Source organism: Bacillus sp. PAMC26543 (genome assembly GCF_014250375.1).
In the GTDB taxonomy this organism is placed as follows: domain Bacteria; phylum Bacillota; class Bacilli; order Bacillales; family Bacillaceae; genus Bacillus; species Bacillus halotolerans.
On record NZ_CP060193.1, the window covers coordinates 1,276,273 to 1,391,615 of the forward strand.

Below are 115,343 nucleotides of genomic sequence, written 5' to 3' on the forward strand. Positions count from 1 at the left end.
GCCGGCTTATTTGACGAAGCATGACCTTGATCCTTTATTCCCGGACAGGCCCGTCCTGCTCAAGCGGGTATGCAGGCATGCAATAGCGGTCAATTCTGCGGCGCTGCAAGCCGCGGGAATTTCAAAAGCCACTCCTGATCCCGATGGCGGAGTGATTGGCAGAGATGCAGATGGCGAGCCGACTGGGCTTCTGTTTGATAAGGCGCAGGATCTGGTCCTGCAAGCCGTTCCGCCTGTATCTCAGCACTATGTTGATCAGGCGCTTACAGCGGCCATTCAGGATTGCTGGACAAAAGGCCTGACAGGCGGCCATTCGGAAGATTTGTCTTATTATGGCGATGTGTCCGTTCCGATGAATGCTTATGAGACGGCTGCGGCAAGCGGAAAGTATCCGTTTCGCTGTCATTTGCTCGTTCATCATGAAGCGGTTGATCGGTGGGAGCAAATGAAGAAGCCGTCTGGCCCGTACGTTGAATTCGGTGCGATGAAACTATTTTCTGATGGAGCACTTGGCGGGAGAACAGCTTTGTTAAAAGAACCGTATCATGACGATCCTTCTACAAACGGTGTTCAAGTCCATGATGATGAAACACTCAGCCGCCTCGTTCAAAAAGCGAGAGAGAAAGGAATGGAGGTTGCCGTCCATGCCATTGGCGACCTTGCCTTTGAAAAAGTGCTGCAGGCTGTCGAGCAGCATCCGCCAAAAAGCGGCCGGCATGATCGTCTGATCCATGCTCAGGTGCTGAATGATGAACTGATTGAAAAAGCAGCACGCATGCCGATTGCTCTTGATCTTCAGCCTCATTTTGTCGCCAGTGATTTTCCATGGGTGATTGACCGTCTTGGAGAAGGCCGTATGAAAACAGCTTTTGCTTGGAAAACACTGATCTCTAAAGGCATTTTATGTGCAGGGGGTTCTGATGCTCCGATTGAGCCTGTTGAGCCGCTTCTCGGCATCCAGTCTGCGGTGCTCCGGACAAGCAGCCGCGAACAGAACGGTCCGAGCTATAACGAAAGCGAGTGTTTAACAGTATATGAAGCTATCAGGCTTTATACAGCAGGAAGTGCTGAGATCATTTACAAAGAGCAGACACGGGGGAAAATAGCCGAAGGGTATGACGCGGATTTTACCGTTCTCAGTGAAGATCCGTTTACAATTGACCCGAAACAGCTTCATCTTTTAAAGATAGAAAAAACCGTTATCAACGGTCAGATTGTATATGAGAATCAACAGTAAAAAGGACAGGCGAATAGCCTGTCCTTTTCTTTTTTCTATAAAAATGTCCGTTTTACTTTCTCCCAAAATGAATTGTCCTTTAGTTTCACTGTTTTTATTTTTTTATCAGACAGCTTGATTTCAATCGTTTTCACGTTTCTTGTGCTGAGTGCTTCATTGTCCAAACCGATAATCGGGTGTTCATTTCCGGCTTGCACCACACGAAGCGTCAGCTTTCGTTCAGAGCTGAGGACAAACGGAGACCCTAGCGTGCGGTAGGTATTATTGTTAAGCGAAGCAAGCTCCGTTACCTGCATGCAGGGAAGCAGCGGATCAACGACAGCTCCAGCCACAGACTTATTATAAGCTGTGCTGCCTGTAGGCGTGGAAATAATCATCCCGTCTCCTCTGAACGTTTCGAAGTGCAGATCGTCAATCAGCACATCCATCACAAAGGTTTTAATTATGCTCGAACGAATGGAAACTTCGTTTAAACAATGAAAAGGACTGGTCTGATCCACTGTCACTTCAATCAGCGGATATTTTCTGACCTCAATTTGTTCAAACGTCATCGCATCCACCATTTTTTCATGCTCATCACTATTAAAATCACAGTATAAATGAGCTTTCCCCTTTTTGGTGATGCCGACGTATAAGCAGTCGTCACGGAAATTCGTCTTTCTGACCGCCTGCAAAAATGTACCGTCTCCGCCTACACTGGCAATAATATTGGCGTCAGAAGGCTGATTGACAACAGTAAATCCGTTCTCTTCAGCCAATTGTGTTAAGGAGCTGACTTGTTTGTTTGTTTCCTGGTCCTGTTTGTGAAAAAAATAAACATTACGGCGATGATCGGTCATATCCCATTTCCCCTTTGCTGTCATATTTAAGTTTTTCTGCCATCCAGTATTTGTGATAAAATACCTTTGGTCATAAGTGTACCACGTTTGCCGGCAGCCCGTTAAGCCGGAGCTTTCTCATCAATGAAACATTTTTTCATTTGAATCGTATAATGAGAGAGTTTGGGAAAAAGGAGGAGAAAAAATGAATGCAAAAAGATGGATCGCATTAGTGATCGCCCTTGGGATTTTTGGCGTGTCTATCATCGTCAGTATCTCAATGAGTTTCTTTGAAAGTGTCAAGGGTGCCCAAACAGACCTTACGTCACTGACAGATGAATCTCAGGAAGTGACGCTTGAAAACGGAAGCCTTTCCAGCAAAATCGCCGTTTTGGAGGTCAGCGGCACCATTCAGGATAATGGTGATTCGAGCAGTCTGCTCGGTTCAGACGGATATAACCACCGAACATTCTTAAAAAACCTTGAGCAGGCAAAAGAGGATGATGCGGTAAAAGGGATCGTACTCAAGGTAAACTCTCCGGGAGGCGGAGTGTATGAAAGTGCCGAAATACATAAAAAACTGGAAGAAGTAAAAAAAGAAACAAAAAAACCAATCTATGTGTCAATGGGATCGATGGCAGCTTCCGGAGGTTATTATATCTCAACAGCTGCCGATAAAATTTTTGCGACACCGGAAACCCTGACAGGATCTCTTGGGGTTATCATGGAGAGCGTGAATTACTCAAAGCTGGCTGATAAGCTCGGCATCTCTTTTGAGACCATTAAAAGCGGGGCTCACAAGGACATTATGTCTCCTTCCCGTGAGATGACAAAAGAAGAAAAAAATATCATGCAATCTATGGTTGATAACTCCTATGAAGGCTTTGTCGATGTCATTTCGGAAGGCCGCGGCATATCGAAAGCGGAAGTAAAGAAAATCGCGGACGGACGCGTGTATGACGGGCGGCAGGCGAAAAAACTGAATCTTGTGGATGAACTCGGATTTTATGATGATACAATTGCGGCCATGAAAAAGGATCATAAAAACTTGAAAAACGCTTCTGTCGTCTCTTACGAGGAAAGCTTCGGATTAGGCTCTCTGTTTACCATGGGAGCGAACAAAATGTTTAAAAGTGAAATTGATTTTCTGAATATGAGAGAAGTTCTTTCACAATCCGGTTCGCCGAGAATGATGTATCTCTATGCGAAGTAGGAGGGATCAATAATGGATGCGACATATGAAGAGTTAGAGCGCAGCGACATCGCAGGCCCGGATCAAGCGGAACAGCTTACACACGCATATGCGGGCTTTTGGGTCCGTTTTTGGGCTTTCCTGCTTGATTGGCTCGTTGTGTGGGGGGTAAACCATTTAATCGTTTCTCCCATCTTTACTTTACTGGATCTGCCGAAAACATCCGGCATGTTCACCATCTCAGCGTACAGCATCACAACGCTTTTCGTTTATCTGGCATACTTTGCGCTGATGACCAAATACTTCAGACAAACGCTAGGAAAAATGGTGTTCGGCCTCAAAGTAATTTCTGTCAAGCAGGGCCATAAGCTGACATGGAGCACCGTGATTTTCCGTGAAGTGGTCGGGCGGTATATTGATAAAATTTGGATTTTATATATCATCGTCGCTTTTTCTCCTAAAAAACAGGGGATTCATGATTACATTGCTGATACAACTGTGGTGCACGAAAAATTATATCGTAAATAACAGATAAACCCGGACCCCGTCCGGGTTTATTTTTTGCTGAATGGGCGATAATGCTTCCTAGAGGAAGTGAAAGAATATGGTATATGTGCTGTCAGCCATTCTTATTCTTATAGGTATCGTGCTGCTTCTCAGAATGAAAATTCATGTTGCCGCGGAGTATCTTCATGCTGAGGATAATGACAAAATAACTTTGAAAATTACAACGCTGTTTGGCCTGGTTCGGATTAAAAAAACAATTCCGGCGATTAAGGTGAACAAAGATGACGGAACAGTCGATATCAGACAGAACACAAAAACGAAAGTGAAAAAAAGCAGCAGCAAGAAAAAAATTACGTTTGATGATGTGCAGCAAAGCATCAATAAAATTGAAATGCTTCTGCATCATGTCACTAAGTTAAGGAAAATCAGCGCCTCTTTTATAGCGCATTTGCATATCACAAAACTCGAATGGATCACAGTTGTCGGGGTTCATGACGCAGCAGTGACAGGTGTGTTAACGGGTGCCGTATGGGGAGTCAAAGGCGGTATCGCAGCTATGCTTCATGACCATTTAGACTTTGTGAACAAGCCTGTTTATGAAGTGATTCCATCGTTTCAAGTCCCTGTTTCCAAGACCCATTTTCAGTGTATATTCTTTTTTCGCTTTGGACATGCTATGCTTGCAGCTTTCAAATTCGTCAAATACGGACGGGAGCTTTCTGTATTAAAGAAAAATCCGTCGGCTCGAATGACTTCAAAGAATGATTCATCAGTTTAAGGAGGAAGCGTATATGGCAGACCATCCCATCCAAGGTTTAATGAAAACCGCAATGGAAAACTTGAAGGAAATGATTGATGTTAACACAATCATCGGGGATCCGGTTGAAACACCGGATGGAAGCGTGATTTTAACCGTTTCTAAAGTCGGATTCGGATTCGCCGCAGGCGGCAGCGAGTTTGGCGGCAAGCCGGCTGAGAAAAAATCGGAAGACGATGAAACAAGAGAACAAAAACTGCCCTTCGGAGGCGGAAGCGGAGGCGGTGTGTCCATTACGCCGATCGCGTTTTTAATTGTCGGTTCGACTGGCATCAGAATGCTTCATTTAGATGAAAATACACATTTGATTGAGAAAATTCTAGACGCAGCCCCTCAAACACTGGAACGCATACAGCAAATGTTTAAGAAAAATAACAAGAATCAAAACCAAGGCCAAAATCAAAACCAAATGAACAATATGAATTATTAAAGAAGGGTTAACTGCGGCGGCCGCAGTTAACTTTTTTTTGGCATAAACTTTGCAGTTTGCAAGAAACTTTACTATGATAGAAACATACATACGAAAGGGAGGAATTATAATGGCTGAAATTACATTTAAAGGCGGTCCGGTTACGCTTGTCGGACAAGAAGTGAAAGTAGGGGATCAAGCTCCTGATTTCACAGTGCTGACAAACAGCCTTGAAGAAAAATCGTTAGCTGACATGAAAGGAAAAGTAACGATTATTTCTGTTATCCCTTCAATTGACACAGGCGTTTGCGATGCACAAACCCGCCGCTTTAACGAAGAGGCTGCAAAGCTTGGAGATGTCAACATTTACACAATCAGTGCGGACCTTCCATTTGCACAGGCGCGCTGGTGCGGAGCAAACGGAATTGACAAAGTAGAAACTCTGTCAGACCACAAAGACATGTCATTTGGCGAAGCGTTCGGTGTATACATAAAAGAACTTCGTCTGCTTGCGCGTTCCGTATTTGTGCTTGATGAGAACGGAAAAGTCGTTTACGCTGAATATGTAAGCGAAGCAACGAACCACCCGAATTATGAAGAGCCGATTGAGGCTGCCAAGGCATTATTGAAGTAAGCAGGTGAAAAAAGCTCCAGGCTGCCGCCGGAGCTTTTTTCATGGCAAGGAGGAACACATTATGCAAAACGATCATGTAGGTGCGGTATACGGGCTGCTGGATGATGCCGCGATCATCATAAAAAATGAATTGCAGATTTCATATATAGAAGCGCTTGCCGAAGCGGGAGAAATGTATTTTCTTGAAAAAACGGATCAGCTGAAGCTGCCGAAGGAGAAGGCTGAAAAGCTTCAAGCACTGCTTGAAAAAGCCGAATTTGACACATATGAGCACGAGTGGGTGCGCAAAGCATTCCAGCTTGCCGTCCTAAAGGGATTAAAGGATATATCCCATCCAAACAGACAAATGACGCCGGACACAATCGGGCTTTTTATCAGTTATCTGGTAAATAAATTTATGGCAGGAAAAAAGGAGTTAACGCTTCTTGATCCGGCTGTAGGAACGGGAAATCTTCTGTTCACCGTGTTAAACCAGTTGTCTGAAAATACGGCGAAAAGCTATGGCATAGAGATAGATGACGTGCTCTTGAAAATCGCCTATGATCAGGCGAACCTTCTGAAAAAAGAGCTGGAACTGTTCCACCAGGACAGCCTCGAGCCGCTGTTTATCGATCCGGTTGACACAGTGATATGCGATCTGCCGGTTGGCTATTATCCGAATGACGAAGGGGCAAAAGCCTTTGAACTGAAAGCGGATGAAGGCCATTCCTTCGCTCATCATTTGTTTATTGAGCAAAGCGTCAAGCATACGAAACCGGGCGGCTACCTGTTCTTTATGATCCCTAATCATTTGTTTGAAAGCTCTCAAAGCGACAAGCTGAAGCAGTTTTTCAAGGACAAGGTTCATATCAATGCACTATTGCAGCTGCCGAAATCAATTTTTAAAGACGATGCCCATGCCAAAAGTATCCTTGTGCTTCAGAAAACAGATGAAGAGACGAAAGCGCCAAACCAAATTCTGCTTGCGAATCTGCCGTCTTTCTCCAACCAGAAGGCGATGCTCGACATGATGGCGCAAATAGATGCGTGGTTTACTAAGGAAAAATAGAAAATGAAAAAACAGTTTGAGCGTCCGTCATATGAGGAAGCTTAAACTGTTTTTTTGTATGTACATCTGGGGGCAGATAAACGAATTGAATAGGGTTTCAAAACACAAAATACGAAAGGAGAAACTGCAGGATGTAAGCGTTAATCAATGTTAAGCGCATAGGTAATGTGTCTGAAAATAACGACTTCTTATTGTAAGCGTTATCAATACACAAGTTGACTTGAAAAGCCGACATGACAATGTTTAAATGGAAAAGTCAGATATTTTTCGGGAGAAAATGATGATTCACCCGGGAAAAAAGTACGAAAAACGAAGATGTTGATACAGAGTAAAAAGGAGCGTCAATCATGTCCAAAATTATTGCAATTAACGCAGGAAGCTCGTCTTTGAAATTTCAGCTTTTCGAAATGCCTTCAGAAACCGTTTTAACGAAGGGCTTAGTTGAACGAATCGGTATCGCCGACAGTGTGTTCACGATTTCTGTAAACGGCGAAAAAAATACAGAAGTAACTGATATACCTGATCATGCGGTAGCGGTTAAAATGCTGCTTAATAAGCTGACAGAATTCGGCATTATCAAAGATTTAAATGAAATTGACGGAATTGGACACCGCGTGGTACACGGCGGAGAAAAATTCAGCGATTCCGTTTTATTAACGGACGAAACAATTCAGGAGATTGAAGATATTTCTGAATTGGCGCCGCTGCACAACCCGGCAAATATCGTCGGAATTAAAGCCTTCAAAGAAGTGCTTCCAAATGTCCCTGCGGTTGCTGTTTTTGATACGGCATTCCACCAGACAATGCCTGAGCAGTCTTACCTGTACAGCCTGCCATACGAATACTATGAAAAATTCGGTATCCGTAAATACGGCTTCCACGGCACTTCACATAAATATGTGACTGAGCGTGCGGCAGAGCTTCTCGGCCGTCCGTTAAAAGATTTACGCCTGATTTCCTGCCACCTTGGCAACGGCGCAAGTATTGCAGCTGTTGAAGGCGGAAAATCAATTGATACATCTATGGGCTTCACGCCGCTTGCCGGTGTTGCAATGGGTACACGCTCTGGAAACATCGATCCTGCCCTTATCCCATACATTATGGAGAAAACAGGCCAGACAGCTGACGAAGTACTGAATACATTAAACAAAAAAAGCGGACTGCTTGGCATCTCCGGTTTCTCAAGCGATCTTCGTGACATCGTTGAAGCAACGAAACAAGGAAATGAGCGCGCGGAAACTGCGCTTGAAGTCTTCGCGAGCCGCATCCACAAATACATCGGTTCTTACGCTGCCAGAATGAGCGGTGTTGATGCGATTATCTTTACTGCCGGTATCGGTGAAAACAGCGTAGAAGTCAGAGAACGCGTTCTTCGCGGTCTGGAATTTATGGGTGTATACTGGGATCCTGCGCTTAATAACGTACGCGGTGAGGAAGCGTTCATCAGCTACCCTCATTCTCCAGTAAAAGTTATGATCATTCCGACTGATGAGGAAGTTATGATTGCACGAGACGTTGTTCGTTTAGCTAAATAATGCAAAAAGCACATTCACTTGAATGTGCTTTTTTGTTGAAGCATGATAAAGGTAGACAAAAAACAAAGAGGTGAGCCAATGAGCGTTCAAGAGCATAAACAAGAAGCACCCGATGTTGTCCGGTGCAAAGTGATTACTGTCAGTGATACGAGAACGGAAGAAACGGATAAAAGTGGCAGGCTGATGATCTCATTTTTAGAAGAAGCCGGCCATCAGATCGCTGCATATGAAATTGTGAATGACGAAAAGGATGCCCTGCAGCGGTCTGTCTTAGCGGGATGCATGGATGATCAGACGGACGCGGTCCTCTTAAACGGCGGGACGGGTATTGCAAAGAGGGACGTCACCATTGAAGCCATTTCGCCGTTGTTTTCTAAAGAGCTGCCAGGCTTTGGAGAAATATTCAGGATGCTCAGTTATACAGAAGACATCGGCTCCAGTGCGATCATGTCGAGAGCCACAGCCGGCGTTATCCAACATACAGCCGTTTTTTCAACGCCAGGCTCCAGCGGTGCGGTAAAGCTGGCGATGAATAAGCTGATTATTCCGGAGATCGCCCATGTGGTCAGAGAAATCAGAAAAGACAAGTAAATGAATAAATACTACGAAACTTCACCTGGAAAAATGGGTGAAGTTTTTTTAATAAAAGGCTTGAAAAAAAGGAACTTACTTGTTAAAGTGTATACATACAAAATGTATTTTTATTAAATATAATTTATTTTTATACAAAAGAAACAGGGTTGAGAGGAGATTTTTATCATGGCAGAACAGAAAAAAGTCGTATTAGCATACTCAGGGGGTCTCGATACTTCCGTCGCGATAAAATGGCTTCAAGAGCAAGGGTATAATGTCATCGCCTGCTGTCTGGATGTCGGCGAAGGCAAGGACCTGGCGTTTGTTCAGCAAAAAGCGCTTGAAGTCGGCGCAACAAATTCTTACGTGATCGATGCAAAAGAAGAATTCGCCCAGGATTACGCGCTGTTATCTTTGCAGGCTCACACGATGTATGAAGGGAAATACCCGCTCGTGTCCGCATTGTCTCGACCGCTTATTGCAAAAAAATTAGTCGAGATCGCAGAAAAAGAAGAGGCGCAGGCAATTGCGCACGGATGCACAGGGAAAGGAAATGACCAGGTGCGTTTTGAGGTATCAATTAAATCATTGAATCCTGACCTTGAAGTCATCGCTCCGGTTCGGGAATGGCAATGGTCTCGTGAAGAAGAAATTGAATATGCGGCAAGCCGCGGCATTCCGATTCCGATTAATCTTGACAGCCCATATTCCATTGATCAAAACCTTTGGGGACGCGCAAATGAGTGCGGCATTTTAGAAGATCCGTGGGCTGCTCCGCCAGAAGGAGCATACGACCTTACAGCGCCGCTGGAAAAAACACCGGATACACCGGAAGTGATAGAAATCGCATTTGAACAAGGCGTGCCTGTATCCATCGACGGCGTCTCTTACTCACTTTCTGAATTAATTTTAAAACTGAACGAAATTGCAGGCGCGCATGGTGTCGGACGTATCGACCACGTAGAAAACCGCCTTGTCGGCATTAAATCCCGTGAAGTATACGAATGCCCGGGTGCGATGACGCTTATCAAAGCACACAAAGAACTGGAAGATTTAACATTAGTGAAAGAGGTCGCGCACTTTAAACCGGCCATCGAACAAAAGCTGTCAGAAATCATTTACAACGGCTTATGGTTCTCACCTTTAAAAGACGCGCTGCACGCTTTCTTAAAAGAAACGCAAAAACACGTTACAGGCATCGTTCGCGTGAAGCTGTTTAAAGGCCATGCGATTGTAGAGGGGCGTAAATCAGAATACTCTCTATATGATGAAAAGCTTGCAACATATACAAAAGACGATGCGTTTGACCACCATGCGGCAATCGGATTTATCGAGCTTTGGGGACTTCCGACAAAAGTGAACAGCATCGTGAAAAAGAAGGAGCAGATTAAAGCATGAAGAAGCTTTGGGGAGGCCGATTCCAAAAAACACCGGAAAAATGGGTCGACGAATTCGGCGCGTCCATATCATTTGACCAACATTTAGTGACTGAAGACATTACAGGGTCTCTCGCACATGCTGCCATGCTGAAAAAATGCGGTATCCTGACAGAAGAAGAAGAGCTGAAAATCCGTGAGGGACTGAATGCCCTTTTGCAAAAAGCAGAAGACGGGACATTAGAGTTCTCAGTTGATTATGAAGATATTCATTTGAACATTGAGAAAATGCTCATTGACGAAATCGGCCCTCTCGGCGGCAAGCTGCATACCGGAAGAAGCCGGAATGACCAGGTGGCAACTGACATGCATTTATACCTGAAAAACCATGTCGCTCACATTATCGAGCTGCTAGAGGCATTCCAAGGCGCGCTTATTGATAAGGCAGAAGCAAATATTGAAACCATTCTGCCGGGCTACACTCATCTTCAGCGCGCCCAGCCGATTTCATTCGCTCACCATCTGCTTGCGTATTTCTGGATGCTGGAGCGCGACAAGGAACGTTTTCAGGATTCAATGAAGCGGATCAACAAATCTCCGCTCGGCTGCGGAGCGCTCGCGGGTACCACCTTCCCGATCGATCGTGAGTATTCAGCAGAGCTGCTCGGCTTTGATTCCATTTATGAAAACAGCCTCGACGGCGTCAGCGACAGAGACTTCATTCTGGAATTTTTAAGCAACAGCAGCATGCTGATGATGCACCTTTCCCGTTTCTCTGAAGAAATCATTCTGTGGTGCTCGCAGGAGTTTAAATTCATTGAGCTAGACGATACGTATGCAACGGGAAGCAGCATGATGCCGCAGAAGAAAAACCCGGATATGGCAGAGCTGATCCGCGGCAAAACAGGGCGCGTGTACGGTGACATGATGGGGCTTTTTACGATCATGAAAGGCCTTCCGCTCGCTTATAACAAAGACCTGCAGGAAGACAAAGAAGGCATGTTTGACACGGTGAAAACGGTCGAAGGCAGCCTGCAAATCTTCAAAGGCATGATTCAAACAATGACTGTTAACAAAGACGTCATGAAGCAAGCGACAAAACAAGACTTTTCAAATGCGACGGAACTGGCTGATTATTTAGCGAAGAAAGGAATGCCATTCAGAGAAGCGCACGAAGTGGTCGGAAAGCTTGTGTACACATGCATCGAAAAAGGAATCTATTTAAGCGACATGCCGTTTGACGATTTTAAGAAGGCGAGCGATCTCTTCGAAGAGGATATTTACACTGTTTTGGATCCTTATCATGCGGTCGAAAAAAGAATGAGCGCAGGAGGCACGGGCTTCAAACAGGTAGAGGAGGCGCTCGTAAAGGCGAAAGCTTGCGTGGCTGCCGGAGTTTGTTAAAATTTCCTTCATAAAATCCCGTCATTATAGCCAACCTAGCTCTATAATGATGGGAGGCAGAAGGATGAAAAAAGAACCGGAACGCTATATTTATGATGAACAAGAAAGCCAGGAGACAACAAGGCTCATTTCCGAAGCATATCAAAGCGGTTATGTGGATATCCCGGATCAAGAGCCTTCATCTTCTGCGGAATAAGCTGTCTATTATAGGCAGCTTTTTTTGTATGGCAAAGTGTAAAAAGTGATATTGATGGCCTTTTATAGTAAAGTAGAAGAAGAAACACTTTATTGAAAAGCGGCGACGTTGCTTTGGGAGGTATTCATGTGCGACATGCTTTAATTACTGCCGGTTCGAAGGGATTAGGCCGCAAAGTGACTGAAACATTGCTTGCAAAGGGGTATTCAGTAACAGTGAATTACAGGCAGGATGAAGAGGCAGTAAACCGCCTGAAGGAAGCCTGTCCTGATTACCTTGACCGGCTGCAATTTGTAAAAGGTGATGTCACCAAAAAAGAAGATTTGCTGCGCATCGCAGACGCTGCCTTGGACCGCTTCGGGAGAATCGACTTTTTGATTAACAACGCGGGGCCATACATATTTGAACGAAAAAAGTTAGCTGATTATACCGATGACGAATGGTACGGTATGCTGGAAGGGAATTTAAGCGCCGTCTTTCACTTATTCAAAGCAGTTATTCCGGTCATGAGAAAACAGCGATTCGGGCGTATCATCACGTACGGATTTCAAGGCGCGGCACACGCACCCGGCTGGCTTCACCGCTCCGCTTTCGGCGCCGCAAAAGTGGGATTGGCTTCTTTAACAAAAACAATTGCGATAGAAGAAGCTGAATCGGGCATAACCGCTAATATGGTTTGCCCGGGCGACATTGTCGGCGACATGAAGGAAGCGTCAATTGAGGAAGCCAGACAGCGTATCGGCAAAGAAAAAACGCCGATAGGAAGATCCGGCACCGGTGAAGATATCGCCAGAATCATTGCCTTTTTGTGCGAAGAGAACTCAGACCTGGTGACAGGAACTGTAATTGAAGCAACCGGGGGCCTCAATGTGATTAACAAGAATCAATCCACATAAGTTTTTCAGCATCTTAAAAAGGGAAAATGAAAACATCAAAAACAAAGTGACGAGGTGAAGGAAATGAAAGTAACGTATCACGGACATTCTGTAGTTGCAGTAGAAACGAATGACCACCATATTTTATTTGACCCGTTTTTGACAGGAAATTCGTTAACCGACTTGAAGCCGGAGGATGCAAAAGCGGACGCTATCTTATTGACTCACGGCCACAATGACCACGTGGGCGACACTGAGCAAATCGCAAAGCAAAATAACGCGCTGGTTGTGGCACCGAATGAGCTTGCTGTATATTTGGGATGGAAAGGGTTAAATGTTCACCCTATGCACATCGGCGGCTCCCATCAGTTTGATTTTGGGAAAGTGAAGCTTACACAGGCCTTTCATGGATCTGCCATCACTGACGAAGAAAATAAAACGATCACCTACACAGGCATGCCATCCGGTATTCTGCTGACTGTTGAAGGCAAAACGATCTTCCACGCCGGCGATACGGCTCTTTTCTCTGACATGAAGCTGATCGGGGAGCTGAACCATATTGATCTTGCCTTCCTGCCGATCGGCGACAACTTTACGATGGGGCCTGAAGACGCCAAACTAGCTGCAGAATGGCTGCGGGCAAAACAAGTTGTACCGGTTCATTACAATACATTCCCGGTCATCGAGCAAGACCCGGAAGCATTTGCAGACAGCCTGCCGGGCGGAGTCGGAAAAGTCATGGCCGTCGGTGAATCGATTGAGCTTTAAACGCTGAAAGCATCTCCTGAAAATCAGGAGATGCTTTTTATTTTTCGTGCGGAATGACCGTTGTCATTTCTGCCATTTATAATTCGGAACTGACCGCAGCTTTCAGCTCTTGGCTGCGCTGATGGAAGCAGTTGTTAATTCGATCAATTAAGTCCTTTGTCGCGCTGTCAAAATGTTTTTCTTTTCTGTTTGTCAAAAGCCCTATAGGCGGTGATATGTCTAGATTGATAATGGGGATGACTTTTGTGCCTTTCAGCGGTTTAGAATGTGCCGTACTGGTGAAGATTGAAATACCAATGTTTTCTCGCACGTAATATTCATGTGCCATGCTGCTTGTGAGCTCCATTTTCTTGTAATGATTACTAAATGCCTTATGCAAGTGCTGTTCAATTTGAATACGAATGGGGCAATTGGCAGGCGTAAATATAAAACATTCGCCTTCTAAATCAGATAAATGAACAGCTTTTTTCTCAGCGAGCCGATGACGATCAGATACAATTAAATTTAAAGTGTCATAAAAAAACGGTTTGTAATAATTTTCAAGAATCAGTTCCGGTTCGCCGCAGACTGCAAAATCAATCGTGCCGTCTAAAAGCTTTTGGCTGCAGGTATTGGCGTCATCTACGTTTACATTAACCGTTATCTTTGGATAATCATTTAAGAAATCCCTCAGAATATCAGGAAATATGAAGCTTGCAGTCGGCTCTGAAATGCCTACATTGATAATGCCGGCATCCCCTTCCTTTAAGTCGGAAAGAGTGTGCGTAAGCGCCTCGTATTGAGTTAAAAGATCCCCTGTTTTTTCGAAAAAGAGTCTTCCGGCTTTTGTCAGCTGCAGGTGTTTTCCCCGTTCAAACAATTGCACGCCTAAATCCTGCTCTAATTGCTTCATGCGCATCGATATTGTCGGCTGTGAATAGTTTAATATTTCCGCAGCCTTATAGAAGCTTCCGAATGTAACAATCGTATGAAACGTTTTAATTGAGCGAAACTCCAATGTGCTTCCCCCCTGTTTTTTCATCATTACATTTTCTGAACTCAAGGATTATTTTTTTTGATTAGTCAAACATGAAAGTATGCTTTATAGTATAAACAATAAAAGCTTAGTAAACAAATAGGAATTATATATTTTGTGGAGGAGAGTGCTCAAAATGAGTGAGGATATTTTTCGATTGGCAACTGTTGAAGATGCACCGGAGTTTTTAAAACTGGTTAACAGCGCCTTTCAACCAATTCGGCAGCTGGATATTGATTGGCCTTCCACAAGAGCTGACATACATATGGTGTCAGAAAATATCAAAAATCATTCAGCAGTTGTGCTGGAGCGGGACGGGAAGCTCATCTCAACGATTACCATCCGGTTTCCATGGGAGAATGAAACGCCCCCTTCAAAATATCCATTTGTATGGTGGTTTGCAACGCTGCCGGAATATAAAGGGAAAGGCGTCGGCAGTAAGCTGCTGACGTATGTTGAGGAAAAAGTGCTGCGGGATATGCTGAAGGCGCCGGCGCTGACGCTCGGCACCTCGGCGCGCAAGCATCCTTGGCTTGTCGATATGTACAGAAGGAGGGGGTATGAAGTGTATTTTGAGCAGGAGAAAGATGGGGATATAGGTGTCATGATGCATAAGGTTCTGATTCCGGAACGATTTGAGCCGTCGCTTTTAGGCACCCCCAGCTGGGTATAATGAGAGGCAGCCTATGAATAAGCGAATGAGAATAGCTTTTCTGCTGTCGGTGTTTGGATTACTGGCTGGATGCGGACAGGAAACAAACGGGAAAACGGATAGTCAGGCTCAAACGATTATTGTCGGCACTGGAACAGATTTTCCGAATATTGCATTTTTAAATGAAAAAGGCGATTTGACCGGGTACGACATTGAAGTGATGAAAGCCATCGATAAACAATTGCCTCAATATACCTTCGAATTTAAGACGATGGATTTCTCAAATCTTCTGACGAGTCTCGGAAATAAAAAAATTGATGTGATCGCCCACAATATGGCCAAAAACAAAGAGCGCGAAAAACGTTTTTTGTATCATAAAGTGCCGTATAACTATTCGCCGATGTATATCACCGTGAGGGAGGATAATAACAAGATTCATACATTAAAAGATTTACAGGGAAAAACAGTCATTGTCGGTGCCACATCAAATGCAGCGGATTATATCACGTCGTACAACAAAGCTCACGGCAATCCGATTCATCTGAAATACGCCGGGCAGGGAAGCAATGACACGGCCAATCAAATTGAAACCGGCCGTGCCGACGCAACCATATCCACACCGTTTGCGGTCAACTTTCAAAATAAAACGCACGCTTTCCGTCAAAAGACAGTCGGTGATGTGTTATTGGATACTGAGGTATATTTCATGTTCAATAAAGGCAGCCAAACCTTAGCTGATGATACGGATCAAGCCATTAAAAAGCTGGAGAAAGACGGAACGTTAAAAAGGCTGAGTCAAAAATGGCTCGGCGCAGATTACTCAAAATCAAGTTTTAAAAATAAATGAAGCTGAAAATGAGGCGATAAGATGAGGACAAAAGCAGCTGTCATGACAATATTGTTTGCCGTTACAACAGTTCTTTCGGCTTGCGGCGGCAGCCAAACAACGGGGGTTGGAGAAAAGAAGGTGCAGACGATTACGGTCGGAACTGGGACCCAATTTCCGAATATTTGCTTTATTAATGATGATGGCGATTTGACCGGTTATGATGTCGAGCTGGTCAAAGAGATTGATAAGCGTCTGCCGAATTATAAATTCACTTTCAAAACGATGGAATTTTCCAACCTGCTCGTCAGTCTCGGCCAGCATAAAGTCGATATCGTGGCACATCAAATGGAGAAAAGCGAAGAGCGTGAAAAAAAGTTTCTCTTTAACGAGGTCGCCTACAATCATTTTCCTTTAAAAATAACCGTCCTTCAAGATAACGATACCATCCACGGGATTGAAGATTTAAAAGGGAAACGGGTCATTACAAGCGCAACCTCAAACGGCGCCCTTGTGTTGAAAAAATGGAATGAGAAACATGGCGACCCATTCGAGATTGCCTATGCGGGCCAAGGTTCAAACGATGCCGCGAACCAGCTGCAGTCAGGCCGTGCCGACGCAACAATCTCAACGCCTTTTGCAGTGGATTTTCAAAACAAAACGAGCGCGATAAAAGAAAAAACGGTCGGTGATGCGCTCTCCAATGCCAAAGTGTATTTTATGTTTAACAAAAATGAACAAACATTACGTAAAAACATTGACAAAGCATTACAGGAAATCATTGATGACGGAACACTGAAAGAGCTCAGTTTAAAATGGCTTGGCGACGACTATTCCAAGGAACAGTATTGAGTATAAAGAGAGGGAGCCGTGATGGAAAAAGCGTTTGATATCAGCATGATTGCAGATTTTGTACCTACCTTAATCGGCTATCTGCCGGTTACATTATACATTTTAACGCTGTCATTGCTATTCGGGTTTGTATTGGGGCTCTTTTTAGCGCTGCCCCGCATCTATAACTTTCCTATTGTAAATCAATTTGCAAGAGTGTATATCTCGTTTTTCAGAGGTACACCCGTTATGGTGCAGCTTTTTATCGTGTTTTATGGCATACCGGCGCTGACGGGGGTGATTGGGATTGATACATCAAAAATGGATCCGTTTTATGCCGCTGTTGCAACATACGCGTTAAGCAATGCCGCAGCAGCAGCTGAAATCATTCGAGCGGGGGCGGGCAGTGTTGATAAAGGCCAAACGGAAGCGGCGTACAGTATTGGTCTCAGCGGAAGGCAGGCTTTCAGGCGCATCGTTCTGCCCCAGGCCTTTGTGCAGGCTTTTCCGAATATGGGAAACATGGTGATCAGTTCTTTAAAAGATACGTCTCTTGCTTTTTCAATAGGTGTGATGGATATGTCGGGAAGGGGCCAAACACTGATTACCTCAAGCAATCATTCTCTTGAAGTGTACATTGCGCTATCCGTTGTTTATTATGCCGTAGCAGTTTTATTCGAAAGGTTCTTTACATTGGCCGAAAAACGAATCAAGAAGGATCAAAAACGACTTGTTACCGTTTTTGACATGAACATACATTGAAATATGTACGGGGACTAGGAGGGGAGACGATTGCAATTTGACTTTCCATTTATTGCTTCCGCCATGAAAGAAATGATAAAAACCATTCCGCTGACATTGATGATGGCTGTTTTGCCGATCATTCTCGGATTTCTTGCGGCACTTGGAAATATAATAGTCAGAATTTTTAGAATTAAGGGCTTGGCAGCTTGTTCGAGGCTTTATGTGTCATTTTTTCGGAGTACACCTGCCATCCTCCATATTATGCTGATTTATTTAGGCGTGCCGCCGATTGTGGATCGTGTCAGCAGCTTTTTTCATCTCGGCTGGTCCGCCAATGAGATTCCGGTCGCCGTGTTTGTGGTTATGGCTTTGTCTTTAACTGCTGGTGCTTATTTAACAGAAATTATCCGGTCGGGCATCTTGGCAATGGATACCGGACAGGTCGAAGCGGCCTATTCCATCGGCCTGACGCACGCTCAAACCTTTCGTCGAGTGATATTGCCGCAGGCGCTGATGGTATCAATCCCTAACTTCACAAATTTAGGCATCGGGTTTTTGCATACGACCTCTATTGCAGCTATAGTGGCAGTTCCTGAAATAACAGGGACAGCGACTATCGTTGCTTCTGATAATTATGCGTTTTTGGAAGCCTTTATCGGAGCGGCGATTATCTATTGGGTGCTGACTCTTATGATGGAAACCGTAAATGGAATATTTGAGAGGAAGGCATCCAGATTTCAAGGAGGCACTTTATGATTGAGATTAAAAATATTCATAAGCGTTTTGGCATGCACCAGGTATTAAAAGGAATAAATCTGACTGTGCACAAAGGAGAAGTTGTGACAATTATCGGTCCAAGCGGGTCAGGGAAAACCACCTTTTTACGCTGCCTTAATTTATTAGAAAGGCCGGACGAAGGGATCATCTCTTTACATGACAAAGTGATTAATTGCAGTTTTCCGACAAAAAAAGACACTCGCTGGCTCAGAAAACAGACAGCAATGGTATTTCAGCAATATCATTTGTTTACCCACAAAACGGTGATTGAAAATGTCATGGAGGGCTTGACGGTCGCCCGAAAAATGAGAAAACAAGACGCGTATGCCATAGCAGAGAACGAGCTGATAAAGGTTGGGCTTCAAGACAAATTGAACGCTTATCCGAGTCAATTATCGGGAGGGCAAAAACAAAGGGTTGGAATAGCGAGGGCGCTTGCCATTAATCCTGATGTGCTGCTGTTCGATGAGCCGACAGCTGCGCTTGACCCAGAGCTGGTCGGCGAAGTTCTTGAGGTCATGCTCGATATTGTGAGGACCGGAGCCACTATGATCATTGTTACACATGAAATGGAGTTTGCGAAAAGGGTTTCAGATCAAGTTGTTTTTATGGATGAGGGCGTCATTGTTGAACAAGGAACTCCGGATGAAGTTTTCCGCCATACGAAAAAAGAAAGAACAAAGCGGTTTCTCCGCCGTGTTTCGCCGGAGTATTTATATGAAATAAAAGAACACATAAAGGAGCCGGTAATATGATCCGCTTAAGTATATTAGACCAAAGTCTGGCAGGTGAAGGAGAAACCGCAGCCGATACATTACAGCATACGGTGAAGTTGGCGCAGATGGCTGAAGAGTATGGATATTACCGTTTTTGGGTCGCTGAACATCACAACAATAGTGATATTGCCGGCTCCGCTCCTGAGGTTCTTTTAGGGTATCTTGCCGCAAGCACAAAGACCATTCGTTTAGCATCCGGCGGGGTGATGCTGCAGCATTATAGCCCATACAAAGTGGCGGAGCAGTTTCATCTATTGTCTGCATTAGCTCCCGGACGCATTGACCTTGGAGTAGGCAAAGCGCCCGGCGGCTTTCAGCTGTCGACAGACGCTCTGCAATATGAATATGTAAAACCGGCGCGCAAGTTTGAAGAAAAGCTGGAGGATCTCACTCATTTCATTCGGGATGATTTTCCAGATGCCCACTGTTTTGCGCAACTGCGGCCGGCACCGCAGGCTGAACACAGGCCGGGACTTTTTCTGTTGGGGGGAAGCACAGAGAGCGCAATTTCAGCTGCAAAACTGGGAATATCTTTTGTCTTTGCTTACTTTATTAACGGTGAAGAGAAAGTGCTAAAAGAAGCCCGCCGAGCCTTTGACACGCATCTGCCAGCAGGCTCTGAAGCGGAATTTCACCTTGCTCCCGCTGTTTTTGCGGCGCGTACAAAGGAAGAGGCACAAAAACATATTGAGTCGCGTGAATCGATAAAAGTGATTTTGCAAGATGGGAGGAGAGTGAATGTCGGTACCCGCGAACAAGCCGAAGCCTATCTTGAGAACGTCAGCCAGCCCTTTGATATCATCGTCCAAAAAACCGGGGTGATTGCCGGAACGAAGGAAGAAGCGGCGGACGAATTAAAACGTTTATCAGACACATACAGAATTAACGATTTTGTCATTTTTTCACCGATCAAAAATGCAGACGAAAAACGGCTGTCTTATCAGCTGCTGAGTGATGCAGTTCTAGCCGCAAAACAATAAGGGGGATAAAACATGAGCGATTTTGTCAACGTTGTGGTTTGGAGTAAGAAAGGCTGTGCATATTGCGAAGAAGTCAAAAATTACTTACATGAAAAAGCAATAGCATTTCAAAATATCGATGTTTCGGAGAAGGAAGAGCTGAGAGACATTTTACAGGTGAAATACGGAGTACGCCACGTTCCTGTGGTAGAAGTTGGCAGCGGTAATCGTTATGAAGGGATTACTGAAATTGGTATTAAAAATCTTGAGCTTGCACTTGCCAATTACGCTCAGATAAAGGAGGAAAAAAGGTGACGCGAAGAAATGATATTCAGTTTGGAGCCATTATTCATGGGGTTGGGGGAACAACTGACGGCTGGCGTCACCCTGAAGTCGATCCTTCCGCAAGTACAAACGTGGAATTTTACAAGCAAAAGGCTCAAACAGCTGAAAAAGGCTTGTTCAGTTTCATTTTCATTGCAGACGGCTTATTTATTTCTGAAAAATCAATTCCCCATTTTTTAAATCGATTTGAACCTATCACCATATTATCGGCGCTTGCGTCCGTCACAAAAAACATTGGTTTAGTAGGTACGTTCTCTACTTCTTTTACTGAGCCATTTACGATTTCAAGGCAGTTAATGTCGCTGGACCACATCAGCGGGGGGAGGGCTGGCTGGAATCTGGTTACTTCTCCGCAGGAAGGAGCTGCACGCAATCATAGCAGAAGCAGACTGCCAGAACATACCGAGCGTTACGTTATTGCTCAAGAGCATTTGGATGTTGTGCGTGGTTTGTGGAATTCCTGGGAGAAGGACGCATTTATACACAATAAAGAAACAGGGCAGTTTTTTGATCCGGCAAAGCTTCATCGTCTGAATCACAAAGGAGAGTATTTTCAAGTAGAGGGGCCTTTAAATATCGGGCGCTCAAATCAGGGAGAGCCTGTCGTGTTTCAAGCGGGTTCTTCAGAAACAGGCCGTCAATTTGCGGCCAAAAATGCAGATGCGATTTTTACCCATTCCAATTCATTAGGCGAGACAATCGCATTTTATGCGGATATTAAAAAGCGGGCTGCCGCTCAAGGGCGCGACCCTTCCAGCGTGCTGATTTTTCCGGGAATCAGCCCGATTGTGGCAGATACGGAAGAAGAAGCAGAGAAGAAATACCGGGAATTTGCAGAATTGATTCCGATTGAGAATGCAGTTACTTATTTGGGGAGATTTTTTGATGATTACGATCTGAGTGTGTTCCCGCTTGATGAACCGTTTCCCGATATTGGCGAAGTTGGAAAGAACGCTTTTCAAAGCACAACAGATCGAATTAAGAGAGAAGCGAAAGCCAGAAATCTGACACTACGGGAAGTGGCGCGGGAAATGGCTTTTCCAAGGACTCCATTCATCGGTACACCAGAGCAGGTCGCCTCCTTGCTTGAGACTTGGTTCAAAGCCGAAGCTGCTGACGGTTTTATCATCGGGTCGGATATCCCGGGAACACTTGATGCCTTTGTAGAAAAAGTGATTCCGATTCTTCAAGAAAGAGGGCTGTACCGCAGAGAATATAACGGCGGGACATTGCGGGAAAATCTTGGGCTTGATACTTCGGTTCATCATCCTTTTGTACATTCATCAAATCATTAATAGGAGAAGCGGGAGGAGGATGACTTTTTTGGCAATCATTGCAGGTACGGTTGTGAAAGGAAAACAGTTGGGCAGAAAATTAGGATTTCCCACAGCGAATATAGAAACCGAAATAAACGGGCTTCCTAACGGCGTTCTGACGGCGATCAATCAGCAATTTTATTTAGGGGTTATGAATATCGGAGTGAAACCAACGATTGGTCCTAATCTGAAAAAAACCATTGAGATTTTTTTGATTCACTTTGATAGGGAGATCTACGGAGAACATATGGAATGCAGCATTCTCTTTAAAATAAGAGATGAAAGAAGGTTTTATTCTTTGGAGTCACTAAAAGAGCAAATCAAAAAGGATATTTCATACGCTTCCAAACGCTTTGAACGTATGGGAATTGCATCTCAAAATAAAGAAAGCCTGCTCTCGCACCCTGAGTTAAATCTTCCGGATCTCAGCTTTTACAAGAAGTGTAACAGTTTATACGGCATCAACCGCGGTGTCTACAATGTGATTGACAATTGGTTTTTTGATTATGGTATTACACAAGTTGCATATCGGCGAATATATATTCTATCTTTTTTAAGCTTTTTGCAGGCAGAGAATGAGAACCCTCCCGGTAAGTGTGTAAAATTTGGGCCGGGCGGTCTTGCATTTAAATTGAGCCGTTTTATTACTGCTTATATTGAAGAGACTGGAGATCTTGTGATGTTAAAGGCAGATAGGTAAAGAGCTGAAAGGAGGAGAAAACATGTCTTTAGATTATTGGAGAAATATAGAAGGGACATACCCATATCAGACAGCAAAAACAATTGAAGATGATAGCGAGCATAATCCATTGAATCTCTTATCGCTTGAAAAAGAGCTCATCGCAATACGCCGGCATCTGCACCAATACCCCGAGCTGTCAAAAGAAGAATTTGAAACAACCGATTTTATTGCAAAATGCCTTGGAGAAAAGGGTATACCAATTCGTCCTACATCATTAAAAACAGGTGTATTCGCAGATATAGCAGGGGAGTCAGAAGGTCCGGCCATTGCTTTGAGGGCTGATATTGACGCGCTGCCAATCGAAGAAAAAACAGGGTTGCCCTATGCATCTAAAAAGAAAGGAATCATGCATGCGTGCGGCCATGATTTTCACACGGCAGCGCTTCTTGGTGCGGCCTTTTTGCTAAAGGAAAATCAAGTTAGCCTGAAAGGAAAGGTTCGTTTGTTATTCCAGCCGGCTGAGGAATCAGGCGCAGGCGCTGCAAAAGTGATAGCGGATGGCCAATTGGATGGCATTGAAGCAGTTATCGGTTTTCACAGCAAACCCGATATACCGGTTGGCGCTGTAGGGTTAAAAACAGGCCCTCTTATGGCTGCTGTTGACCGATTTAAAGTAGCGATACAAGGAAAAGGCGCTCATGCAGCATTGCCGCATAATGGTTTTGATCCTATTGTCGGCGCCTCTCAGCTTATCGTTGCCCTGCAAACGATTGTAAGCAGAAATGTAAATCCGCTAAAAAGCGCGATTGTAACTGTAGCGAAAATCGAAGGCGGCAGCACATGGAACGTCATCCCCGATACAGCGGTGATCGAAGGCACTGTTCGAACATTTGATTCAGAGGTTCGGGAACAAGTGAAGCAGCGTTTTCTGTCTGTTGCAGAGCAGATTTCTTCTGCTTTTTCTTTGAAGGCGAATGTGAAGTGGATTTCCGGACCCCCGCCGCTTTGTAATGATACAGCAATAACTGAAATTGTAAGAGCTGCTGCTCATAAAGCACAGCTTCAGGTCATTTCACCCGACCCATCCACTGCCGGGGAGGATTTTGCTTACTATTTGGAGCATATTCCCGGATCCTTTGCTTTTTTTGGAACAGGCGGTGATCATGATTGGCATCACCCGGCATTTACAATTGATGAAACTGCCATTATAAAAGCCTCTTATTTTTTATATGAAAGCGCTAAGAGATTATTAAGTTAATGAACGCAGGAATGAAGAGTCAGAGATGGTTTGCTTTGAGAAAATATTCGATTGATACAGACGAGGTGTGCTGATGAAGAAATTAATTGTTTTTGCATTTATAGGCTTGTTATCGCAGTTAATAGACGGTTCGTTAGGTATGGCTTATGGTGTTACCTCAACTTCGCTGTTATTAGCTTTCAGCATAACGCCTGCTGTTGCTTCGGCTTCTGTCCATTTAGCGGAAGTCGTCACGACTGCCGCATCAGGAGTGTCACATATTAAATTTGGAAATGTTGACAAACAAACTGTTTATCAGCTTGTCATTCCCGGTTCAATAGGGGCTTTTTTAGGCGCTGCATTTCTCAGCCATTTACCCGGAGATGTGGCGAAACCCTATATTTCTTTGTTTCTGCTCCTGCTGGGCGGATATGTATTGATAAGATTTTTATTTCAATACAAGCCTGCACTTGAGAAAAAACATGTGCCGTTAAGCAGAAAACAATCCATTCCCTTAGGGGTGATCGCCGGTTTTGCAGATGCCACAGGAGGAGGTGGCTGGGGCCCCGTCACCACGCCGATTTTATTATCCCGAAAAGGCCTGAGTCCGAGGAAAGTAGTAGGAACTGTAGATACTAGTGAGTTTGCCATCGCAGTATCTGCAACTGTCGGTTTTCTTGTTTCATTGGGATGGGAGGATGTCAATTGGTTATGGGTGTGTTCGTTAATGGCTGGCGGAATTATCGCGGCCCCTATCGCAGCATGGCTCGTACAGAAATTTCACCCGCAATTGATGGGTGTGCTTGTAGGAGGATTTATTATATTAGTAAATGCGAGAACATTGATAAATGAATGGATTGAAAACACAGCTGTTTATCCATTTATCTATACGGCGATAGGAGCAATATGGCTGTTTGCTGTTTTATTTGTTTTATCTAAAATAGGGAATAAAAAGATTGTAAAAGCAGCAGTTGACATCAATATAAAAGAAAAATAAAGACATTGTTTTTATAGATGTGAAAGGAATCACGAAGGCCAGGCGCTTGCGGGAAGTCTGAATGATGGATTCGTTCTTCAGCACCCAACAGAACACTGCGCTGTAAGAAGCCGGGCAGGCTTCCTTTTTATTTTCCTGCCTCATTGCGAATCAATCATCCGAGCCCTTATAATAAAAGCAGAAGACTGTCCCTTAGAGGTGAAAGGTTTGGCAACTAAGCATGAACAAATTTTAACATATATTGATTCGCTGCCTGTCGGTGAAAAAATTTCTGTGCGGAGAATCGCAAAGGAAATGAAAGTAAGTGAAGGCACGGCGTACAGAGCGATCAAGGAAGCAGAGAATAAAGGCTTTGTCAGTACGATTGAACGTGTCGGAACAATCAGAATTGAACAAAAGAAAAAAGAAAATATCGAAAAGCTTACATATGCAGAGGTTGTAAACGTCATAGACGGACAAGTGCTCGGAGGCCGGGCCGGACTCCATAAGACATTAAATAAATTTGTCATAGGCGCAATGGAGCTGGATGCGATGATGCGGTACACGGCAGCCGGAAATCTTTTGATTGTCGGAAATCGAATCAATGCACACAGACAGGCGCTTGAGGCAGGCGCCGCTGTACTTGTAACGGGCGGATTTAACACAGATGACAGCATCGTGCAGCTGGCAGACGAGCTTGAGCTGCCGATTTTATCCACGAGCTATGACACCTTTACAGTCGCCGCTATGATTAACCGGGCGATTTATGACCAGCTGATCAAAAAAGAAATCGTTCTGGTGGAGGACATTTTAACGCCCGCTGACCGTACGATATATCTTTCACCCAAGGATAAACTTGAAAAATGGTACGAGAAAAATTTTGAAACGGGCCATGGGCGTTTCCCGGTTGTCGACGAACAAATGAAAATCCACGGGATCTTGACTTCGAAAGATATCGCAGGTCACGACCGGAATGCACCCATTGAAAAAGTCATGACAAAAAATCCGGTTACGGTTATTGGAAAAACGTCTGTCGCCTCAGCGGCGCAAATGATGGTATGGGAAGGGATCGAAGTGCTTCCCGTCACTGACGGACACCAAAAACTGATTGGCATGATCAGCCGCCAAGACGTGCTGAAAGCTCTTCAAATGATTCAAAAGCAGCCTCAAGTCGGGGAAAAGCTTGATGATATCGTCTCAAGAGGATTTAAAGATGAGGATGATGATAAACAGGATCAGACGGTTTATCAGTATGAAGTAACGCCGCAAATGACAAATCAGCTGGGGACGATTTCTTATGGCGTGTTTACGACCATTTTGACGCAAGCGGCCAATCGGTTTTTGCGCTCGAAAAAACGCGGCGAACTAGTGATAGAAAGCATCACCATTTTCTTTTTGAAGCCTGTGCAGATGGAGTCGGTCATCGAAGTCAAGCCGCGCATTTTAGAGGCTGGAAGAAAGTTCGGAAAAATGGAAGTTGAAGTGCACAGCCAAGGCCATATCGTATCTAAAGCAATGCTGATGGTTCAGCTGATGGAAAGAAGCTAAGGGACGTCTCAGGCGCCCCTTACGCGTGATCTCTTTCAGCTTCTTTGGCGTGAAGGGGATTGTAATGGCTGTAGGCTTTATAACCTGCCCATGCGCTTCCGGCTCCGATGACGATAAAGATGCCGCCGATTACTAACGTTAATACTGAATGGAATAATATCATTTGATTGAGTCCGTAAAACAGCACCAGCGATCCTAATGCCATGCTAGATTTTGCTGAAAAGATTTCTTTTTCCAAAGATTGCTTTGCCCGTACGCCTTTTACTTTATAGTACACATAAAAGCAGGCTGAAAGCCCAATCAAAAAAACAAGAACCAGCATAAATGAAATCCTCCATCGTAAAAGTTTACAAACCCATTCTATACAAAAACGGGCTTGGTTTTGACGTTATTTTTCTTTTCCGTCGGCAGAGAATGTGATTTAATGAAAAAAAACAATAAAGGAGTATCAAATGAAAACTGAATTGATCAGAACCATATCATTATATGACACGATTATCTTACATAGACATGTGCGCCCTGACCCGGATGCCTACGGATCTCAGTGCGGACTTACGGAAATCCTGCGTGAAACGTATCCTGAAAAAAATATTTTTGCGGTCGGCACGCCAGAACCGTCCCTCTCTTTCTTATATACCCTCGATGAGGTGGACGATGAAACATATAAAGGCGCCCTTGTGATCGTCTGCGATACGGCAAATCAGGAAAGAATCGACGATCAGCGTTATTTATCAGGCGCCAAACTAATGAAAATCGACCACCATCCGAACGAAGATCCTTACGGCGATCTTCTGTGGGTCGATACGAATGCAAGCTCAGTAAGTGAAATGATTTACGAGCTGTATTTAGAAGGAAAAGAGCACGGCTGGAAGCTGAATACAAAAGCCGCAAAGCTGATCTATGCCGGCATTGTCAGTGATACCGGACGCTTCTTATTTCCCAATACAACGGAAAAAACATTAAAATATGCAGGCGAGCTTATTAAGTATCCGTTCTCTTCTTCAGAGCTGTTTAATCAATTGTATGAAACAAAACTGAATGTGGTGAAGCTTAACGGCTATATCTTTCAAAATGTGTCTTTGTCTGAAAATGGCGCTGCTTCTGTTTTCATCAAAAAGGATACTCTTGAAAGGTTCGGCACAACGGCTTCTGAAGCGTCGCAGCTTGTCGGGACGCTTGGAAATATCTCAGGTATTCGCGCATGGGTGTTTTTCATAGAAGAAGACGATCAAATCAGAGTCAGATTCCGTTCAAAGGGGCCTGTTATTAACGGACTCGCCCGGAAATATAACGGCGGAGGGCATCCTCTGGCTTCAGGCGCCTCCATTTACAGCTGGGATAAAGCGGAACAGATTTTAGCTGATCTGGAGACGTTATGTAAAGAACACAAGTAGAGGGGAGACCCTCTCTCTTAGTGTTCATCTGTGACGGGGATGAACCAGCAGCCGAACTCAGTAAGGTCCTCGTAGACTTGGAGATTGTGAGATTGAAGTTCTTTTTTGATGAGGGAAGCGAGTGAGTTTGTTTCGGCATATGCAGAAAAACCTTGTCTGAGTCGGGCTGCTTGATCTTTTGCTAACTGACGGTCACTGTAAACCTCCATTTCCCTTCCTCCTCCTTTCGCTATTAAGCCTCATTTATAGTTTATAAAAAAGAATGGGAAAAAGCGACAGGAGTTTGAAAAATTTAAAAAAATTCCATATTTACGTCGCGAATGATATTTCGATTTCTACCGAAAGCCTTGTGTAAATAATTAATTCCTTGACGGCTGCCTCATATTTTTTTTCATTGATCGTATAGACTTTATTTTCAATTGTCCGTTTTAAAAGCTCCTTCGTTTTATAGACGCTTTCTATATCCTTTGTAATGACCTCTGAAATATCATCCTTTACATGCTCCTCGAATTTTGTTTTATCAGGCTGCGAGATTTTATATTTTTCTCCATTCAGCAATTTGACATCGACGCTTTGAATAAGCAGTTTTCTTTTATTGTCTTCATTTAGTTTGTGGAGGTCTTCCTGATAGATGGAAATTTGGTCGTTCAAGTCTTTGACGTGCTCTTTTTGTTTTTCGATGAGGGAAACCTGCTCCTCCTGGAATGTTCCGTATGTAAACAGGAAAAAAAACCAGCTGATCACGGCTCCGCACATCATACCTGCAAAAAAACGCTGCCATCCCGGTTTCTTGTAATGCTGCGGCACTCTCATGAAGAAATATGCTCCTGCGTCAGCCATGAAATAATAAGCCAGCCGCTTTGCGCCCCGCCCATGGCCGAGATAATGAGAAGAATCTGCTTGAATAAATCTCTCGTATTGCCTTCAAGAATACCCCGTTCAAAGCTGTATACCGCATCGAATGTACCGCCGATAGCGGCGACCAGCGCCCATATTTTTAATCTGTTCGCAAGCTTTGTAATAACCGTAAGCGGGGCTTCGCCTGCCAAATATGCTCCAAGGCCTCCGATGAGTGCGCCTCCGATCAGCACCCCTAATGCTATAAAATAACTGTTGATAAAATTTACCATAAAACCAGCTTCCTGATCCATCTTGATCACCTCACCTTTTATATCATATTGAGCATTCGGGACAAGTATGATGACGACTCGAAAAAGAACATTTGTTTCTTTTGAAAACCCGACTTATAATGAAGAAAGAAATGGATCGTAATGGAGAAAGAGGTGATAGCATGTCTTTTGTTCACCTGCAAGTGCATAGCGGGTACAGCCTGCTAAACAGCGCCGCGGCTGTGGAAGAGCTCGTCAGTGAAGCTGACAGGCTCGGATATGCGTCTTTGGCGCTGACAGATGATCATGTCATGTACGGAGCTATACAATTTTATAAAGCATGCAAGGCGAGGGGGATCAACCCGATTATCGGCTTGACGGCTTCTGTTTTCACAGATGATGATGAGCTCGAAGCCTACCCTCTCGTCCTGCTGGCAAAATCAAATACAGGCTATCAAAACCTGCTGAAAATCAGCAGCGTCCTGCAATCGAAATCAAAAAACGGCCTGAAGCCAAAATGGCTTAACAGCTATCGCGAAGGCATTATTGCGATCACCCCCGGCGAGAAGGGCTATATTGAAATGCTGCTTGAAGGAGGGCTGTTTGACCAGGCCGCTCAAGCCGCACTTCATTTTCAGTCTATATTCGGAAAAGACGCTTTTTATTTATCCTTTCAGCCGTTTAAAGAAAATAAATTCTTATCTGAGCAAATCCTCCGGCTGTCTGAAGAAACGGGAATTCCGGTCACGGCGACAGGCGATGTTCATTATATAAGGAAAGAAGATCAGGCTGCCTATCGCTGTTTGAAAGCGATAAAGTCAGGTGAAAAACTCACTGAGGCATCAAACGAAGAGATGCCGGATCTCGACTTGAAATCCATTGATGAAATGCGTGTTATATACCAAGAACATCCTGAGGCATTGCAAGCATCTGTTGAGATTGCAGAACAATGCCGGGTTGACGTCAGTCTGGGACAGACCCGCCTGCCATCATTTCCGACTCCAGGCGGTACATCCGCGGATGATTATTTGACGGATGTTTGTATGACAGGGCTTCGCAGCCGCTTCGATACACCAGATGAACAGTATATTCGACGTCTTCAATATGAACTTGATGTCATCAAGCGGATGAAGTTCAGCGATTATTTTCTGATCGTATGGGATTTTATGAAGCACGCCCATGAAAAAGGGATTGTGACAGGACCGGGAAGGGGTTCTGCGGCGGGATCGCTCGTAGCTTATGTCCTCTATATCACGGACGTTGATCCGATCAAGCATCACCTGCTGTTTGAAAGGTTTTTAAACCCGGAACGAATCAGTATGCCGGATATTGATATCGACTTTCCGGATACGAGAAGGGACGAGGTCATTCAATACGTTCAGCAGAAATACGGCGCAATGCACGTCGCCCAGATTATTACCTTCGGGACGCTGGCGGCAAAAGCGGCGCTTCGGGACGTCGGAAGGGTATTCGGTGTAAGCCCGAAGGAAGCGGATCAGCTTGCGAAGCTCATTCCTTCAAGGCCGGGCATGACCTTGGATGATGCGAGAAAGCAATCGCCGGAGCTGAATAAGCGACTCAGTGAGTCAAGTCTGCTTCAGCAAGTGTTTACGATTGCCAGAAAAATAGAAGGTCTTCCGAGACATACGTCAACCCACGCGGCCGGCGTTGTCTTAAGTGAGGAACCGTTAACTGATGTTGTCCCGCTTCAGGAAGGACATGAAGGGATCTATTTAACGCAATACGCGATGGATCACCTCGAAGATCTGGGCCTTTTGAAAATGGATTTCTTGGGCTTGCGCAACCTGACACTCATCGAGTCCATCACTTCAATGATTGAAAAAGAAAAAAATATTAAAATAGATCTTTCGAGTATTTCTTATCAAGACGAAAAAACATTCTCCCTGCTGTCAAAAGGGGATACGACAGGGATTTTCCAGCTTGAATCCTCAGGAATGAGAAGCGTTTTGAAAAGGCTTAAGCCTTCAGGATTAGAAGATATTGTCGCGGTAAACGCACTGTACCGGCCCGGCCCGATGGAAAATATTCCGTTATTTATCGACCGTAAACACGGGCGCGTGCCGGTTCATTATCCCCATGAAGATTTAAGAGGGATATTGGAAGATACGTATGGCGTCATCGTTTATCAGGAGCAAATTATGGTGATTGCTTCGCGTATGGCAGGATTTTCTTTAGGCGAGGCGGACCTGCTCAGACGTGCAGTCAGCAAAAAAAAGAAAGACATTCTTGACCGAGAGCGAAGCCATTTTGTTGAAGGGTGCTTAAAAAAGGAGTATTCTGTAGACACTGCAAATGAAGTCTACGATTTAATCGTCAAATTCGCAAACTATGGCTTCAACAGAAGCCATGCGGTGGCATACAGCATGATCGGCTGCCAGCTTGCGTATTTGAAGGCTCATTATCCTTTATATTTTATGTGCGGATTGCTTACAAGCGTCATTGGCAATGAGGATAAAATAGCTCAATATCTTTACGAAGCGAAGGGGAGCGGGATTCGTATCCTTCCTCCGTCAGTGAACAAAAGCAGCTATCCGTTTACAGTTGAAGACGGAGCTGTCAGGTACAGCCTCCGTGCGATAAAAAGTGTAGGCGTCTCAGCAGTCAAAGATATATATAAAGCAAGAAAAGAGAAACCATTTGAAGATCTTTTCGATTTCTGCTTTCGCGTGCCGTCAAAAAGCGTAAATCGCAAAACGCTTGAAGCACTCATATTTTCTGGCGCAATGGACGAATTCGATCAAAACCGGGCTACGCTGCTCGCATCGATTGACGTTGCGTTAGAGCATGCCGAGCTATTCGCCGCGGACGATGACCAAATGGGATTGTTTTTAGAAGAATCGTTCTCCATTAAACCGAAGTACGTGGAAACCGAGGAGCTTCCGCTTGTGGATATTCTTGCATTTGAAAAAGAAACGCTCGGTATTTATTTTTCAAATCATCCGCTCTCTGCCTTTCGAAACCAGCTGACAGCGCGAGGAGCGGTACCCATTCAGCAAGCTCAGCAGGCTGTTAAAAAGCAGGTTTCACTCGGTGTCTTGCTGTCGAAAATCAAAACGATTCGGACAAAAACAGGTCAAAACATGGCGTTTTTAACGTTAAGTGATGAGACCGGCGAAATGGAAGCCGTTGTGTTCCCTGAACAATTCAGACAGCTTTCTCCGGTTTTAAGAGAGGGCGCTCTATTGTTCACAGCAGGGAAATGTGAAATCAGGCAGGAAAAAGTCCAGTTTATTATGTCCAGAGCGGAATTGCTGGAAAATATGAATGCTGAAAAAGCGCTATCGGTTTATATGAAGATAGAAAGCAGTCAGCACAGTCAGGAGATCCTGACAAAGATCAAGCGCATTTTGCTGGAGCATAAGGGGGAAACCGGCGTTTATCTCTATTATGAAAGGCAAAAACAGACGATAAAGCTTCCTGAGGCGTTCCATATCGATGCGGATCACCAGGTGTTATACCGCTTAAAAGAGCTGTTAGGTCAAAAAAACGTCGTTTTAAAACAGTGGTAACCATTCGCTTTTTGTTATACAATTGGAGCAATTATGTTACTCTGTTTAAATATTCTGATAGATCAACTCCGCAGAATGCAGCAATCAATGCAGCAGCATACGAATCAAAAAATTCCATTAAGGAGTGTTTAGGAGAATGTCATTAAGAGAAGAAGCATTACATCTGCATAAAGTGAACCAGGGGAAGCTCGAATCCAAATCTAAAGTAGAGGTTAAAAATGCGAAAGATTTAAGCCTTGCTTATTCCCCGGGTGTAGCAGAACCATGTAAGGATATTCATGAAGACATTAATAAAGTATATGATTATACAATGAAGGGGAACATGGTAGCAGTTGTGACAGACGGTACAGCTGTGCTCGGCCTTGGAAATATCGGCCCTGAAGCCGCACTTCCTGTTATGGAAGGTAAAGCCGTTCTTTTCAAAAGCTTTGCCGGCGTAGACGCGTTCCCGATTGCTTTGGGCACAAATGATGTTGATAAAATCATTGAAACCGTTAAATTGCTTGAACCGACATTTGGCGGTGTCAACCTTGAAGATATCGCGGCGCCAAACTGCTTCATCATTGAAGAGCGTCTGAAAAAAGAAACGAACATCCCGGTTTTCCATGACGATCAGCACGGCACAGCGATTGTCACAGTAGCTGGTCTTGTAAACGCGCTGAAATTGTCTGGAAAATCCATGTCTTCCATTAAAGTTGTGGCTAACGGCGCCGGTGCTGCAGGTATTGCGATCATTAAGCTTCTTTACCATTTCGGCGTGCGCGACATCGTGATGTGCGATTCAAAAGGAGCCATTTATGAAGGGCGTCCGAACGGTATGAACGATGTTAAAAACGAAGTGGCGAAATTCACAAACCAAGACCGTAAAGACGGCTCTTTGGAAGATGTGATCGCTGGTGCTGACGTATTTATCGGTGTGTCTGTCGAAGGTGCGCTAACAAAAGAAATGGTACAAAGCATGGCGAAAGATCCGATCATTTTCGCAATGGCAAACCCGAATCCGGAAATTATGCCGGAAGATGCGCGTGAAGCTGGAGCAAGCGTTATCGGAACAGGCCGTTCAGATTTCCCGAACCAAGTAAACAATGTGCTTGCCTTCCCGGGAATTTTCCGTGGAGCGCTTGACGTGCGCGCTACTCACATTAACGAAGAAATGAAGATTGCAGCGGTTGAAGCCATTGCTTCACTAGTATCAGACGATGAGCTTAGCCCAGAGTACGTCATCCCTGCACCGTTTGATAAACGTGTTGCGCCTGCTGTGGCTAAGGCTGTGGCGAAAGCGGCGATGGAAACAGGTGTGGCAAGAATTACTGTAGATCCTGAAGAAGTTGCAGAAAAAACCAGAAAACTTACGATTATTGGCGAATAATTTTAATTCATTCCAAAAATGGCAGCGCGTTGGCGGAGACCGGCGCGCTGTTCTCAAGTTAAACTTGCGGCTGAAATTTTTTGGGGGTCAGGACTTAAAAAAATTTCAGCCGAGTTTAACATGATTTTTGAATACGTTACCAACCTTACTGGGTCAACGATTTATTAGGTTTATCATGAGTCTGTCCGCACGCGTCTGCGGATAAAAAGTTGTCGAATTGAGGATGACAGCGTTTGACAAAAAAAGTACAATAGTTTCGGTAAAGTTATTAGCAAGTCTATCTGTCTGGATGGCATGCGGTGAAGAGAACCCTTCACAAAAGGGAGGTAATCATTTGTTAAAGGATATATTCACTAAAAAGAAAAAGTATGCTTCCGTACCGTCAGATCAAGCGAAGCACGATGTTCCGGAAGGCATTATGACAAAATGTCCTAAGTGTAAAAAAATCATGCTCACTAAAGAGTTGGATAAAAATATGCGGGTATGCATGAACTGCGATTATCATTTCCCAATGAATGCAAAACAGCGTATCGAAAGCTTGATGGATGAACAGTCCTTTGAGGAATTCAATCAGGGGATGTTATCGGAAAACCCGCTCGGTTTCCCGGGATATCTGGAAAAGCTTGAAAAAGATCGCGAGAAAACATCCTTAAACGAGGCTGTTGTCACAGGCAAGGGCACCATCGGGGGATTACCTGCTGTTGTCGCGGTAATGGATTCTTCATTCCGTATGGGCAGCATGGGCTCTGTCGTCGGCGAGAAAATCACGCTTGCGATTGAAAAAGCAAAAGCGGATAAAGTTCCGTTTATTATTTTTACTGCTTCCGGCGGTGCAAGGATGCAGGAAGGCATATTAAGCCTTATGCAAATGGCAAAGACAAGCTCTGCCTTAAAATTATTCAGTGAGGAACAGGGTCTCATTATCTCAGTCATGACGCATCCGACTACCGGCGGGGTATCGGCAAGCTTTGCTTCTCTTGGCGATTATAATTTTGCGGAGCCTGGCGCGCTGATCGGTTTTGCCGGAAGAAGGATTATCGAACAGACAATAGGCGAAAAACTGCCGGAGGATTTCCAAACGGCGGAATTCTTATTAAAACATGGACAGCTTGATGCGGTTATTCACCGCGACGACATGAAAAAAACGTTAGAGAATCTGCTGGATATGCATCAAACAGGAGGTGACATTGAGTGGCTGCAAGATTAGAATTTGAAAAACCGGTGATTGAACTGCAAACCAAAATCGCCGAATTGAAAAAATTCACCCAGGATTCGGAAATGGATCTGAGTGCAGAAATCGAACGGCTTGAAGACCGTCTAGCTAAGCTTCAGGATGATATTTATAAAAATCTGAAGCCTTGGGACCGTGTTCAAATCGCACGTCTGCCGGACCGTCCGACAACACTTGATTATATTCATTACCTGTTTACAGACTTTTTTGAATGTCACGGAGACAGAGCGTACGGAGACGATGAAGCCATTGTCGGCGGTATTGCCAAGTTCCACGGCCTGCCTGTGACAGTTATCGGACATCAGCGCGGAAAAGACACGAAGGAAAACCTGGTCCGCAACTTTGGAATGCCTCATCCTGAGGGCTATCGTAAAGCGCTTCGTCTGATGAAACAGGCTGATAAATTTAACAGACCGATTATCTGTTTTATTGACACGAAGGGGGCATACCCTGGACGAGCAGCTGAAGAAAGAGGACAAAGCGAAGCAATCGCTAAAAACCTGTTTGAAATGGCCGGCCTTAGAGTGCCTGTTGTTTGTATCGTCATCGGCGAAGGCGGAAGCGGCGGAGCTCTAGGTTTAGGTGTGGGCAACCACTTGCATATGCTGGAAAACTCTACTTATTCTGTTATTTCTCCGGAAGGTGCTGCGGCACTCTTATGGAAGGACTCCAGTCTTGCCAAAAAAGCGGCGGAAACAATGAAAATCACTGCGCCTGACTTAAAAGAATTAGGTATTATAGATCATATGATAAAAGAAGTAAAAGGCGGAGCGCACCACGATATTAAGCTGCAGGCAAGCTACATGGATGAAACCCTTAAACAATCGTTAAAGACTTTGCTGAAGCTGAATGAAGAAGAATTAATTCAGCAGCGCTATGAAAAATACAAAGCAATTGGGAAAGTATCGATTGAAGATCAATATATCGGGGTAAACTAAATAAACGTGAAGCCTTTGGCTCACGTTTATTTTTTGTGACATTCCTTAAATTTTATTTAAAAACAATTTATTTAATTGTATAATAGGTAAGGTTTCATAGGGAGGATGGAGATCCCTTTTCATTGTTTTTAGGGCAATGATCATGTTATGTTTTAATCATATATGTTTGCTGAGGTGAATGGAGAATGAAACGTATAGGGGTATTGACGAGCGGCGGGGATTCCCCGGGAATGAATGCAGCAGTTCGCGCAGTTGTCAGAAAAGCGATTTATCATGACGTTGAAGTTTACGGCATTTATAACGGATACTCAGGATTGATCAGCGGAAAGATTGAAAAGCTAGAGCTCGGTTCTGTAGGTGATATTATTCATCGCGGTGGAACAAAGCTTTATACAGCAAGATGTCCTGAATTCAAAACGGTTGAAGGCCGTGAAAAAGGGATCGAAAACTTGAAGAAGCTGGGTATAGAAGGGCTTGTCGTTATCGGCGGAGACGGCTCATACATGGGTGCGAAGAAATTAACGGAGCACGGGTTTCCATGTGTAGGTGTACCGGGTACAATTGATAATGACATTCCGGGTACTGATTTTACAATCGGTTTCGACACAGCTTTAAATACAGTAATTGACGCAATTGATAAGATTCGTGATACAGCGACTTCTCATGAACGTACATATGTGATCGAAGTGATGGGCCGCCACGCCGGCGATATTGCATTATGGGCCGGACTTGCAGGCGGTGCGGAATCAATCTTGATCCCTGAGGCTGATTACGACATGCACGAAATCATTGCCCGGCTAAAACGCGGTCATGAGCGCGGGAAGAAACACAGTATTATTATCGTTGCTGAAGGAGTAGGCAGCGGTGTTGAATTCGGGAAACGCATTGAAGAAGAAACAAATCTTGAAACTAGGGTATCTGTATTAGGCCATATCCAGCGCGGCGGTTCCCCAAGTGCTGCTGACCGTGTTCTGGCAAGCCGACTTGGCGCGTATGCGGTTGAACTGCTGCTTGAAGGAAAAGGCGGACGCTGTGTAGGTATACAAAACAATAAGCTTGTAGACCATGATATTATAGAAATACTGGATCAAAAACACACAGTTGAGCAAAACATGTATCAGCTTTCAAAAGAACTGTCTATTTAAGAATGCAGCAGAAGGCTGAAGATTTCAGAAGGAAGTGAACGAATTGAGAAAAACAAAAATTGTTTGTACCATCGGTCCGGCAAGTGAAAGTATTGAAATGCTTACGAAATTAATGGAGTCAGGAATGAATGTGGCTCGTTTAAATTTTTCTCACGGAGATTTTGAGGAGCACGGAGCACGTATTAAAAATATCCGCGAAGCGAGCAAAAAGCTCGGCAAAAACGTCGGAATCCTGCTTGATACAAAAGGCCCTGAAATCCGTACACATACTATGGAAAACGGTGCTATTGAGCTTGAAACAGGCAAAGAGCTTATCGTTTCAATGGACGAGGTAGTTGGAACAACTGATAAGATTTCAGTAACATATGAAGGTTTAGTAGAGGACGTTGAAAAAGGCTCAACGATTCTTTTAGATGACGGGCTTATCGGTCTTGAAGTACTTGAAGTGAATGCCGCTAAACGCGAAATCAAAACAAAAGTACTAAACAACGGAACACTGAAAAACAAAAAAGGCGTTAACGTGCCGGGTGTCAGCGTCAACCTTCCTGGTATTACTGAGAAAGACGCGAGAGATATCGTTTTCGGTATTGAGCAAGGGGTAGATTTCATCGCTGCGTCTTTTGTACGCCGTTCTACTGACGTGCTTGAAATCCGTGAACTTCTTGAGGAGCATAATGCTCAGGATATTCAAATTATCCCTAAAATTGAAAACCAAGAAGGCGTAGACAACATCGATTCTATTCTCGAAGTGTCTGACGGCTTAATGGTTGCGCGCGGAGACTTAGGTGTGGAAATCCCGGCTGAAGAAGTGCCGCTCGTGCAAAAAGACCTGATTAAAAAATGCAACGCACTGGGCAAACCGGTTATTACAGCGACACAAATGCTTGACAGCATGCAGCGCAACCCGCGTCCGACTCGTGCGGAAGCGAGTGACGTCGCAAACGCAATTTTCGACGGCACAGATGCGATCATGCTTTCTGGTGAAACAGCTGCCGGAAACTACCCGGTTGAAGCGGTTCAAACGATGCACAACATCGCATCCCGTTCTGAAGAGGCGCTGAATTACAAAGAGATTCTTTCAAAACGCAGAGACCAAGTAGGCATGACGATTACTGATGCAATCGGCCAATCTGTTGCACATACAGCCATTAACTTGAATGCTACTGCGATTGTAACGCCGACTGAAAGCGGCCATACAGCGCGTATGATTGCAAAATACCGCCCGCAGGCACCGATTGTCGCTGTGACTGTAAATGATTCTGTTTCCAGAAAACTTGCTCTTGTATCCGGCGTTTTCGCAGAAAGCGGTCAAAATGCAAGCTCAACTGATGAGATGCTGGAAGATGCTGTGCAAAAATCATTACACAGCGGAATTGTGAAAAATGGTGACCTGATCGTCATTACAGCAGGCACTGTCGGTGAGTCAGGAACAACGAATTTGATGAAAGTTCATACTGTCGGCAATATCATTGCTAAAGGCCAAGGTATCGGCCGCAAATCAGCTTACGGTCCGGTTGTCATTGCGCAAAACGCGAAAGAAGCCGAACAAAAAATGACTGACGGCGCGGTTTTGGTTACTACTAGCACTGACCGTGACATGATCGCGTCTCTTGAAAAAGCGTCTGCTCTTATTACAGAAGAGGGCGGCTTGACAAGCCATGCTGCAGTAGTCGGATTAAGCCTCGGCATTCCGGTTATTGTTGGTTTGGAAAATGCGACATCCATTTTGACAGAAGGCCAGGATATTACGGTTGACGCTTCTAGAGGGGCAGTCTACCAAGGCCGTGCAAGTGTACTTTAATCACATCTGAAAATGGGAAGGGAGCGTATTCCCTTCCTTTTCTCTATTTGTCACTATTTTTGAACGAAGGCGTTTTACACATGTGGGGGGCTGGAGATGAGGTTTTTATTTTTGCTTTTTATTGTGTTTCCGGCAATTGAAATCGGCATATTTCTATTTTCGGGCAAGCTGATCGGCATTCTTCCGACGGTCCTTTTGATGATTCTGACCGGAATCATTGGGGCAGCAGCTGCCAAAAAACAAGGAACTGAAGTTTACTTCAAGGTTCAGCGTGACCTTCAATACGGAAAGATGCCTGGTGAAGCGATTGCTGACGGCCTGTGCATCTTTATTGGCGGCCTTTTGCTGATGCTGCCAGGCTTTTTATCAGACCTGGCCGGCGCATGCCTGCTTATCCCGTTCACCCGCAGCTGGTGTAAGCCGATCCTGTTCAAATGGCTGAGAGGTATGTCGAAGAACAAGCGGATCATTATAAAATAAAAACGGCAGCCTGCATTATGGGCTGCTGTTTTATTTTTGCTGGACAGTGATGTAGGACCATATTTCCTTTAAGGCACCTGTTGTAATAAAAGCCTGGATGACGACGAGAACGGCAGGACCGGCAATCAGTCCTAAAAAGCCGAACAATTTAAAGCCGGCAAAGAGGGCAATGAGTGTTGCCAGCGGATCGATTCCGATTGATTTACTTAATATTTTCGGCTCTGTCAGCTGCCGCTGAACGAGTACGACAAGGTACAGCACACCAATTCCAATTGCTTGAGGAAGCTGGCCTGTAATCGATAAATACAAAATCCACGGCACGAAGACGGATCCTGCTCCTAAATAAGGGAGAAGGTCGACTAGCCCGATTAAAAAAGCAATCGTTGCTGCATGCTCAACCTTTAAGAGAGAAAGACCGATGAATACAATGACCATCGTAAGGAATACAAGAACAGCCTGCGCTTTAATGAAACCGGTCATTGCTTTTTTTAACTCGCTGCTGATCGCCTTTCCGTTTGCTGTTATTCGATCCGGCAGCACTGAAACGAGCATCGCTTTCAGCTTGTGCCAATCCTTTGTCATGAAAAATGTAGCAAGAAGTGAAAATATCAAAACAGCCGCGGTATTCGGAAGCAGCGCGAAAAACTTCGGGATCATTTCAAGAATGTGAGACAGCAGCAGTCCTGCGTTTTTGGCAGCGGAATCTCCAAGTGTCTGAATGTGAGTGACGATGGAAGCCTGCTGGTTGGTCTCCAATTCATGAAATAAAACGGTCAGTTCGTGATAGAGCGGCTGGATATGAGTGGTAAACAGTTTTTCACAATAAGAGATAAATGTGCTGATATGCGGGGGAAGGGTTTTTGCAAGATATGCAGTCCCTGTTACGATTTCTGCTATCACAATGGTCAGCACACCGAACGCCGCGAGCAGAAAAAAGGCAAGCACGCCGATGACATTTAAAGTTCGCGGGAATCCGGTCACCTTGTCCAAGTAGTCTACAACAGGGTGAATCGCTGTTGAAAGAATAAGGGCAATGAGGAACGGATATGTTAACGGAAACGAATAATAAACAGCGGCTGCTGATCCGGCTGTAAGCGACACGACAAAGAGGGTTCGGAAAAAAATAGTGATATAGGATTGATTCACAAAAACGATCCTCCTCTCGTCAGCATGTCCTATTGTTATGTTTATTCACGGTACGGCTGTATATGAATACATTCATCTTAAAGGAGGGATGACGCGTGTTTACACAAGCGAATTTATTTTTAATATTACTCTTGGCTATTGCACTTATCGCAAAAAATCAATCGCTGCTTTTTGCTGTATCCGTCCTTTTGATCATTAAAATCGTGGGACTTGACCAAAAATTTTTCCCGACTATCCAGTCAAAAGGCATCAACTGGGGCGTGACCGTCATCACAATTGCTGTTCTTGTTCCAATCGCCACAGGAGAGATTGGATTTAAACAGCTTGGTGAGGCAATGCGTTCTTCTTACGCATGGATTGCATTGGGGGCGGGAATTGCCGTTGCGCTGATTGCCAAAAATGGCCTGACCCTGTTGGAAAACGATCCTCACATCACCACTGCTCTTGTCATCGGTACCATTCTCGCTGTCGCGCTTTTCGGCGGAGTCGCAGTGGGTCCGCTGATCGGAGCGGGGATTGCTTATATCGCGATGCAGCTCGTAAAACTGTTCACTTCATGAAAAAAGCGGCTTGCTGCCGCTTTTTTTTAATGCCAAAAAACCGCAAATAAAGGCGTTTTTTCGGGAAAATCATAGAATGAAAAAAAAAATTATAGGTAAACATTTAACAAATGTCTGATTATTGTTTATAATAGGAATAGGCACAAACTTAAAAAAGCTTATAAGAATTTGTTATGTTCTTTCATAAGCAAAGGGTTTCAGCACCAGCAGGCAGTAAAATGTAAGCATTTTCTTTTGGGGGGAGAAATACTTACAACATGCTTTTTAAGTTAGCCTCATGTTTTTACAACACTCTTAAAGGGGAAATTTATTGAAAAGGAGATGTTATATATGACAGCGACACGCGGTCTTGAAGGGGTTGTAGCAACAACATCATCTGTTAGTTCGATTATTGATGATACCCTTACATATGTGGGGTATGATATCGATGATTTGACAGAGAATGCGAGCTTTGAAGAAATCATTTACTTGCTTTGGCACTTAAGGCTGCCAAACAAAAAAGAGCTTGATGAGTTAAAACAGCAGTTAGCAAAAGAAGCTGCCGTTCCGCAAGAAATTATTGAGCACTTCAAATCTTATTCCCTCGAAAATGTTCATCCCATGGCTGCTCTTCGGACAGCGATTTCTTTACTAGGCCTGCTTGACAGCGAGGCTGATACCATGAACCCGGAAGCCAACTACAGAAAGGCGATCCGCCTTCAGGCAAAGGTGCCTGGTCTGGTTGCAGCGTTTTCCAGAATCCGCAAAGGTCTTGAACCCGTTGAGCCAAGAGAAGACTACGGCATTGCCGAGAATTTTCTCTACACATTAAACGGTGAAGAGCCTTCGCCAATTGAGGTTGAGGCTTTCAACAAAGCGCTGATTTTACATGCTGACCATGAGCTGAACGCGTCAACGTTCACAGCAAGGGTCTGCGTCGCAACACTTTCTGATATCTATTCAGGCATTACTGCCGCAATCGGCGCACTGAAGGGCCCGCTTCACGGCGGTGCAAACGAAGGCGTCATGAAAATGCTGACAGAGATCGGCGAAGTGGAGAATGTCGAGCCTTTCGTTCGCGCCAAGATGGAAAAGAAAGAAAAAATAATGGGCTTCGGACATCGCGTTTATAAGCATGGCGATCCACGCGCCAAACATTTAAAAGAAATGAGTAAACGCCTGACCAACCTGACTGGCGAAAGCAAATGGTATGACATGTCGATTCGCATCGAAGAAATCGTGACATCAGAAAAAAAGCTTCCGCCTAACGTTGATTTTTATTCCGCTTCTGTTTATCACAGCCTCGGAATTGACCATGACCTGTTTACACCGATTTTTGCTGTGAGCAGAATGTCCGGCTGGCTCGCTCATATCCTTGAGCAGTATGACAATAACCGCCTGATCCGCCCGCGTGCAGATTACACAGGCCCTGACAAACAAACTTTTGTTCCGATTGAAGAAAGAGCCTAAAGAACCATGGGAGGCTGGCTTATGTTAATGAAGTTAGCCTCTTGTTCAGAACATCAAAGATGGTTTACACTTTAGAATGTTAAGAAAAATCATTTTGTTTTCTATATAAGAAAAATAAAATGTTTTCTAAATATGAATTACATACTGGGAGGTTTTTATTGTGGCACAAGGTGAAAAAATTACAGTCTCTAACGGAGTATTAAACGTACCAAACAACCCGATTATCCCTTTTATTGAAGGAGACGGAACCGGTCCTGATATTTGGAATGCGGCTTCAAAAGTTTTGGAAGCCGCAGTAGAAAAAGCATATAAAGGTGAAAAGAAAATTACGTGGAAAGAAGTTTATGCCGGAGAAAAGGCTTATAATAAAACAGGTGAGTGGCTTCCTGCTGAAACATTAGATGTCATCCGCGAATATTTCATCGCGATTAAAGGCCCGTTAACGACACCTGTCGGCGGCGGTATCCGTTCTTTGAACGTAGCGCTCAGACAAGAGCTTGACCTATTCGTTTGCTTGAGACCGGTAAGATATTTTACTGGAGTGCCGTCACCGGTAAAACGCCCTGAGGATACTGACATGGTCATCTTCCGTGAAAATACAGAAGATATTTACGCAGGCATCGAGTACGCAAAAGGCTCTGAAGAAGTGCAAAAGCTTATCAGCTTCCTGCAAAATGAATTGAATGTCAACAAAATCCGTTTCCCTGAAACATCAGGTATCGGCATTAAGCCTGTTTCTGAAGAAGGAACAAGCCGTCTGGTCAGAGCGGCAATTGAATATGCGATTGAGCACGGCCGCAAGTCTGTAACGCTTGTACACAAAGGAAACATCATGAAGTTCACGGAAGGCGCCTTCAAAAACTGGGGCTATGAGCTTGCAGAGAGAGAATACGGCGAAAAAGTCTTCACATGGGCTGAATATGACCGCATTGCTGAAAAAGACGGAAAAGACGCCGCTAATAAAGCGCAAAGCGAAGCAGAAGCAGCAGGCAAAATCATTATCAAAGACAGCATTGCTGATATTTTCCTTCAGCAGATTCTGACACGTCCAAGCGAATTTGATGTTGTTGCAACAATGAACCTTAACGGAGACTATATTTCTGACGCTCTTGCGGCGCAAGTAGGCGGAATCGGTATTGCTCCTGGGGCGAACATCAACTACGAAACAGGACATGCGATTTTCGAGGCGACACACGGAACGGCTCCTAAATACGCCGGACTTGATAAAGTAAACCCATCTTCAGTTATTCTTTCAGGTGTGCTGCTGCTTGAGCATTTAGGATGGAATGAAGCGGCTGATTTAATCATTAAATCTATGGAAAAAACAATCGCTTCCAAAGTCGTAACTTACGATTTTGCCAGATTAATGGACGGCGCGACTGAAGTTAAATGTTCAGAGTTCGGAGAAGAACTGATTAAAAACATGGACTAAGCAAGGAAACAGCCTAAAATTAGCCATAAAGGAGAAGAGAGACATGGGAAATACTCGTAAAAAAGTTTCTGTTATCGGAGCAGGTTTTACCGGAGCGACAACAGCTTTCTTAACCGCTCAAAAAGAGCTGGCGGACGTTGTTCTCGTTGATATCCCGCAATTGGAGAACCCGACGAAAGGAAAAGCCCTTGATATGCTGGAAGCCAGCCCGGTTCAAGGCTTTGACGCGAAAATTACGGGTACATCTAATTATGAGGATACGGCTGGTTCTGACATTGTTGTCATTACAGCCGGTATTGCAAGAAAACCTGGTATGAGCAGGGATGATCTAGTCTCTACAAACGAAAAAATTATGAGAAGCGTCACACGAGAAATCGTGAAATATTCTCCTGACTCTATCATTGTGGTTTTGACAAACCCTGTTGATGCAATGACATACGCAGTATATAAAGAATCTGGCTTCCCGAAAGAGCGCGTGATCGGCCAATCAGGTGTGCTTGATACGGCAAGATTCAGAACGTTTGTGGCGGAGGAATTAAACTTGTCAGTGAAAGATGTGACTGGTTTTGTTCTCGGCGGACACGGTGACGATATGGTGCCGCTTGTACGTTATTCTTATGCTGGCGGTATCCCGCTTGAAACCCTCATTCCAAAAGACCGGATTGACGCGATTGTGGAGCGCACAAGAAAAGGCGGCGGCGAGATCGTGAATCTCTTAGGAAACGGAAGCGCGTATTATGCGCCTGCGGCTTCACTGACAGAAATGATCGAAGCAATCTTAAAAGATCAGCGCCGCGTCCTTCCTACAATTGCTTATCTTGAAGGAGAATACGGCTATGAAGGCATCTACCTTGGTGTTCCTACAATTGTCGGCGGAAACGGGCTTGAACAAATCATTGAGCTTGAATTGACAGAATACGAGAAAGAACAGCTGAATAAATCAGTTGAATCTGTCAAAAATGTGATGAAAGTATTATCCTAAAATAAAAAGAGAAAGGCTGGTTTAATCGAAGCCTTTCTCTTTTTATTACAAAATGAAAGCGCTTCCTCATATTCCTCAGCTGCCTCTTGTATTTTTCTTTTAAAATGATGTAAAAGGCGAATTGTCGGAATGTCTGGCTTTCGTTAAAATAAAATCATGAAACATGGTAAGATGACATAAAATAGAGAAATAGGATGTCGGGGAATTAAGATACTGGAGGCACAGCATGAACAAGAAAATTTTAGTTGTGGATGATGAAGAATCTATCGTTACACTTTTGCAGTACAATTTGGAGCGATCAGGCTATGAGGTTATTACTGCTTCGGATGGAGAAGAAGCACTCAAAAGGGCGGAAACAGAAAATCCTGATTTAATTGTGCTTGATGTGATGCTTCCAAAGCTGGATGGAATTGAAGTATGCAAGCAGCTGAGACAGCAAAAACTCATGTTTCCTATTTTGATGCTGACAGCGAAGGATGAAGAATTTGACAAAGTATTAGGGCTTGAGCTTGGTGCTGATGATTATATGACCAAGCCGTTCAGCCCTCGAGAAGTCAATGCAAGAGTAAAAGCTATTTTAAGGCGTTCTGAAATGGCTGCGCCCTCTAATGATATGAAAAACGAGGAAACAGAAGGACAAATTGTTATCGGCGATTTGAAGATTCTGCCCGATCATTATGAAGCTTATTTTAAAGAAAATCAGCTTGAGCTGACACCGAAAGAATTTGAGCTGCTTTTGTATTTAGGCAGACATAAAGGCAGAGTGCTGACGAGAGATTTGCTTTTAAGTGCTGTCTGGAACTACGATTTTGCCGGAGATACGAGAATTGTTGATGTGCATATCAGCCATCTTCGAGACAAAATTGAAACGAATACAAAAAAACCGATCTATATTAAAACCATTAGGGGATTGGGGTATAAATTGGAGGAGCCAAAAATGAATGATTAAATATCGTGTGCGCCTTTTTTCTGTGCTTGTTGTCTGTATGATTGTGGTGTTTAGTGTACTCGGGCTGTTTTTACAGCAGCTCTTTGAATCTTTTGATCAAAAAAAATCGGAGGAACACATTGAAAAGGAAGCCAAATACATGGCTTCGCTGCTTGATGCCGGCAATCTGAATGACCAGGCAAATGAGAAAGTCATTAAAGATGCAGGAAGTGCGCTTGATGTAGAAGCGTCCGTGATCGATACAGAAGGAAAGGTGCTGTACGGGTCTGACGGCAGCGCGGCGGATTCTTCACAGATTCAGGCGCTTGTCTCCGGTCATGAGGGAGTTCTCGCGAAAGAGGAGAACATGCTTTACTATGGGCTTTCGCTTAGGAGCAAAGGCGAAAAAACAGGGTATGTGCTGCTTACTTCCCGTGAAGAAAGCTCGGGTCTGAATGGCGAGATGTGGGGCATGCTGACGGCCAGTCTTTGTACCGCTTTTATTATTATTGTTTTCTTTTATTCTAATATGACCTCTCGCTACAAAAGATCTATTGAAGCAGCCACAAACATGGCAACAGAGCTGTCAAAGGGGAATTACGATGCCCGTACATACGGCGGTTATATCAGGCGTTCTGACAAGCTTGGCCGGGCCATGAACAGCCTTGCCGTTGATCTGATGGAAATGACGAGGACGCAGGAAATGCAGCGCGACCGCCTGCTGACTGTCATTGAAAACATCGGTTCCGGGCTGATTATGATTGATGGAAGAGGTTTTATCAATCTCGTCAACAGGTCTTACGCGAAGCAGTTTCATGTCAATCCGAATCAGATGCTGCGCCGTCTTTACCATGATGCATTTGAACATGAAGAAGTGATCCAGCTTGTCGAAGAGATTTTTATGACTGAGACGAAGAAATGCAAGCTATTAAGGCTTCCAATCAAAATTGAAAGGCGTTATTTTGAAGTGGACGGCGTTCCTATTATGGGGCCGGATGATGAATGGAAAGGGATCGTGCTCGTTTTTCATGACATGACGGAAACGAAAAAATTAGAGCAGATGAGAAAAGATTTTGTGGCCAATGTTTCCCACGAGCTGAAAACGCCGATTACATCGATTAAAGGGTTTACGGAAACGCTATTAGACGGGGCAATGGAGGATAAAGAGGCGCTTTCAGAATTTCTCTCGATTATTTTAAAGGAAAGCAAAAGGCTTCAGTCATTGGTGCAGGATTTGCTTGATCTTTCTAAGATTGAGCAGCAAAACTTTACGCTCAGCATCGAAACGTTCGATGCAGCGAAAATGCTGGCTGATATTGAAACGCTGCTTAAGCATAAAGCGACGGAGAGAGGTATCTCTTTACAGCTGAACGTTCCGAAAGACCCTCTCTATGTAGCGGGCGACCCGCACCGGCTGAAACAGGTGTTTTTGAATCTCGTAAACAATGCATTAACCTATACACCGGAGAAGGGTTCGGTAGCTATCAATGTCAAACCGGGAGAAACAGAGATTCAAATCGAAGTTTCCGATACCGGGATTGGCATCCAGAAAGAAGAAATTCCCCGCATCTTTGAACGGTTTTACCGCGTTGATAAAGACAGAAGCAGAAACTCAGGCGGGACCGGTCTCGGTCTTGCGATTGTAAAGCATTTAATAGAGGCTCATGAAGGCAAAATCGATGTGACAAGCGAGCCGGGCAGAGGCACTGTGTTTACAGTGACGCTGAAGCGGGCTGCTGAAAAGCCTGTTTAATGTTTACAAAGCTTTAACAATATCTTCATGCACTGTTAAACCTATGCTGGTAGGATGTAGTAGAACCCCTTCATCCAAGGAGCCAATTTTGACGGCGGGAACCTTTTTGTGTTCCCGTCCTTTTTTGTGTGTTCTCATCGGTTCGCGTATTTTCCTTTCAAATTGAACTTTGTTAAAATAAGAGAAGCTAAAGACTATTATTATGAGATGAATGGAAGCTGCTGCTTCTTAGGAGGATATTGAATGACGGAACGAAAAAAATTAGTGCTTGTAGACGGAAACAGTCTGGCTTACCGGGCGTTTTTCGCATTGCCGCTGTTAAGCAATGATAAAGGAATTCATACAAATGCGGTTTACGGTTTTGCGATGATTTTGATGAAAATGCTTGAGGATGAAAAGCCGACGCATATGCTGGTTGCGTTTGATGCCGGGAAAACGACGTTTCGTCACGGCACATTTAAAGAGTATAAAGGCGGAAGACAGAAAACCCCGCCTGAGCTTTCAGAACAAATGCCGTTTATCCGCGAGCTGCTTGATGCCTATCAAATCAGCCGTTACGAACTGGAACAATACGAAGCTGACGACATTATCGGCACACTCGCCAAATCGGCTGAAAAAGACGGCTTTGAGGTAAAGGTTTTCTCGGGCGATAAGGATTTAACACAGCTTGCAACAGATCAGACGACGGTTGCCATTACGAGAAAAGGAATTACCGATGTTGAGTTTTACACACCAGAGCACGTCCAGGAGAAATACGGACTCACGCCCGACCAAATTATTGATATGAAGGGTTTAATGGGGGATTCTTCTGACAACATCCCGGGTGTGCCTGGTGTCGGGGAAAAAACCGCGATTAAGCTGTTAAAACAATTCCATTCTGTTGAAAAGCTGCTCGAATCAATTGATGAGGTAAGCGGAAAAAAACTCAAGGAAAAGCTGGAAGAATTTAAGGATCAGGCCTTGATGAGCAAGGAATTGGCGACGATTATGACCGATGCGCCGATTGATGTGTCCGTTTCGGGTCTGGAATATCAAGGCTTTAATCGTGAACAGGTCATTGCCATCTTTAAGGACCTTGGGTTCAATACGCTTCTTGAACGGCTCGGGGAAGACGGTGTAGAGGCGGAGCAGGATCAGTCGTTAGAAGAAATTGATGTCAAAACAGTCACCGACGTGACTAGCGATATATTGGTTTCTCCATCTGCATTTGTCGTTGAACAGATTGGTGATAATTATCATGAAGTGCCGATTCTCGGTTTTTCGATAGTAAACGAAACGGGAGCCTACTTTATTCCAAAAGACGCTGCTGTCGAGTCTGCTGTGTTTAAAGAATGGGTGGAAAATGACGATCAGAAAAAATGGGTCTTTGACAGCAAGCGGGCTGTCGTGGCTTTGCGCTGGCAGGGCATTGAGCTGAAAGGTGCGGAGTTTGATACGCTTCTTGCCGCTTATATCATTAATCCGGGCAATTCGTATGACGACGTTGCCAGTGTGGCTAAGGATTACGGCTTGCATATCGTTTCAAGCGATGAATCAGTTTACGGCAAGGGAGCAAAACGCGCAGTGCCGGCAGAAGGCGAACTGTCTGAGCATCTCGTCAGAAAGGCTTTAGCCATTCAAAGCCTCCGGGAAAAGCTCGTTCAGGAGCTGGAGAACAACGATCAGCTTGAATTGTTTGAGGAGCTGGAAATGCCGCTGGCGCTTATTCTCGGAGAAATGGAGTCAACAGGCGTAAAGGTTGATGTTGACCGCTTAAAACGAATGGGAGAAGAACTGAGCGCCAAGCTGAAGGAATATGAAGAAAAAATTCATGATATTGCGGGAGAGTCGTTTAATATCAATTCTCCTAAACAGCTCGGCGTCATCCTGTTTGAAAAGATCGGCCTGCCAGTTGTGAAGAAAACGAAAACAGGCTATTCAACGTCTGCTGATGTGCTTGAAAAGCTGGCTGACAAACATGATATTGTTGACTATATTTTGCAGTACAGACAAATCGGCAAGCTGCAATCGACATACATCGAAGGGCTTTTAAAGGTGACAAGAAAAGATACACACAAGGTGCATACGCGCTTTAACCAAGCCTTAACGCAAACAGGGCGCCTCAGCTCGACCGATCCGAACCTGCAAAACATACCGATCAGGCTTGAGGAAGGGCGCAAGATCCGCCAGGCCTTTGTTCCGTCTGAAAAAGACTGGCTCATTTTTGCGGCTGATTACTCGCAAATCGAGCTGCGGGTGCTTGCTCACATTTCAAAGGATGAAAATTTGATCGAAGCCTTTACAAACGACATGGATATTCATACAAAAACAGCAATGGATGTGTTCCATGTCGCTGAGGATGAAGTGACATCGGCGATGAGACGCCAGGCGAAAGCGGTCAACTTCGGAATCGTATACGGCATCAGTGATTACGGGCTTTCACAGAATCTCGGCATTACGCGGAAAGAAGCCGGGGCATTCATCGACCGATATTTGGAAAGCTTCCAGGGCGTCAAAGCGTATATGGAGGACTCGGTGCAGGACGCGAAGCAAAAAGGCTACGTAACCACGCTGCTGCATCGCCGCCGCTACATCCCTGAATTGACGAGCCGAAACTTTAATATCCGCAGCTTTGCGGAGCGGACGGCAATGAATACGCCGATTCAAGGAAGTGCCGCGGATATTATTAAAAAAGCCATGATTGAAATGGCAGCCAAGCTGAAAGAAAAGCAGCTGAAGACAAGATTGCTGCTGCAAGTACACGATGAATTGATTTTTGAAGCACCGAAGGAAGAAATTGAAATACTTGAAAAGCTTGTTCCAGAAGTGATGGAGCATGCGCTTGCATTAGATGTGCCGTTAAAAGTGGACTTTGCTTCAGGCCCATCCTGGTACGATGCGAAATAAACAGAGAAAAAGGAAGTGATGGATGTGCCGGAATTACCAGAGGTTGAAACCGTCCGGCGCACTCTGACCGGGCTTGTAAGAGGAAAAACAATCAAATCGGTAGAGATCAGATGGCCGAATATCATCAAACGGCCTGCCGAACCGGAGGAATTTGCGCGAAACTTAGCAGGAGAAACCATCCAGTCCATCGGAAGACGGGGAAAGTTTTTACTGTTTAACTTGGATCATTATGTCATGGTCTCCCACCTTCGTATGGAAGGAAAGTACGGGCTTCACCAAGAGGAGGAGCCGGACGATAAACACGTGCATGTCATATTTACGATGACGGACGGAACCCAGCTGCGTTACAGGGACGTTCGGAAATTCGGAACCATGCATTTATTTAAACCGGGAGAGGAAGCAGGAGAGCTGCCGCTTTCTCAGCTCGGACCCGAACCGGATGCAGAAGAATTTACGAGTGCGTATTTGAAAGCACGGCTCGCGAAAACAAACCGAGCTGTCAAAACCGCTCTTCTGGATCAGAAAACGGTCGTCGGACTTGGGAACATTTATGTGGACGAGGCTCTGTTCAGAGCGGGCGTCCATCCCGAGACAAAGGCAAACCAGCTATCAGATAAAAAAATCAAAAAACTTCATGCTGAAATTAAAAATACCCTTCAGGAAGCGATTGATGCCGGTGGAAGCACTGTCCGGTCGTATATCAATTCCCAAGGAGAAATCGGAATGTTTCAGCTGCAGCATTTTGTGTACGGGAAAAAAGATGAGCCCTGCAAAAATTGCGGCACCATGATTACCAAAATTGTCGTCGGAGGCAGAGGCACACATTTTTGCGCCAAGTGCCAGAAAAAATAGAGGAATGCTTCATCGTCCAAGCTGTCGGTGCATATATCAGTAACTCTGTAATAGAGGAAGTGCCGTTTTTCGGAAACACGGATTTTTCACTTTTCCATATACATGATTGTGATGAATCTCCGGGCATTTAACATCTGATACAAGAGCACCAACAGAAAGGAAGAAACGGATATGCAAATGGTTTCTATACTGCTGCTGGCGTTAGCTGTCAGCTTGGACAGTTTTTCAGTCGGATTTACGTATGGATTGCGAAAAATGAAGATACCGCTAAAAGCCATTATTGTCATTGCCTTCTGTTCCGGCACTGTTATGTTTATATCCATGCTGATCGGAAGCTTTCTCACAAAGTTTTTTCCCGTGTATGTGACTGAGAAGCTCGGCGGGCTAATATTGGTTGGAATCGGCGTATGGGTTTTATATCAATTTTTCAGGCCGGCAAAAGACAAAGACTACTTATTGCATGAAAAAACGCTGCTTAATTTAGAGGTTCGGTCATTGGGCATTGTGATCCATATTTTGAGAAAACCAATGAGTGCGGATATCGACAAATCTGGTGTGATTAATGGGATTGAAGCGGTGTTATTGGGATTCGCCCTGTCGATTGATGCCTTCGGAGCAGGTATGGGAGCAGCCATTCTCGGTTTTTCTCCCATTGCGATGAGCATAACCGTCGCGATTATGAGTTCGCTGTTTGTGTCAGTCGGCATCAATGCCGGCCATATTCTGTCTAAATGGAGATGGATCGATAAAATGGCGTTTTTGCCGGGGCTTCTGCTAATCACGATCGGGCTCTGGAAATTGTAAAAAGGAGTGGATCTCTTGACCTTAGTCATTGGTTTAACGGGAGGAATAGCAAGCGGCAAAAGTACGGTTGCCAATATGCTGATAGATAAAGGAATCACTGTCATAGATGCGGATATCATTGCAAAACAAGCGGTAGAAAAAGGGATGCCGGCCTACCGGCAGATCATTGACGAATTTGGTGAAGACATTCTGCTCGAAAATGGTGATATAGACAGAAGAAAGCTTGGGGCGCTGGTCTTTACAAATGAACAGAAGCGTCTTGCTTTGAATTCAATTGTTCATCCTGCGGTCAGAGAGGAAATGCTCAAGCGGCGTAATGAGTCCATTGCAAATCAGGAGACATTTGTAGTATTAGATATCCCGCTTTTGTTCGAAAGCAAATTGGAGTCTTTAGTGGATAAAATTATTGTGGTCAGTGTGACAAAAGAGCTTCAGCTTGAACGTCTGACCAAGCGCAACCAATTAACGGAGGAAGAAGCGCTTAGCCGGATCCGCTCCCAAATTCCATTAGAGGAAAAAGTGTCAAGAGCGGATAACGTAATAGACAATAGCGGCACACTCGAAGAGACAAAACAGCAGCTTGAGGAAATTCTCAGCTGCTGGGCATAACAAAACACCGTTCATTATGAACGGTGTTTTTGTGATTAAAAATCAAAATTGTCCGGATCAGGACCGACGCGCAGATTTTCATTTAACGCATCAATTCGGTTCATGTCATCCTGTGATAATTCAAAATCAAATATGTTCGCGTTCGCTTTAATTCGATGTTCCTTTGTTGATTTAGGAATAGTGATGACACCGTGCTGTAAATCCCAGCGTAAAATGATTTGCGCGACGGATTTGTGATATGATTTTGCAATGTCTGTCAGTTCGGGATGATCAAGCAATTGTCCCTGCATTAAAGGTGACCATGCTTCCATTTGAATGCCTTGCTTCTCGCAATAAGCCATCAGCTCTTTTTGCGTGAGGCGCGGGTGGAATTCCACTTGGTTGATCATAGGCTTCATTTCAGCATCCTTCAGCAGATCCTCCAGGTGGTGGATTTGGAAATTGCTCACTCCGATCGCTTTGACACGGCCTTCTTTATACAGTGTTTCAAGTGCTCTCCAAGCTTCTTTATATTTGCCTTCCACAGGCCAGTGAATGAGGTATAGATCTAAATATTCCAAACCGAGTTTTGACAGGCTTGTTTCAAATGCCGCCAATGTTTCCTCATACCCTAAATCCGCATTCCACACTTTTGATGTGACAAATAGATCCTCTCTGGAGATGCCGGCTTCTTCAATTCCTTGCCGCAAGCCTTCCCCAACTCCCGCTTCATTTCCGTAGATTGCGGCAGTATCAATACTGCGGTAACCTTGAACAATGGCGGTTTTCACCGCATTGACGAGTTCTGATCCTTCTTCCACTTGGAATACACCGAGGCCGAACCACGGCATTTTCACCCCGTTATGAAGTGTTGCTGCTGCTTGTAAATGTGTTGTCATATTTGTTTCCTCCTTATTGAAATGTTAGGCTGCCTGCCGATCCTGTTTTTCCAGAAGACGGCTCCAGCCTGTTAAGATGACGGCTCCTGCTACCATTAAAGCTCCAATCCACGCGGTATGAATCAGTCCGATGGAATCGGTAATCACGCCTCCCAAAAAAGATCCTAGGGCAATTCCTGCGTTAAATGCTGCAATATTAATCGCGGATGCTACATCTACTGCGCTCGGTACAAAACGTTCAGCCAGCATGACGACATATACTTGCAGGCCGGGCACATTCATAAAGGCCAGCAAGCCCATAAAGAGAATCGTAATGAGGCCAGCAATTTTATAAGGAGCCGTAAATGTTAACGTAAACAGGACGAGCGCCTGTACGATAAACATATAAAACAGCGCGGCGATCGGATTTCGATTGGACAGTTTTCCGCCAATCATATTTCCGATAGCAATGGCAATTCCGTATACGAGCAGGATAATGGCTACAGTGCCGGCCTTAAAGCCCGTCACTTCCTGAAGCAGGGGAGACAGGTAAGTGAACACAACAAATGTTCCTCCGTATCCTAAAGCTGTTATGACAAATAAAAGCAGTAAACGGCCGTTTGTCACAAGCTTCAATTGATCCCGCATCGTTGTTTTCGTCCCTTTTCGTAAATTGGAAGGGACAAGAATGCCATTTGCAATGACAGCGATAATGCCGACGGCGATAATAACCATAAAGGCAAAACGCCAGCCGAGCTGCTGGCCGATAAACGTGCCGAAAGGAACTCCGGTTACTGTTGCGACGGTGAGTCCTGTAAACATAATGGAAATCGCACTCGCCCTTTTATTTTCAGGGACAAGATCAGCTGCGATCGTCGAGCCGATCGACATAAACACACCGTGTGAAAAAGCGGATATCACACGTGCTGCTAAAAGAATCCCGATGCTTGAGGCCGACGCGGCCATCGTATTCCCGGCGATAAAAATGATCATGATCCAAAGCAATAGCGTCTTTCGTGACATGCTTGAGGTTAATGACGTTAAAATAGGCGCGCCGAACGTAACACCCAGTGCGTATAGCGAAACGGTCAATCCCGCTGTTGTTACAGGAATGTGTAAATCATCAGATATTAACGGCAAAAGGCCGACGCTGATAAATTCGGTTGTCCCTATCGCGAATGCACTAATGGCGAGAGCCAGAAGTGCAGGAATGCTGCTTTTATTGGCTGAAGTCATTCAAGTTCCTCCTTTTCTGTTATGTGTTGTATGATTGAAATTCTGCCGAACAAGCTATATAAATAAAAGAGCAGATTCAATTCAGCCGGCAAATGTGATTATGAAAGATATCATCAAAAAAGAAAAGTACGTACTTTTAAGTGCTATAGTCACTTTTTGGTGCCTGTAAGGAGAGTGAACCGCATGGAGAAGAAAAAATATAACATTTCAGTTGAAGCGACTCTTGAAGTAATAGGAGGGAAATGGAAATGCGTGATTTTATGCCACCTGACACACGGAAAAAAACGAACAAGTGAGTTAAAGCGTTTAATGCCGAATATCACTCAAAAAATGCTGACCCAGCAGCTGCGTGAGCTGGAAGCTGACGGTGTCATTAACCGTATCGTGTACAATCAGGTTCCTCCTAAAGTGGAATACGAACTGAGTGAATACGGCCGCAGCTTAGAAGGCATTTTAGATATGCTCTGCGATTGGGGAGCAAATCATATCAACAAGGTATACGGCGATACTTTCTCTGTATTAGAAGAAAGTGTGCTCAATGATAAATTGAAACAGGAATCATAAGAAAATAAAGCAGGCAGTGCGCAGCGCTGGCTGCTTTTTTGATTCTTTATCCTCATATTGTGTGCGAGAAAACGTATGATACATCATAAATTAGCGTTATAATCGTTGATTTTTATCAATATGTACTGGCGAATTCTTTTTAATGTGTTATACTAATTTCAGATGACAACAATTTAGAATGACATAATTGATGAGGGGTGACCAACGTGAAGGTAAAAGTAGCGATAAACGGGTTTGGAAGAATCGGAAGAATGGTCTTTAGAAAAGCAATGTTAGACGATCAAATTCAAGTAGTGGCTATTAACGCCAGCTATTCGGCTGAAACGCTGGCTCATTTAATAAAGTATGACACAAATCACGGACGGTACGACAAAGAGGTTGAGGCTGGAGAAGACAGTCTGATTGTGAATGGAAAAAAAGTACTCTTGTTAAATAGCCGTGATCCGCAACAGCTGCCTTGGCGGGAATATGATATTGACATTGTCGTTGAAGCAACAGGGAAGTTTAATTCAAAAGAAAAAGCGATGGGACATATTGAAGCGGGCGCGAAAAAAGTCATTCTGACCGCTCCGGGGAAAAATGAAGACGTTACCATTGTGATGGGTGTTAATGAAGACCAATTTGATGCTGAACGCCACGTCATTATTTCAAACGCGTCATGCACGACAAATTGCCTTGCACCGGTTGTGAAAGTGCTTGATGATGAATTTGGCATTGAGAGCGGTCTAATGACGACAGTGCACGCTTATACGAACGATCAAAAAAATATTGATAATCCGCACAAAGATTTGCGCCGCGCCCGGGCATGCGGTGAATCCATCATTCCGACGACAACAGGAGCGGCAAAGGCGCTTTCGCTTGTTCTGCCTCACCTGAAAGGAAAGCTTCACGGTCTCGCATTGCGTGTGCCTGTACCGAACGTCTCATTAGTTGATCTTGTTGTCGACTTGAAAACGGATGTAACGGCAGAAGAGGTAAACGAAGCATTCAAACAGGCTGCCAAAACGTCAATGTACGGAGTGCTTGATTATTCGGATGAACCGCTCGTGTCGACAGATTATAATACGAATCCGAATTCAGCGGTTATTGACGGGCTTACGACAATGGTGATGGAAGACAGGAAAGTAAAGGTTCTCGCATGGTATGACAATGAATGGGGCTACTCATGCAGAGTAGTTGATCTCATCCGCCATGTGGCGGCACGAATGAAACATCCATCTGCTGTATAGAATAAGGTCATGGACACAATTTAAGAAAAAAACCTTAACAGCATATTTCTGAAAAAACGCTTCTTGCAAATTAGACTTAAACACAGTATACTATTTTTCGTGAACTTCTTGCTTGAGACTGTTTCGGGATTACTTAAAGGGTTAGGACCTCTCCGGACTAACTTTCCCCCGTGGTAAATAGCCGACCCAGTTGTTGGAACTTCACTTTTTAATTCTTGTTAAGGGGGGTCCATGACTATGGAAACAATGGGGCGTCACGTTATCTCCGAGCTATGGGGATGCGATTTTGATAAGCTGAATGACATGGATTTTATTGAAAAAACGTTTGTAAATGCTGCTTTAAAATCAGGAGCTGAGGTGCGCGAGGTTGCATTTCACAAATTTGCACCGCAAGGCGTAAGCGGAGTCGTTATTATTTCCGAATCACATTTAACGATTCACAGTTTTCCTGAGCACGGATATGCAAGCATTGATGTTTATACTTGTGGAGACTTAGATCCTAATGTCGCTGCTGACTACATTGCAGAGGCATTACATGCTGATACAAGAGAAAACATTGAAATACCAAGAGGAATGGGGCCTGTGCAGATTAAACAGGCGCAAGCGAAAGTACTATAGAGCAAACACGAACACAAAGGGAGCTGGAGCTAGAAAGCGTTACGCGCTTTTTAGCTTATGCTCCTTTTATTTTTATGAACAAACAGGGGCGGCTAGCTTTTTCTTTTTCCGTTTTTCTTGTAAAATAAGAAAGAGATATGTCATAAACCGCCTGATGCTGTTAGACACAGCCTAAACAACGGCTCTCCCGACAGATGCCTGTCACATCACTTATAGCCGGAGGCTGCCGAATATACATTGCAGGGAACGAAATAGTTGGGAGCTGATTTTATTGAAATGTCCTTCATGCCAGCATAACGGAACGCGAGTCCTCGATTCACGGCCTGTGGATGACGGAAAATCCATTCGCAGAAGACGGGAATGCGAAGCCTGCCATTACCGTTTTACTACCTTTGAGAAAGTGGAGGAAACCCCGCTCATCGTTGTCAAAAAAGAAGGCGTGCGAGAGGAATTCAGCAGGGAAAAAATGCTGCGCGGCCTTATTAAAGCATGTGAAAAAAGGCCTGTTTCACTCAAAACGCTGGAAGATATGTGTTTTGACATTGAAAAAGAACTGCGCAATCAAGGCTGTTCCGAAGTGAAAAGCGAGTTCGTCGGAGAAATGGTCATGGATCGCCTGGCTAAGGTTGATGAAGTCGCATACGTGCGGTTCGCGTCCGTCTATAGGCAGTTTAAAGATATTAATGTCTTTATCGATGAATTAAAAGATTTAATAAAGAAAGAGCGTTAAAGAGCTAAAAGGATTCTTCTAGCTCTTTTCTCATGTGCAAAATTGGCATTTGATAGATATTCGAAACGGTGTAAAATGAGAGGTAGAAACATAATCGGAAGGTTTGAGAATGTATGGCTGACTATTGGAAAGATGTACTGCCTGTAGACCCTTATGTGGTGAAGAGCAAATCAATGCTGCAGGATATTGACAGACAAATTATTACACAACTGTACCAGCCCTTAATCGGCCCTGTTGCATTCTCTCTTTATATGACATTGTGGGGAGAACTTGAACAAAACCGTCTGTGGGGCGGAGAATCCACACATAGACAGCTGATGGGAATGACCCAGTCCAATTTGAAAACGATCCATCAGGAACAGGGGAAGCTCGAGGGCATCGGATTGCTAAAAGTATATATGAAAGAATCCGAGCGGCAGGAGCGCCTCTTTATATATGAACTGCTGCCGCCGCTGCGGCCGAATGAATTTTTCGAAGACGGCATGCTGAACGTTTTCCTGTATAACAGAGTCGGAAAAACAAAATATCAGCAGTTAAAACAATTTTTTACGCATCCGGCGATTTCAGAAGACGCCAAAGACATTACAAGGCCGTTTAATCATGCGTTTGAATCACTGCAGCCGAGTGAATGGAAGCTCACATCCGATATGGAGGAAACGGTGAGACTTGCGACGGGAAGGGAGTATACAACTGTCGGACAGGCTCCGTCCTATACCGTTACAGAGGATGTGTTCGATTTTGATTTGTTTTTAGCGGGGCTTTCGGAGACGATGATTCCAAGAAAAGCAATGACACAGCAGGTGCGGGAAACGATTAAAAAGCTTTCTTATTTGTACGGCATTGATCCTTTGCAGATGCAAAATGTCGTCATGAGCGCGATCGATGAGCATGAAGTGATTACCACCGAAGCTTTAAGAAAAGCAGCAAGTGACTGGTACCAAATCGAGAGGAACGGACAGCTGCCGGACTTAGTGGAGAAAACACAGCCGGTACATCTGCGTGAAGGCGGAAAAGCGGCAGAAGAGGATTCGCTGGATAGTGAGCTGATCGCATTGCTGGAGGTCATCTCACCGAAAAAGCTTCTTCAGGATATCGCGGACGGAACCGAACCGTCAAAAGCAGATCTGAAAATTATAGAAGAAATTATGTTTGAACAGAAGCTGGAGCCAGGCGTCACAAATGTATTGATTTATTACGTCATGCTGAAAACCGACATGAAGCTGTCGAAAAATTATATACAAAAAATTGCCTCCCATTGGGCGCGCAAAAAAGTCAAAACGGTCAGAGAAGCGATGAAGCTTGCCATAGAAGAAAACCGCCAGTATCTCGAATGGGCTGAAGGGAAAACGAGCCAATCTTCTAAACGAAATCAAAAAGTGATTCGCGAAGAAAAACTTCCTGACTGGATGAAAGAAAAGAAAACGGCTTCCGATTCTGAAACCGGACAGCAAATGCTGCATGAACAGGACTTGGAAGAACAGAAGAAAAAGATGATGGAAGAAATGAAAAAACTGAAAAAATACTCTGCCTATTAAGAGCAGAGATGCGGGGTGAAGTAATACATGGAACCAATCAGCCGTTCCCTGCAGGGCGTAACCGGCAGACCGGATTTCCAAAAGCGTCTTGAACAAATGAAGGAAAAAGTGATGAAGGATCAAGACGTTCAGGCATTTCTAAAGGAAAATGAAGACGTCATCGATCAAAAAATGATTGAAAGAAGCTTAAATAAGCTTTATGAATATATTGGACAGAGCAAGCACTGCTCTTATTGTTCAGAAGACGAAAACAGCAATAATCTGTTGGAGGGCTACCATCCGAAGCTTGTGATGACCGGCCGCTCTATTGATATCGAGTATTACGAATGTCCGGTCAAACGAAAGCTCGATCAGCAGAAAAAACAGAAGTCTCTCATGAAAAGCATGTATATTCAGCAGGATCTTCTCGGAGCGACGTTCCAGCAGGTTGATATTAATGATCCGAGCAGACTTGCAATGTTCCAGCATGTCACAGATTTTCTGAAAAGCTATAATGAGACGGGAAAAGGGAAAGGATTATATTTGTACGGCAAGTTCGGTGTAGGAAAAACCTTTATGCTCGCCGCTATTGCCAATGAGCTGGCGGAAAAAGAGTATTCCTCCATGATCGTCTATGTGCCCGAATTTGTCAGAGAGCTGAAAAATTCGCTTCAAGATCATTCGTTGGAAGAAAAGCTGAACATGGTAAAAACCACGCCTGTATTGATGCTCGACGACATCGGAGCAGAATCGATGACGAGCTGGGTCAGGGATGAAGTTATCGGGACAGTGCTTCAGCACAGAATGTCCCAGCAGCTGCCGACTTTCTTCTCTTCTAATTTCTCGCCTGATGAGCTGAAACATCATTTTACGTATTCGCAAAGGGGAGAAAAGGAAGAAGTGAAAGCGGCAAGATTAATGGAGCGGATTTTATATCTGGCTGCTCCTATCCGTCTTGACGGAGAAAACCGCCGCCATTAATAACCGCTGCGGTTCAAAGGGGAAGGAACTGAGGGTATGAAACTTAAAACGGCTGTTAAATGGCTGGCAGTGCTTGCGGGAGCAGGCTTGATTTTTTGGGCAAATAAAAGGTATTTAAATCTATCTCCGAAAGAAATCCGGATATGGGTTTTATCATTCGGCATCTTTGCGCCGCTTATCTTTATCGGGATATCGATCGTCAGGCCGCTTGTATTATTTCCGGTATCAGTTATTTCTATTGCGGGCGGTCTGGCCTTTGGCCCGATTCTCGGCACGCTCTACACACTATTTGGGTCGATGTGCGCTTCGGCTGTCTCATTTTTTGCAGCCGGTCTGTTTGCGGCAAAAACCAACAGCCATCACGAAAGGCTGGAAAACATCCAGAAACAGATGGAGGAAAACGGTTTTTTCTATATCTTTCTTCTGCGGATCCTTCCGATTAATTTTGACTTCGTCAGCTATGCGGCAGGGCTTTCTAATGTCAAGCCGCTCCCATATTTTGCGGCGACGGCTGGGGGAATCATCCCTGGGACCGTTGCGCTGAACGTGCTGGGAGCAAGCTTTTTCACGGGCAATTTGCCCGCCTTCTTTCTCGTCCTCGGATTTTATATCATTTTTATGGCGCTGCCATTTATCTTCAGAAAGAAAATGCAAAGCTTGTTTCAAGAATCAAATTAAGATTTGCCGGTGACCTTTACGTCTATTTTAAAAACATCCCCCATATACTTGTAACAGATGCCGTAAGGGGGGACAAACATGCTTGAAATAATCTTTGAAGATGACCATGATACAGCCGCTTTTTTACATCTCATTCAGCATTCGGACGATCGGAAAAACATCATTGTCCGTGAAGGCATACGAAAAATCGGGATTGAAAAAGCTGAGCCGGCTTTCTCTATTCAGGGTTTTATGGAGCCGATTCTGGTCAAGTTTTTTTTAGATTGCAAAGAAGACGAGCATATGCTGTCGTTGATTGAAGAGACGTATTGTTTCACGGACCAGGATGAGCAGCAGCAAATCCTTCAGCTCGCACACAGTATTATAGAAGGAGAAGCTGATGTTCTTCCGTTTGAACCGATGAAGCCGCCGCGTAAGCAGTGTATTTTAGATGAGCTCCAAACGATTTGTTTAGAGAACGGGGTATTTTCAATTCGTTCCTTTCAAACCTTTCGCCTCGGAAAGTACTACGAACAGCTTAGAGAAACTGTGGAAGCGGCAATAGACGAATATAAGATGGAGCAGGAGTACCAAAACTTTATTCAGACACTCAGAGATTATGTAATGGCTAAACCGCCGCGAATTAAAAAGGTGCACATTGTCCATGATGGTTCATTTACACTGTGGGAGATGCGCTATGTGCCGGAACGGGAAAAAATGAAATACATAGACAGGCGATTTGTCCGGGATCATCCCATGTACATTGACTCCCATTTGCTTGCACCGCTGATCTCCATCGCGCCTGATGAGGTGATTCTCTATACAGACCAGCCCGAGCATATGATGGTAAGGACGATTCAAAACGTATTTCAAGAGCGTGTGCAAATGCTTCCGCTTCACGCGTTTTCAAACGCTGAAACACCGGTCAAGCACTCAGAGGGATAAGTGCCGGCAGCCTGTAAACTTAAGGCTGCCGCTTGAAAAAAAGGAAATACAATCGTGTTGATTTTTTGGAACGAACAATTTATAATACATAGGAGATTAAGATTGACACACGTACTGATAAGGACATGAAGGAATGATACCGGCTTAAAGAGAGGGAAGTCACGGCTGCAAGCTTCCCAGCTAAGGACCATTCGCTTTACCGCCTTTGAACCTCAGCTGTGAACCCCCTTTATAAGGAACAGTAATAGCTGACGGGAACTCCCGTTACAGAGTTTAGAGCCGCAGATGCCGGTGTATTGGCTTGCGGAAAAAAGGGTGGAACCACGATTCCGTTTATTCAACCTCGTCCCTTTCATAGGGGGCGGGGTTTTTATATGCAAAAAAAGGAGTGACAATGATGTCAGATATGGTAAAAATCACATTTCCTGATGGAGCAGTCAAGGAGTTTGCGAAAGGAACAACAACAGAAGATATCGCGGCATCCATCAGTCCGGGATTAAAAAAGAAATCATTAGCCGGAAAACTGAACGGAAAAGAAATCGATTTGAAAACGCCGATCAACGAAGACGGCACTGTGGAAATCATTACTGAAGGATCAGAAGAGGGTCTTGAGATTATGCGCCACAGTACGGCTCACTTGCTGGCACAAGCGATTAAACGCATTTACAAAGACGTGAAATTCGGTGTCGGTCCGGTTATCGAAAACGGTTTTTACTATGATGTAGAAATGAAAGAAGCGATTACGCCGGAGGATCTGCCGAAAATCGAGAAAGAAATGAAAAAAATCGTCAATGCGAACCTTCCGATCGTTCGAAAAGAAGTCAGCCGTGAAGAAGCGAAAGCCCGCTTTGCAGAAATCGGCGATGACCTGAAGCTTGAACTGCTGGATGCGATTCCTGAGGGAGAAACCGTATCGATTTACGAGCAGGGCGAATTCTTTGACCTGTGCCGCGGCGTACACGTTCCATCAACAGGAAAAATTAAAGAGTTTAAGCTGTTAAGCCTTGCAGGTGCATATTGGCGCGGTGACAGCAATAATCAAATGCTTCAGCGTGTATACGGAACAGCTTTCTTCAAAAAAGCTGATCTTGACGAGCATCTTCGCATGCTTGAAGAAGCAAAAGAGCGTGACCACAGAAAACTTGGCAAAGAATTAAAGCTGTTTGCGAATTCTCAAAAAGTCGGACAAGGTCTGCCGCTTTGGCTGCCAAAAGGCGCGACAATCCGCCGCACGATCGAGCGCTATATTGTCGATAAAGAAATCAGCCTCGGCTATGAACACGTCTATACACCAGTGCTTGGAAGCAAAGAGCTGTATGAAACATCAGGACACTGGGATCATTATCAAGAAGGCATGTTCCCTCCGATGGAAATGGATAATGAAACACTTGTGCTCCGTCCGATGAACTGCCCGCACCATATGATGATTTATAAAAACGATATTCACAGCTACCGTGAGCTTCCGATTCGTATCGCTGAACTCGGCACAATGCACCGCTACGAAATGTCAGGTGCGCTGTCAGGTCTTCAGCGGGTGCGCGGCATGACACTGAATGATGCCCACATCTTTGTCCGCCCGGATCAGATTAAGGATGAGTTTATCCGGACAGTTCGTTTGATTCAGGACGTATATGAAGATTTCGGCTTGCACGATTACACATTCCGTCTGTCTTATCGTGATCCGGAAGACACAGAGAAATACTTTGATGACGATGAAATGTGGAACAAAGCGCAATCTATGCTGAAAGCGGCAATGGACGAAATTGGCCATGACTATTACGAAGCAGAAGGCGAAGCTGCATTCTACGGCCCTAAACTTGATGTTCAGGTGAAAACAGCGATCGGCAAGGAAGAAACATTGTCTACTGTTCAGCTGGACTTCTTGCTGCCTGAACGCTTTGATCTGACATATATCGGTGAAGACGGCAAGCAGCATCGTCCGGTTGTTATTCACAGAGGTGTGGTATCAACAATGGAACGCTTTGTTGCATTCCTAATCGAAGAGCATAAAGGCGCACTTCCAACATGGCTTGCACCGGTTCAGTTCCAAGTCATCCCGGTTTCTCCGGCTGTGCATTTGGATTATGCGAAGCAAGTACAAGAACGCCTGCAGCGTGAAGGCCTGCGTGTAGAAGTCGACAGCCGTGATGAAAAAATCGGCTACAAAATCCGCGAAGCGCAAATGCAAAAAATTCCGTACATGCTTGTGGTCGGTGACCAAGAAGCAGAAAACGGTGCGGTAAACGTCCGTAAATACGGAGAGCAGAAGTCTGAAACCATTTCACTTGATGATTTTGTGAAAAAGGCTGTAGCTGAAGCGAAGAAATAATACAAAAAAGCATGATCTCATGTAAGAGATCATGCTTTTTTATTTATGTTCTAAAATAGGAAACAAATCATGAAGGCTGCTGATGATGTGATCAGGCGTCACTTCTGTTTCATTTTTCTTATCCGTCCGGTTGATCCATACGGTTTTGATACCGGCTCTGGAAGCGCCTAAAATGTCTGTATTCAGGTTATCGCCGATCATGATGGCATCCTCTTTCTGGATCTTCATCAGCTGCAGGCAATGCTCGAAAATAGAAGCATCAGGTTTCCCTTTGCCAAAAGCGCCTGAGATGACAATTTCATTGAAATAAGGGGCGAGCTCAGGCACGCCAGCGAGCTTCTCCTTTTGCAGACTCGGATCGCCGTTAGTCAAAAGCAACAACTCGTACTTTCCTTTTAATTGATCAAGCACATCAAATGTTTCATCGTAAACAAACGGGCGTTTTCGGCGTTCCGCTGCAAAAAACTCTCCCAAATATTCACCATATGCCGGATCGTCGACACCAAGCGCTTTCAGGCCGTTTGTCCATGCGTTTCGTCTGTACTCCGGCACAATCTTATTCAGCTTCTGAAATCCTTCACTGATCGGCTCGGAGAAATTTGACCACAGCCCTTCAAACGGGTTAATGCCGATCATCACCGTATAAGGGTATGTCTCGTAAGACATGTACAATTCTCTCGCCGCTTCCCGAACAGCTGCTTCGAATTCCTCAGGGTCAAGACCATATTTTTTCTCGGCCTGTAAACATGTTTCTGCAAATGTTGTTCTGACGCTTTTCTCATCCCAAAGTAGTGTATCGTCTAAATCAAAAAATACGGCTTTCATGATCTTCTCCTCTGCTTCAGATTCAATTCTTTCTGCCAAAAGGCTCATGTTTATTCTACAATAGATAAAAGTCTTGTGAAATATGTTTTCAGACGATTTTAAAAAAACAGTCAGCCATGAAACGGTTTGCCGAAAAAATGATAAAATGAAATGGGAAAGAACAGGTGACACAGATGATTCAATTAATGATCATGATGCTGGAAAGGGTAGGGATTATCGTTATATTGGGATTTATTCTGGCCCACACTAAACTTTTCAGACAGGCACTTCAAAATCCGGAGGGCTACAAAGGAAAAGCTGTATTGATTTCTATTTTTTCTCTTTTCAGCATCATCAGCAATTATACCGGCATCGAAATTCAAAAACATATGATTGTGAATAATGATTGGGTGTTTACAATAGATCCGTCGGGCTCTATTGCAAATACCCGTATTTTGGGCGTGGAAATAGGCGGGCTTTTGGGCGGGCCGTTTGTAGGAGCGGGAATCGGTTTATTAGCAGGCCTTCACCGTTTTTCGCTCGGCGGCAGCACGGCTTTAAGCTGTGCGGTCTCATCCGTTTTAGCAGGGTTTCTTGCGGGGTGGATCGGCAGGTATTTTACGAAGCGCTATCGAATGCCGACACCGCGTATCGCAGCCCTCGTCGGGATCGGTATGGAGACCTTGCAAATGGTCATTATTTTGCTGATGGCAAAGCCGTTCAATGATGCTTGGGAGCTTGTCAGCATGATCGGGATTCCGATGATCCTCATTAACGGAACAGGCAGCTTTATTTTCCTGTCGATTATTCAAGCCATTATTCGCAAGGAAGAACAGGCAAGGGCGCTTGAAACGCACAGGGTGCTGACCATTGCCGATCAGACGCTTCCTTTTTTCCGTCAAGGGTTAAATGAAAGCTCTTGTAAAAGTGTAGCGGCCATCATCCATAAGATGACCGGAACGGATGCGGTATCTCTGACGGACAATGAGAAAATACTTGCGCATGTCGGCGCGGGAATGGACCATCATATCCCATCTAAAAGCCTGATCACAGGCCTGTCTAAAAAGGTAATTAAAACAGGGCGTATCATGAAGGCTACTTCACAGGAAGAGATTGAATGCACCCATTCGGAATGCCCTTTGCACGCGGCGATTGTACTGCCTTTGACATCAAACGGCAACACAATCGGAACGTTAAAAATGTATTTTAAAAGCCCGGCCGGCCTCAGTCAGGTAGAGGAGGAGCTTGCCGAGGGGCTGGCCATGCTGTTTTCGACACAGCTTGAGCTCGGTGAAGCCGAACTGCAAAGCAAGCTTCTGAAGGATGCGGAAATCAAAGCGCTTCAAGCACAGGTTAACCCGCATTTTTTATTTAATGCCATCAATACGATTTCTGCTTTATGCCGGACAGATGTTGAAAAAACCCGTAAGCTTTTGCTGCAGCTTAGCGTGTACTTTCGTTCTAATCTCCAGGGAGCAAGACAGCTGCTGATCCCGCTTTCAAAGGAGCTGAACCATCTTCAAGCCTATCTGTCATTAGAACAGGCGCGTTTTCCCGGGAAATATAAGATTGAGCTTGATATTGACAGCAGGCTGGAACAAATTGAGATTCCTCCGTTTGTCTTGCAGGTGCTTGTTGAAAACGCATTACGGCACGCATTTCCAAAAAAACAAGACATGTGCAAGGTAACGGTTTGTGTCTTATCTGACGAGTCATCCGTCTATATGAAGGTCACGGACAATGGGCGCGGAATTCCGCCGGACGTCTTGCCGGAATTGGGGAATAAACCGCTGCCTTCTAAGGAAGGAACAGGGACTGCGCTTTATAATCTGAATCAGCGGCTGATCGGTTTATTCGGGCAGCAGGCTGCATTACATATCAAGAGTGAGGTACAAAAAGGGACAGAGGTTTCCTTTCATGTACCTATGCAACAAATGAAAGAGGGAGAAGAACATGCTCAGGGTGTTAATAGTTGATGATGAGATTCTGGCAAGAGATGAACTGGCTTATTTACTCAAAAGGACAAATGAGGAATTAGAAATCAATGAAGCGGAAAATATTGAATCAGCGTTTGACCAAATGATGGATCAAAAGCCTGATTTGCTGTTTTTAGACGTTGACTTATCCGGAGAGAATGGTTTTGATATCGCAAAACGATTAAAGAATATGAAGAACCCCCCGGCTATTGTGTTTGCGACGGCCTATGACCAGTATGCACTTAAAGCTTTTGAAGTGGACGCTCTTGATTACTTAACCAAACCTTTCGATGAAGAAAGGGTTCGGCAAACAATGAAAAAGTATAAAAAGGTAAAGCGGGAGATTGATGAACCAGAACAGATCAGCCATGCCAGCCAGCATAAATTAGCCTTATCTGTCGGTGAATCGATTGTGATTGTGGATACGAAGGATATAATCTTTGCGGGAACCGAAGACGGCCATGTCCATGTAAAAACCTTTGATGTATCTTATTCAGTCAATGATACGCTCGTTGTCATTGAAAAAAAGCTGCCGGAAACTGATTTTCTCCGCGTCCATCGAAGCTTTGTCGTTAATACTGAGTACATCAAAGAGATACAGCCATGGTTTAATTCCACCTATAATCTGATCATGAAAGACGGATCGAAAATACCGGTCAGCCGGACATATGCCAAGGAATTAAAAAAGCTGCTCCATATTTGATGGGGCGGCTTTTTGTATTTCATCCTTTTTATGCTGCAACTCATCTTTAATATTCGGCAAGTTATCATGTAAGCGCTTAATAGAGAGGGATTCTTATTTATAATGAGGGTACAAAAGAGAAAGAGGTGAAGAAAATGAGTGCTAAAAAAGTGTACGGATTTTTAACACAAGCATTTATTTTTGCCGTCATTATGCTGGTTTCCAATATGATTGCCGCTTTTGTCCCAATTCCTATACCGGCGTCGGTTGTAGGTTTGGTCTTATTATTTCTCCTATTATGTTTGAAAGTGATTAAACTGGAACAAGTAGAAACGCTCGGAGCGTCTTTAACCTCATTGATTGGATTTTTATTTGTTCCATCAGGTATATCTGTTATGAATTCTCTTGGTGTGATGCAGCAATACGGCCTGCAAATCGTCCTTGTCATTCTTCTCGCAACGATTATTTTATTGGGGGCAACAGGATTGTTTTCTCAGCTTATTCTTACACTGAGCGGAAAACGCAAGACTGCTGATGACATAAAAGCAAAAACAGTACAGTCCCCGCAGAAGAAAAACGAACTTGTTCATCATTAAGAGAAGCAGGAGGTTCATGAAATGGAAAGCACAATGAGTCCATATTTCGGAATTGTCGTATCACTGGCCGCTTTCGGCATTGGCACCTTTTTATTTAAAAAAACAAAAGGGTTCTTCCTTTTCACTCCATTGTTTGTTGCGATGGTGCTAGGGATTGCATTTTTGAAAATCGGCGGTTTCTCTTACGCTGACTATAATAACGGGGGAGAAATCATTAAGTTTTTCTTGGAACCCGCGACGATTGCCTTTGCCATTCCATTGTACAAACAAAGAGATAAACTGAAAAAATACTGGTGGCAAATTATGTCCTCCATTATCGTAGGCTCTATCTGCTCTGTCACGATTGTCTATTTGCTTGCAAAAGGGATTCACCTTGATGAGGCTGTTATGAAAAGTATGCTTCCGCAGGCGGCAACAACGGCGATTGCGCTTCCTTTATCAAAAGATATTGGCGGCATCAGCGATATCACAGCTTTTGCTGTTATCTTTAACGCCGTCATTGTGTATGCGCTCGGCGCTTTGTTCTTAAAAGTATTTAAAGTGAAGAATCCCATTTCGAAAGGGTTGGCTCTCGGAACGTCCGGACACGCACTCGGTGTAGCTGTCGGGATCGAGATGGGTGAAGTCGAAGCCGCGATGGCAAGTATCGCTGTTGTCGTTGTCGGGGTCGTAACGGTTCTGGTCATTCCTGTGTTCGTGCAGCTGATCGGAGGTTAAGCCAAGGTTGAACCCTTGGCTTTTTCTATTTTATGGTGCGTCTTCCGGATCGATATATCCCTGTTTAATGCCCCATTCCACTTGATCGTCATGCCACTTTTTTCGTTCTTCATAACCATAGCCGTCGTCATCAGGAAGCTCTGAAGCCGGCTGTTGAATGGCATCATCTGTCTGGCTCGGTGAAGATGGCGCATTTTGGCTGTTAGATGAGGATGCCTCATTCTGCTGACGCTGTGCCTGGGCTTGCCGTTTTTTTTCGGCGTTCGCTTCCTGCTGTTTTTGGAGTGCTGCCTGACGCTGCCTTTCAAGCTCAGCTTGTCTTTCTGCTCGCTGTCTCTCTGCTGCAGCCCGTGCCAATCGTTGCCGTTCCGCTTCTTCCTCCTGTTGTTTCTTTCGTTTCGCTCTCTGCTCTTTTTCACGTTTTTTCGCTGCAGCGATTTGCCTTTGTTTCTCTGCTTCTTCCTTCGCCTTCACCTTTCCTAATTCAGTTGCGAGCGGATTCACCATTTTCAATGAAACGGGTTTTAGGTTTTTCAGCTCTTTCTCCAGCTTGTTTTCATGAAACGCTGCGGCTGTGATAACAGTCTCTTCTTTTGGCTCTGAAGATATGCTGTTGCTATTGGAGCAGCCGGTTACTATCAATGTCAAAAATAGAGTAAGCTGAATCGGTTTGTTCATGTGTCGGACTCCCTTCTGGTTCTTATATCGGCTTTTTTAGTATGAGGTTCACTTTGTTTAGCGTTTTTTCCTATATGTGGTTTTTGATAAACTGCGAAATAAGGAGAAGGATGGGGTAGTATATTGATCTTCATATAACAGAATCTGGTGCAGAGCATCCGCAACTTCTGATTTTTATTTATGGCGGGGGTGTCAGCGGCTGGATGCGGGAAGATCAAATCAGCTATTTTCAACATTTGTGGCGCCGTTTTGATCTTTTCCAGACTCAGACAAAAATGCTTTATCTTCATGCCAGCCGATTCGAAACATACTATAAAGTAAGCAGTCAAATGAGCGCAGGTACGCTTTATCAAATACTAATATGACATGTACGATACCCGATTCGCTCAGACAAACCAGTGCCAGCCTGCTGGTGACAGTCGGGGAAAAAGAAAGAAAAGTGATGTAAGCATCGCAGCTGAAATCGCAAAGATGAATGAAAATTCGAGAACGCTATGTTTCCAGGGAACTGCCATGGAGCGCCGCTGGCTCAGCCGATGCTGTTTAACAAAATTCTTCATGATTGGCAGGAGGGTTCAGAACACTGCATTCTGGATAAGAATAAAAGATTTTCTTTTTCTCTCTTGCACTCATAAATAACCCATGTTACAATGAGAAAGTTGTTCCGGATAAGTCATCCTTGACTAAACATCCGGCATTGTGTAGAATAGTTATTGAATTGAATATAAATCACAAGCAGAAGCACCCGCTTCTCACCTGATTGACACATTCATGTAGTTGGCAGGTTGACCGTACATTTTTATTGATACAGATGTTCGTAGTGTGGGTGTTTTATAATGCCCGCACTTTTTGTTTGCCTGCAGAATGCAGTCAAAAGAGTTGTGAATCAATTCGAAGAAACTATGGAGGTGGCTCATTATTAGCAAAGATCAATTGGTTAATGAGGGTATCCGTGCACGTGAGGTCCGCTTAATCGGACAAAATGGCGACCAGCTTGGAATCAAGTCCCGTCAGGAAGCACTTGAAATAGCCGGCCGCGCAAATCTTGACCTTGTGTTAGTTGCAGCAAATGCAAAACCGCCTGTCTGCCGCATCATGGACTACGGAAAGTTCAGATTCGAGCAGCAGAAAAAGGACAAAGAAGCACGCAAAAATCAAAAAATCATTAACTTAAAAGAAGTTAGATTAAGCCCGACAATCGATGAGCACGACTTTAACACGAAGTTGCGCAATGCGATTAAATTCCTTGAAAAAGGCGATAAAGTGAAAGCTTCTATCCGCTTTAAAGGACGCGCAATCACTCATAAAGAAATCGGCCAGCGTGTACTAGACCGTTTTTCTGAAGCATGTGCTGAGGTTGCGACAGTCGAAACAAAACCAAAAATGGACGGCCGCAGCATGTTCTTAATGCTCGCGCCGAAAAACGAAAAGCAATAAGGAGGAAATCCCATGCCAAAAATGAAAACTCACCGCGGATCTGCTAAACGTTTTAAAAAGACAGGTTCTGGGAAGTTAAAACGTTCTCATGCATACACAAGTCACTTATTCGCCAACAAATCTCAAAAGCAAAAGCGTAAGCTTCGCAAGAGTGCTGTTGTAAGTGCAGGAGACTTCAAACGTATCAAACAAATGCTTGCTAACATCAAGTAATCGGACAAGGAACAATTAGGAGGGAAATTTAATGCCAAGAGTAAAAGGCGGAACTGTTACACGTAAGCGTCGTAAAAAGGTTCTTAAATTAGCAAAAGGTTATTTCGGTTCAAAACATACATTATACAAAGTAGCTAACCAGCAGGTCATGAAATCTGGAAACTATGCTTTCCGTGACCGTCGTCAGAAAAAACGTGATTTCCGTAAGCTTTGGATCACTCGTATCAACGCAGCTGCTCGCATGAACGGTCTTTCTTACAGCCGTTTAATGCACGGTCTTAAGCTTTCTGGTATCGAAGTAAACCGTAAAATGCTTGCTGATCTTGCTGTAAACGATCTTACTGCATTCAATCAGCTTGCTGATGCTGCTAAAGCTCAATTAAACAAATAATGATATAGAGCCGCTCTTAGAGAGCGGCTTTTTTATATAAAGGATGAGGCAACATGATAATTGCTGTATATCTAGTTCTGATCAATCTGTGCGGTTTTTGGGTGATGGGCGCAGATAAACGAAGAGCGCAGCGCCACAAATGGAGAATTTCTGAAAACCGGCTGTGGCTGATCGCCATCGTGTTTGGAGCGCTTGGTGTCTGGCTCGGCATGCAGACCTTCAGACATAAAACGAAGCACGCATCATTTCAATACGGTGTGCCGTTTCTTTTGGTGATTGAAGCGGTGTTGATCGGCATCTATTACAGTCCGTTTGATTTATAAAAAAGCAGAAAAGCGTTTACCGCTCTTCTGCTTTTTTTGCAAGTTTAATGGGCAGATCCCAGTCAATTTTACAATCCGGATATCGTTCCAGTACTTTTTCTTCAATATTCTCAAAATCTTTTGCGGAAAAGTTTTTTAGCTTCTCAGGAGACTCCGTCCATACAAAGATGGTGTGGATGAACAATGGATGATCCTTGGAAGGAATATGCTTTTCTCCTTCAAAAAGCACGCCTTTATACGTCAATTGAAAGTTCTTTCGGGTATTGTTCTGTTCATCGATAATATAAAAAAGTTCTTTTGATTGGGCCAGCTTCAGTCTTCTCTTTGGATTTGCGACATATTTGACCAAGGCATAAATACAGTAAGCAAATAGAGCAAGCAATAAAATCCGGAGAACCATGATAAACATTGTGTGAAGGCACCTCCCTCATTGTGATGATCTGATGTAATACGTAGAGCATAGAAAAAGGTTTCACTTTTTCTAAAAGAAGTTTGTTAAAAAAGATATACCCGCTTTTTAAGTGAAATAGTCGTATGGTTGCCGTCAGGTTTTGTATAATAATAATGCAGGACAGATGAAGGAGGTTTTTGGAATCATGGCAAAATTGGATGAAACGTTAACCATGCTGAAGGAATTAACTGATGCAAAAGGCATTCCGGGAAATGAAAGAGAAGTCAGGCAAGTGATGAAATCATACATAGAACCATTTGCTGATGAAGTGACAACTGACCGGCTTGGCAGTTTAATTGCGAAAAAAACAGGTGCAGAAAACGGTCCGAAAATTATGATTGCCGGGCATTTGGACGAAGTCGGCTTTATGGTGACACAAATCACCGATAAAGGCTTTATCCGTTTTCAAACTGTCGGCGGCTGGTGGTCTCAAGTCATGCTGGCTCAGCGTGTCACCATCGTGACGAAAAAGGGAGAGGTCACAGGTGTTATCGGATCTAAGCCACCGCACATTTTATCTGCTGAAGCGAGAAAAAAACCGGTCGATATCAAAGAGATGTTCGTTGATATTGGGGCTTCAAGCCGTGAGGAAGCATTGGAATGGGGCGTACTCCCAGGTGATATGATCGTTCCGCATTTTGAATTCACGGTCATGAACAATGAAAAATTTCTTTTAGCAAAGGCGTGGGACAACCGTATAGGCTGTGCGATCGCCATTGATGTTTTGAGGAATTTAAAAGACACAGATCATCCAAACGTTGTGTATGGCGTTGGAACTGTCCAAGAAGAAGTTGGCCTAAGAGGAGCGAAGACCTCTGCGCACACGATACAGCCTGATATTGCTTTCGGTGTTGATGTAGGAATAGCCGGAGATACGCCAGGGATTTCTGAGAAGGAAGCGCAAAGCAAAATGGGAGAAGGGCCGCAGATTATTCTGTACGATGCATCTATGGTCTCCCACAAAGGACTTCGTGACTTAGTTGTCAATACAGCAGAAGAAGCAGGCATTCCATATCAATTTGATGCGATCGCCGGCGGAGGAACTGATTCCGGGTCCATTCATTTGACGGCAAACGGTGTTCCGGCGCTGTCCATTACCATTGCAACACGATACATTCATACGCACGCTGCCATGCTGCATCGTGACGATTATGAAAATGCGGTAAAATTAATCACCGAAGTCATTAAGAAGTTAGATCGGCAAACGGTTGACGATATTACGTACCAATAAAGATACGGAAGAATCCGCCTTGTGAGGCGGATTCTATTTTTTTGTCTGTACAAATTTTGGTGGAGTGACTACAATAAAGGAGATACCGAAAAATTCCTGAACCTGATCACGTACGAGATGCAGCTCATTTGTAAGGAAAGGAGGATTCAATTTCACAATTTGTAAGCGCTTTCTAAAATAAGGGAGGTTTGAAAAAATTGAAAAAGAAAAAAGCATGGAAACGGTTCTTTCACTTTTCGAGTGCTGCTCTGACGGCGGGTTTGTTATTGACTTCCGCTTCTCCGGCATCCGCTGCATTTTGGGGAGCATCTAATGAACTGCTTCATGATCCAACGATGATCAAAGAGGGAAGCTCGTGGTACGCGTTTGGAACAGGCCTTACGGAAGAAAGGGGGCTGCGGGTTCTCAAATCGTCGGATGCTAAAAATTGGACCGTGCAAAAATCGATTTTCAGCACACCTTTATCATGGTGGTCCACTTATGTGCCGAATTACGGCCAAAACCAGTGGGCACCGGACATTCAATATTATAACGGAAAGTACTGGCTGTATTATTCAGTTTCTTCTTTCGGAAAAAATGTCTCTGCCATAGGCCTTGCTTCTTCAACAAGCATCAGCTCGGGAAGCTGGAAAGACGAAGGCCTGGTGATCCGGTCGACGAGCTCCGATAATTATAACGCCATCGACCCGGAACTCACCTTTGACAAGGATGGCAATCCGTGGCTTGCGTTCGGCTCATTTTGGAGCGGAATCAAGCTGACCAAGCTGGATAAGAATACGATGAAGCCTACCGGATCGCTTTATTCCATTGCGTCGAGACCGAGTAATAGCGGAGCGCTGGAGGCTCCTACCCTCACGTATCAAAATGGTTACTACTATTTAATGGTTTCATTTGATAAATGCTGTGACGGGGTAAATAGTACGTACAAAATTGCTTATGGGAGATCTAAAAGCATAACAGGGCCTTATCTTGATAAAAGCGGAAAAAGCATGCTGGAAGGAGGGGGCACCATCTTAGATTCCGGCAATGATCAATGGAAAGGGCCTGGAGGTCAGGATATTGTAAATGGAAACATACTTGTGCGCCATGCCTATGACGCGAAAGATAACGGCATTCCCAAGCTACTAATCAATGATTTGAATTGGAGTTCGGGCTGGCCGTCCTATTAAACTGATAAGCCGGGTGAACACCTGGCTTTTTTTAAAAGAAAAGATTGACAGTATCCTACTGAATTACTATAATGAAGTTGTTCGTACAAATTAATGATAATTCACTAGTTTTTGTTTATTAGTACGTATCTATCAATTTAGAATTGGAAGCGTTTTATTTTATAAGAAAGGGGCAGTTAACATGCTTCAGACAAGAGATTATGAATTCTGGTTTGTAACAGGAAGCCAGCATCTATACGGAGAAGAAACGCTGCAGCTGGTAGACCAGCATGCAAAAAGCATTTGTGAGGGGCTTAGCGGCATTTCTTCCAGATATAAAATTAAGCATAAACCTGTTGTAACTTCCTCGGAAACCATCAGACAGCTGTTAAGAGAAGCGGAGTACAGTGAGACATGCGCCGGTATTATTACATGGATGCACACATTTTCTCCTGCAAAAATGTGGATAGAAGGCCTTTCCTCTTATCAAAAACCGCTTATGCATCTGCATACTCAATATAATCGCGATATTCCATGGGGTACGATTGACATGGATTTTATGAACAGCAACCAATCCGCACATGGCGACCGCGAGTACGGGTACATCAATTCTCGTATGGGGCTGAGCCGTAAAGTTGTCGCGGGCTATTGGGATGATGAAGAGGTAAAGAAAGAAATTTCTCAGTGGATGAATACGGCGGCTGCGTTAAATGAAAGCAGACATATCAAGGTTGCCAGATTCGGAGATAACATGCGCCATGTTGCAGTAACGGACGGAGACAAGGTGGGAGCGCATATCCAGTTCGGCTGGCAGGTTGACGGCTATGGCATCGGGGATCTTGTCGAAGTGATGAATGGAATTTCTGACGATGAGGTCGAAACACTTTATGCAGAGTATGACAAGCTTTATGTCATCAGCGAGGAAACGAAACGAGACGTAGCAAAGATAGCGTCCATTAAAGAACAGGCGAAAATTGAACTTGGTCTAACCGCTTTTCTTGAACAAGGCGGATACACGGCTTTTACGACTTCATTTGAAGTGCTGCACGGAATGAAACAGCTGCCTGGGCTGGCCGTTCAGAGGCTGATGGAAAAAGGCTACGGGTTCGCCGGAGAAGGTGATTGGAAGACGGCTGCTCTCGTCCGGATGATGAAAATCATGGCTGAAGGTAAAAGAACGTCCTTCATGGAAGACTATACGTACCATTTTGAACCTGGAAATGAAATGATTCTTGGCTCACACATGCTTGAGGTGTGCCCGACAGTTGCTTTGGATCAGCCGAAAATTGAAGTACATCCGCTGTCTATCGGAGGCAAGGATGACCCGGCGCGGTTTGTATTCAATGGCATCAGCGGATCAGCCATTCAAGCGAGTCTGGTTGATATCGGAGGGCGTTTCCGTCTCGTGCTCAATGAGGTAAACGGACAGGAAATCGAGAAAGATATGCCGAATCTGCCTGTCGCCCGCGTTCTCTGGAAGCCTGAGCCTTCATTAAAAACAGCGGCAGAGGCATGGATTTTAGCCGGCGGCGCACACCATACCTGCTTGTCTTACGAATTGACAGCGGAGCAATTGATGGATTGGGCGGAAATGGCGGGGGTTGAAAGTATCTTGATTTCTCGCGATACATCGATTCACAAGCTGAAACATGAATTGAAATGGAACGAGGCGCTTTACAGGCTTCAAAAGTAGAGAGGAGGATGTCACTTGGCTTACACAATAGGTGTTGATTTCGGAACATTATCAGGAAGAGCGGTGCTCGTTCACGTCAAAACTGGAGAAGAGCTGGCGGCGGCTGTCAAAGAATATCCACACGCCGTCATTGATACCGTCCTTCCCAAAACGGGTCAAAAGCTGCCGCGGGACTGGGCGCTTCAGCATCCGGCAGATTATCTGGAAGTCTTGGAAACAACGATTCCATCATTACTTGAACAGACTGGTGTTGATCCAAAAGAGATCATCGGGATCGGAATTGATTTTACGGCATGTACGATCTTGCCTGTCGACAGTGAAGGACAGCCATTATGTATGCTGCCGGAATTTGAAGAGGAGCCGCACAGCTATGTGAAGCTTTGGAAGCATCATGCCGCCCAAAAGCATGCTGATCGGCTCAATCAAATCGCCGAAGAAGAAGGAGAAGCTTTTTTACAGCGCTACGGAGGAAAGATTTCATCAGAATGGATGATTCCGAAGGTGATGCAGATTGCCGAAGAAGCGCCGCACATTTATGAAGCAGCTGATCGGATGATCGAAGCAGCTGACTGGATCGTGTATCAGCTGTGCGGCTCGCTGAAGCGAAGCAACTGCACAGCTGGTTATAAAGCGATTTGGAGTGAAAAAGCGGGATATCCTTCAGAGAATTTCTTTGAAAAACTTCACCCTGCAATGAAAACGATTACAAAAGATAAGTTAGCGGGATCGATTCACTCAGTAGGGGAAAAAGCAGGCGGGCTGACGGAAAAAATGGCACAGCTGACCGGTCTCCTTCCGGGCACAGCAGTTGCTGTTGCGAATGTTGACGCTCATGTTTCTGTTCCGGCTGTCGGTATCACAGAACCAGGAAAAATGCTGATGATTATGGGAACCTCAACATGCCACGTACTCTTAGGAGACGAGGTAAACATTGTGCCCGGCATGTGCGGGGTTGTGGACAACGGCATCCTTCCGGGATTTGCGGGGTATGAAGCCGGACAGTCCTGTGTGGGCGATCATTTTGAATGGTTCGTGAAAACGTGTGTCCCGCAAGCCTATAAAGACGAAGCGGAGAAAAAAAATGTCAGCATTCACGAGCTACTGAGCGAGAAGGCAAACATGCAGGCACCGGGTGAGAGCGGCCTCCTTGCCCTGGATTGGTGGAATGGAAACCGTTCAACTCTTGTTGATGCTGATCTAACGGGGATGCTGCTTGGCATGACGCTGCTGACGAAACCCGAAGAGCTTTACCGTGCGTTAGTTGAAGCAACAGCATACGGCACAAGGATGATTATTGAAACATTTAGAGAAAGCGGAGTGCCAATTGAAGAACTTTACGCAGCTGGCGGTATTGCTGAGAAAAACCCGTTTGTCATGCAGATTTATGCGGATGTCACAAACATGGATATTAAAATCTCAGGTTCACCGCAAGCCCCTGCCTTAGGATCTGCCATTTTCGGCGCGCTTGCGGCCGGTAAAGAAAACGGCGGCTATGATGACGTCACAGAGGCAGCGGCGCACATGGGGAAACTGAAAGATATTTCATATACGCCAAATGCTGAGCATGCCTCCGTATATGAAAAGCTATACGCTGAATATAAAGAGCTGGTTCAATATTTCGGAAAAGAGAATCATGTCATGAAGCGTCTGAAAACGATAAAAAATCTTCAATTTTCATCTGCCGCACAAAAGAATTCATAAAGGGTGATGAGCATGCTTGAAACGTTAAAAAAAGAGGTGCTGGCTGCCAACCTGAAGCTTCAAGAGCATCAGCTGGTGACCTTTACGTGGGGAAATGTGAGCGGTATTGACCGTGAAAAAGAGTTAATCGTCATTAAACCGAGCGGAGTCGAATACAGCGAGCTGACAGCCGATGACTTGGTTGTTTTGAATTTGGAAGGTGAGGTCGTAGAAGGCTCGCTCAAACCTTCTTCTGATACACCCACTCATGTTTATTTGTATAACGCGTTTCCAAATATCGGCGGGATTGTCCATACCCATTCTCAATGGGCGACAAGCTGGGCGCAAGCCGGAAGGGACATACCCCCTTTAGGCACGACACATGCCGATTATTTCGACAGTGCGATTCCGTGTACACGTGAAATGTACGATGAAGAAATCATTCATGACTACGAACTGAATACAGGCAAAGTGATCGCGGAGACCTTTCAGCATCATAAATACGAGCAGGTGCCGGGCGTGCTCGTTAATAACCACGGCCCGTTCTGCTGGGGCACAGATGCCTTAAACGCCATTCATAACGCGGTGGTGTTAGAAACGGTTGCGGAAATGGCGTATCACTCTATGATGCTGAACAAGAATGTCAACCCGATCAATACTGTTCTCCACGAAAAGCACTTTTATCGAAAACACGGAGCAAATGCGTATTATGGCCAGTCATAATCCCGCAGTATCACCGGCCGGTTTTCTGATTGACTTGGACGGTACCGTATTCAGAGGAAACGAACTGATCGATGGAGCAAGAGAAGCCATCAGTACACTTCGAAATATGGGAAAGAAAATCGTCTTTTTGAGCAACCGGGGAAATATCTCCCGTGCCATGTGCAGAAAAAAACTGCTTGGTGCCGGAATAGATGCAGATGTAAACGAAATTGTCCTGTCATCAAGTGTGACAGCAGCCTTTTTAAAAAGGAACTATCGTTTTTCAAAGGTATGGGTGCTTGGAGAACAGGGCTTGATTGACGAACTGAGGCTGGCAGGCGTCCAGACAGCAGATGAACCGAAGGAGGCGGATTGGCTTGTCATCTCGCTTCATGAAACACTCACCTACGAAGACTTGAATCAAGCCTTTAAAGCGGCCGCCGCAGGCGCTCGTATAATTGCCACGAACAAAGACCGCTATTTTCCTAATGAGGACGGGAATGCCATCGACGTCGCTGGAATGATTGGGGCGATAGAAGCTTCTGCTCAGGCGAAGACGGAGCTTGTCGTCGGAAAGCCGTCGTGGCTGATGGCGGAGGCTGCCTGTACTGCGCTGGGGCTTTCTGCACATGAATGTATGATTATAGGGGACAGCATTGAATCTGATATCGCAACGGGAAAGCTGTATGGCATGAAGAGCGCTTTAGTGCTGACTGGTTCAGCGAAACCGGGTGAACAGCGTTTGTATACGCCGGATTATGTACTGGAGTCGATTAAGGATGTAACCAAACTGGCTGAGGAGGGGATTCTGCTATGAATCATATCGCAGCTGACGTTCAGCGTGCTTTTGAACACGCGGGGGAGATGACATTTCCTGTAGAAGTAGAAGAAATTGTTCTAGAAAAACAAGCAGCCGATCGGTTGTTGGATTATGTAAAAAGAAAGAATGATCAGCGTATCGTCCTTGTCTGTGATCGGAATACGCACCGTATAGCGGGGATCGAGTTAGAAGATCGCTTGATAAAGGAAGGGCTTCAGGCGGAGTGTCTGATCATTCCGGAAAATGAAGCGGGAGATGTGGCGGCAGATGAACGGTCACTCATTCATGTGCTGGTCCATACGAAAAAATCAACAGATATCATGATCGCAGTCGGTTCGGGGACTATCCATGATATTGTGCGTTTTGCCGCCTTCCAGAGGGGGCTGCCGTTTATTTCTTATCCGACCGCCCCATCCGTTGACGGATTTACATCAGCCGGTGCGCCCATTATTTTATACGGTACGAAAACCACCATCCAAACGAAGGCCCCGTCCGCGCTGTTTGCTGATCTTGACATCTTAAAATCGGCGCCGCAGCCTATGGTGGCGGCTGGATTTGGGGATATGCTAGGCAAAATGACGTCTCTGGCTGATTGGAACATTTCTCATCAGCTCGCTGGTGAGCCATATTCATCAACAGGCGCAAAGCTCGTACAAGAAGCACTTGATGCCTGTATCGAAAACGCTGAAGACATTGCGATGAAAACGGAAACGGGCATCCGGGTCCTGATGGAGTCCTTGATTGTATCAGGACTTGTCATGCTGGCTTTGGATCATTCCCGTCCTGCTTCAGGAGGGGAGCATCATATTTCCCATTGGATTGAGATGGAATTAATGGAGAAAAAACGGCCTCAGATTCTCCATGGGGCAAAAGTGGGCTGTGCGGCCGTTTTATTGACTGACACGTACAGAAAGCTGATCCAAGCCGAAGGGCTGAACGAATTTTCTCCGCGTCAGCGGGAAGTCATTCAATCGGCTTATGAAACGCTGCCGGAAGGAAAAAAGCTGGCCGGCTGGCTGAAATCTGCCGGAGGCCCTGCGTATTTTGACGAAATCGGTGTCGGGCATGATTCCGTCAAAAATGCCTTCAGACACGCACACACCTTAAGAGACCGCTGCACCGGATTAAGGCTCATCAATGAAAACAAAACGCTTGTCAATCATGGTCTTTATGAATAGCCCGCACCTCGAATGGAAGGGGTAACATAGATGAAAAAGATGACTGTCTGTTTTCTTGCGCTCATGATGGTTTTGACATTATTTATCGCTGGGTGTTCAGCGGAACGGTCATCCGGTAAACCGGGTGAAACGGAGCTGACTTTTTGGACATTTAACGGACTTCATGAGCAGTTTTATGTGGAAATGGTGAAAGAGTGGAACAAGAAATATCCTGACCGTCAAATTAAACTGAATACGGTCGTCTATCCGTATGGCCAAATGCACGATAATCTGTCGATTTCCTTAATCGCCGGGGAAGGCGTGCCTGACATTGCAGATGTAGAATTGGCCCGGTTTTCAAACTTTCTGAAGGGCACCGATGTGCCGCTTGCCGATTTGTCCCCGCTTATTGAAAAGGACCGGGATAAATTCGTAGAGGCGCGTCTTACGTTGTACAGCAAAAACGGCAAGCTATACGGGCTGGATACTCATGTAGGAACGACAGTTATGTTCTATAACATGGATATTATGAAAAAAGCCGGCATCAACCCGGATGATATTAAAACATGGGATGATTACCGCAAAGCCGGACAGAAAGTGCGCAAAGCGACCGGAAAGCCAATGGGAACGGTGGAAACAAATGATTCAGCAACATTTTTATCAATGATTTCACAGCAAAACTCAGGGTATTTTGATAAAAATGGAAAGCTGATCCTGAATAATGACACCAACGTAAAAACGCTTCAGTATTTAAAAGACATGATTAATGATAAAACAATGATCGCTGCACCAGGCGGCGGGCATCACAGTGAAGAATATTACGGTTTTATGAACCAAGGCGGAGCGGCTTCTGTTCTGATGCCGATTTGGTATATGGGAAGATTCATAGATTATATGCCTGATCTGAAAGGGAAGATTGCCATTCGGCCGCTTCCGGCATGGAAAGAAGGAGGCGACCGTTCAGCGGGTTTGGGCGGCACAGCCACCGTTGTGCCAAAGCAGGCCAAACATGTCGAATTAGCGAAAGAGTTTCTCGCCTTTGCGAAGGGTTCTGAAGAAGGAAACAAAAAGCTTTGGAGTGTGCTCGGGTTCGATCCGCTTCGCTGGGATGTCTGGAGCTCCAAGGAATTGAAAGAGAAAAACCAATACACGGATTACTTCCAAAACGGAACAGGCATTTTTTCTGTGCTGCTCGATATCAAGGATGAAATCAATCCGATTTATTTACATGAGGATTTTGCCAAGGCTTCAGACCTTGTCAACAGAAGCGTATTATTCGACGCGCTCAAATCTCAGCAAAAGACGCCAAAACAAGCCTTGGACAGAGCGGCAGGTGAACTGAAACAGAAATAGAATCCCATTCAAAAAGTGAAAGCGGGGAGGTTCTCATGAAACCTGTGAAAACGGGAACGGCTCATCCCGTTCCTTCGGCTGCGAAAGAATCAGGCTGGCGAGGTATTTTTTATTCGAAAAAAGCGGCGCCTTATCTGTTTACAGCGCCATTTGTTTTATCCTTTCTTGTTTTTTTTCTATATCCCATCATTAGTGTCTTCATCATGAGCTTTCAAAGAATATTGCCTGGAGAGGTGACGTTTGTCGGGTTATCCAATTACACCGCTCTTAACAACCCGACGTTTTATACCGCCCTTTTTAATACGCTGGAATATACGTTTTGGACGCTGATTGTGCTGATTCCAGTTCCATTGCTGTTGGCCATATTCTTGAATTCGAAACTGGTCAAATTCAGAAACATTTTCAAATCAGCGTTATTTATACCTGCACTGACTTCTACCATTGTGGCTGGTATCATTTTCAGGCTGATCTTTGGAGAGATGGAAACATCTTTAGCCAATTCGATTTTATTGAAACTCGGCTTTTCACCGCAGAACTGGATGAACAATGAACATACCGGCATGTTTTTGATGGTGCTGCTTGCTTCGTGGAGATGGATGGGAATTAACATCCTTTACTTTTTGGCCGGACTGCAAAATGTGCCGAAAGAGCTGTACGAAGCCGCTGATATTGACGGAGCAAATACGTTGAAAAAATTTATGCACATTACGCTGCCGTTTCTGAAGCCTGTATCCGTCTACGTTTTAACCATCAGCATCATTGGCGGGTTCAGGATGTTTGAGGAAAGCTACGTCCTTTGGCAAAATAATTCCCCGGGTAATATCGGCCTGACGCTTGTCGGATATTTATATCAGCAGGGCCTTGCTTACAATGAAATGGGATACGGGGCGGCCATCGGCATTGTCCTTTTGATTGTCATACTTGTTGTCAGCCTGATTTCATTAAAACTGTCAGGCTCGTTTAAGGGGGAGGGGTAAATGTTGCAGCACAGTCCTCAGTTTCGGGTGTACAGAATCGCGCTTACTCTATTTTTTATCATGCTGAGCCTGTTGTATATTTTCCCGATTTTCTGTCTGCTTTTAGGATCATTAAAGCCGTCATCTGAGCTTTTGCGGGTGGGGCTGAATGTTGACATTGATCCAAAAGTGATGAGTCTTGATAACTATACATTTTTGTTTAACGGCGGCAGCATTTATTTTAAATGGTTTTTTAACAGCCTTGTGCTCGGTCTATTAACGACAGTGCTTACTCTGTTTTTCTCGTCGATGATCGGATACGGGCTAGCGGTTTATGAATTTAAAGGCAGAAATATCATTTTTGTTCTTGTGCTGATTATTATGATGGTTCCGCTGGAAGTGATGATGCTCCCGTTGTTTAAGCTTACAGTCGGACTGCATTTGATCGATTCGTATACGGGTGTCATTTTGCCGTTTATCGTTTCGCCGGTAGCTGTTTTCTTTTTCCGGCAATATGCACTTGGCCTTCCGAAAGACCTGCTGGATTCAGCAAGGATGGACGGATGTACGGAATTCGGCATTTTTTTCAGGATTATGGCGCCTCTGATGAAACCGGCATTCGGAGCGATGATTATTCTCCAGTCTTTAAACAGCTGGAACAACTTCTTATGGCCCTTGATTGTGCTTCGGTCGAAAGAAATGTTTACGCTTCCAATCGGGCTGTCCAGCTTGCTTAGCCCTTACGGAAACAACTATGACATGCTCATATCCGGCTCAGTATTTGCCATTTTGCCGGTGATTATCATTTTCTTGTTTTTCCAAAAATACTTTATCTCCGGCCTGACAGTAGGCGGAGTCAAAGGATAATGAAGGAGGAAACGTGTAATGAAAAAAGCGAGAGTGATTGTGGACAAAGAATATAAAATTGGTGAAGTCGACAAACGGATTTACGGGTCGTTCATCGAGCACATGGGGCGTGCTGTATACGAAGGCATATATGAACCTGATCATCCTCAGGCTGATGAAAACGGGTTTCGCAAGGATGTTCAGGCGTTAATCAAGGAATTGCAGGTTCCGATCATCCGCTATCCGGGCGGAAACTTTTTATCAGGGTATAATTGGGAGGACGGCGTCGGACCTGTCGAGAACCGCCCGAGACGCCTTGACTTGGCATGGCAAACGACAGAAACCAATGAAGTGGGAACGAATGAATTTTTAACTTGGGCAAAAAAGGTGAACACAGAAGTCAATATGGCTGTTAACCTTGGCACGAGAGGGATAGATGCTGCCCGCAATCTCGTAGAATACTGCAATCATCCGAAAGGCTCTTACTGGAGTGATTTGAGAAGATCGCATGGCTATGAACAGCCGTACGGTATCAAAACGTGGTGCCTGGGTAACGAAATGGATGGCCCGTGGCAGATCGGCCACAAAACAGCTGACGAATACGGACGGCTTGCCGCGGAGACGGCAAAGGTCATGAAATGGGTTGACCCATCAATTGAACTTGTTGCCTGCGGCAGCTCAAACAGCGGCATGCCGACCTTTATCGATTGGGAAGCAAAGGTGCTGGAGCATACGTACGAGCATGTCGACTATATTTCTCTCCATACGTATTACGGAAACCGGGATAACAATCTGCCAAACTATCTGGCTCGTTCAATGGATCTCGATCATTTTATTAAATCTGTTGCTGCAACCTGTGACTATGTAAAAGCAAAAACACGCAGCAAGAAAACGATCAATCTCTCTCTGGACGAATGGAATGTATGGTATCACTCAAATGAAGCTGATAAAAAAGTAGAACCGTGGATTACTGCGCGGCCTATTTTAGAAGATATTTATAATTTTGAAGATGCCTTATTGGTGGGCTCATTGCTCATTACGATGCTGCAGCACGCAGACCGTGTGAAAATCGCGTGTCTTGCACAGCTTGTAAATGTCATCGCGCCAATCATGACGGAAAAAGGCGGAGAAGCATGGAGACAGCCGATTTTTTATCCGTACATGCATGCTTCTGTCTACGGCAGAGGAGAGTCGCTGCAACCGCTTATTACTTCACCGAAGTATGACTGCTCTGATTTTACTGATGTGCCGTATGTTGACGCCGCAGTCGTATATTCTGAAGAGGAAGAAACACTGACGATTTTTGCGGTGAACAAAGCTGAAGATCAAATGGAAACTGAAATTTCGCTCAGAGGCTTTGAATCGTATCAAATCGCAGAGCATATCGTACTTGAGCATCCGGATATTAAAGCGACAAACCAGCATAACAGAAAAAATGTCGTCCCGCATTCCAACGGAACATCGTCTGTCAGTGAAAACGGCTTAACCGCACATTTCACGCCGCTTTCATGGAATGTGATCCGTCTGCAAAAACAATCATAATAGCAACATGAGCCGGAGATCTGTCTCCGGTTTTTTATTTTTTCTTAGTAAATATGATTCAGTACCTTGTAATGTTCAGTAGCGGATGTTACCATGTGAGGGATGGTGGAAAATATAAACAAAATTACGGGCCGCAGGGAGGATTTGATCATGAATGCTCAATTTAAAAAGGGAGCATTAGAGTTATGTGTGCTTGTATGTATTGCTGAAAAAGACCAATACGGATATGAGCTGTCTCAAAACATTTCCCGGTATATGGCTATTGCTGAAGGCACCTTATATCCTCTTCTAAGAAGACTGACGAAAGAGGAGTATTTAGAAACATATATGGCTCCGTCTTCTGAAGGGCCTGCCAGAAAATATTACACGTTGTCAAAGCTTGGTGTCATGCGAATGAAATTGCTGCTGGCAGAATGGGATCAGTTCACAGCATCCGTCAACCAAATCATTGATGCGGCAAGGGGAGGAGAACGATGAATCAAGAACAGTTTTTACAGGAGTTAAGCAAAGCGTTACAGCCGCTTTCTGAAGAAGAGCGGAATGAGATCTTATTTGATTTTGAGGAACATATTACCGAAGGGATGAAAGAAGGCAGGCCGGAAGCGAACATTATCAGGGAACTCGGCTCCCCAAAACAAATTGCAAAGGAATTGGTGCCAGATGTGACGGAAACTGCTCCAGCAGTGCAGCGCCCTAAGAAGAACCTCTTCCAGATGGCATGTTCAGCAGCAGCGATAAGCATCTTGAATTTGATTTTTGTGCTGGGACCAGCTATTGGCATTTTTGGAGTGTACGTAGGTTTCTGCGGGGCAGCGCTTGCACTCTCTGTATCACCAATTATGTTTGTCGGCATGGTGATGTTTCAAATGAATACGCACATGATGCTGGAGTTCTTTTTATCACTCATGTTTGGCAGTCTGGGACTGCTATCTTGTATAGGGCTGTGGCATATAGGAAAGCTGCTGTATAGCGTGAGTTTACGATATATCAGATATAATTTAAAGCTGGTGACGGGGGCGCAGACATGAAAAAAATCATAATAGGATTGATCGCAGTACTTGCAGTCGGGGTAATCGGAGCTGTCATCTCTGCAGCTGCCTCGGATTTTACAAAAGAAGAGGTGAAAGCTGCCGAAACTTATGATCCTGCAGATATTAAAAAAATTGAGGTAGCAACGAGCTCGATGAATGCAGAGGTCAAAAGCGGGCAAACGGATGATATTCAGGTAGCTGCTGAAGGACAAGTCAGTGATAAAAGCAAAAAGCTGTTCGATGTGACCCAAGATGGAAAATCATTAACAATCAATCAAATAGCACGCGAGAATATCATCTCTTTTATACCGTGGGGCAGCGAAAAGGATATGAAAATCACAATCACGATTCCGAAAAAGAAGTATGATGAGATAACCGTAACGACAACCTCTGGCGATATTCTGATAGAAAATGCGCAAACGGATCAATCAGCTGCTGACTCTACATCAGGAAATATTGAGCTGAAGCATACACGCATCGAAAACGAGCTGACGCTAAAAACAACGAGCGGAGATGTTCAAGCTGATCAAAATTCATTCGGCCAAGGTGAGGTAAAGACAACAAGCGGATCAATAAAAAGCAGCCGCACAACAGCTGAAAAGGTGAACTATAAGACAACTTCCGGGGATATTGATCTTCTTCAGGATCATCAGAACGAAGAGGTCGACATCGTCACTACGAGCGGAAGTGTGTCAGTAGGGTATCAGAAAGAACCTGCATCTTTGGCAGTGGATTTTCAGGCTGACTCAGGTGATACTGCGGTCAATCTCGACCACATCCTGTATAAAGAAAAGACAGAGCACCGTGTTGTAGGTTATGTAGGTGATCGCCCCTCTAACCGTTTAAAAGTTCGTACAACCTCTGGAGACATTGAACTAAACTAACTGCCTCAAGCCGGCCCATTCCAGCCGGCTTTTTTGAATAGGAAAAAATGACCGCTTTTTGCTCTGAAATTATGATATATTTATGAAAAACAGCAAAGGGGTTGGGGAGAAATGAATGCGGTTACAATTGTGATAGCGTCAATGTGTATATTGGCTATCGCCTATCGTTTATACGGAACATTTATGATGGTGAAGGTTCTCAAAGTGAATGATGATAAGCCAACGCCTGCACATGCGCTTGAGGATGGAAAAGACTATGTGCCTACAAATAAATGGGTCTCATTCGGTCATCATTTCGCGGCCATTGCGGCGGCCGGGCCGCTGGTCGGACCGATTCTCGCGGCGCAGTTCGGTTATTTGCCGGGATTATTATGGCTGTTAATCGGGGCGGTGATAGGGGGAGCCGTCCATGATATTGTTGTGCTGTTCGCGTCAATGCGTCAAAACGGAAAGTCGCTGTCGGAAGTGGCGAAGGATGAGCTTGGTCCTGTTGCCGGCTTTTGTACGGGACTGTCCATGCTGTTTATTATTACCATTACGATGGCAGGCCTGTCGATGGTTGTGCTGCACGCGCTTGAACGGAATCCGTGGGGGACATTTGCTGTAGGGATTACGATTCCGATTGCGATGGGTGTCGGCTTGTTTTATAAGAAAACAGGGAATTTAAAGCTGGCGTCTTCTATCGGTTTTCTATTTTTAATGGCTGGAGTGTTTATCGGCCCTTGGGTGCAGACTACCGCATTTGGTGATCTGTTAACCCTTGATACGAAAACGCTTGCAATCGCGTTGCCGATTTACGCTTTTTTTGCAGCGGCACTGCCGGTCTGGCTGCTGCTCGCACCGCGCGATTATTTAAGCAGTTTTATGAAAATCGGTGTGTTTATCGCTTTAATTGCGGGTGTGTTTGTCGTTAATCCGTCCATTCCATTTCCGGCTTTTACGGAGTTTATAAAAGGCGGCGGGCCTGTGCTTGCGGGTCCTGTCTGGCCATTCATCTCGATTACGATAGCCTGCGGCGCGATCTCGGGGTTCCATGCCTTTGTCGGTTCCGGCACCACGCCGAAAATGCTTAATAAATGGAGTGATATGAAGCCGGTTGCTTTCGGTGCAATGCTTGTTGAGTGCCTTGTCGGCATTATGGCGCTGATTGCGGCGACTGCTTTGCAGCCTGCAGATTACTTTGCGATCAACAGCACGCCTGAGGTTTTCCGTACGCTCGGCATGGATGTTGTGCATTTGCCTGAACTGAGCAGGGAAATCGGTTTGGACTTAGAAGGCAGAACAGGGGGAGCCGTCACGCTTGCGGTAGGAATGACTTATATTTTTACCGGAATTCCGTTTTTCAGCCATCTGGCCTCATACTTTTTCCAATTTGTCATTATGTTTGAAGCGGTGTTTATTTTAACGGCGATCGACGCCGGCACGCGTGTGGCACGCTATTTGATTCAGGACTTCTTCGGAGAGGCGTATAAGCCGCTGAAGAAAACGGACTGGATTCCCGGATCTGTATTTGCCAGTGCGCTTGCCTGCTTTATGTGGGGCTATTTGCTTTACTCAGGTGATATCGGATCCATTTGGGCGCTGTTTGGCGTTTCCAATCAGCTGATGGCTTCAGTGGGTCTGATTATCGGAGCAACCATTGTGCTGAAAATCGCCGACAAACGCCGTTACATCCTCACCTGCCTCATTCCGCTCGCCTATTTATATGTGACTGTGAATTACGCGGGCTATTGGATGGTGCGCTATGTGTATCTCAATCCAGACGCTGCGGGTTACAGTGTCCTGAATGGCGTTTTGTCTATCATCATGCTGCTGTTAGGATTCATCATTATCGTGGCGGCAGTGAAAAAATGGGCGCAGATGTGGAGAGATCCCAGCTTAAGAATGGAAGCCTCTATACCGGGATAAAAGGAAAAATGGAAACCTTAAGGAGGAAAAGAAATGAATTTATCAATGAAGTATATCATCCTGTATGTATCGGACAGCCAGCGCTCGATTCATTTTTATCAGCATATTTTGGGGCTGCCGATCCGCGCGGAACACGGCACATATGTAGAGTTTGATACCGGCTCCACCATTTTGGCGCTCAATACACGAGAAAGTGTCAAGGAAATGACGCCGTTAGATATACCGGAAACACCCGTTTCTTCACAAACATTTGAAATCGGGTTTGTCACTGAAAGTGTAGAAGCGGTCATCAAAAAAGTAAGAGAACACGGCATAACCATTATCGGGGAGCCTAAAGTGAAGCCATGGGGACAGACGGTCGCTTATATCGCCGATCCTGATGGACATTATATTGAAATTTGCAGTCCGATGGAATAAAGCACAAAGCCCAAAACAGAAATTGTTTTGGGCTTTCTTATGATGTTAGCGATCCGGCGGCTTCTAATAGCAAATCAGCAAGGTGAACAGCTCGGACCCTGTCGTTTAATCCCTCTCGTTCAATGCCGAGCTTCATCTGCAAAAGACATCCTGGATTGGCGGTTACAATGACCGCTGCTTCAGTTGCTTTGACAGCAGCCATTTTACTGTCCAGTATTTTCATTGACATGTCTGCTTCAACAATATTGTAAATTCCCGCTGATCCGCAGCAGCTGTCCGCTTTATCCATTTCTCTGAATTCAGCTCCCTTGATGCTTTGAAGAAGCTTTCTGGGCTCCGAAGATGTATGCATTACATTTCTCAAGTGGCATGAATCTTGATAGGTAATCAGTTTAGGTGTTTCAAGCTCCAAGTCTTTTTGGTGAAAATCAAGCTCAATCAAAACCGATGAAAAATCTTTTAGCTTCTGCACAAATGAAACAGCCCGCTCCGACCACTCGGGATCATCCTTCAGCAAATGGCCGTATTCAGTGAGAAAGGCTCCGCATCCGCCCGCGTTTGTAATGACAACATCTGCGTCTAGCGCTTCAAACGCGGCGATGTTTTGTTTCGCAAGCTCTTTTCCCGCATTTTTTTCGCCGCTGTGTCCATGCAGTGCGCCGCAGCATGCCTGCTCAGGCGGAATGACAATTTCACAGCCTGCCAGCTGCAGCAGTTTCAGCGTGGCATTGTTTGTCGGCAAAAACATCGTATCCATTAAACAGCCTGAAAAAAAGGCAACCCTTTTTTTAGCTGGGCCGACCGCCGGCAGTAAACGCGGCCGATGCTTCATTTCTTCACGTTTAGGCACATCCGGAAGAACGGCTTCCATCGTGCGCAAATGCTCAGGCAGAATGCGGAGCATGCCGGTTTTTCGCACAGCCGTCTGCAGCCCTGACCGCTGGTACAACCCAATGAGACTCACAGCCGAACGCATGCGGTTTTGATGCGGAAAGAGCTCCTGAAAAGCCGCTTTTCTCATAACACGCGCGCTGAGCGAGTGCTTTTTATTTTGGTGGATAATATCTCTTGCTTCCTCCAGCAGCTGTCCGTATTTAACGCCTGATGGGCATACCGGTTCACACGCGCGGCAGCCGAGGCAAAGAGACAGTGAACGCTCGACATCTTCATCCGGTTCAATCACACCGTCGGCGACTGCTTTCATTAAGGCGATTCGCCCGCGCGGCGAGTGAGATTCCTGAAAACCGGATTCGATATAGGTTGGGCAAGAAGGCAGACAGAAACCGCAGCGCATACAATTCAAAAGTTCGCTTTCATCCATACGCTCTTTAAACTCATGTTGGATCTGTTTCATTTCTTTTTCTGTTGTCATCTTTCCGTCACCACACGTTTTCTGGCATCTTTCGCAAACACTTTGCCCGGGTTTAAGATATTTTTTGGATCAAATGCCGCTTTCATTGCTTTCATTGCGGCGATGCCTTCTTTTTTCAGCTTCATTTCCAAGTAAGGCGCTTTCATGGCACCGACTCCGTGCTCCCCGGTAATCGTGCCGCCAAGCTCAATCGCTTTTTCAAAAATCTCGGCAAAAGCCTGTTCGACTCGCTCCATTTCATCTTTATTTCTTATGTCTGTCGTGCATGTCGGATGAAGGTTTCCATCCCCGGCATGGCCAAAGGTGCAGATCGAAATATCGTATTTCGCGGCAATGTCATTAATGGCTTTTACCATATTTGCGATTTCTGACCGCGGTACAGTCGCATCCTCCAAAATGGTGGTCGGCTTTAAACGGGCAAGTGCAGAAAGCGCTGAACGCCGGGCTTCAGTGAGGGCGAATGCTTCCTCATCTGTTTGTGCAGTTTGAACGGAGACGGCAGCGCCTTTTTTGCAAATTGCCTCAATGTTCTCCATGTCACGAGCCACGGTCTCAGCTGTCCCGTCCTGTTCGATCAAAAGAACCGCTTTCGCATTTGTCGGAAGGCCGATCTTGGCATAATCCTCAATCACCAAAAGGGTAGGCTGATCGAGAAATTCAAGTGTAGCCGGTATAATTTTTTCGGCAATAATGGCTGACACTGTTTGAGCAGCGGCATCAATATTTTCATAAAGGGCGAGCAGCGTCTTCTTTGTTTCTGGCTTCGGCACGAGTTTGAGAATCGCTTCTGTCACAATGCCGAGTGTCCCTTCTGAGCCGACAAAAAGGCGCGTGAGATCATACCCGGCTACATCCTTTGCAAGTTTTCCACCAGTGCGGATCATATCTCCGTTTGCCAAAACAACCTCCAGCCCGATGACGTAGTCACGGGTGACGCCGTATTTTAAGCCGCGGAGACCGCCGGAATTTTCATTGATGTTTCCTCCGATGGTTGATATTTTCATAGAACTCGGATCAGGCGGATAGAACAATCCCTTGCTTTCAACCGCACGGATTATATCTAAGGTAATAACGCCAGGCTGGACTGTGGCCGTCAAATTTTCTTCATCAATCTCAAGAATCTGATTCATATGCTTAAAGAGAAGAACAAGCCCGCCTTCAGTAGGGCACGTGCCCCCGCACAGGTTTGTCCCCGATCCTCTCGGAACAATCGGTACACGGTGCTCACTGCAAATGTTTAAAATACGTGATACTTCATGTGTATCTCTCGGCGCAATCACTGCATCCGGCATAGACTGAAATTGCGGTGTCGCGTCATATGAATACACGAGACGGCCGGCTTTCGAGTCATCATAGTTTTCCGGTCCGACGATTTGGATCAGCTGTTCTTTTACATCTTTGGTGATCATGTTCACCCATCCCCCTATCAAAAAACGCTTTCAATCTATTGTAAAAGAAAAAAAGCAAAGCTTTCCATGTAGGGACATACAAAAAATGAAACTGAAACTCTCTCTATTTTGTATCTTGACCTAAAAAGTAAAGCGCGACATACATCGTGACGATGTCCTCTGTACGCTGAAAACTTAAACCCGTCAGCTGTTCAGCCTTTGACAGGCGATAGCGGAGCGTGTTGATATGTATATGCATCTCTTCAGCCGTTTTTTTCAGGGACAAATCGTGATGGAAGAGAGTTCGTATCGTATTCATAAGCTCTTCGTTTCGGAGCGCTTCCTGGAGCACTCTTTGCGGAAATTCATGTCGTGTGCCCGGGCTGATCTCAGTCAGGCACATGTCAAGCTTAAGATCTTCCTCACATACTGCGGTTTTGCGTTTAAGGCTGACGGCCAGCGCTTTTTCAGCCTGTTCATATGACTGCGGCAGGCCGGAGCCGCTGACAGCCCTCCCAACGCCGGCAGCTGCGCGGCTGTTTCCGAGGCGTTCAGCCAATGAACAAATAAGCTGAATTTGCCGCAAAAGCTGCTCCTTTTGTTCATGGTTCGGCACTTCGTGATTAATCAGAATACGTTCATTTCCCCATCTGATGAATAGATCGGATGGAAACACTGATTTCCAGGCGCGTGCCATTTGATCAATATCGCCGGGAGACCATTCGTGCCCTTGAATGAGGATCATCTGGCGGAGGGAGGTAAGGTCAACGCCAAGAATCTGCGCCTTTTCGAGAAAACCCGGAGACCATTCTTTTAATTGCAGCCAGTCGATCATAAAGGATTCCAGCATTCTCTCGCGCCACTGGGTCTGCTCCAGATGCCACGATTCTTTAATGAACAGCTCTGTCATTTTCCTGAGCAGCTCCCCGTACGGCTGAATCTCAGCAGGTTCTCCCGTCAGTCCGAACACGGCGATGACATCACGCTCAGAAAATACGGGGAGGTTTAACCCCGCCTTTACCCCTTCGAGTCTCTTTTCATCTTCTTTTGTAATGATCACATTGCGTTTCTCTTTCGCGCAGATGAGCGCTCCTTCATGAAATAGCCCGACTCGCTCATCATTTGTGCTTGCGATAATGAGGCCGTCTGTGCTGACAATAATGACTTCACGTTCGTACATTTTTTTCACTTCGGCAATGATTTTTTTTCGCTAACAGCGGTTGTAAAAACATGGCGGCGATCCCCCTCATGTTTTTATTATATAAGAAAAAAACCGGGCGCTGTCACCCGGTTTTGATGTGCTATTGGGCAGGTTTTAATCCGCCTTCCAGCGTCTTTAACATTTCTTGTTTCTCACTCTCAGATGCGTGCTGCCAAATGACTTCAAACAAAACGCCGAGTCCCGGAAGCATTTTTTCTTCACCGCTTTGAATCGCGTCCACAATTGTGTGTTCAAGCTGCTCCTGATCATTGCCGGTTACATTGGCAATGACGGCATGACGTAAATTAAGATCCATATGAAGCGCTCCTTTTTTCTAAAAATGTAATACGTATATTCTAACCCTGCACCCGGTTTATTATGTGCTGTTCTTGCGATATAATAACATCATGTTAAAAAAAGGAGAGCCACACAGACAGTGAAACAAATAGAATCGGCAAAAAACCAAAAAGTGAAGGATTGGAAAAAACTTCACACAAAAAAAGAACGAACAAAAACGAATACCTATTTGATTGAAGGAGAACATCTTGTTGAAGAAGCCTTAAAGAGCCCGGGCGCGGTGAAAGAAATTCTTGTCAAGGATGAAGCGGACATCCCGCCGAATCTTGATATGGGCATCCAGTGCTACGTGCTGAGCGAAGACGCGTTTTCAGCTGTTACAGAAACGGAAACACCGCAGCGGATCGCCGCTGTTTGCAATATGCCGGAAGAACATCTCGCGCCGCCTAAACGTGTGCTGCTGATTGACGCTGTTCAAGATCCGGGGAATCTCGGCACGATGATTCGCACGGCGGACGCAGCCGGTTTGGATGCGGTTGTGCTCGGTGACGGCACGGTGGATGCGTTTAACGGAAAAACGCTGCGATCCGCGCAAGGCTCCCATTTTCACATTCCTGTTGTGAGAAGAAATTTACAATCATACGTGGATGAATTAAAAGCAGAGGGCGTAAAAGTGTACGGCACAGCACTGCAAAACGGGGCGCCTTACCAGGATATCTCACCATCCGGTTCATTTGCTTTAATCGTCGGAAATGAAGGGGCAGGGGTGGATACCGGATTGCTGGAAAAAAACAGATTTAAACCTGTACGTCCCGCTGTACGGGCAGGCTGAATCACTGAACGTTGCAATTGCGGCGGCTATCCTGATGTACCACTTGCGAGGATAGTGTTGCGCCGAGCGGAGTATTTCACTATAATAGAACATAATATTTGAAAAACCGTGACAGAGGATCTCGATTTCTGATCAACTGCCTTCCAGGGAGAAAATGCCGCAGACTGAGAGCATTTTTAAAGCAGCCAGAAATTGGTTTCACCTCTCGAGTTGTCACCGGGACCGCGCACCTTGCGCGTAAAGGTGAACCGGAATCTGATTCCGTTATGTCAATGAAGCTGACGACAGCATCAGTCTGTCTGAAATAAGGGTGGTACCGCGGCCACAACTCGTCCCTTGTCCTATAAGGGGCGGGTTTTTTTGTTTTTTAAAGACATATAACGGTTTGTTTACATAAAAGGAGGATGCAAAATGGAAGAAAAGCTAAAACAGCTGGAACAAGAAGCTTTAGATCAAGTAGAAGCGGCAAGCTCATTGAAGGTTGTCAATGATATTCGGGTTCAATATCTCGGAAAAAAAGGGCCGATCACAGAAGTGCTGCGCGGAATGGGCAAGCTTTCTGCGGAGGAGCGTCCGAAAATGGGCGCTCTTGCCAATGAGGTAAGAGAACGAATCGCCAATGCGATTGCAGCTAAAAACGAAAAGCTTGAGGAAGAAGAAATGAAACAGAAGCTTGCGGGACAGACAATTGACGTTACACTCCCGGGTAATCCTGTCGCAATCGGCGGACGCCATCCGCTCACTGTTGTCATTGAAGAAATTGAAGATCTATTTATCGGCATGGGCTATACCGTTGAAGAAGGCCCTGAGGTCGAGACGGACTACTACAACTTCGAAGCGCTCAACCTGCCGAAAGAACACCCTGCCCGCGATATGCAGGACAGCTTTTACATCACAGAGGAAATGCTGATGAGAACGCAAACCTCTCCTGTTCAGACGCGAACGATGGAAAAGCACAAAGGCAAAGGGCCTGTTAAAATCATTTGTCCTGGAAAAGTATACCGCCGCGATAATGATGACGCGACGCACTCTCACCAATTTATGCAGATTGAAGGGCTTGTTGTTGATAAAAACATCAGCATGAGTGATTTAAAAGGAACTCTTGAACTGGTTGCGAAAAAAATGTTCGGGCAAGACCGCGAAATCAGACTTCGCCCAAGCTTCTTCCCGTTTACCGAGCCTTCAGTAGAAGTAGACGTAACGTGCTTTAAGTGCGGAGGAAACGGCTGCTCTGTATGTAAAGGAACAGGCTGGATTGAAATCCTCGGCGCCGGCATGGTTCACCCGAATGTGCTGGAAATGGCCGGTTTTGATCCGAAGGAATATCAGGGCTTTGCGTTCGGAATGGGTGTTGAGCGCATCGCGATGCTGAAATACGGCATCGATGATATCCGCCACTTCTATACAAACGATGTCAGATTTATTTCGCAGTTTAAACAGGCGTAAGAGGAGGATGCTAGAATGTTTGTTTCTTATAAATGGTTAGAGGATTATGTTGATTTAAAAGGCATGGATCCGGCTGTTCTTGCTGAGAAAATAACAAGAGCCGGTATTGAAGTTGAAGGAATTGAGTATAAAGGAGAAGGCATTAAAGGCGTTGTCATCGGCCATGTGCTGGAGCGCGAACAGCATCCAAACGCCGATAAGCTGAATAAGTGCCTTGTAGATATCGGAGCTGAGGCACCCGTCCAAATCATTTGCGGCGCGCCAAACGTGGATAAAGGGCAAAAAGTTGCAGTCGCTACAGTCGGAGCGGTGCTGCCGGGCAATTTCAAAATCAAAAAAGCTAAGCTTCGCGGTGAAGAATCAAACGGCATGATTTGTTCTTTACAAGAGCTCGGTATTGAGAGCAAGCTTGTGGCGAAGGAATATGCGGAAGGCATTTTCGTTTTCCCAAATGATGTTGAAGCAGGAAGTGATGCGTTAGCTGCTTTACAGCTTGACGATGCTGTCTTAGAGCTCGGTTTAACACCGAACCGCGCCGATGCGATGAACATGCTTGGTGTTGCTTATGAGGTTGCAGCGATTTTAGACACAGAGGTAAAGCTTCCGCAAGCGGATTACCCAGTCGCTTCAGAACAAGCGTCAGACTACATTTCTGTCAAAGTTGAAGACCAGGAAGCAAATCCGCTGTATGCAGCAAAAATCATTAAAAACGTAAAAATTGCTCCGTCACCGCTTTGGATGCAGACGAAACTGATGAATGCAGGCATTCGACCGCATAACAACGTCGTGGATATCACAAACTTTGTTTTATTGGAGTACGGACAGCCGCTTCACGCGTTTGATTATGACAGATTTGGCTCTAAGGAAGTCGTAGTCAGAAAAGCTGTTGAAAATGAAACAATCTTAACACTCGACGATCAGGAACGAAAACTGTCTGCTGATCACCTTGTCATTACAAACGGGTCGAAAGCACAAGCCGTTGCTGGTGTTATGGGAGGAGCAGAATCAGAAGTTCGGGAAGACACAACAACGATTTTGCTTGAAGCTGCGTTCTTCAACGGGCAGACGGTTCGCAAGGCTTCAAAAGATCTTGGTTTGAGAAGTGAATCGAGTGCAAGATTCGAAAAAGGCATTGATCCTGCGCGTGTTCGTCTTGCGGCAGAACGAGCCGCACAGCTGATCCACCTGTATGCCGGCGGTGAAGTGCTTGCCGGAACTGTTGAAGAAGACCATCTCACAATCGAAGCGAACAACGTTCATGTATCGGCTGAAAAGGTGAACAGCGTTCTCGGCATGACGATCAGCAAAGAAGAACTGATCAGCATTTATAAGCGTCTTGGCTTTACTGTCGGAGAAGCAAATGACTTGCTCGTTGTGACTGTTCCGTCACGCCGCGGTGACATTCGCATCGAAGAGGATTTGATTGAAGAAGCGGCAAGATTGTACGGCTACGACAACATTCCGTCCACACTTCCTGAAACAGCGGGAACAACAGGCGGATTGACGCCTTACCAGGCAAAACGCCGTAAAGTCAGACGTTTCCTTGAAGGAGCCGGCTTGTCACAAGCGATTACCTACTCATTAACAAACGAGAAAAAAGCGGCGGCATTTGCGATTGAAAAATCATTTAACACTGTCCTTGCGCTTCCGATGAGTGAAGAAAGAAGCATTCTCAGACACAGCCTTGTTCCGAATCTGCTTGAATCCGTTTCTTACAACCTGGCAAGACAAACTGATTCGGTTGCATTGTACGAAGTCGGTTCCGTTTTCCTGACGAAGGAAGAGGATACAAAACCTGTTGAAACGGAGCGCGTGGCAGGAGCGGTAACCGGTTTATGGCGCAAGCATCTGTGGCAGGGCGAGAAAAAACCGGTCGATTTCTTTGTCGCAAAAGGAATTGTTGAAGGGCTGTTAGATAAACTGAACGTCCTGGGTAGCATTGAATTTGTGCAATCAGAAAGAAAACAGCTGCACCCGGGCAGAACTGCGAACATTCTTTTAAACGGTTCTCTTATCGGCTTTATTGGCCAAGTCCATCCTTCACTGGAAAAAGAACTGGATATTAAAGAAACGTACGTGTTCGAACTTGATCTTCACACGCTGCTTACAGCAGACACGGCGCCGCTCGTGTACACGGCGATTCCGAAATATCCGTCTGTGACACGTGATATCGCGCTGGTGACGGATAAATCAGTGACAAGCGGCCAGCTCGAGAGCGTCATCAAAGAGGCGGGCGGCAAGTTTCTGAAAGAAGTAACCGTCTTTGACGTCTACGAAGGAGAGCATATGGAGGAAGGCAAAAAGTCAGTCGCTTTCTCACTCCAATATGTAAACCCGGAGCAAACGCTGACTGAAGAAGAAGTGGCAAAAGCGCACGACAAAGTGCTGAAAGCGTTGGAAAACACTTATCAGGCCGTATTGAGAGGCTAATAAAAAAGCTTGCAGATATTCTCTGCAAGCTTTTTTCTATGAACGTTTTTTATCCGCCAGGCGCTGCGCTTTCTGCGTATTGGCAAAATGGAGTTTTGTAAAGGTTCGGAGAGCGGATAACCCTTTTTTGAGAATCAGTTTGGCGGCCGCTTCATCTACATGAGGGCCGGCCCCTTTCGGCAGTGTCATTCCCGCCTCGCGCGAAAGCTTATCCATTTCCATTAAAAAGGAATATCTCGCAATAATCGATGCAGCAGCCACTGACAGGTGAATGCCTTCGGCTTTTGTGCTGAAATAGGTGCGCTCCTGTACAATGTCTCTTCCCTTTAAATGGTTGTAGTAGACGCCGGGCTCGGCGAATTGGTCGATCAGAATCGCCTCAGGTTTTACTCCGTCCATTTTTCGCAAAAGATGGGTTATGGCCTGATTATGCAAGAGAGCTTTCATTTTTCCCTGACTCATGCCTCGTTCCTGCATGCTGTTGTACTTTTCGTTTTTTAAAACGAGCAGGCTGTACGGAATGGTTTTGATCAGGCTTCGGGCGATCTCAATGATTTGCGGGTCCTTTAGGTGTTTAGAATCCTTCACACCGAGTTCCTTCATTAAAGAAAGCTTTGTTTTGTCAACGTATGCGCAGACAACCGTCATTGGGCCAAAGTAATCTCCGGTTCCAACCTCATCAGAGCCGATGACAGACATGCCTGCGATGTCTGTTGGAGGGGCGTAGCGTGAATCAGCCGGCTTTTTTGCCGTTTTTTTCTTTTCCTGCGGCTCAGCAGTTCCCCAGCGGGCAGATTCTGCCTCTGCGTTTTTGCCCTGAAACAATACCTTCCCTGACTTATAAGCTGTAATGGTACAGCCTGCCGGTTTTGCCTGGAAAATGGCACCCTGCGGCACAGATGCAGTAAGTGAACTGTTATACGCTGTTTTCATTTGGTCAATAGCAGACATTGGTACTTTTATCACAGAATGGGACACGTAATAATCTCCTTTTTTTACACGATTCACTGTATCTACCAGTGTATCATAACAGCGGGAGGCTCGTCTTTCCATTCATTTAATAAACGTGTTATGATAGGAACTAGGATTCTCACGGAATGGAGGAGAAACGTTGTCTGACGGCAAAAAAACGAAAACAACCGTTGACATTTACGGCCAGCACTTCACTATGATCGGTGAAGAAAGCAGAGCCCATATGAGATATGTGGCTGGAATTGTTGATGATAAAATGAGAGAAATTAATCAAAAAAATCCATATCTTGATATAAATAAACTTGCAGTGCTGACAGCGGTAAATGTGGTGCATGACTATGTGAAATTAAAAGAGCAATATGAAAAACTGGAGCGTCAGCTTAAAGAAAAGGATTGAACAACTATGCTAGATATCATCATCTTAATCTTGCTCCTGATGGGGACTTTACTGGGATTAAAACGCGGTTTTATCCTCCAGTTTATCCGCTTGACGAGCTTTATTCTTTCGATCGCGTTTGCGTCTTTATTCTATAAAAATGTCGCACCGCATTTGAAGTGGATTCCCGCGCCCGATTTTTCAGCGGGACAGCCGGCGTTTTCTTTTTTCTCGGGAAATTTGGAAGCAGCCTACTATAATGCGATTGCGTTTGTCGTTCTATTTATTATCGCTAAAATCTTACTGAGAATCATCGGCTCATTCCTAAGTATTGTAGCGGGCATTCCTGTGATTAAACAAATCAACCAAATGCTCGGTGCCGTTCTCGGTTTTCTGGAAGTCTATTTATTTACATTTGTGCTGCTGTATGTTGCTTCCGTACTTCCGATAGACGGCTTACAGCAAATGATGGGGCAATCGTCTCTCGCAAATGTCATGATCAACCATACACCGTATTTGTCAGGGCTTTTACAGGAGCTTTGGACGCAATACGGAGGATAAAAAACTTCTCTTGTCCGGAGAAGTTTTTTTCAAGTATGATGGAAACATATGTGAACGTCTGGGGGTTATTCTATGCATAAAAAAGATATTATCCGGCTGCTGGAAACCATTGCAGTCTACATGGAACTGAAAGGGGACAACCCGTTTAAAGTTTCCGCATTCCGAAAAGCAGCGGCAGCCTTGGAACAGGACGACCGCAGTTTATCAGAAATGGACGACATGATGTCACTGTCCGGTATCGGAAAAGGCACGTACAGCGTCATAAAAGAATATATAGATGAAGGAAAGTCAAGTACGCTCGAATCACTGCAGCAGGAGGTGCCGGAAGGGCTGGTGCCTTTATTGAAGCTCCCGGGGCTCGGCGGCAAAAAAATCGCAAAGCTGTATAAAGAGCTTGGCGTACATGATGCAGAATCATTGAAGGAAGCCTGCGAACAGCAGAAAGTCCAAGGGCTTGCGGGATTCGGCAAGAAATCCGAAGAAAAAATATTACAGGCGCTCGGAGAAGCCGGAAAACAGCCTGAACGTTTTCCGATCGGCTATGCGCTCCGGGTCGCGCGGGAAATTGAAGAGCATCTTTCTCAATTGACAGACATCATCAAATATTCCCGTGCCGGAAGTCTCCGCAGAGCACGCGAAACCGTCAAAGATCTGGATTATATTATTGCGACGGATCATCCCGCTGAAGTAAGAGAGCAGCTGCTTGCGCTGCCAAACATCAAAAGCGTCATTGCCAGCGGGGACACGAAGGTATCGGTCATTCTTTCTTTTGAATATGAAACAAGTGTCGATTTCCGTCTCGTGACGGAAGAACAATTCCCGACAACTCTTCATCATTTTACGGGATCGAAGGACCACAATATCAAAATGCGGCAAATTGCAAAAGAACGCGGTGAACGGATCAGTGAGTACGGCGTCGAGACGGTTGAAACAGGAGAAATCAAAACCTTCCCGAGTGAACGGGAATTTTACGCACACTTCGGCTTGCCGCTGATCCCGCCGGAACTCCGTGAAAGCGGGCAAGAGGTGGAAACCTACAACGACAGCATTGAACTCATAGAGCACGATCAAATCAAAGGCGATCTCCACATGCACTCCACATGGAGCGATGGCGCCTTTTCGATCAGGGAAATGGCTGAAGCATGCATGAAAAAAGGCTATCAGTACATGGCTATCACTGATCACTCGCAATATTTAAAGGTCGCCAACGGGCTGACTGCTGAAAGGCTCAAGCAGCAGGCGAAAGAAATTGACGCGCTGAATGCTGAGTTTGAGAACTTCCGTATTTTTAAAGGCGTTGAGATGGATATTCTTCCTGACGGCACACTTGATTATGATGACGATGTGCTGGCGGAAATGGATCTTGTCATTGCATCCATCCATTCAAGCTTTAATCAGCCGGAGCACGTCATTATGAAGCGGCTTGAGACGGCACTGACCAACAAGCATGTTGACATTATCGCACATCCGACCGGACGCCTCATCGGCAGACGTGCCGGTTACGAAATCGATATCGACAAACTGATTGAGCTCGCGAAGAAAACAAATACGGCGCTTGAACTCAACTCTAACCCTGCGCGTCTCGACCTGCGGACAGAGCATTTAATCAAAGCAAATGAACAAGGAGTTACATTGGTCATTAATACCGATGCCCATAACATCGAGATGTTAAACGATATGAAAACCGGCGTCACTGCCGCGCGCAAAGGCTGGACGGAAACGAAAAACGTCCTGAATGCCCGGTCGCTTGAAGATGTACAGGCATTCCTGAAGCGCAACGATTAAGTAAGGAGGCTCACACAACCGTGCAGCAAAAAGTATTATCATCTCTTGAATTCCATAAAGTGAAAGAACAGGTAATCGAGCACGCCGCTTCATCGCTCGGAAAAGAAATGCTTCTCCAGCTAAAGCCTTCTGCTTCGATTGACGAAATCAAAAAACAGCTGGATGAGGTAGATGAAGCCTCTGCGATCATCCGGCTGCGAGGCCAGGCACCGTTTGGCGGCCTTACCGATATCAGAGGGGCATTAAGACGGGCGGAAATCGGCAGCGTTCTCAGTCCCTCGGAATTCACTGAAATATCAGGACTGCTTTACGCAGTCAAACAAATGAAACACTTTCTCGGACAAATGGCTGAAGACGGAGTCGACATTCCGCTGATGCAGCAATATACTGAACAGCTCATTACACTGCCCGATTTAGAACGAGAAATTAATTCCTGCATAGATGATCACGGCGAAGTGCTTGATCACGCGTCAGAAACGTTAAGAGGAATCCGCACGCAGCTCAGAACGCTCGAATCGAGAATCAGAGACCGGTTAGAGTCCATTCTGCGTTCCTCCTCTGCTTCGAAAATGCTGTCTGATACGATTGTTACAATCCGAAATGACCGCTTTGTTATCCCGGTCAAACAAGAGTACAGATCAAGCTACGGAGGCATTGTGCATGACACCTCTTCTTCTGGCGCGACTCTGTTCATTGAACCGCAGGCGATTGTAGATATGAACAACTCGCTTCAGCAGGCGAAAGTGAAAGAAAAGCAAGAAATTGAACGGATTTTACGCGTGCTGACAGAGCATACGGCGGAGCACACAGAGGAACTTTTTCAAGATTTGCAAGTCCTGCAGACGCTTGACTTCATTTTTGCAAAAGCGAAATACGCAAAAGCGGTCAAAGCTACAAAACCGACCATGAATGACAGCGGATTTGTCCGTCTGAAAAAAGCGCGCCATCCATTGCTTCCGCCTGATCAGGTGGTCGCCAATGACATCGAGCTGGGCGGCGATTTTTCAACCATCGTGATTACAGGACCGAATACCGGGGGGAAAACAGTTACTTTAAAAACACTGGGGCTGTTGACCTTAATGGCGCAATCGGGTCTTCATATTCCGGCAGATGAAGGATCGGAAGCCGCTGTATTTGAGCATGTGTTCGCTGATATCGGCGATGAACAGTCGATCGAGCAAAGCTTAAGTACATTTTCTTCCCATATGGTGAACATTGTCGGCATTTTAAAACAAGTCAACGAAAACAGCCTTGTGCTCTTTGATGAACTGGGCGCGGGTACAGACCCGCAAGAAGGTGCGGCACTCGCCATGAGCATCCTGGATGAAGTCCACCGCACCAATGCCAGAGTATTAGCGACGACGCATTATCCTGAGTTAAAGGCCTATGGCTATAACAGAGAAGGCGTCATGAACGCCAGTGTCGAATTTGACATTGAGACCCTTTCACCAACCTATAAGCTCTTAATCGGTGTGCCGGGACGAAGCAACGCCTTTGAAATTTCTAAACGGCTCGGGCTTCCGGACCATATTATCGGGCAGGCGAAATCAGAAATGACGGCCGAGCATAATGAGGTCGATACGATGATTGCGTCTCTTGAACGAAGCAAAAAACGGGCGGAAGAAGAGCTTTCTGAAACAGAGGCGTTCAGAAAAGAAGCCGAAAAGCTGCATAAAGAGCTGCAGCAGCAAATCATCGAACTCAACAGCAAAAAAGACAAATTGATGGAAGAGGCCGAACAGCAGGCGGCTGAAAAAGTTAAAGCGGCCACAAAAGAAGCTGAAGACATCATTCACGAATTACGCTCGATTAAAGAAGAACACAAGTCCTTCAAGGATCACGAGCTGATTAACGCGAAGAAACGGTTAGAAGGCGCTATGCCGACCTTTGAAAAGTCCAAAAAACCGGAAAAACCGAAAACGCAAAAACGCGTCTTGAAGCCGGGGGATGAAGTAAAAGTCCTTACTTTCGGGCAGAAAGGAACATTGCTTGAAAAAACCGGCGGCAATGAATGGAATGTTCAAATCGGCATTTTAAAAATGAAAGTGAAAGAAAAAGACCTTGAATTTATCAAATCGGCTCCGGAACCAAAAAAAGAAAAACTCATTACGGCGGTTAAGGGCAAAGATTACCACGTATCGCTTGAACTTGATCTTCGCGGCGAGCGCTATGAAAATGCCCTCAGCCGTGTTGAAAAATACTTGGATGACGCGGTGTTAGCGGGATATCCAAGAGTGTCCATTATTCACGGCAAAGGTACCGGCGCTTTAAGAAAAGGCGTGCAGGATCTCCTGAAAAATCACCGCAGCGTTAAAAACTCCCGTTTCGGTGAAGCTGGTGAGGGAGGATCAGGCGTTACAATTGTTGAACTAAAATAAAAGGGAGTATGGCCATGAGTGATTTTTGGGAAAACGAGCTTGTGGAAATCGCGGCGTATTACAGTGTCGCGGTTCTCTGCCTCGTCCTCTTTTTGACTGTGTTTGAGCTGGTGACAGCTTATAAAAACTGGGAAGAGATTCAAAATGGAAATCTCGCTGTGGCAATGGCAACAGGCGGGAAAATTTTAGGGATAGCAAATGTGTTCCAGCACTCCATCTCTCAGCACAATTCTCTGCTGCAAATGATCGGCTGGGGTGTGTACGGATTTGTTATGCTTTTGATCAGCTACTTCATTTTTGAGTTTTTGACACCGCGGTTTAAAATTGATCAAGAAATTGAAAATGATAACCGGGCTGTCGGCTTTATTTCATTTGTCATTTCTGTCGGGCTCTCATTTGTTGTGGCAGCCGGAATATAAGGGGACGGAGAATAGATGGAAAAGCTTGCAAAAATACTGCTCGCCGCGGCGGGAATCTTTTTGTTGATTGGTCTTATATATCTGTTCGTATGATGAGAAAAAGAAAGATTTTCCTTTCTTTTTCTTTTTTTTGCCGTCCATCTGCTATAATAATAGGGTGAACTCTAAAATCGAAAGGGGAGGTTTTATGCAGTCTCAAAAGCCGTGGCTAGCCGAGTATCCCGACGATATCCCGCATGAGCTTCCATTGCCGAACCAAACCCTGCAATCCATCCTGACAGACTCCGCTGCACGATTCCCTGACAAAACAGCAGTATCTTTTTTCGGAAAAAAACTCACCTTTCATGACATTTTGACGGATGCTCTTAAACTCGCAGCTTTTCTGCAGCAAAATGGCCTGCAAAAAGGAGACAGAGTGGCTGTCATGCTGCCCAACTGTCCGCAGTCCATCATTTCTTATTATGGGGTGCTGTTTGCCGGCGGTATCGTGGTGCAGACAAACCCGCTCTACACCGAGCATGAGCTCGAATATCAGCTGAGAGACGCAGAGGCCAGGATGATCATCACCTTAGATTTGCTTTTCCCGAAGGCAATAAAAATGAAAACGTTATCAATCGTAAATCAGATTTTGGTGACGAGTATAAAAGACTATTTGCCGTTTCCAAAAAATATTCTCTATCCGCTTACGCAAAAACAAAAAGTGCACATTGACTATGATGAAAACGACAATATTCATACCTTTGCTTCGAGCATGAAGCGGGAAAAAACAGAGCTGATCACAATTCCGGACATTGACCCTGAGCATGATATCGCCGTTCTGCAATACACTGGAGGTACGACGGGAGCGCCCAAAGGAGTCATGCTCACGCACAGAAATATTTTAGCCAATACCGAAATGTGTGCGGCTTGGATGTACAACGTAAAAGAAGGCGATGAAAAAGTGCTTGGCATTGTCCCATTTTTTCACGTCTATGGGCTGACGGCAGTGATGAATTATACGATTAAACTAGGATTTGAAATGATCCTGCTTCCCAAGTTCGATCCGCTGCAAACGCTCAAAATCATCGATAAACAAAAACCGACACTGTTTCCCGGCGCGCCGACGATTTACATTGGCCTCTTGCATCATCCCCAATTACAGCAATACGATCTGTCATCCATTAAAAGCTGCCTCAGCGGATCAGCCGCTCTCCCTGTCGAGGTGAAGCAGCAATTTGAAAAGCTGACTGGCGGAAAGCTTGTGGAGGGATATGGTTTATCCGAGGCATCTCCGGTGACACACGCTAATTTTATCTGGGGAAAAAACAAACCCGGCAGTATCGGCTGTCCATGGCCTAATACAGACGCAGCCATTTACTCTGAAGAGACTGGCCAATTTGCCGCTCCGTATGAGCATGGTGAGATTGTCGTAAAAGGCCCGCAGGTCATGAAGGGGTACTGGAACAAGCCGGAGGAAACGGCTGCTGTCTTAAGGGACGGGTGGCTTTTTACCGGAGACATGGGCTATATGGATGAAGATGGATTTTTCTATATTGCCGACCGGAAGAAAGACATCATTATCGCAGGCGGCTATAATATTTACCCGCGGGAAGTTGAAGAAGCGCTGTACGAACATGAAGCGATTCAGGAAATTGTCGTTGCAGGCGTGCCTGATTCGTACAGAGGGGAAACGGTAAAAGCGTTTGTCGTGTTAAAGAAAGGCGCACAAGCCGACGCAGCAGAACTGGACGCTTTCGCCAGAGCCCGTCTCGCACCCTATAAAGTGCCGAAAGCCTATGAATTCAGAAAAGAGCTTCCGAAAACAGCGGTTGGGAAAATTTTAAGAAGGCGTTTACTTGAAGAAGAAACCGAAAATCATCATATCAAGTAACAAATAGAGCCAGAAAAAGAGAACATTTATGAATAAACTTGACAAACCGGAAAATCCTTCTTATCATAAAATTATGAATGAATAGTCATTCATTTCTATAGGAAGGAACGATGAAAATTGAAGCAAAAACGGCCAAAGTATATGCAGATTATTGATGCAGCAGTTGAAGTCATTGCGGAAAACGGCTACCACCAGTCACAGGTATCTAAAATCGCCAAACAAGCCGGAGTAGCGGACGGCACCATCTATCTTTATTTTAAAAATAAAGAAGACATTTTAATTTCTCTGTTTAAAGAAAAAATGGGCCAATTCATTGAGCGGATGGAAGAGGACATAAAAGAAAAGGCAACAGCAAAAGAGAAATTGGCGCTCGTGATTTCAAAACATTTCTCACTTTTGGCGGGCGACCATAACCTCGCCATTGTCACTCAGCTTGAGCTCCGCCAATCCAATTTGGAGCTGCGGCAGAAAATTAATGAAATATTAAAAGGCTACTTAAATATTTTAGACGGCATTCTGACGGAAGGAATACAATCAGGTGAGTTAAAAGAAGGCCTCGATGTCCGCCTCGCCCGGCAAATGATTTTTGGAACGATTGACGAAACCGTGACGACCTGGGTGATGAATGATCAAAAGTATGATCTGGCTGCTTTGTCAGACAGTGTTTTAGAATTACTGGTATCCGGAATTCACAATAAGTAAAGGAGTTCTGTCCTATGAATGCAATATCACTCGCAGTTGATCAATTTGTTGCAGTTATGACGATTCACAATCCGCCGGCAAACGCGCTTTCCAGCCGGATATTAGAAGAGCTGTCCTCTTGTCTTGATCAGTGTGAGACAGATGCCGGCGTGCGGTGCATTATTATTCACGGCGAGGGTAGGTTTTTCTCCGCCGGCGCTGATATCAAAGAATTTACATCACTGAGAAACAGTGAGGATTCCTCAATGCTGGCTGAACGCGGCCAGCAGCTGATGGAGAGAATGGAGAGCTTTCCAAAACCGATTATCGCAGCGATTCACGGAGCTGCCCTCGGCGGCGGGCTGGAGCTTGCAATGGCCTGCCATATCAGAATTGCGGCAGAAGATGCCAAACTGGGGCTTCCTGAGCTTAACCTCGGTATTATTCCCGGTTTTGCAGGTACACAGCGGCTCCCGCGATACGTTGGTACAGCAAAAGCATTGGAGCTCATTGGATCAGGAGAACCGATATCGGGAAAAGAAGCGCTTGACCTCGGACTTGTGACAATTGGAGCAAAAGATGAAGCAGAAGTGCTTGAAAAAGCGAAAACGCTTGCCGCCAAATTTGCAGAAAAAAGCCCGCAAACGATGGCGTCTCTGCTTGAGCTTCTCTATACAAATAAGGTGTATTCCTATGAAGGCAGCTTAAAGCTTGAAGCAAAGCGTTTTGGAGAAGCGTTTGAGTCGGAGGACGCCAAGGAAGGCATTCAGGCATTTCTCGAAAAAAGAAAGCCTCAGTTCAAAGGCGAATAAAAGGGGATATGATCATGAATCTATTTGTACTGATGAAACGGACGTTTGACACAGAAGAAAAAATCGTCATTGACGCAGGAAAGATTCAGGATGACGGGGCTGAATGGATTATCAATCCGTACGATGAGTACGCGATTGAAGAAGCCATTCAGCTGAAGGAAAAACACGGCGGCACCATCACCGTTGTTACTGTCGGCGGCGAAGAAGCGGAAAAGGAGCTGCGTACAGCGCTTGCCATGGGATGTGACCAAGCCGTTTTAATCAACATAGAAGATGATCTCGAAGAACCCGACCAGTATTCCATTTCTCAAGTTTTATACCACTATATGAAGGATCAGGAGTTTGACCTTATTCTCGGAGGAAATGTCGCGATCGATGGAGGCTCAGGACAAGTGGCGCCTCGCCTGGCAGAGCTTTTGGACATTCCGTGCATCACGACGATCACCAAACTTGACATCAATGGAAGTGACGCAGAAGCGGAAAGGGACGTTGAAGGGGATGTTGAAAAAATCAAAACGACTCTTCCTTTGCTGGTCACAGCTCAGCAAGGCTTAAATGAACCGCGCTACCCATCGCTTCCGGGGATCATGAAAGCCAAGAAAAAACCGCTTGAAGAGCTTGAGCTGGATGATCTGGACTTGGATGAAGAAGATGCTGAACCAAAAATGAAAACAATTGAACGTTTTCTGCCTCCGAAAAAAGAAGCCGGAAAGCTTCTGCAGGGTGAGCCTGCCGAACAGGCAAAAGAGCTCGTATCATTGCTCCGCAGCGAGGCGAAAGTCATTTAGCGCTTGCACATTCAAAGAAACAGGGGGATGTTAGGATGGGAAAAAAAGTGATCGTACTCGGAGAAATTCGTGACGGAGAACTGCGAAATGTCACCTTTGAAGCGATCTCCGCTGGAAGAACCATTTCAGGTGATGGAGAAGTGATCGGTGTTCTTATAGGAGAAAACGTATCACAGCATGCAGAGGAGCTTATCCACTACGGTGCAGACAAAGTTCTCACAGCTGAGGACCCAAAGCTCAAGGCATATACGGCAGACGGATACAGCCAAGTGATGCGAACCATTATTGAAAAGGAGAAACCTGATGCGGTCGTATGCGGACACACTGCAATGGGGAAGGATCTGTCGCCGAAGCTTGCAGCCCGGCTCCAAACGGGATTGATTTCTGACGCTACAGATGTAAGCGTTACCGGAGAGAACGTTGTTTTCACAAGACCGATTTACTCAGGGAAGGCATTTGAACGTGTCATTTCAACGGATCCGATGACGCTTGTGACGATTCGTCCAAACAACATTCAAGCGTTAGAAAAAGACGCCAGCCGGGCAGGCAGCATTGAAAGCATCGAAGTTTCCCTTACGGATCTCCGTACCGTCATACAAGAGATCGTCAAAAAAACAGCGGACGGCGTTGATCTCTCTGAAGCGAAAATCATTGTTGCGGGCGGCCGCGGTGTAAAAAGCAAGGAAGGCTTTCAGCCGCTGCAGGAGCTTGCCGAGGTGCTGGGCGCAGCAGTCGGCGCTTCACGCGGGGCGTGTGACGCTGATTATTGTGACTATGCTCTTCAAATCGGACAGACCGGAAAAGTTGTCACTCCTGATTTGTATATCGCCTGCGGAATTTCCGGTGCCATTCAGCATTTGGCGGGGATGTCCAACAGCAAGGTAATTGTCGCCATCAATAAAGATCCTGAAGCCGATATTTTTAAAATAGCTGATTACGGTATTGTAGGAGATTTATTTGAAGTCGTCCCATTACTGACTGAAGAATTCAAACAGCTGAATATTCACTCATAAAGGGAAGCCCCGGACTGCAAAAGTTCGGGGTTTTTGAATACATACGTACAAATATTTAGTAATAAAAAAAGTCGTTGACATGTACGGACATATATAATAAGGTTACTTTAAAAGCGCTTACATTCACGCTGGCTCCTCAGACAAAACACAGATCCTATATTTGACTGTGGTGCTTTTCATATTTGTATGAAAGGAATGATCAAGCATGTCTGAACATACAGCAGTAATTCAAACAGATATTGTAAAAGGAACGATCAACAAAAATATATACGGTCATTTTGCTGAGCATTTAGGAAGAGGGATTTATGAAGGGATTTGGGTCGGAACGGAATCAAGCATTCCTCATATAAACGGTATAAGAAAAGATGTGTTAGAAGCGCTGAAACAGCTGCGTATTCCTGTCCTCCGATGGCCGGGAGGCTGCTTTGCGGATGAATATCATTGGGCTAATGGTGTGGGTGACCGCAAGACGATGCTCAATACTCACTGGGGCGGTACAGTTGAATCGAATGAATTCGGGACACATGAATTTATGATGCTGTGCGAGCTGCTTGAGTGCGAACCTTACATTTGCGGCAATGTAGGAAGCGGAACAGTTCAGGAAATGGCAGAATGGATCGAATATATGACCTTTAAAGAAGGCACGCCCATGTCGGATTGGAGAAAACAAAACGGAAAAGAAGAGCCTTGGAAGCTGAAATATTTTGGGGTGGGCAATGAAAATTGGGGCTGCGGCGGCAACATGCACCCTGAGTACTATGCCGATCTATACCGCCGTTTTCAAACGTATGTCCGCAATTACAGCGGCAATGAAATTTATAAAATTGCCGGCGGTGCAAACGTCGATGATTTTAATTGGACGGACGTGCTCATGAAAAAAGCCGCTGGCCTGATGGATGGGCTAAGCCTTCATTACTACACGATTCCGGGAGATTTCTGGAAGGGCAAAGGATCGGCCACAGAATTTACAGAGGACGAATGGTTCATCACGATGAAAAAGGCCAAATACATTGATGAATTGATTGAAAAACACGGCACAATTATGGACCGGTATGATCCGGAACAGCGGGTCGGACTGATTATTGACGAATGGGGCACATGGTTTGACCCTGAGCCAGGAACAAACCCAGGCTTTTTATATCAGCAAAACACGATTCGTGACGCGCTGGTCGCAGCTTCTCACTTTCACATTTTCCATCAGCATTGCCGCCGGGTGCAAATGACCAACATCGCACAGACGGTAAACGTGCTTCAAGCTATGATTCTGACTGATGGAGAACGGATGCTATTAACGCCGACATACCATGTGTTTGATATGTTTAAGGTACATCAGGATGCCTCTCTTTTAGATACTGAAACAACGTCCGCTGACTATGAATGGAAGGGAGAAACGCTGCCTCAAATCAGTGTGTCAGCATCAAGAAATGCTGAGGGCGATATAAACGTCAGCATCTGTAACATTGATCATCAAAATAAAGCAGAGGTGGAGATCGAGCTGAGAGGTCTTGACAAGACTGTGGATCATTCCGGCGTTATCCTGACTGCTGAAAAGATGAACGCCCATAACACGTTTGATGATCCGGAGCACGTAAAACCTGAAGCGTTCAGCCGTTATTCTGTAAATAAAAACAAATTGAAAGCAAAGCTGCCGCCAATGGCAGTTGTCTTACTCACATTACGGACTGATTCTTAACCAAAAAAAGGAGCGCCGATCCACTAGAGGACAGCGCTCTTTTTTGTTTTGAAACAGCTCCAAAAGGGCATGGTAAAGTATATGACGGTGATAGAAGGGATGTTGTCCTATGCTTCGTACAATTTTAATGATCATCGGCGCAATCGTGGTGATCGGAGCGATTATCAGATTCGTGTTTTAACGCCCCATTCTATGAGTAAACCGATTGTGATCAGGAAAAAATAATTTATAAGCATTTAAATAGCGTGAACGAATGGGAGATGCTATACTAAAAATCATCATTTCACAATTGGAGGAATTCAATAATGGCTATCGTAAAAGCAACTGATCAATCTTTCTCAGCTGAAACAAGCGAAGGCGTCGTACTGGCTGATTTCTGGGCCCCTTGGTGCGGACCTTGTAAAATGATTGCACCTGTTCTTGAAGAATTGGATCAAGAAATGGGCGACAAACTGAAAATCGTAAAAATCGATGTAGATGAGAACCAAGAAACAGCAGGCAAATACGGCGTTATGAGCATCCCGACACTTCTTGTTTTAAAAGATGGAGAAGTTGTTGAAACATCTGTAGGCTTCAAACCGAAAGAAGCGCTTCAAGAGCTTGTAAACAAACATCTTTAATGTTCGGCTGCTTACATGCCAGAGCGATTCCAATTGAGGGATCGCTTTTTTTATTCGCCAATCGTGAACCATGGAGAAAAACACCTGTTCGTGTTAAACTGGAAACAAAGGACTAACTATAAGGAAGGGTAGCATATGAACAAACAACTGAAAGAAAAACTCGCCCTCCTTCCCGATCAGCCCGGTTGTTATTTAATGAAGGACCGTCAGCAGACAGTGATCTACGTAGGAAAAGCAAAAGTGCTGAAAAACAGAGTGCGCTCCTACTTTACCGGGTCCCATGACGCAAAAACACAGAGGCTTGTGACGGAAATCGAGGATTTTGAATATATCGTGACGTCCTCCAATCTTGAAGCGCTAATTTTAGAAATGAACTTGATCAAAAAGCATGATCCGAAATATAACGTCATGCTGAAAGATGATAAAACCTATCCTTTTATAAAACTCACCCATGAACGCCATCCAAGGCTGATTGTCACCCGCAATGTCAAAAAAGACAAAGGGCGCTATTTCGGACCCTATCCGAATGTGCAGGCCGCAAGGGAGACGAAAAAGCTGCTCGACCGTCTCTACCCTCTCAGAAAATGCTCAAAGCTCCCCGACAGAGTGTGTCTTTATTATCACCTCGGACAATGTCTTGCTCCGTGTGTAAAGGACATTTCTGAAGAGACAAACAGAGAGCTGGTTGAGAATATTACGCGTTTCTTAAAGGGCGGCTATAACGACGTTAAAAAAGAGCTTGAAGAGAAAATGCTTGAAGCGGCTGAAAACCTTGAATTTGAACGGGCAAAGGAGCTTCGTGACCAAATTGCCCATATCGAATCAACGATGGAAAAACAAAAAATGACGATGAACGACTTAGTCGACCGTGACGTATTCGCTTACGCTTATGATAAAGGCTGGATGTGCGTACAGGTCTTTTTTGTACGGCAAGGAAAGCTCATCGAACGTGACGTCAGCATGTTTCCGCTTTATCAGGAAGCAGATGAAGAGTTCCTTACCTTCATCGGGCAGTTTTATTCAAAAAACAATCATTTTCTGCCGAAGGAGATTTTAGTGCCGGACAGCGTCGATCAATCGATGATTGAGCAGCTGTTGGAAACAAACGTCCATCAGCCGAAAAAAGGGTCGAAGAAAGAATTGCTTATGCTGGCACATAAAAACGCAAAAATCGCGCTTAAAGAAAAATTCTCTTTAATCGAACGTGACGAGGAGCGTTCAATCGGTGCTGTGCAGAAACTCGGAGACGCCTTAAATATTTATACCCCGCACAGAATCGAAGCGTTCGATAACTCGAATATACAAGGGACAAACCCGGTTTCGGCGATGATTGTGTTCATCGACGGCAAACCATACAAAAAGGAATACCGCAAATACAAAATCAAAACTGTCACAGGGCCTGATGATTACGGCTCAATGAGAGAGGTTGTCAGACGAAGATATACAAGAGTGCTTCGCGAAAACCTGCCGCTCCCTGACCTGATCATTATAGACGGAGGGAAAGGCCAGATCAATGCGGCCCGTGACGTCATAGAAAACGAACTCGGCCTTGATATCCCGATTGCCGGCTTGGCGAAGGATGATAAACACAGAACCTCCAATTTATTAATCGGCGATCCGCTGGAGACGGTTTATCTTGAACGAAACAGCCAGGAATTTTACCTGCTTCAGCGCATTCAGGATGAGGTGCACCGGTTTGCGATCAGCTTCCACAGGCAAATCCGCGGGAAAAGCGCGTTCCAGTCTGTGCTAGACGATATACCCGGGATCGGAGAAAAAAGAAAGAAAATGCTGTTAAAGCATTTCGGTTCCGTCAAAAAAATGAAGGAAGCAAGCCTCGAGGACATCAAAAAAGCGGGTGTACCCGCAGCGGTGGCACAGCTGCTTTATGATAAATTGCAAAAATAATGTTGTCCTTTTGAAAAAGTTCTGATAAAATGTGAACTAATTTCATAATTAGATCGTGTAATATGGTGAAGATAGAGGTGCGAACTTCAAGAGTAAGCCTTTGGAGAAAGATGGATTCTGAGAAAAAGGCTGAAAGGGGAGCGTCGCCGAAGTAAATAAAACCCCATCGGTATTATTTGCTGGCCGTGCATTGAATAAATGTAAGGCTGTCAAGAAATCATTTTCTTGGAGGGCTATCTCGTTGTTCATAATCATCGTGATGATTAATTGATAAGCAATGAGAGCAATTCCTCTCATTGCTTTTTTTATTGTGGACAAAGCGCTCTTTCTCCTCACCCGCACGAACCAAAATGTAAAGGGTGGTTATACATGGGTCTCATTGTACAAAAATTCGGTGGTACTTCCGTCGGCTCAGTCGAAAAAATTCAAAATGCAGCAAACCGTGTCATTGCGGAAAAACAGAAAGGCCATCAAGTCGTTGTTGTCGTATCAGCTATGGGGAAATCCACTGACGCATTGGTCAGCCTTGCAAAAGACATCACTGATCAGCCGAGCAAACGTGAAATGGATATGCTGCTGGCAACAGGCGAGCAGGTCACCATTTCCTTGCTTTCCATGGCGCTGCAGGAAAAAGGCTATGACGCCGTTTCCTATACAGGATGGCAGGCGGGGATCCGCACGGAGGCCGTCCATGGCAACGCCAGAATTACGGAGATGAACACGTCTGCCTTAGA

At 45.1% G+C, this 115,343-nt stretch carries 111 protein-coding genes, 2 pseudogenes, 1 riboswitch and 1 other annotated feature (2 of these 115 only partly in view); of the genes and pseudogenes, 95 read left to right on the forward strand and 18 right to left on the reverse strand.

Going from position 1 to position 115,343, the window contains the following annotated elements; genetic code table 11:
* Window positions 1–1,237 carry the 3' portion of an amidohydrolase gene (locus H7F27_RS06360; protein WP_101860123.1) on the forward strand. Its footprint begins 356 nt before the window's first position, so 1,237 of the gene's 1,593 nt are visible here — the last part of the coding sequence; its start codon lies off the left edge, out of view; it ends in the stop codon at window positions 1,235–1,237.
* Between the two features lie 35 nt (window positions 1,238–1,272).
* On the opposite strand, the gene H7F27_RS06365 is transcribed toward H7F27_RS06360, so the two are convergent.
* Entirely contained in the window at window positions 1,273–2,076 is an 804-nt protein-coding gene (locus H7F27_RS06365) for an NAD kinase (RefSeq protein WP_024122495.1), read from the reverse strand.
* Window positions 2,077–2,260: 184 nt separating this feature from the next.
* Here H7F27_RS06365 and sppA point away from each other — a divergent pair, with 184 nt between their 5' ends.
* From sppA to H7F27_RS06425, 13 genes are all read left to right on the forward strand, one after another.
* Entirely contained in the window at window positions 2,261–3,268 is a 1,008-nt protein-coding gene (gene sppA / locus H7F27_RS06370; RefSeq protein WP_044153849.1) for a signal peptide peptidase SppA, read from the forward strand.
* 12 nt (window positions 3,269–3,280) lie between these two features.
* Window positions 3,281–3,775, forward strand: a complete 495-nt coding sequence (locus H7F27_RS06375; protein WP_101860124.1) for an RDD family protein — start codon at window positions 3,281–3,283, stop codon at window positions 3,773–3,775.
* Window positions 3,776–3,851: 76 nt separating this feature from the next.
* A complete protein-coding gene (locus H7F27_RS06380; RefSeq protein ID WP_101860125.1) occupies window positions 3,852–4,532 on the forward strand; it encodes a DUF2953 domain-containing protein in 681 nt (226 codons plus the stop codon).
* 13 nt (window positions 4,533–4,545) lie between these two features.
* Entirely contained in the window at window positions 4,546–5,001 is a 456-nt protein-coding gene (ytfJ, locus tag H7F27_RS06385) for a GerW family sporulation protein (protein WP_024122491.1), read from the forward strand.
* Window positions 5,002–5,110: 109 nt separating this feature from the next.
* The gene (gene tpx, locus H7F27_RS06390) at window positions 5,111–5,614 is read left to right on the forward strand and encodes a thiol peroxidase (RefSeq protein ID WP_024122490.1); all 504 of its coding nucleotides are present in this window, start codon (window positions 5,111–5,113) and stop codon (window positions 5,612–5,614) included.
* A 61-nt stretch (window positions 5,615–5,675) separates the two neighbouring features.
* A complete protein-coding gene (locus H7F27_RS06395) occupies window positions 5,676–6,662 on the forward strand; it encodes a class I SAM-dependent methyltransferase (protein WP_105990212.1) in 987 nt (328 codons plus the stop codon).
* A gap of 347 nt (window positions 6,663–7,009) precedes the next feature.
* Entirely contained in the window at window positions 7,010–8,197 is a 1,188-nt protein-coding gene (locus H7F27_RS06400; protein ID WP_024122488.1) for an acetate kinase, read from the forward strand.
* Between the two features lie 78 nt (window positions 8,198–8,275).
* A complete protein-coding gene (locus H7F27_RS06405) occupies window positions 8,276–8,788 on the forward strand; it encodes a MogA/MoaB family molybdenum cofactor biosynthesis protein (protein WP_185848718.1) in 513 nt (170 codons plus the stop codon).
* A 168-nt stretch (window positions 8,789–8,956) separates the two neighbouring features.
* Window positions 8,957–10,168: an argininosuccinate synthase gene (locus tag H7F27_RS06410; RefSeq protein WP_024122485.1), complete on the forward strand. Its 1,212-nt coding sequence runs from the start codon at window positions 8,957–8,959 to the stop codon at window positions 10,166–10,168.
* Window positions 10,165–11,550 carry an argininosuccinate lyase gene (gene argH, locus H7F27_RS06415; protein ID WP_185848719.1) on the forward strand — a complete coding sequence of 462 codons (1,386 nt, stop codon included), beginning with the start codon at window positions 10,165–10,167 and terminating at the stop codon, window positions 11,548–11,550. Before H7F27_RS06410 ends, argH begins: the two co-directional genes overlap by 4 nt.
* Window positions 11,551–11,614: 64 nt before the next feature.
* A complete protein-coding gene (locus H7F27_RS20810) occupies window positions 11,615–11,746 on the forward strand; it encodes a hypothetical protein (protein WP_010335290.1) in 132 nt (43 codons plus the stop codon).
* A 128-nt stretch (window positions 11,747–11,874) separates the two neighbouring features.
* Complete coding sequence (locus tag H7F27_RS06420) at window positions 11,875–12,642, forward strand: SDR family oxidoreductase (protein WP_105990215.1); 768 nt, start codon at window positions 11,875–11,877, stop codon at window positions 12,640–12,642.
* Between the two features lie 63 nt (window positions 12,643–12,705).
* Window positions 12,706–13,389, forward strand: a complete 684-nt coding sequence (locus tag H7F27_RS06425; RefSeq protein ID WP_024122482.1) for a metal-dependent hydrolase — start codon at window positions 12,706–12,708, stop codon at window positions 13,387–13,389.
* Window positions 13,390–13,465: 76 nt separating this feature from the next.
* Here the strand turns inward: H7F27_RS06425 and H7F27_RS06430 are convergent, their stop codons facing one another.
* The gene (locus H7F27_RS06430) at window positions 13,466–14,386 is read right to left on the reverse strand and encodes a LysR family transcriptional regulator (RefSeq protein WP_185848720.1); all 921 of its coding nucleotides are present in this window, start codon (window positions 14,384–14,386) and stop codon (window positions 13,466–13,468) included.
* A gap of 154 nt (window positions 14,387–14,540) precedes the next feature.
* Between H7F27_RS06430 and H7F27_RS06435 the strand changes: the two genes are divergently transcribed.
* The 13 genes from H7F27_RS06435 to H7F27_RS06495 all read left to right on the forward strand — a co-directional run bounded on the left by H7F27_RS06435 (window position 14,541) and on the right by H7F27_RS06495 (window position 26,073).
* A complete protein-coding gene (locus tag H7F27_RS06435) occupies window positions 14,541–15,077 on the forward strand; it encodes a GNAT family N-acetyltransferase (protein WP_185848721.1) in 537 nt (178 codons plus the stop codon).
* Between the two features lie 13 nt (window positions 15,078–15,090).
* Window positions 15,091–15,903 (forward strand): amino acid ABC transporter substrate-binding protein, encoded by an 813-nt coding sequence (locus tag H7F27_RS06440; protein ID WP_185848722.1) that lies wholly within the window; start codon window positions 15,091–15,093, stop codon window positions 15,901–15,903.
* A gap of 21 nt (window positions 15,904–15,924) precedes the next feature.
* On the forward strand, window positions 15,925–16,734 hold the full coding sequence (locus tag H7F27_RS06445) for an amino acid ABC transporter substrate-binding protein (RefSeq protein ID WP_185848723.1): 810 nt from the start codon (window positions 15,925–15,927) through the stop codon (window positions 16,732–16,734).
* Window positions 16,735–16,755: 21 nt separating this feature from the next.
* Window positions 16,756–17,475: an amino acid ABC transporter permease gene (locus H7F27_RS06450; RefSeq protein WP_024122477.1), complete on the forward strand. Its 720-nt coding sequence runs from the start codon at window positions 16,756–16,758 to the stop codon at window positions 17,473–17,475.
* 30 nt (window positions 17,476–17,505) lie between these two features.
* A complete protein-coding gene (locus H7F27_RS06455; RefSeq protein ID WP_185848724.1) occupies window positions 17,506–18,213 on the forward strand; it encodes an amino acid ABC transporter permease in 708 nt (235 codons plus the stop codon).
* A complete protein-coding gene (locus tag H7F27_RS06460; protein ID WP_105953410.1) occupies window positions 18,210–18,989 on the forward strand; it encodes an amino acid ABC transporter ATP-binding protein in 780 nt (259 codons plus the stop codon). The genes H7F27_RS06455 and H7F27_RS06460 overlap by 4 nt, the downstream gene beginning before the upstream one ends.
* Window positions 18,986–19,990: an LLM class flavin-dependent oxidoreductase gene (locus H7F27_RS06465; protein ID WP_185848725.1), complete on the forward strand. Its 1,005-nt coding sequence runs from the start codon at window positions 18,986–18,988 to the stop codon at window positions 19,988–19,990. Before H7F27_RS06460 ends, H7F27_RS06465 begins: the two co-directional genes overlap by 4 nt.
* 12 nt (window positions 19,991–20,002) lie before the next feature.
* Window positions 20,003–20,284 carry a glutaredoxin family protein gene (locus tag H7F27_RS06470; RefSeq protein WP_105990219.1) on the forward strand — a complete coding sequence of 94 codons (282 nt, stop codon included), beginning with the start codon at window positions 20,003–20,005 and terminating at the stop codon, window positions 20,282–20,284.
* The gene (locus H7F27_RS06475; protein ID WP_105953413.1) at window positions 20,281–21,609 is read left to right on the forward strand and encodes an LLM class flavin-dependent oxidoreductase; all 1,329 of its coding nucleotides are present in this window, start codon (window positions 20,281–20,283) and stop codon (window positions 21,607–21,609) included. The genes H7F27_RS06470 and H7F27_RS06475 overlap by 4 nt, the downstream gene beginning before the upstream one ends.
* A gap of 28 nt (window positions 21,610–21,637) precedes the next feature.
* Window positions 21,638–22,330, forward strand: coding sequence for an RNA-binding riboflavin kinase RibR (locus H7F27_RS06480; protein WP_185848726.1), 693 nt, complete (start codon window positions 21,638–21,640; stop codon window positions 22,328–22,330).
* Window positions 22,331–22,352: 22 nt separating this feature from the next.
* Window positions 22,353–23,570: an amidohydrolase gene (locus tag H7F27_RS06485; RefSeq protein WP_185848727.1), complete on the forward strand. Its 1,218-nt coding sequence runs from the start codon at window positions 22,353–22,355 to the stop codon at window positions 23,568–23,570.
* 73 nt (window positions 23,571–23,643) lie between these two features.
* Window positions 23,644–24,546, forward strand: coding sequence for a sulfite exporter TauE/SafE family protein (locus H7F27_RS06490; protein WP_024122469.1), 903 nt, complete (start codon window positions 23,644–23,646; stop codon window positions 24,544–24,546).
* A gap of 207 nt (window positions 24,547–24,753) precedes the next feature.
* Window positions 24,754–26,073 (forward strand): CBS domain-containing protein, encoded by a 1,320-nt coding sequence (locus H7F27_RS06495; RefSeq protein WP_010335287.1) that lies wholly within the window; start codon window positions 24,754–24,756, stop codon window positions 26,071–26,073.
* 19 nt (window positions 26,074–26,092) lie between these two features.
* Here the strand turns inward: H7F27_RS06495 and H7F27_RS06500 are convergent, their stop codons facing one another.
* The gene (locus tag H7F27_RS06500; RefSeq protein ID WP_024122467.1) at window positions 26,093–26,395 is read right to left on the reverse strand and encodes a YtpI family protein; all 303 of its coding nucleotides are present in this window, start codon (window positions 26,393–26,395) and stop codon (window positions 26,093–26,095) included.
* A gap of 130 nt (window positions 26,396–26,525) precedes the next feature.
* On the opposite strand from H7F27_RS06500, the gene nrnA reads away from it, so the two are divergent.
* Entirely contained in the window at window positions 26,526–27,467 is a 942-nt protein-coding gene (gene nrnA / locus H7F27_RS06505) for a bifunctional oligoribonuclease/PAP phosphatase NrnA (protein ID WP_024122466.1), read from the forward strand.
* 17 nt (window positions 27,468–27,484) lie between these two features.
* Here the strand turns inward: nrnA and H7F27_RS06510 are convergent, their stop codons facing one another.
* The 3 genes from H7F27_RS06510 to ytrH all read right to left on the reverse strand — a co-directional run bounded on the left by H7F27_RS06510 (window position 27,485) and on the right by ytrH (window position 28,618).
* Window positions 27,485–27,676, reverse strand: coding sequence for a YtzJ family protein (locus tag H7F27_RS06510; RefSeq protein WP_010335284.1), 192 nt, complete (start codon window positions 27,674–27,676; stop codon window positions 27,485–27,487).
* Between the two features lie 100 nt (window positions 27,677–27,776).
* Complete coding sequence (gene ytrI / locus H7F27_RS06515) at window positions 27,777–28,280, reverse strand: sporulation membrane protein YtrI (protein WP_024122465.1); 504 nt, start codon at window positions 28,278–28,280, stop codon at window positions 27,777–27,779.
* Entirely contained in the window at window positions 28,277–28,618 is a 342-nt protein-coding gene (gene ytrH, locus H7F27_RS06520) for a sporulation membrane protein YtrH (RefSeq protein ID WP_024122464.1), read from the reverse strand. Before ytrH ends, ytrI begins: the two co-directional genes overlap by 4 nt.
* 140 nt (window positions 28,619–28,758) lie before the next feature.
* Between ytrH and dnaE the strand changes: the two genes are divergently transcribed.
* From dnaE to H7F27_RS06555, 7 genes are all read left to right on the forward strand, one after another.
* Window positions 28,759–32,106: a DNA polymerase III subunit alpha gene (gene dnaE / locus H7F27_RS06525; protein ID WP_185848728.1), complete on the forward strand. Its 3,348-nt coding sequence runs from the start codon at window positions 28,759–28,761 to the stop codon at window positions 32,104–32,106.
* Between the two features lie 136 nt (window positions 32,107–32,242).
* Window positions 32,243–33,475: an NADP-dependent malic enzyme gene (gene maeB, locus H7F27_RS06530; RefSeq protein ID WP_095714225.1), complete on the forward strand. Its 1,233-nt coding sequence runs from the start codon at window positions 32,243–32,245 to the stop codon at window positions 33,473–33,475.
* A gap of 334 nt (window positions 33,476–33,809) precedes the next feature.
* Window positions 33,810–34,682, forward strand: coding sequence for an acetyl-CoA carboxylase, carboxyltransferase subunit beta (accD, locus tag H7F27_RS06535; RefSeq protein WP_024122461.1), 873 nt, complete (start codon window positions 33,810–33,812; stop codon window positions 34,680–34,682).
* A complete protein-coding gene (gene accA, locus H7F27_RS06540) occupies window positions 34,667–35,644 on the forward strand; it encodes an acetyl-CoA carboxylase carboxyl transferase subunit alpha (RefSeq protein WP_024122460.1) in 978 nt (325 codons plus the stop codon). The genes accD and accA overlap by 16 nt, the downstream gene beginning before the upstream one ends.
* Window positions 35,645–35,829: 185 nt before the next feature.
* A complete protein-coding gene (gene pfkA, locus H7F27_RS06545) occupies window positions 35,830–36,789 on the forward strand; it encodes a 6-phosphofructokinase (protein ID WP_024122459.1) in 960 nt (319 codons plus the stop codon).
* Between the two features lie 43 nt (window positions 36,790–36,832).
* Window positions 36,833–38,590: a pyruvate kinase gene (gene pyk / locus H7F27_RS06550; protein WP_024122458.1), complete on the forward strand. Its 1,758-nt coding sequence runs from the start codon at window positions 36,833–36,835 to the stop codon at window positions 38,588–38,590.
* Window positions 38,591–38,686: 96 nt separating this feature from the next.
* Entirely contained in the window at window positions 38,687–39,070 is a 384-nt protein-coding gene (locus tag H7F27_RS06555; protein ID WP_024122457.1) for an FxsA family protein, read from the forward strand.
* A 30-nt stretch (window positions 39,071–39,100) separates the two neighbouring features.
* Here H7F27_RS06555 and ytvI read toward each other — a convergent pair whose 3' ends face one another.
* Window positions 39,101–40,216: a sporulation integral membrane protein YtvI gene (ytvI, locus tag H7F27_RS06560; protein ID WP_024122456.1), complete on the reverse strand. Its 1,116-nt coding sequence runs from the start codon at window positions 40,214–40,216 to the stop codon at window positions 39,101–39,103.
* A 95-nt stretch (window positions 40,217–40,311) separates the two neighbouring features.
* On the opposite strand from ytvI, the gene H7F27_RS06565 reads away from it, so the two are divergent.
* From H7F27_RS06565 to coaE, 10 genes are all read left to right on the forward strand, one after another.
* Window positions 40,312–40,776 carry a DUF441 domain-containing protein gene (locus tag H7F27_RS06565; RefSeq protein ID WP_010335274.1) on the forward strand — a complete coding sequence of 155 codons (465 nt, stop codon included), beginning with the start codon at window positions 40,312–40,314 and terminating at the stop codon, window positions 40,774–40,776.
* 330 nt (window positions 40,777–41,106) lie between these two features.
* Window positions 41,107–42,225, forward strand: a complete 1,119-nt coding sequence (gene citZ / locus H7F27_RS06570) for a citrate synthase (protein ID WP_010335272.1) — start codon at window positions 41,107–41,109, stop codon at window positions 42,223–42,225.
* 160 nt (window positions 42,226–42,385) lie between these two features.
* A complete protein-coding gene (icd, locus tag H7F27_RS06575) occupies window positions 42,386–43,657 on the forward strand; it encodes an NADP-dependent isocitrate dehydrogenase (RefSeq protein WP_024122455.1) in 1,272 nt (423 codons plus the stop codon).
* 43 nt (window positions 43,658–43,700) lie between these two features.
* Window positions 43,701–44,639, forward strand: coding sequence for a malate dehydrogenase (gene mdh / locus H7F27_RS06580; protein ID WP_010335270.1), 939 nt, complete (start codon window positions 43,701–43,703; stop codon window positions 44,637–44,639).
* Window positions 44,640–44,865: 226 nt separating this feature from the next.
* On the forward strand, window positions 44,866–45,588 hold the full coding sequence (phoP, locus tag H7F27_RS06585) for a two-component system response regulator PhoP (protein WP_010335269.1): 723 nt from the start codon (window positions 44,866–44,868) through the stop codon (window positions 45,586–45,588).
* Window positions 45,581–47,320 (forward strand): two-component system histidine kinase PnpS, encoded by a 1,740-nt coding sequence (pnpS, locus tag H7F27_RS06590; RefSeq protein ID WP_101860138.1) that lies wholly within the window; start codon window positions 45,581–45,583, stop codon window positions 47,318–47,320. The genes phoP and pnpS overlap by 8 nt, the downstream gene beginning before the upstream one ends.
* Window positions 47,321–47,563: 243 nt before the next feature.
* Window positions 47,564–50,206, forward strand: coding sequence for a DNA polymerase I (polA, locus tag H7F27_RS06595; protein ID WP_101860139.1), 2,643 nt, complete (start codon window positions 47,564–47,566; stop codon window positions 50,204–50,206).
* A 24-nt stretch (window positions 50,207–50,230) separates the two neighbouring features.
* The gene (mutM, locus tag H7F27_RS06600) at window positions 50,231–51,058 is read left to right on the forward strand and encodes a DNA-formamidopyrimidine glycosylase (protein WP_024122451.1); all 828 of its coding nucleotides are present in this window, start codon (window positions 50,231–50,233) and stop codon (window positions 51,056–51,058) included.
* Between the two features lie 171 nt (window positions 51,059–51,229).
* Window positions 51,230–51,862, forward strand: a complete 633-nt coding sequence (gene ytaF / locus H7F27_RS06605) for a sporulation membrane protein YtaF (RefSeq protein ID WP_024122449.1) — start codon at window positions 51,230–51,232, stop codon at window positions 51,860–51,862.
* A 15-nt stretch (window positions 51,863–51,877) separates the two neighbouring features.
* On the forward strand, window positions 51,878–52,471 hold the full coding sequence (gene coaE / locus H7F27_RS06610; protein WP_101860140.1) for a dephospho-CoA kinase: 594 nt from the start codon (window positions 51,878–51,880) through the stop codon (window positions 52,469–52,471).
* A gap of 35 nt (window positions 52,472–52,506) precedes the next feature.
* Here the strand turns inward: coaE and H7F27_RS06615 are convergent, their stop codons facing one another.
* Together H7F27_RS06615 and H7F27_RS06620 are read right to left on the reverse strand one after the other, a co-directional pair.
* Window positions 52,507–53,349: an aldo/keto reductase gene (locus H7F27_RS06615; RefSeq protein WP_095714232.1), complete on the reverse strand. Its 843-nt coding sequence runs from the start codon at window positions 53,347–53,349 to the stop codon at window positions 52,507–52,509.
* A gap of 24 nt (window positions 53,350–53,373) precedes the next feature.
* Window positions 53,374–54,564: an MFS transporter gene (locus tag H7F27_RS06620; protein ID WP_044153909.1), complete on the reverse strand. Its 1,191-nt coding sequence runs from the start codon at window positions 54,562–54,564 to the stop codon at window positions 53,374–53,376.
* Between the two features lie 183 nt (window positions 54,565–54,747).
* Here H7F27_RS06620 and H7F27_RS06625 point away from each other — a divergent pair, with 183 nt between their 5' ends.
* From H7F27_RS06625 to thrS, 9 genes are all read left to right on the forward strand, one after another.
* On the forward strand, window positions 54,748–55,128 hold the full coding sequence (locus H7F27_RS06625) for a winged helix-turn-helix transcriptional regulator (protein WP_024122445.1): 381 nt from the start codon (window positions 54,748–54,750) through the stop codon (window positions 55,126–55,128).
* A 206-nt stretch (window positions 55,129–55,334) separates the two neighbouring features.
* On the forward strand, window positions 55,335–56,357 hold the full coding sequence (locus H7F27_RS06630; protein WP_024122444.1) for a glyceraldehyde-3-phosphate dehydrogenase: 1,023 nt from the start codon (window positions 55,335–55,337) through the stop codon (window positions 56,355–56,357).
* A 237-nt stretch (window positions 56,358–56,594) separates the two neighbouring features.
* Window positions 56,595–56,975, forward strand: a complete 381-nt coding sequence (speD, locus tag H7F27_RS06635; protein WP_003223584.1) for an adenosylmethionine decarboxylase — start codon at window positions 56,595–56,597, stop codon at window positions 56,973–56,975.
* 271 nt (window positions 56,976–57,246) lie between these two features.
* A complete protein-coding gene (gene nrdR / locus H7F27_RS06640) occupies window positions 57,247–57,705 on the forward strand; it encodes a transcriptional regulator NrdR (RefSeq protein ID WP_010335260.1) in 459 nt (152 codons plus the stop codon).
* Window positions 57,706–57,818: 113 nt separating this feature from the next.
* On the forward strand, window positions 57,819–59,240 hold the full coding sequence (gene dnaB, locus H7F27_RS06645) for a replicative helicase loading/DNA remodeling protein DnaB (protein ID WP_101860141.1): 1,422 nt from the start codon (window positions 57,819–57,821) through the stop codon (window positions 59,238–59,240).
* Between the two features lie 27 nt (window positions 59,241–59,267).
* Window positions 59,268–60,200 (forward strand): primosomal protein DnaI, encoded by a 933-nt coding sequence (dnaI, locus tag H7F27_RS06650; protein WP_024122442.1) that lies wholly within the window; start codon window positions 59,268–59,270, stop codon window positions 60,198–60,200.
* 36 nt (window positions 60,201–60,236) lie between these two features.
* Window positions 60,237–60,878 carry a TVP38/TMEM64 family protein gene (locus H7F27_RS06655; protein ID WP_101860142.1) on the forward strand — a complete coding sequence of 214 codons (642 nt, stop codon included), beginning with the start codon at window positions 60,237–60,239 and terminating at the stop codon, window positions 60,876–60,878.
* 78 nt (window positions 60,879–60,956) lie between these two features.
* Window positions 60,957–61,802 carry a putative sporulation protein YtxC gene (ytxC, locus tag H7F27_RS06660; protein ID WP_024122441.1) on the forward strand — a complete coding sequence of 282 codons (846 nt, stop codon included), beginning with the start codon at window positions 60,957–60,959 and terminating at the stop codon, window positions 61,800–61,802.
* 397 nt (window positions 61,803–62,199) lie between these two features.
* On the forward strand, window positions 62,200–64,131 hold the full coding sequence (gene thrS / locus H7F27_RS06665) for a threonine--tRNA ligase (protein WP_101860143.1): 1,932 nt from the start codon (window positions 62,200–62,202) through the stop codon (window positions 64,129–64,131).
* Between the two features lie 39 nt (window positions 64,132–64,170).
* Here thrS and H7F27_RS06670 read toward each other — a convergent pair whose 3' ends face one another.
* Window positions 64,171–64,956, reverse strand: coding sequence for an HAD family hydrolase (locus H7F27_RS06670; RefSeq protein ID WP_038954252.1), 786 nt, complete (start codon window positions 64,954–64,956; stop codon window positions 64,171–64,173).
* 173 nt (window positions 64,957–65,129) lie between these two features.
* On the opposite strand from H7F27_RS06670, the gene lytS reads away from it, so the two are divergent.
* The 4 genes from lytS (at window position 65,130) to lrgB (ending at window position 68,906) form a co-directional block, all read left to right on the forward strand.
* Complete coding sequence (lytS, locus tag H7F27_RS06675) at window positions 65,130–66,911, forward strand: two-component system sensor histidine kinase LytS (protein ID WP_101860144.1); 1,782 nt, start codon at window positions 65,130–65,132, stop codon at window positions 66,909–66,911.
* Complete coding sequence (locus H7F27_RS06680) at window positions 66,889–67,614, forward strand: LytR/AlgR family response regulator transcription factor (protein ID WP_024122438.1); 726 nt, start codon at window positions 66,889–66,891, stop codon at window positions 67,612–67,614. The genes lytS and H7F27_RS06680 overlap by 23 nt, the downstream gene beginning before the upstream one ends.
* Before the next feature lie 134 nt (window positions 67,615–67,748).
* The gene (lrgA, locus tag H7F27_RS06685; RefSeq protein WP_095714238.1) at window positions 67,749–68,189 is read left to right on the forward strand and encodes an antiholin-like murein hydrolase modulator LrgA; all 441 of its coding nucleotides are present in this window, start codon (window positions 67,749–67,751) and stop codon (window positions 68,187–68,189) included.
* A 21-nt stretch (window positions 68,190–68,210) separates the two neighbouring features.
* Window positions 68,211–68,906 carry an antiholin-like protein LrgB gene (lrgB, locus tag H7F27_RS06690; protein ID WP_038954251.1) on the forward strand — a complete coding sequence of 232 codons (696 nt, stop codon included), beginning with the start codon at window positions 68,211–68,213 and terminating at the stop codon, window positions 68,904–68,906.
* A gap of 30 nt (window positions 68,907–68,936) precedes the next feature.
* Here lrgB and H7F27_RS06695 read toward each other — a convergent pair whose 3' ends face one another.
* On the reverse strand, window positions 68,937–69,584 hold the full coding sequence (locus H7F27_RS06695; RefSeq protein WP_151174426.1) for a hypothetical protein: 648 nt from the start codon (window positions 69,582–69,584) through the stop codon (window positions 68,937–68,939).
* Window positions 69,585–70,311: 727 nt separating this feature from the next.
* Window positions 70,312–70,442: a sequence feature (ribosomal protein L20 leader region), on the forward strand.
* A gap of 57 nt (window positions 70,443–70,499) precedes the next feature.
* Between H7F27_RS06695 and infC the strand changes: the two genes are divergently transcribed.
* Genes infC through H7F27_RS06715 form a run of 4 tightly spaced genes read left to right on the forward strand, consistent with a single transcriptional unit; the run spans window position 70,500 to window position 71,948 of the window.
* The gene (infC, locus tag H7F27_RS06700) at window positions 70,500–71,021 is read left to right on the forward strand and encodes a translation initiation factor IF-3 (RefSeq protein ID WP_071543361.1); all 522 of its coding nucleotides are present in this window, start codon (window positions 70,500–70,502) and stop codon (window positions 71,019–71,021) included.
* Window positions 71,022–71,033: 12 nt separating this feature from the next.
* Complete coding sequence (gene rpmI, locus H7F27_RS06705; protein ID WP_003222418.1) at window positions 71,034–71,234, forward strand: 50S ribosomal protein L35; 201 nt, start codon at window positions 71,034–71,036, stop codon at window positions 71,232–71,234.
* 31 nt (window positions 71,235–71,265) lie between these two features.
* Window positions 71,266–71,625 (forward strand): 50S ribosomal protein L20, encoded by a 360-nt coding sequence (gene rplT / locus H7F27_RS06710; RefSeq protein ID WP_003222420.1) that lies wholly within the window; start codon window positions 71,266–71,268, stop codon window positions 71,623–71,625.
* Window positions 71,626–71,678: 53 nt separating this feature from the next.
* Complete coding sequence (locus H7F27_RS06715; protein ID WP_024122433.1) at window positions 71,679–71,948, forward strand: DUF1294 domain-containing protein; 270 nt, start codon at window positions 71,679–71,681, stop codon at window positions 71,946–71,948.
* A 16-nt stretch (window positions 71,949–71,964) separates the two neighbouring features.
* Here the strand turns inward: H7F27_RS06715 and ysdB are convergent, their stop codons facing one another.
* Entirely contained in the window at window positions 71,965–72,357 is a 393-nt protein-coding gene (gene ysdB / locus H7F27_RS06720; protein WP_024122432.1) for a sigma W pathway protein YsdB, read from the reverse strand.
* 187 nt (window positions 72,358–72,544) lie between these two features.
* On the opposite strand from ysdB, the gene H7F27_RS06725 reads away from it, so the two are divergent.
* The 16 genes from H7F27_RS06725 to H7F27_RS06800 all read left to right on the forward strand — a co-directional run bounded on the left by H7F27_RS06725 (window position 72,545) and on the right by H7F27_RS06800 (window position 89,767).
* Entirely contained in the window at window positions 72,545–73,630 is a 1,086-nt protein-coding gene (locus H7F27_RS06725; protein WP_024122431.1) for a M42 family metallopeptidase, read from the forward strand.
* A gap of 197 nt (window positions 73,631–73,827) precedes the next feature.
* Window positions 73,828–74,799, forward strand: a complete 972-nt coding sequence (abnA, locus tag H7F27_RS06730; RefSeq protein ID WP_101860147.1) for an arabinan endo-1,5-alpha-L-arabinosidase AbnA — start codon at window positions 73,828–73,830, stop codon at window positions 74,797–74,799.
* A gap of 181 nt (window positions 74,800–74,980) precedes the next feature.
* Window positions 74,981–76,471: an L-arabinose isomerase gene (gene araA / locus H7F27_RS06735; protein WP_101860148.1), complete on the forward strand. Its 1,491-nt coding sequence runs from the start codon at window positions 74,981–74,983 to the stop codon at window positions 76,469–76,471.
* Between the two features lie 15 nt (window positions 76,472–76,486).
* Window positions 76,487–78,172, forward strand: a complete 1,686-nt coding sequence (gene araB, locus H7F27_RS06740; protein WP_101860149.1) for a ribulokinase — start codon at window positions 76,487–76,489, stop codon at window positions 78,170–78,172.
* Window positions 78,173–78,184: 12 nt separating this feature from the next.
* Window positions 78,185–78,874, forward strand: coding sequence for an L-ribulose-5-phosphate 4-epimerase (gene araD / locus H7F27_RS06745; RefSeq protein ID WP_024122427.1), 690 nt, complete (start codon window positions 78,185–78,187; stop codon window positions 78,872–78,874).
* Window positions 78,852–79,670 (forward strand): sugar-phosphatase AraL, encoded by an 819-nt coding sequence (locus H7F27_RS06750; protein WP_101860150.1) that lies wholly within the window; start codon window positions 78,852–78,854, stop codon window positions 79,668–79,670. The genes araD and H7F27_RS06750 overlap by 23 nt, the downstream gene beginning before the upstream one ends.
* The gene (egsA, locus tag H7F27_RS06755) at window positions 79,667–80,851 is read left to right on the forward strand and encodes a sn-glycerol-1-phosphate dehydrogenase (RefSeq protein WP_185848729.1); all 1,185 of its coding nucleotides are present in this window, start codon (window positions 79,667–79,669) and stop codon (window positions 80,849–80,851) included. The genes H7F27_RS06750 and egsA overlap by 4 nt, the downstream gene beginning before the upstream one ends.
* A 30-nt stretch (window positions 80,852–80,881) precedes the next feature.
* The gene (locus H7F27_RS06760) at window positions 80,882–82,183 is read left to right on the forward strand and encodes an arabinooligosaccharides ABC transporter substrate-binding protein AraN (RefSeq protein ID WP_024122424.1); all 1,302 of its coding nucleotides are present in this window, start codon (window positions 80,882–80,884) and stop codon (window positions 82,181–82,183) included.
* A gap of 35 nt (window positions 82,184–82,218) precedes the next feature.
* Window positions 82,219–83,160, forward strand: coding sequence for an arabinooligosaccharides ABC transporter permease AraP (locus H7F27_RS06765; protein ID WP_095714249.1), 942 nt, complete (start codon window positions 82,219–82,221; stop codon window positions 83,158–83,160).
* Window positions 83,161–84,006 (forward strand): arabinooligosaccharides ABC transporter permease AraQ, encoded by an 846-nt coding sequence (gene araQ, locus H7F27_RS06770; protein ID WP_044153972.1) that lies wholly within the window; start codon window positions 83,161–83,163, stop codon window positions 84,004–84,006.
* Between the two features lie 18 nt (window positions 84,007–84,024).
* A complete protein-coding gene (abfA, locus tag H7F27_RS06775) occupies window positions 84,025–85,527 on the forward strand; it encodes an alpha-L-arabinofuranosidase AbfA (RefSeq protein ID WP_185848730.1) in 1,503 nt (500 codons plus the stop codon).
* A 150-nt stretch (window positions 85,528–85,677) separates the two neighbouring features.
* On the forward strand, window positions 85,678–86,004 hold the full coding sequence (locus H7F27_RS06780; RefSeq protein WP_024122421.1) for a PadR family transcriptional regulator: 327 nt from the start codon (window positions 85,678–85,680) through the stop codon (window positions 86,002–86,004).
* Window positions 86,001–86,555 carry an HAAS signaling domain-containing protein gene (locus H7F27_RS06785; protein WP_024122420.1) on the forward strand — a complete coding sequence of 185 codons (555 nt, stop codon included), beginning with the start codon at window positions 86,001–86,003 and terminating at the stop codon, window positions 86,553–86,555. Before H7F27_RS06780 ends, H7F27_RS06785 begins: the two co-directional genes overlap by 4 nt.
* A complete protein-coding gene (locus H7F27_RS06790) occupies window positions 86,552–87,442 on the forward strand; it encodes a DUF4097 family beta strand repeat-containing protein (RefSeq protein WP_185848731.1) in 891 nt (296 codons plus the stop codon). The genes H7F27_RS06785 and H7F27_RS06790 overlap by 4 nt, the downstream gene beginning before the upstream one ends.
* A 111-nt stretch (window positions 87,443–87,553) precedes the next feature.
* On the forward strand, window positions 87,554–89,350 hold the full coding sequence (gene cstA, locus H7F27_RS06795) for a carbon starvation protein CstA (RefSeq protein ID WP_185848732.1): 1,797 nt from the start codon (window positions 87,554–87,556) through the stop codon (window positions 89,348–89,350).
* 33 nt (window positions 89,351–89,383) lie between these two features.
* Window positions 89,384–89,767 (forward strand): VOC family protein, encoded by a 384-nt coding sequence (locus H7F27_RS06800; protein WP_044153993.1) that lies wholly within the window; start codon window positions 89,384–89,386, stop codon window positions 89,765–89,767.
* Window positions 89,768–89,804: 37 nt separating this feature from the next.
* On the opposite strand, the gene H7F27_RS06805 is transcribed toward H7F27_RS06800, so the two are convergent.
* The 4 genes and pseudogenes from H7F27_RS06805 to sspI all read right to left on the reverse strand — a co-directional run bounded on the left by H7F27_RS06805 (window position 89,805) and on the right by sspI (window position 94,044).
* The gene (locus H7F27_RS06805) at window positions 89,805–91,139 is read right to left on the reverse strand and encodes a (Fe-S)-binding protein (RefSeq protein WP_185848733.1); all 1,335 of its coding nucleotides are present in this window, start codon (window positions 91,137–91,139) and stop codon (window positions 89,805–89,807) included.
* Complete coding sequence (gene glcD / locus H7F27_RS06810) at window positions 91,136–92,548, reverse strand: glycolate oxidase subunit GlcD (RefSeq protein WP_185848734.1); 1,413 nt, start codon at window positions 92,546–92,548, stop codon at window positions 91,136–91,138. The genes H7F27_RS06805 and glcD overlap by 4 nt, the downstream gene beginning before the upstream one ends.
* A gap of 103 nt (window positions 92,549–92,651) precedes the next feature.
* Window positions 92,652–93,759 (reverse strand): annotated as a pseudogene (locus H7F27_RS06815) (CdaR family transcriptional regulator).
* A 69-nt stretch (window positions 93,760–93,828) separates the two neighbouring features.
* Entirely contained in the window at window positions 93,829–94,044 is a 216-nt protein-coding gene (gene sspI, locus H7F27_RS06820; RefSeq protein ID WP_010335228.1) for a small acid-soluble spore protein SspI, read from the reverse strand.
* A gap of 120 nt (window positions 94,045–94,164) precedes the next feature.
* Here sspI and H7F27_RS06825 point away from each other — a divergent pair.
* A pseudogene (locus tag H7F27_RS06825) lies at window positions 94,165–94,912 on the forward strand (TrmH family RNA methyltransferase).
* 24 nt (window positions 94,913–94,936) lie between these two features.
* On the opposite strand, the gene H7F27_RS06830 reads toward H7F27_RS06825, so the two are convergent.
* Window positions 94,937–95,185 carry a hypothetical protein gene (locus tag H7F27_RS06830; RefSeq protein WP_081638352.1) on the reverse strand — a complete coding sequence of 83 codons (249 nt, stop codon included), beginning with the start codon at window positions 95,183–95,185 and terminating at the stop codon, window positions 94,937–94,939.
* Window positions 95,186–95,268: 83 nt separating this feature from the next.
* Here H7F27_RS06830 and pheS point away from each other — a divergent pair, with 83 nt between their 5' ends.
* Together pheS and pheT are read left to right on the forward strand one after the other, a co-directional pair.
* Window positions 95,269–96,303 (forward strand): phenylalanine--tRNA ligase subunit alpha, encoded by a 1,035-nt coding sequence (gene pheS / locus H7F27_RS06835; protein WP_059335559.1) that lies wholly within the window; start codon window positions 95,269–95,271, stop codon window positions 96,301–96,303.
* Between the two features lie 15 nt (window positions 96,304–96,318).
* Window positions 96,319–98,733 carry a phenylalanine--tRNA ligase subunit beta gene (gene pheT / locus H7F27_RS06840; RefSeq protein ID WP_185848735.1) on the forward strand — a complete coding sequence of 805 codons (2,415 nt, stop codon included), beginning with the start codon at window positions 96,319–96,321 and terminating at the stop codon, window positions 98,731–98,733.
* Window positions 98,734–98,769: 36 nt separating this feature from the next.
* Here the strand turns inward: pheT and rnhC are convergent, their stop codons facing one another.
* On the reverse strand, window positions 98,770–99,711 hold the full coding sequence (gene rnhC / locus H7F27_RS06845) for a ribonuclease HIII (protein ID WP_095714259.1): 942 nt from the start codon (window positions 99,709–99,711) through the stop codon (window positions 98,770–98,772).
* Between the two features lie 133 nt (window positions 99,712–99,844).
* On the opposite strand from rnhC, the gene zapA reads away from it, so the two are divergent.
* From zapA to H7F27_RS06920, 14 genes are all read left to right on the forward strand, one after another.
* Window positions 99,845–100,102 carry a cell division protein ZapA gene (gene zapA / locus H7F27_RS06850; protein WP_024122410.1) on the forward strand — a complete coding sequence of 86 codons (258 nt, stop codon included), beginning with the start codon at window positions 99,845–99,847 and terminating at the stop codon, window positions 100,100–100,102.
* A 6-nt stretch (window positions 100,103–100,108) separates the two neighbouring features.
* Window positions 100,109–100,642, forward strand: a complete 534-nt coding sequence (locus tag H7F27_RS06855; RefSeq protein WP_024122409.1) for a CvpA family protein — start codon at window positions 100,109–100,111, stop codon at window positions 100,640–100,642.
* 72 nt (window positions 100,643–100,714) lie between these two features.
* A complete protein-coding gene (gene polX / locus H7F27_RS06860) occupies window positions 100,715–102,427 on the forward strand; it encodes a DNA polymerase/3'-5' exonuclease PolX (RefSeq protein ID WP_185848736.1) in 1,713 nt (570 codons plus the stop codon).
* A 20-nt stretch (window positions 102,428–102,447) separates the two neighbouring features.
* Window positions 102,448–104,805 carry an endonuclease MutS2 gene (locus H7F27_RS06865; protein WP_185848737.1) on the forward strand — a complete coding sequence of 786 codons (2,358 nt, stop codon included), beginning with the start codon at window positions 102,448–102,450 and terminating at the stop codon, window positions 104,803–104,805.
* A gap of 14 nt (window positions 104,806–104,819) precedes the next feature.
* Window positions 104,820–105,224 carry a DUF350 domain-containing protein gene (locus H7F27_RS06870; protein WP_010335217.1) on the forward strand — a complete coding sequence of 135 codons (405 nt, stop codon included), beginning with the start codon at window positions 104,820–104,822 and terminating at the stop codon, window positions 105,222–105,224.
* A gap of 187 nt (window positions 105,225–105,411) precedes the next feature.
* Window positions 105,412–107,094, forward strand: coding sequence for an AMP-binding protein (locus tag H7F27_RS06875; RefSeq protein ID WP_185848738.1), 1,683 nt, complete (start codon window positions 105,412–105,414; stop codon window positions 107,092–107,094).
* A gap of 117 nt (window positions 107,095–107,211) precedes the next feature.
* On the forward strand, window positions 107,212–107,796 hold the full coding sequence (gene fadR, locus H7F27_RS06880) for a fatty acid metabolism transcriptional regulator FadR (protein WP_014477593.1): 585 nt from the start codon (window positions 107,212–107,214) through the stop codon (window positions 107,794–107,796).
* Window positions 107,797–107,810: 14 nt separating this feature from the next.
* Window positions 107,811–108,587: an enoyl-CoA hydratase gene (locus H7F27_RS06885; protein ID WP_101861329.1), complete on the forward strand. Its 777-nt coding sequence runs from the start codon at window positions 107,811–107,813 to the stop codon at window positions 108,585–108,587.
* A 14-nt stretch (window positions 108,588–108,601) separates the two neighbouring features.
* A complete protein-coding gene (gene etfB, locus H7F27_RS06890; RefSeq protein WP_024122404.1) occupies window positions 108,602–109,375 on the forward strand; it encodes an electron transfer flavoprotein subunit beta in 774 nt (257 codons plus the stop codon).
* 35 nt (window positions 109,376–109,410) lie between these two features.
* On the forward strand, window positions 109,411–110,388 hold the full coding sequence (locus H7F27_RS06895) for an electron transfer flavoprotein subunit alpha/FixB family protein (protein WP_024122403.1): 978 nt from the start codon (window positions 109,411–109,413) through the stop codon (window positions 110,386–110,388).
* Window positions 110,389–110,593: 205 nt separating this feature from the next.
* The gene (locus H7F27_RS06900) at window positions 110,594–112,081 is read left to right on the forward strand and encodes an alpha-N-arabinofuranosidase (protein WP_095714267.1); all 1,488 of its coding nucleotides are present in this window, start codon (window positions 110,594–110,596) and stop codon (window positions 112,079–112,081) included.
* Between the two features lie 305 nt (window positions 112,082–112,386).
* Entirely contained in the window at window positions 112,387–112,701 is a 315-nt protein-coding gene (gene trxA / locus H7F27_RS06905) for a thioredoxin (protein WP_003222500.1), read from the forward strand.
* Between the two features lie 135 nt (window positions 112,702–112,836).
* A complete protein-coding gene (gene uvrC / locus H7F27_RS06910) occupies window positions 112,837–114,609 on the forward strand; it encodes an excinuclease ABC subunit UvrC (protein ID WP_185848739.1) in 1,773 nt (590 codons plus the stop codon).
* A 64-nt stretch (window positions 114,610–114,673) separates the two neighbouring features.
* A riboswitch (Lysine riboswitch) is annotated at window positions 114,674–114,853 on the forward strand.
* 125 nt (window positions 114,854–114,978) lie between these two features.
* A protein-coding gene (locus H7F27_RS06920) for an aspartate kinase (protein WP_185848740.1) crosses the window boundary here: on the forward strand, window positions 114,979–115,343 show its start. Its footprint extends 868 nt past the window's final position; only the first 365 of its 1,233 coding nucleotides appear in the window; the start codon lies at window positions 114,979–114,981; its stop codon lies beyond the right edge, outside the window.

Bases quoted from the DNA above. Each gene is read 5' to 3' on its own strand.
- H7F27_RS06765 (WP_095714249.1), top strand. From the start codon at position 82,219: ATGAAACCTGTGAAAACGGGAACGGCTCATCCCGTTCCTTCGGCTGCG.
- polX (WP_185848736.1), top strand. From the start codon at position 100,715: ATGCATAAAAAAGATATTATCCGGCTGCTGGAAACCATTGCAGTCTAC.
- H7F27_RS06485 (WP_185848727.1), top strand. From the start codon at position 22,353: ATGTCTTTAGATTATTGGAGAAATATAGAAGGGACATACCCATATCAG.
- H7F27_RS06715 (WP_024122433.1), top strand. From the start codon at position 71,679: ATGATAATTGCTGTATATCTAGTTCTGATCAATCTGTGCGGTTTTTGG.
- H7F27_RS06750 (WP_101860150.1), top strand. From the start codon at position 78,852: ATGCGTATTATGGCCAGTCATAATCCCGCAGTATCACCGGCCGGTTTT.
- H7F27_RS06435 (WP_185848721.1), top strand. From the start codon at position 14,541: ATGAGTGAGGATATTTTTCGATTGGCAACTGTTGAAGATGCACCGGAG.
- thrS (WP_101860143.1), top strand. From the start codon at position 62,200: ATGTCAGATATGGTAAAAATCACATTTCCTGATGGAGCAGTCAAGGAG.
- pheS (WP_059335559.1), top strand. From the start codon at position 95,269: ATGGAAGAAAAGCTAAAACAGCTGGAACAAGAAGCTTTAGATCAAGTA.
- H7F27_RS06365 (WP_024122495.1), bottom strand. From the start codon at position 2,076: ATGACCGATCATCGCCGTAATGTTTATTTTTTTCACAAACAGGACCAG.
- H7F27_RS06490 (WP_024122469.1), top strand. From the start codon at position 23,644: ATGAAGAAATTAATTGTTTTTGCATTTATAGGCTTGTTATCGCAGTTA.
- speD (WP_003223584.1), top strand. From the start codon at position 56,595: ATGGAAACAATGGGGCGTCACGTTATCTCCGAGCTATGGGGATGCGAT.
- H7F27_RS06500 (WP_024122467.1), bottom strand. From the start codon at position 26,395: ATGCTGGTTCTTGTTTTTTTGATTGGGCTTTCAGCCTGCTTTTATGTG.
- H7F27_RS06425 (WP_024122482.1), top strand. From the start codon at position 12,706: ATGAAAGTAACGTATCACGGACATTCTGTAGTTGCAGTAGAAACGAAT.
- maeB (WP_095714225.1), top strand. From the start codon at position 32,243: ATGTCATTAAGAGAAGAAGCATTACATCTGCATAAAGTGAACCAGGGG.
- H7F27_RS06445 (WP_185848723.1), top strand. From the start codon at position 15,925: ATGAGGACAAAAGCAGCTGTCATGACAATATTGTTTGCCGTTACAACA.
- dnaB (WP_101860141.1), top strand. From the start codon at position 57,819: ATGGCTGACTATTGGAAAGATGTACTGCCTGTAGACCCTTATGTGGTG.
- ytrI (WP_024122465.1), bottom strand. From the start codon at position 28,280: ATGAGAGTGCCGCAGCATTACAAGAAACCGGGATGGCAGCGTTTTTTT.
- lrgB (WP_038954251.1), top strand. From the start codon at position 68,211: ATGGAAAGCACAATGAGTCCATATTTCGGAATTGTCGTATCACTGGCC.
- pnpS (WP_101860138.1), top strand. From the start codon at position 45,581: ATGATTAAATATCGTGTGCGCCTTTTTTCTGTGCTTGTTGTCTGTATG.
- H7F27_RS20810 (WP_010335290.1), top strand. From the start codon at position 11,615: ATGAAAAAAGAACCGGAACGCTATATTTATGATGAACAAGAAAGCCAG.
- H7F27_RS06450 (WP_024122477.1), top strand. From the start codon at position 16,756: ATGGAAAAAGCGTTTGATATCAGCATGATTGCAGATTTTGTACCTACC.
- glcD (WP_185848734.1), bottom strand. From the start codon at position 92,548: ATGATCACCAAAGATGTAAAAGAACAGCTGATCCAAATCGTCGGACCG.
- rplT (WP_003222420.1), top strand. From the start codon at position 71,266: ATGCCAAGAGTAAAAGGCGGAACTGTTACACGTAAGCGTCGTAAAAAG.
- H7F27_RS06615 (WP_095714232.1), bottom strand. From the start codon at position 53,349: ATGACAACACATTTACAAGCAGCAGCAACACTTCATAACGGGGTGAAA.
- argH (WP_185848719.1), top strand. From the start codon at position 10,165: ATGAAGAAGCTTTGGGGAGGCCGATTCCAAAAAACACCGGAAAAATGG.
- ytfJ (WP_024122491.1), top strand. From the start codon at position 4,546: ATGGCAGACCATCCCATCCAAGGTTTAATGAAAACCGCAATGGAAAAC.
- H7F27_RS06395 (WP_105990212.1), top strand. From the start codon at position 5,676: ATGCAAAACGATCATGTAGGTGCGGTATACGGGCTGCTGGATGATGCC.
- H7F27_RS06780 (WP_024122421.1), top strand. From the start codon at position 85,678: ATGAATGCTCAATTTAAAAAGGGAGCATTAGAGTTATGTGTGCTTGTA.
- H7F27_RS06760 (WP_024122424.1), top strand. From the start codon at position 80,882: ATGAAAAAGATGACTGTCTGTTTTCTTGCGCTCATGATGGTTTTGACA.
- H7F27_RS06875 (WP_185848738.1), top strand. From the start codon at position 105,412: ATGCAGTCTCAAAAGCCGTGGCTAGCCGAGTATCCCGACGATATCCCG.
- H7F27_RS06460 (WP_105953410.1), top strand. From the start codon at position 18,210: ATGATTGAGATTAAAAATATTCATAAGCGTTTTGGCATGCACCAGGTA.
- trxA (WP_003222500.1), top strand. From the start codon at position 112,387: ATGGCTATCGTAAAAGCAACTGATCAATCTTTCTCAGCTGAAACAAGC.
- H7F27_RS06895 (WP_024122403.1), top strand. From the start codon at position 109,411: ATGGGAAAAAAAGTGATCGTACTCGGAGAAATTCGTGACGGAGAACTG.
- abfA (WP_185848730.1), top strand. From the start codon at position 84,025: ATGAAAAAAGCGAGAGTGATTGTGGACAAAGAATATAAAATTGGTGAA.
- uvrC (WP_185848739.1), top strand. From the start codon at position 112,837: ATGAACAAACAACTGAAAGAAAAACTCGCCCTCCTTCCCGATCAGCCC.
- H7F27_RS06805 (WP_185848733.1), bottom strand. From the start codon at position 91,139: ATGACAACAGAAAAAGAAATGAAACAGATCCAACATGAGTTTAAAGAG.
- H7F27_RS06510 (WP_010335284.1), bottom strand. From the start codon at position 27,676: ATGGAGGTTTACAGTGACCGTCAGTTAGCAAAAGATCAAGCAGCCCGA.
- lytS (WP_101860144.1), top strand. From the start codon at position 65,130: ATGATTCAATTAATGATCATGATGCTGGAAAGGGTAGGGATTATCGTT.
- H7F27_RS06695 (WP_151174426.1), bottom strand. From the start codon at position 69,584: ATGAACAAACCGATTCAGCTTACTCTATTTTTGACATTGATAGTAACC.
- H7F27_RS06785 (WP_024122420.1), top strand. From the start codon at position 86,001: ATGAATCAAGAACAGTTTTTACAGGAGTTAAGCAAAGCGTTACAGCCG.
- H7F27_RS06670 (WP_038954252.1), bottom strand. From the start codon at position 64,956: ATGAAAGCCGTATTTTTTGATTTAGACGATACACTACTTTGGGATGAG.
- ytrH (WP_024122464.1), bottom strand. From the start codon at position 28,618: ATGGATCAGGAAGCTGGTTTTATGGTAAATTTTATCAACAGTTATTTT.
- H7F27_RS06790 (WP_185848731.1), top strand. From the start codon at position 86,552: ATGAAAAAAATCATAATAGGATTGATCGCAGTACTTGCAGTCGGGGTA.
- etfB (WP_024122404.1), top strand. From the start codon at position 108,602: ATGAATCTATTTGTACTGATGAAACGGACGTTTGACACAGAAGAAAAA.
- H7F27_RS06725 (WP_024122431.1), top strand. From the start codon at position 72,545: ATGGCAAAATTGGATGAAACGTTAACCATGCTGAAGGAATTAACTGAT.
- H7F27_RS06855 (WP_024122409.1), top strand. From the start codon at position 100,109: ATGCTAGATATCATCATCTTAATCTTGCTCCTGATGGGGACTTTACTG.
- araD (WP_024122427.1), top strand. From the start codon at position 78,185: ATGCTTGAAACGTTAAAAAAAGAGGTGCTGGCTGCCAACCTGAAGCTT.
- citZ (WP_010335272.1), top strand. From the start codon at position 41,107: ATGACAGCGACACGCGGTCTTGAAGGGGTTGTAGCAACAACATCATCT.
- ysdB (WP_024122432.1), bottom strand. From the start codon at position 72,357: ATGTTTATCATGGTTCTCCGGATTTTATTGCTTGCTCTATTTGCTTAC.
- H7F27_RS06680 (WP_024122438.1), top strand. From the start codon at position 66,889: ATGCTCAGGGTGTTAATAGTTGATGATGAGATTCTGGCAAGAGATGAA.
- tpx (WP_024122490.1), top strand. From the start codon at position 5,111: ATGGCTGAAATTACATTTAAAGGCGGTCCGGTTACGCTTGTCGGACAA.
- araA (WP_101860148.1), top strand. From the start codon at position 74,981: ATGCTTCAGACAAGAGATTATGAATTCTGGTTTGTAACAGGAAGCCAG.
- mdh (WP_010335270.1), top strand. From the start codon at position 43,701: ATGGGAAATACTCGTAAAAAAGTTTCTGTTATCGGAGCAGGTTTTACC.
- H7F27_RS06400 (WP_024122488.1), top strand. From the start codon at position 7,010: ATGTCCAAAATTATTGCAATTAACGCAGGAAGCTCGTCTTTGAAATTT.
- phoP (WP_010335269.1), top strand. From the start codon at position 44,866: ATGAACAAGAAAATTTTAGTTGTGGATGATGAAGAATCTATCGTTACA.
- H7F27_RS06410 (WP_024122485.1), top strand. From the start codon at position 8,957: ATGGCAGAACAGAAAAAAGTCGTATTAGCATACTCAGGGGGTCTCGAT.
- polA (WP_101860139.1), top strand. From the start codon at position 47,564: ATGACGGAACGAAAAAAATTAGTGCTTGTAGACGGAAACAGTCTGGCT.
- H7F27_RS06655 (WP_101860142.1), top strand. From the start codon at position 60,237: ATGAAACTTAAAACGGCTGTTAAATGGCTGGCAGTGCTTGCGGGAGCA.
- H7F27_RS06885 (WP_101861329.1), top strand. From the start codon at position 107,811: ATGAATGCAATATCACTCGCAGTTGATCAATTTGTTGCAGTTATGACG.
- lrgA (WP_095714238.1), top strand. From the start codon at position 67,749: ATGAGTGCTAAAAAAGTGTACGGATTTTTAACACAAGCATTTATTTTT.
- H7F27_RS06870 (WP_010335217.1), top strand. From the start codon at position 104,820: ATGAGTGATTTTTGGGAAAACGAGCTTGTGGAAATCGCGGCGTATTAC.
- ytaF (WP_024122449.1), top strand. From the start codon at position 51,230: ATGCAAATGGTTTCTATACTGCTGCTGGCGTTAGCTGTCAGCTTGGAC.
- H7F27_RS06405 (WP_185848718.1), top strand. From the start codon at position 8,276: ATGAGCGTTCAAGAGCATAAACAAGAAGCACCCGATGTTGTCCGGTGC.
- H7F27_RS06555 (WP_024122457.1), top strand. From the start codon at position 38,687: ATGAGGTTTTTATTTTTGCTTTTTATTGTGTTTCCGGCAATTGAAATC.
- H7F27_RS06800 (WP_044153993.1), top strand. From the start codon at position 89,384: ATGAATTTATCAATGAAGTATATCATCCTGTATGTATCGGACAGCCAG.
- H7F27_RS06375 (WP_101860124.1), top strand. From the start codon at position 3,281: ATGGATGCGACATATGAAGAGTTAGAGCGCAGCGACATCGCAGGCCCG.
- ytxC (WP_024122441.1), top strand. From the start codon at position 60,957: ATGCTTGAAATAATCTTTGAAGATGACCATGATACAGCCGCTTTTTTA.
- H7F27_RS06620 (WP_044153909.1), bottom strand. From the start codon at position 54,564: ATGACTTCAGCCAATAAAAGCAGCATTCCTGCACTTCTGGCTCTCGCC.
- H7F27_RS06380 (WP_101860125.1), top strand. From the start codon at position 3,852: ATGGTATATGTGCTGTCAGCCATTCTTATTCTTATAGGTATCGTGCTG.
- cstA (WP_185848732.1), top strand. From the start codon at position 87,554: ATGAATGCGGTTACAATTGTGATAGCGTCAATGTGTATATTGGCTATC.
- pheT (WP_185848735.1), top strand. From the start codon at position 96,319: ATGTTTGTTTCTTATAAATGGTTAGAGGATTATGTTGATTTAAAAGGC.
- H7F27_RS06625 (WP_024122445.1), top strand. From the start codon at position 54,748: ATGGAGAAGAAAAAATATAACATTTCAGTTGAAGCGACTCTTGAAGTA.
- dnaI (WP_024122442.1), top strand. From the start codon at position 59,268: ATGGAACCAATCAGCCGTTCCCTGCAGGGCGTAACCGGCAGACCGGAT.
- nrnA (WP_024122466.1), top strand. From the start codon at position 26,526: ATGAAAACTGAATTGATCAGAACCATATCATTATATGACACGATTATC.
- sspI (WP_010335228.1), bottom strand. From the start codon at position 94,044: ATGGATCTTAATTTACGTCATGCCGTCATTGCCAATGTAACCGGCAAT.
- dnaE (WP_185848728.1), top strand. From the start codon at position 28,759: ATGTCTTTTGTTCACCTGCAAGTGCATAGCGGGTACAGCCTGCTAAAC.
- H7F27_RS06470 (WP_105990219.1), top strand. From the start codon at position 20,003: ATGAGCGATTTTGTCAACGTTGTGGTTTGGAGTAAGAAAGGCTGTGCA.
- H7F27_RS06440 (WP_185848722.1), top strand. From the start codon at position 15,091: ATGAATAAGCGAATGAGAATAGCTTTTCTGCTGTCGGTGTTTGGATTA.
- egsA (WP_185848729.1), top strand. From the start codon at position 79,667: ATGAATCATATCGCAGCTGACGTTCAGCGTGCTTTTGAACACGCGGGG.
- araQ (WP_044153972.1), top strand. From the start codon at position 83,161: ATGTTGCAGCACAGTCCTCAGTTTCGGGTGTACAGAATCGCGCTTACT.
- sppA (WP_044153849.1), top strand. From the start codon at position 2,261: ATGAATGCAAAAAGATGGATCGCATTAGTGATCGCCCTTGGGATTTTT.
- H7F27_RS06465 (WP_185848725.1), top strand. From the start codon at position 18,986: ATGATCCGCTTAAGTATATTAGACCAAAGTCTGGCAGGTGAAGGAGAA.
- rpmI (WP_003222418.1), top strand. From the start codon at position 71,034: ATGCCAAAAATGAAAACTCACCGCGGATCTGCTAAACGTTTTAAAAAG.
- pfkA (WP_024122459.1), top strand. From the start codon at position 35,830: ATGAAACGTATAGGGGTATTGACGAGCGGCGGGGATTCCCCGGGAATG.
- H7F27_RS06900 (WP_095714267.1), top strand. From the start codon at position 110,594: ATGTCTGAACATACAGCAGTAATTCAAACAGATATTGTAAAAGGAACG.